Below are 114104 nucleotides of genomic sequence, written 5' to 3' on the forward strand. Positions count from 1 at the left end.
GACCTATGTGCACCGGGATCACTGGTTGAACTGGCTGGACTTCATGTTCCTTTACGGGACGAAGAAGAAGTTCGGGCTGGACGGCAAGGAGAACTACCTCAAGGCCACCATGATCCACAACCACCACGTGGAGACGGACGACGACGGAATGACCTTCCGTTACTCGTTCGACCACGGAGAGGAGGACAACCCCGAGCGGAGCATCCACTACGTCATCACCTTCTCTTTCCCGTGCATGGTGCACGTGGAGACCGAGGCCTTCGCGACGACGTCGTGGTTCTCGCCGATCGACGAGGAGAACACCGAACACATCTTCCGCGTCTACGAGTTCCCCCAGCTCAAGCCGATCCTGCGGCACGAGAAGCTGCGGCGGGCGATGTCCACGCTGCAGTGCTACCTGGAGAAGTTCGTCCAGGACCCGCAGGACTTCAAGATCATGGCCCAGCAGGAGCCCCGGATCAGCGGTGGCGGGGTGAACAAGTTCATTCCGGTGGACGAGATGAACGCCAAGTTCATCAAGACCCGCGCCAGGTTGCTCCGGGAGGCCAGGGAGCGCCGTGAGGGGACCCCTGCCGCCGTGGACACGTCCGACGGCATGGTCGGTGAGCTGGACATGGCGACCGACGAGGCCCGGATCGGGCAGCCGTCCACCGCGGCCGAGACCAAGGGCCGTACCTCTGCGCGCTCGAACGGCCGGACGCGGAACGGCGCATCCAGCGGCAGGAACGGCGGTTCCCCGCGAACCGGAGGCGCCCAGGGAAACGGCCACGTCGCCGGTAACGGAAACGGCAGCGACAGCGGGCCGGCAGCACCGGAGTCCGAGGAGGTGAGGAACTGGTCCGAGGACCGCGCGGCAGCGCGGTCCTGAGCAGGTAGTTCCGGACGGAGGCGGCGCGGTGCGGCCCTGTTCGACACGGGGCCGCATCCCTGCGGCGCGGCGGCAGTGCCGTCGTGTCGTGGGCCGTCGCCCAGCACGACAGTTCGCAGCGTCAGCAAACACCCGATGAGGAGAGCGCATGGCACCGGACGAGGAGCTGCCCACGCCGTCGAGCAGCCGGAGCGGCGGCCCCCGAAGCGACCGCAAGAGCAACGGGGAGTACGCCTGGGGCACCGGCGATCAGAGTTCCCTGATGGCGGACGTGCTCAAAGAACTCGTGGCCGGCGGCATGGAACTCTACGGCCGACTGACGTCGGACGAGGGCGCCGTGGACGACTTCGGCTTCGATCCCGCCCTGGTCGACGAGGCGCTCCTGCCGGCCCTGCGCCCGCTGTACGAGAAGTACTTCCGAGTCGAGGTCACGGGGCTGGAGCACATACCGGCCGACGGGGCCGCCCTGGTGGTGGCGAACCACAGCGGGACGCTCCCCCTGGACGCGCTCATGCTTCAGATGGCCATCCGCGAGCACCACGCCGCGCAGCGGAATCTGCGGCTGCTCGCGGCTGATCTGGCCTTTTCCTACCCCCTCCTGCGGGACGTCACACGAAAGCTCGGCCATGTCCGTGCCTGCCCGAAGAACGCACAACGGCTACTCGAGTCGGACGCGCTCGTGGGGGTCATGCCGGAGGGGTATCGGGGATTGGGCAAGCCCTTCGAGGAGCGCTACCGGCTTCAGCGCTTCGGACGCGGAGGCTTCGCCGCCGCCGCGTTGCGCGCTCGGGCTCCGATGATCCCGTGCTCGATCGTGGGGGCAGAGGAGATCTACCCGATGATCGGCGAGTCCCGCACTCTGGCCCGAATGCTGCGGCTTCCCTACTTTCCCATCACACCGACCTTCCCTCTGCTCGGCGTGCTGGGACTTGTTCCGATGCCGACGAAATGGACCATCCACTTGCACCCGCCTGTGTACACGGATACGTTTCCGGCGAATTCGGCGCAGGATGTGCGGCTCGTGGAGAAACTGGCGGGAGAGGTGAAGGACACGGTGCAGCACGCCCTCAACGAGACCGTCGGGCGTCGGAGTTCGCTCTTTTCCTGAGGGCGCTTCCGCTGGGAAGGCAGAGGTCTGTCACCTGCTTGACGAGGACGGTGGGTCGGTCCGCGGCGCCGCGGTGGGCCGGCCCGACCCTTCCCATGGTCAGGCCCGCTCTTGCCTCCGGGGCTTCGCCATGCGCAGAAGCACTTCTTCCAGCTTCATCTCCCGCACCACGGGGTCGATCAAGCGGTACAGCATCAGACTGTTCATCGTGGCACCGAGGACCGCCGACGTACTCGCCGCGTCCGGCAGGCGGTCGTCCCCCTCCAGCCCATGCATGGTGGCGGTGTGCCGTCGGCGCAGGATCTGCGTGAGTCCGGCGCGCAGTCTCGGCACCCGTGCCGCGGCCCGCAAGGCCTCGGTCATCAGCACTGCCGTGCACGCGCCGACGCCATCGGGTGCGAACTCCGTGTCCGGGACGGACGAGCGTGCGGCCGCGGCGTTATCCAGGAGCGTTTTCTCCCAAAACGTTTCGCTGCGGCTAGCCAGTCTGTCCAGCGTGGCCTCGACCAGCAGATCGGTGAGGGTGGAGAAGTGATAGTGCACCGATCCCGCTTTCACCCCCGCGCGCTCGGCCACCTTCCGGGTGCTCACCCGTCCCCAACCTTCTTCGACGATGAGTTGCACCGCGGCGTCCCGCAACAGCGTCCGGGTCTGTATGCCGCGGTCGACGGAAGCAGCAGCCATACGTCGAATTCTATCGAGGCGCCCCACCTCGCACTGACGTTTCGCTGACATTCCACTGACCGGGGGCTGAGGGAGTATTGGGCGGCAGGGGCCGGCTCTTGTTCGGCCACGCAGCGGTGCACAGAATCGGAGCATGCGAATATTTTCCGATCTGGACGAATTGGTGTCAGCAAAAGGGGAACATCTCGGTCACAGTGACTGGCTGGAACTCACTCCCCGCCGGGTGTGCAATTTCGCGGCGGCATCGAGTGGCGGCCCGGCCCGCCTTGCGGCGGTTGAGGAGGGCGCCGGCGCCTGGGGCGGTTCCGCTGCGGGTGGGGACATCGGCGGCCCCTTGCTGCTGGGTCTGCTGCCCGCGATGATGCGGGAGATCTTCATGGTCGAACGGTGCGGGACCGCGCTGAACTTCGGACTGGAACGGGCCCGCTTCGGCCCCCCGGTTCCGGTCGGCTCCCGGGTCCGGGGGGAAGGCGAACTCTCGGGGGCCTACGGAGTGCCCGGCGGCTGGTTGGTCTCGGTCCGGATGACGGTGGAGCTCGAGGGCGGGCGGCTGCCCCCGGCCTGCGAGGCGGACACCGTCTCCCTCTTTCTCGTCTGAGCGCACGACTGCCCCGTGGCGGAGAGGAACAGAGGAGTGCGGCCCGCCCGTTGGGGGCCGGGCGGGCCGCACGGTTCGGGTTACCCGACCGGTACCAGCCTCAGCACTGGTACGCGCTCGGCCACCGCGTAGAAGTCGGTCATCGAGCCGTCGACCGCATAGCCGTAGAGCCTGGGCAGCAGACGTTTCGCCGCCCGCCGGTTCCGCCAGTAGTAATCCGCCATGATCTCCGTGGCCTCTTCGGGGGGCAGCGGTTCCGCCCGCACCTGCCTCGTCCGACCACCGACCTGGACGGTGGCGTGCGGGCGGTGCAGCAGGTTGCGGTACCAGTCGGCTTTCGGCCCCCATCCGGAGGCGATCAGGTAGCTCTTGTCGCCCCCTTCGTGCCGGATCACTTCCACGACGGTGCGGCGCTGCTTGCCTGTCACCCGGCCGACATGATGGATCATGAGCATGCGACCTCCCAGCAGTCCGCCGAGGCCGATCCTGTAGAGGTGGACCGGCAGCTTGAGCACCATGAGGGTCAGGCCCGTGGGGCGGTTCACCTCTTTGACGATCTCCATCGGCTTCTCCTCTCAGCCACCGAGCGCGAGGCTGCGTCGGCGGAAGCCGGCCACGCCCACCGCGGCGAGTGCCGCGGCCAGCGCCGACATGACCAGCATTGGAGCAGTGGTGAGCGACTCGGCCGGAAGGTCGGGCAGGTGGGTGAAGGGCGAGACATCGATGAGCGCGTCCGGCAGGTCCAGCAGGGTCCCGAACTGGCCGATCACCAGGCAGACGGCGAACGCTGCCCAGGTCACGGTAGCCGCGCCCCGCGGCAGCAGGCCGAACACCGCCAACGCGAAGCCGGCCAGGACGGCGGTCGGGGCGAGCTGCGCGAGCGTCGTCTCGAGCAGGTCACCCAGGGCGCCTGTCAGATCGTCCGAGACGGCGCCGTACGCCAGCCCGGTACTCAGCCCGAGCGCGGCCAGGACCAGTGCCGTACCCAGCAGGGCGATGACCGTGTGCGCCAGCACCCAGTGCGTCCGGCTCACGGCCGTGGCGAGAACGGCCTCGGTCGGCCCGTTCTCCTCGTCGGAGCGCAGCCGGATCAGTGCCTGGACGGTGAAACCGGCCACCACCACCGAGAGCAGCCCCATCATCCCGGCGAAGTACGCGTCCACCAGGTCGCCCCCGCCCCCCAGGTCCCGGACGAACTGTGCGCTCTCCTCGCTGCTGAAGAGGTCTTCGACCTGGTCGCCGATGCCGCCGAAGACCGCACCGAACACGGCGATGCCCACGATCCAGCCGAGCAGCAGGCCGCGCTGCAGGCGCCAGACCAGCCCGAGTGGCTTGAGAAGTGAGGAACGGGCCCGCGCCGCACCGCGCCGTGCGGGAAGCATCCCGGTGCCGACATCCCGGTGGACGCTCAGCTGTACCGCGACCAGCACGCTGACGGCGAAGCAGGCCAGCAGCAGGGCCACAGGCCACAACCGGCTCTCTCCGTAGGGACGCAGTTGCTGACCCCAGCCGAGGGGGGAGATCCAACTCGGCCAGGCGGGGTTGACCGTCACCTTGTCCGAGGCCGTGTCCCCGAAGGCGTCACCTGCCGCTCGCAGCAAGAACATGGTGGCCAGGACGAGCCCGCCCAGTCCGGTCGCCGTGCGGGCACTCTCGGTCAACTGGGCGCCGATCGAGGTGAGTCCCGCGAAGGCCATGCCGACGGTGCCGAGCGCCACTCCGGCCAGCACGGACCCTCCTGCCGGCATACCCATGCCGAGCAGGGCGAGGGTGCTGAGCACGATGAGCGCGGCATTCGCCAGCCCCGCGAGCAGCAGGGCGGCGGTCAGCCCCGCGTGTCTCCCCACGGACGCGGATCCCACCAGCTCGGCCCGCCCGAGTTCTTCGTTCTGACGTGTGTGCCGCACCACGAGCAGGATGTTCATCAGGGCGACGAGCACACAGGTGAAGACCAGGCCCTCCGAGACGGTCAACGCTCCTGAGGAGCTGCCGGGGGCCGGCCCGGTGAAGGCGCGGGTGACCACGTTGTCCGCGCGGACCTGGGCGTTCTCCAGCCGTGCGGCGTCGGAGTCGTAGAGGTCGGAGATGCTGTTGCCGATGGAGGCGAAGAGCGCGGCGAGGCCCACCACCCACAGAGGCAGTCGGAGACGGTCACGCCGCAGCGCCAGCCGGGTCAGTACGCCGGTACCCGCGAGCGCGCTCATCGGGCACCGACCACCGTCTCGGCGGGTTCCGCGGCCGACTGGTCACCGTAGTGCCGCAAGAACAGTTCTTCGAGTGTCGGTGGGGCGCTCGTCAGCGAACGGACTCCGAGCGAGGCCAGATGGCGGTGGATCTCAGCGAGTCGGGCGGTGTCCGCCTCGAACTCGGCTTGGTGGCCCTCCACGACGAGCTTGTGCACCCCGGACAGCGACTGGAGGTCCGCAGGGGGCGTCTCGGTTTCGACCTTGAGCGAGGTGCGGGTGAGATGCCGCAGCTCGGAGAGGGTGCCCGACTCGACCGTCCGGCCCTCCCGGATGATGCTCACCCGGTCGCACAGCTTCTCGACCTCGGCCAGGATGTGGCTGGAGAGCAGAATGGTCTTGCCGGCTTGCCGCAGTTCCTGGACGCACTCCTGGAAGACGGCTTCCATCAGCGGGTCCAGTCCGGACGTCGGCTCATCCAGGATGTAGAGGTCCACATCGGAGGAGAACGCGGCCACCAGGGCGACCTTCTGCCGGTTTCCCTTGGAGTAGGTCCGCATCTTCTTGCTCGGGTCGAGGGAGAACTTCTCCAGGAGTTCCCGCCTGCGGGTGTCGCTCAGCCCGCCGCGCAGGGAGCCCAGCAGGTCGATCGCCTCTCCACCGGTCAGATTGGGCCACAGGTTCACGTCGCCGGGCACGTACGCCAGTCGCCGATGCAGTTCGACCGCGTCGTTCCACGGGTCGCCGCCGAGCAGAGTGGCCTGGCCGGAGTCCTTGCGCAGCAGCCCCAGCAAAACCCTGATGGTGGTGGACTTGCCGGCGCCGTTGGGCCCGAGGAAGCCGTGTACCTCTCCGGAGCGGGCCGTCAACCGGAGACTGTCGAGCGCCGTCGTGTCCCCGAAGGTCTTCACCAGGTCGCGGATACTGATCGCGATACCAGGATCACCACCGGGCGACGGGACGTTGGTCAGCATTGCAAAGCTCCTTGCCGTTCTGCCTACCTCTGGTAAGTGGAGCGTAGCGTACAACTGACCAGAGGTAAGTAAGGGAAGGGAAAAATGAACCAGCAGACGACCACGCGTGAGCGGATCCTGCGCGAGGCGGAACGATTGTTCGTCGAGCGCGGCTACCACGCGACGGCGCTGCAGGAGGTCGCCGACCGCGTGGGCATCACCAAGGCGGCGCTGTACTACCACTTCTCCTCGAAGGCGCAGATCCTCGGCGACCTGCTGGATCCGATGACGAGCGAACTGGAACAGGTGCTGACCGACGCGCTGGACCAGCAGGAGACCGGAGGGGTCGCGGCGGTGCGGGGCACCCTGGTGACGGGGTGGCTCGACGTGTTCCTGCGCTATCGGAACACTCTGGTCACGCTGCTGAGGGAACTGCCCGCCACCCCCTCGGACTCCTTCAGCCGTCTGCTGCGGACGATGGAGTACGGCATCGAGGTGGGGGCAGGTGAGGGCGCGGGAATCCCCGAGCGCATCGCCGTCGCGCAGGCTGTCTCGGCTGTCACGGACCCGGTCGCGCTCATGCCGCAACTCTCCAACGAGGTGCTTCGGGACCACCTGCTCGCCGGAGTGTGGCGGCTGCTCCCGGAATCCGCGCCCGGTGCCCGACGGGTGCGCGGCGGGCGTCCCAGGACGGTGACCGAGGAGGCTGCGGGCTTGGCTCGCGAGCTGTACGCGTCCGGGGAGCACACGGTCGACTCCATCGCCGCACGGTTGGGTGTGTCCCGTGCCACCGTGTACCGGCATCTCAAAAAGTGAACCCTCACTTATGAGACGGTTTTGATGCATGGGTGGCAGCCGGAGAATCAGTCCCCGCGCAGGCCAGGGTCCGCCGGCACCGAGCTCGCCACGGGCCGCGGGGCTGCCCCTGGCGCGAGCCTTCCATCTCAGCGACGGACCCGAAGCAGGATGCCCGGCCACCGCACCCGGTGTCTGAACCGCCGTGGCGACGCGCTACAGCTGCTGGTGCGGAGCGGAACCCGGCATCGCGAGGGGGGCCAACTCTGCCGAGCCTCGGCAATGAGTGGGGGCGGCGCGCCTGGCAGACTCCGGGGCATGGGGAGGAGTTTCACGCTGCACGGGGGAATTGCGGCCGGGGCGAGTGCCGTGTTGCTGCTGCTCGCCGTGCTCACGTGGTTGCCGGGGACGTTGCCGCCGTTGGGATCGAAGTGGCTGATGGTGGCGATCGTGGTGCTTCTCTTCCCCCTCTTCATAGCTGCCTTGGTGCGCGTCTTCGTGAGTGGGGCAGACCGGCACTCGATGTGGCTCGCCTTTCGGCGTCTGCCTGGCAGGGCGCGGGCAGTGCTGGGGGCGCTGGTCGTCTCGGGCGCCCTGCTGATGCTTTTCGACATGGCCGGTGCCGGGAGCTTGCAGGCGCCAGAGGTCAAGGACGGCCGGTACGTCGTTCTCGACACGTCTGTGGAGGACCGGCGCACGATCGAGGTCTCGCACAGCCAGTACGAGGCCGTCCTCGAGAGTGATCAGCGGTCCATGCTCGCGATATCGGGTCTGTTCTTCGCCGCGGCCGCGTGCGTCGTCTTCGCGGCAGGGGAGTTGCGCCGGGCGGAGGTCGGGCGCAGAGCTTCGTAGCCGTCCGGGCCTGGAGGCCGCGGGTCGCGGCTCGTCGCTTGTCGGAGGGACTGAGCCTTCGAACGGGGTGAAGCCAGGGCTTCGTGGGGCCACTCACCGAGATCGGCGATGCCGCCGCCGCCCGAGGACGTGGGGTCCGGCACGGTCGACCTATTGTTGGTCCCATGAGCCGTTGGAATGAGCTGACCGGGGAGACGTCCGGAAGCGACTACGCCGCACGGTTCGCGGCGCTGAGCCGTAGCGGGAAGGACGTGCACGGTGAGGCGCGGTTCTGTGCGGCTCTCGTGCCGGCCGGGGCGCGGGTGCTGGACGCCGGGTGCGGTACCGGGCGGGTGATGATCCGTCTGGCGGAGCTCGGGTACGACTGTGTCGGAGTGGACCGCGACGCGTCGATGCTGGCCGTGGCGAGGGAGCAGGCGCCGAGCCTGCCCTGGTTCTCACACGACTTGACGGAGTTCCAGCCGGACCGGCTCGGCATCGCGGCGGACTTCGACCTGGTGATCGCCGCAGGCAACATCTTCCCCTTGCTCGCCACCGGCACCGAGGCCACGGTGGTCGAGCGCCTGGCCACGGCGCTGCGGCCGGGTGGTCTGCTGGTCGCCGGCTTCGGCTTGGACGCGGCGCACCTGCCTGTGCCGCCCAGCATCACGCTGCCCGAGTACGACGACTACTGCGCCGCGGCCGGTCTCGCCCTCGTCGACCGCTTCGCCACCTGGGACGCCGACCCGTACGAGGGCGGCGGCTATGCCGTCAGCGTCCACCGCAGGTGAGGCCTGTGCGGCGCATGTGATCCAGCACGGCGGGCCGGCGGGACCTTTCCGGGGGCCGTCGCTTGCGGCCCCGTGGGGCCTCCGGGGCCGGTTTCCGCTCGGATGAGCCGGGGGCCGGCCGGCGGCGCCGCCCTCCGCACGCCGGCCGCACAGGCCCCGGCGTGCGCGTGCGTGCCGGGGAAATTCATGGTGTTCTGAGACGTATGTCCCATTCGCGGGTGCAGACGAGTGAAGGCGAGGCACGCGGCGTCGCCGACTCGCACCGGTGGTGGGCGCTTCTCGTCATCGGGCTCGCGCAGCTCATGGTCGTGCTCGACGCGACGATCGTGAACGTCGCGCTGCCCTCGGCGCAGCGCGCGCTGGGCATGTCCGACAACAACCGCCAGTGGGTCATCACCGCCTACACGCTGGCCTTCGGCGGGCTCCTGCTGCTCGGTGGACGCGTGGCGGACCTGGTGGGGCGCAAACGCACCTTCATCATCGGCCTGATCGGCTTCGCCGTCGCCTCCGGGGTCGGCGGCGCCGCGGGCAGCTCCGGGATGCTCTTCGCAGCCCGCGCTGCGCAGGGTGCTTTCGCCGCGCTGCTGGCACCGTCCGCGCTGTCCCTGCTCTCGACGACGTTCACCGACCCCAAGGAGCGGAGCAAGGCGTTCGGTGTGTACGGCGCCATCGCCGGTGCGGGCGCGGCCATCGGACTGCTGCTGGGCGGAGTGCTGACCGAATACCTGGACTGGCGCTGGTGCCTGTACGTCAACGTGCTGTTCGCGGGGCTCACGCTCCTGGGCGCCCTGACGCTCCTCCACGACCGGCCGGGGCATCAGGAGGCGCGCCTCGACCTTCCCGGAGCCGTCCTTGGCTGCGGAGGCCTGATCGCCCTCGTCTACGGCGTGAGCGAGGCCGAACCGCGCGGATGGGACGACGCGGTCGTACTCGGATTGCTGTGCGGCAGCGCACTGCTGCTGGCGCTGTTCGTGCTGTGGCAGCGCCGCGCCCGCACTCCGCTGCTGCCGCTCCACATCGTCAAGGACCGCAACCGCGCGGGCAGCTTCCTCACGATGGGACTCGCCACCCTCGGCATGTTCGGGGTGTTCCTCTTCCTGACCTACTACATGCAGGGCATCCTGGGGTACTCACCGCTGCGCACCGGGCTTGCCTACCTGCCGATCAGCGGAGCGATCATCCTCGGCTCCACGCAGGTCTCGGCGCGGCTGCTGCCCCACGTACCGCCGCGGCTGCTGATGGCGCCCGGCATGCTGCTGGCGGCGGCCGGCATGGCAGTGCTCACCCAGCTCGAGACCGACTCGTCGTACGTGAGTCACCTGCTGCCCGCGGAGCTGTTGTTCGGCTTCGGGCTCGGCTGCGCCTTCATGCCGGTCATCTCGACGGCGACCCAGGGCGTGGCCGCGCACGATTCGGGGGTCACCTCGGCCACCGTCAACACCGCGCAGCAGGTGGGCGGGTCGATCGGCACCGCACTGCTCAACACCGTGGCGACCAGCATCACCAACACCTACGTGCACGATCATCTGCGCGACCCGAAGATGCGGCGGGCGGTGGTCCGCGACGGGGTGGTGCACGGTTTCACCGCCGCGACGTGGGTGGCGATGGCCGTGATGTTGCTCGGTGCGGTGCTGGCAGCGGTCCTCGTCACCACGAAGCCGATCAAACCCGAGACGGCCGATGCCGGTGCTCCGGCGCCGGGGGCGGGAAGCGGCGGGTGACGAGCGACCGGGGGTATGACGGCCGGCGCGGCAGCCGTGCCGCGGCGGGCGCCCGCCCGCGCCATGTCAGCGCACCGTCGGGAGGCCACGCGCTGCTCAGCGCGGTGGGCCGAGGCAGGGAGCGTTCGGTTAGTCTGGCTGTGCCGGGCAGTCCTGGGCAGGACACCGAGCCTGGAGGTACCAGGCGCGACGGCACTCCGCGTCGGTATCGGTCACCGGTACCGCCCCGGCGCGGACGCGGGAGCGGGGCCGTGCGGCAGAGCGGACATGGAGGCCGGACTCGTGACCCTCGCGGGGCCGCTGAGGCGGGAATCGCGGAACCGGGCAGCGGTGGCGCGGGAAGCAGACCACGGCCCGGTGTCGAGGGCGAGGCACCGTGGATGAGATCGCGCTCACGGCCGCCGGTCTCTACGCCATCGTGCTGTTGCGGGCCGGCGGGACGTTCGCCGTCGGATGGCTCGCCGCTGCCGGCAGCAGGCGCAGCAGGTTCGCCGAGCGTATGTCCTCCGCCAGGTTTCGGCGCGTCGAACGGGCGGTCCAGCGGTGGGGTGCGCCGGTGGTGGCCGTCTCCTTCCTGACCGTGGGGTTCCAGACCGCTGCCAACTTCTTCGCGGGAAGCATGCGCATGCCCTTGCCGCGCTACCTGCCCGCGCTGTTCGTCGGCGGAGCGGGATGGGCGCTGCTGTACGCGACCGTGGGGCTCGGCGCGCTCGAAGTGCTGACACGGTTGTCCGCCCAGCGGACGGCGTTCGGTGTGGCCGCGGTCGCCGTTCTTCTTCTCACGGTCTGCGGCGCGGTGGTGTTCCGCCGCAGACGGGCCGCTGCGGCGCCCCGCGACACCCCGGCAACGAAATCGTGAAGCGAGCGTCCGCCGCCGCGCCGTGCTCCGGGCCGCCCCCAGCCCCCGCCCGCGCATCCGTCCCTCCGCCGGTCCTCCGGCCCTTGCGGACCGGGGAGTGCGGGCGGCCGACGCCAGGCCGACCGCGAGTCGCACGCTGATCCCCCGGCCCTCACCGGTGGGCGGGGGCCGGGGGAGCGCTGCCGCGCCGGGTGGGCGGGGAGCCGCTGCGGGACGGGGCAGGGAGCTGCCCGTCAGTGTGTCGCGGTCACGCCCGCGAGCTCGTTCGGCTTCTCGGGGAACGTGCCGGTCGCCTTCTTCTTCCCGGACTCGAGGTCCACCGCGTGGATCTTCTTGTTCTCGGGGTCCGTGACGAACGCCGTACCGCCGCGTACGAAGATCTCGGGGCGCGCCTGCTGCCAGTCCATGGGCTCGCTCCACTTTCCCAGAACCGGGATGGACCTGGTCACCTTGCCGGCCTCGGGGGCGATGACATGGATCTTCCCGTCCGTGCCCAGTACCAGAGCCTCGCCCTGCGGGCCGCGCGCCAGCGACTTGAAGGTGTAGCTGGTTCCCAGGTCCACGAGCTTCATCTTGCCCGTCGCGGTGTTGATCAGCGAGACCTTCTCGGGGCGTTCGAGCTCGGCTTCGGGGTCCTGCTTGTAGTCGCCGAGGACGACGGCGGAGTCCTCGTGCCCCTTCTGGTTGCCGATCCGTCCGTACTCGGTGGGGCTGTCGACCTTGGTGATCTCGTGGTCCTTGTAGACGAGAACGCCGTCCTCGCAGCCGACGACCACCGCCTCGTCCTTCGCGGTCGCCTCGCCGTGCACCTCGGGGCACTTCTCGTTCCGCGTGATCTCCTTACCGTTCTTGTCGGCGACGACGATGCCTTTGCGCTCCTTCGCGGTGCCGAGGGTGGAGACGAACTCGCCGTTCTTCAGCTTGATCGCGACCCCGTGGTGGGGGTGGGGCGAGGTGTGGGTCTCGGTCTCGGGTTTCGTCTCGCCGAGGTCGGCCGGATCGAGCACGGTCGCTTTCCCTGTGCCGTCGGTGAACAGGACCGTGTGTCCGGCGTGCAGGACGACGTGACCGGGCTCCGCACCCTTGAACAGTGTGGCGGTCATCTTCTGGCGGCTCGCGTCGAGAACCCGGAACCCCCGGGAGGTCGACACCATGATGTGCTTGTCGTCCCCGGCCGGGTTCACCCGGTTGTAGCCGGGAAGCGGAACGTCCCCGGCTATCTTCAGGGTCTTGCCGTCCAGTACGTAGATCCCGCCGTCGTGAGTGGCGACGAGCGGCTGCCTGACGGTTGCGGCAGCGGGCTTCTCGGATGTTTTCGCAGAAGCCTCGTCCGTATCCTCTGAGCCGCACGCCGTGACGACGGCTGAGAGGGCGAGGAGAGCGGAAACGGCAGCGGCTCTCTTCGTGCGGGACGTGGTGGGCATGGGTGATTTCCCTTCTTCGTGTCCGGTGTCCGGTGTCGGGTCTCGTGGTGTCCCGGGGTCGGGCGCCCGGGTCCTGGTCGCGGTAGGCGGGCCGGTGCGGCGCCGGAGGGGTGGTCAGGACCGCGTGAGCCCGCGTTCGATGGCCTTGCTGTTGGCGCGCATCATCTGGAGGTAGGTGGCGGCGCCCTTGCCCTTCTCCGTCAGCGATTCGGAGAACAGCGGCACCACGGCGACGTCGACATGGCTCTCCCGTTTGAGGACGCGCGCCAGGCGGTCGGGCTGCGAGGAGTCGACGAAGATGGCCTTGACGCCCGTCCTGTCGATCGTCGTGGCCAGGGACTTCATGTCAGCCGCGCTGGGTGAGGCCAAGGTGGTGCCACTCGGAATCACCGCGCCCACGACCTGGAAACGGAACCGGTGGGCCAGGTATCCGAAGACGTGGTGGTTGGTCACCAGCTTGCGTCGTTCCTTCGGTATGGCGGCGAAGCGCTCCTTCATCCGTGCGCTCAGGCGCCGTACCTTGTCCCCGTACTCGGTGGTCTGCGCAGCGATGGCCTTCTTGTCGACGCCGTCGACTTCCCCGGCCACCTTCTCGCCGATGAGCCGGACAGCTTTCCGCACCCTGTAGGGGTCGGTCCAGAAGTGCGGATCAGGCCGGCCCGCTGTCTCGTCGGACTTGTACGTGAGAGGGTCGACCGCCTTGCCGACACCGAGCGTGGGCACTCCCGAGTCCCGGGCGGCCGAGACGTGGCGCAGCACGTTCTCCTCCAGGCCCAGGCCGTTGTAGACGACCAGATCCGCGCTCTCGATCTCGGCGGCCTCGGCTGCCGAGACGCCGAAGGAATGGGGGTCCGCGTTCGGCTTCATGAGCACTTTCACCTCGGCCTCGCCGCCGACGATCTGCCGGGTGATGTCGCCCAGGATGTTGGTGGTGACCACCACGGTGGGCCGTTCGTCCGCCCGCCCGGAGCACCCCGTCACGCCGGCGAACACGGCGCAGACCAGCAGGACGAGAAGCGGCACCGCACAGCGGCGGGGCAGCGCAGGGTGGTCGCCGGCGCTCACCGTCCCGTCTCCACCATGACGGAGGGTGCGACGTCCACGGAGAAGGAGCGCGCCTTGCGGAGGCCGTCGTTGTAGTCGATCTCGTAGACCTTCTTCGCGGCCACGTCGTTGACGTAGGCGCGGTTCGAGTCGACCTCGATCACCGGCCGGCGAGCGTCGCCATCCGCGCTCCTGGAGAGGAGCTTCTTGCCGGCGATCTGCTTGCCGCTGGATATCTCGTACGACGTGAGTGTGCCGGAGTCGTCCAGGGTCAAAAGTGGCGTTCCCTCTCCGGCGCTGTTCACGGCTGCCACCGGACCGGTTTCGACCAGTTTCCACTCACGGTCTGGAACATCGAGCACCCATACGCCCCTGTCGCCCGCCTTGGCCGTCAGCGTGGAGCCGAGGGATCTGTGCCGGAAGGAGGTGGGGCGTTCCTTGTCGGGGACGCTCCGGCCGAAGGGAATCTTCTCGCCGTGGGGCTTCCCCTTCTTCTCGGAGACGAACAGCGCGCCGTCGGCACATCCGAAGACGGCACCGGTGCGGGTCACCGCCGCACCGCGGAGGTCCGGGCATGTCTCGCGCAGGGTGGTCTTCTTCTTGCCGTGCCGGTCACGTACCTCCACCACGGTTCTTCCGCCGGGCCCGGCGGCGGGAACGAGTGCGGCGTCCTCGAGGGGGACGACGGGGCCCGCGGCGGGCTTGCCGAGGGTCGCGGTCGTCTTGATGCGTCCCTTCTCCAGTTGCGCGTGGTCCAGTAGTTCGGTCCTGCCGCCGGCGAAGGTGACCGCCGTGAGTGAGGGGCTGCTGTGCACGTGTTCCGGCTTCTTTCCCCGCAGAGTGCCGATCTCGCGCGTCTTGGCGCGGTAGTAGTGCACGTGGTCGCCGTGGTCGACCATCCAGGCGCCGCTGTCGAAGATCTTCGTGCCGCTGCCGGAGGCGGCGTAGGCGAACCGGCCGTCGGTGAGCAGGCGGGCGCCCTCGGGCATGCGGCCCAGCGGCCTGGTCTTCTCCTCGATGAGGTCGAGCATCTGAAGGGTGCCGCTCGCGCTGTCGCCGAGTACGAGACGGGACTGCTGTTCCGCGGCCTCCTGTGCTCCCGGGACGTAGCCGTGCGGTGTCGAGGAGGACGAGGGCTTCGTGTCGCTCTTCCCGCCTGTCCCTTCGTCGCTGTCGGCACAGCCCAGGAGCAGGAGCCCCAGCGTCAGGGACGCCGCGGAAGCAGTCGCGGCCTTCTTGTGGTTCCAGGTCATGACCGGTGTTCGTGGTCCCTTCACGTTTCGAGTGCGGGAAGAGGCCGCGCGTCCTTGGACCGGCGCCGTCTCAGCCCCGCGGCGGATGCGGAGAGGAAGAAGAGCACAACGGCGACGGCGGCGATCGTCGCTCCTGCCGCTGTGCGCAGATGCCAGGACAGCAGCAGACCGGCGAAGGTCGCCGTCATGCCGAACAGCGCGGCACCGCACATGACCACCGGCACCCGGCGCGCCCACGGCAACGCCGCCGCAGGCGGGGCGATCAGCAGCCCGAACACCAGCAGGGTGCCCACCACGTGGAAGGACGTGACGATGGCGAGAGTCACGAGCCCCAGCAGCGCCGCGTGCGCCAGGCGGGGACGCAGCCCGAGGGTGTGGGCCTTCCGCTCGTCGACGACGAGGGCCAGGAAGGACCGGTAGCCCAGCACGGAGACGAGCGTGGCCGCGCACAGCGCGACGGTGAGGTTCACCAAGTCCTGTTCGCGCACCGCCAGAACGTCTCCGAAGAGGAACCCGGTGAGGTCGACGGCGAATGACTGGGATCGCGAGACGATGATCACGCCGAGCGACAGCATCCCCACGAAGAGCAAGCCGATGCCCGTGTCCTGCGAGAGCCGACGCGAACGCCCCAGGACCGTCACGCCGCAGGCCATCACACCGGCGCTGACGGCGGCGCCGACCAGCAGACTGCTGCCGTGGAGCGAGGCGAGGGCCACCCCGGGAAGCATGCCGTGCGACATCGCGTCGCCGAGAAAGGTCATGCCTCGCAGCACGACCCACGTTCCCGTGGTGGCGCAGATCAAGGAGACCAGGATGCCGCTCCACAGGGCCCGCTGGACGAAGGCCACTTCGTACGGGCCGGTCAACCACTCCATGGCTCGGCAGACTATATTGAAAACGATTTTCATGGCAACTTATGTGAAGGGCATGCTTCCGTGACCACCTGCGAGGTCTCGCTCCGCAACGTCGCCGCCGGGTACGCCCGCCGGCCGGTCCTGCGCCAACTCACCGCATCGATACCGACATCGGCGACCACAGCTGTCGTGGGACCGAACGGCTCGGGAAAGTCGACCCTGCTGAGCGTGCTGGCCGGCGTGCACCCGCCCACCGCCGGCACCATCGAGCGGCGCCGCTCATCCCGCCCGTGCTTCGTCGTCCAGCGCAGCGCCGTGTCCGACACGCTGCCGCTCACCGTCCGCGAGACGGTCTCGATGGGCCGCTGGGCCCACCGGGGCCCCTGGCGACGGCTCACCGCCGAGGACCGCGGAGTCGTCGACCACAGCATGGGCCGACTCGGCGTGCGCGAACTGGCCTCCCGGCAACTCGGCGAGCTGTCGGGAGGCCAGCGGCAACGGGTCCTCGTGGCCCAAGGGCTGGCGCAGGAGGCAGACCTCATCCTGCTGGACGAGCCCACCACGGGCCTGGACGTGGCCGCCCGGGAGAGCATCGCGAGCGTGATGCGCGACGTCGCGGCCGACGGGATGGCAGTGGTCCACGCGACACATGACCTGGCCGCGGCCAAGGAGTCCGATCACTGCCTGCTGCTTGTGGACGGCAGGCTGATCGGGGAAGGGAAACCGCGCGACGTACTCACCGACAGCGCACTGCGCGAAGTCTGGTGACTGCGCTGAACGCTTCTCCGCTGGTTCGCCGAGGCGGCGAGTGATCTGCCGAGGCGACGGGGGCAGACCTTGAGGGGGCAGGCTGTGCCGGCGGCGGCGGACCGGCCGCCCAGCCCGCCGGACCGCCGCTTCGACAGGCAGAGGTTACGTGGCCGCACCTGCCGGCCCCGGCCCTCACACGCTCCGCCGCCCGAGGTTGCCGTGCCGGCCTGGGCGGCTACCGCGACGGCGAGCCCGGTCCCGGCCGCCACCGGGGACGCCGGAGAGCAGCCGGTCTTCGAGGGGACGTCCCCCGTGCGAGCCACACGCAGGTGTCCACCGTGGGGTGACGCATCCGGGGAGCCGGATTCGTAGCGTTCGGAGAGCCGCGGCGTTCCGGTCGCGGACGGGTGCGTGGCCTCGGGGCCCGCCCGCGTTTCATCTCGGGAGCGATCTTATGAGCCGCAAGGGCAGGACTTCTGCCGTCATCGCACTGTGCTGCGCCGTGGGCGGCGTCGGGCTGGTCGGCTGCGAGGAGCCGTCGGAGGACGGCTCCTCGCAGGCGGCCTCGGGGTCGTCCGCTTCGCGGCGGCCGGCCGATGACGGCGTGCTCACCGCCGCCGGAACCAGGAAGATCAAGGTAGGCGGCCGGTCGGTGAACGTGTCCTGCTCCGGTGCTTTCGCGGAAGGCAAGCCGGTCATCGTCCTCCTGCACGGAGGCGGCGACAGTCTGCAGAAGATGGCCGGGCTCCAGAAGAAGCTGAGCGGCAGGAACCGCGTCTGTTCCTACGACCGGCTCGGTGCGGGTGCCAGCGACAAGCCGGACGGGCCGCAGACCCTCGACAGCACCGGAAAGGTGCTGACCGGCGTGATCGAGCGGGTGTCCGGGGACGCTCCGGTCGTCCTCGGCGGGCACTCGCTGGGCGGGCTGATCGCTGCCCGGTACGCGGGCGACAACCAGGACAGGGTGGCGGGGCTGGTGCTGATGGACGCCACCTCGCCGACGCAGAAGGCGGATCTCACCGAGGCGGTACCCGAGTCGGCCACCGGCCCGGGCGCCGAGTTGCGCGACCAGACACTCGCGGTTCTGGGCGGAAAGAACCCCGAGCAACTCACGGTCCGCGACGGGAAGGTCCGCTCCGCCGGTGACATCCCCGTGGAGGTGGTCAAACACGGGAAGCGGTACCTGGCAAAGGTGCCCGAGTACGGCGCTGCTATGGAGCGGGCGTGGTCCGAGGGGCAGCGCAAGTGGCTCGCGGTCTCCAGCCGCAGCAAGCTGAGCACCGCCGAGAACAGCGAGCACTACATCTACCTCGACCAGCCGGACGTCGCGGTCAGGGCGCTGCAGCGCGTCACCTCGCAGGCCGCGGACCGCGCGTAGGCCCGGGTGGGTACAGGCGCGCGGGCACAGTCGGGTCCGCGCACAGGCGGAGCGCACGGACGTGCACGGCGGACGGTGCGGCGCTGACCGTCCCGAAGGAGGCCGCCCTCCCCGCGTGTTCGGGGAGGGCGTTGTCCCTCGTGCGAGCTACACGGAGGCCCCGCAAGTGTCCACCGCGTGGTGACGCCCGCGGAGCGTCGGATCCGTAGCGTTCCGGAACAGCGTGCCGGCTCGGCGGCGGTTTGGGAGAAGGGGTTTTCATGAGAGTGGTATGGCAGCTTCTGGTGGTCGCGGCGGTCGCGTTGGCGGGCGGCCAGGTGATCGCCGGGGTACAGGAGGACGACCCCTGGCTCACGTTCGCGGTCGGCCTCTCGTCGGCCGCGCTCGCGCTCCTCGCGTACGCGTGGGTGGTGCGCAGGAGCGAGCACCGGCCGGTGGTGGAGGTGGCCGTGAAAGGGGCCGCGCCCGCGCTCGGCCTGGGGGCGCTGGTCGGCGTCGCGGTGTTCGGGCTCGTCGTCCTGCAACTGGCCACCAACGGGTACTACGAGATCGAGGGCCGGGGTTCGACGACCGGGGCGATAGGGCTCGTCGGGTTCATGGCGGCCGCTGCCGTGACGGAGGAACTGCTCTTCCGCGGCGTCCTGTTCCGGATCATCGAGGAACGCACCGGGACCTGGATCGCGATGGCGGCGACGGCCGTGCTGTTCGGCGCATACCACTTGGCCAACCCGGACGCGACGTTGTGGGGTGCGCTCGCCGTCGCCATCGAGGCCGGGGGCATGCTCACGGCCGCGTACATCGCCACGCGGAACCTGTGGGTGCCGATCGGTGTGCACTTCGGCTGGAACTTCGCCGCGGCCGGCATCTTCAGCAGCGTGGTCTCCGGAAACGGCGCGAACCAGGGGCTGTTGGAGACCACGGCGTCCGGCCCCGAGCTCGTCACCGGTGGCGACTTCGGCCTCGAGGGCAGCGTGTTCTCGGTGCTGTTCTGCGCGCTGGCGACGCTCGCGTTCCTCCTGCTGGCCCGCCGCCGCGGTCACCTGGTCTCCCGCCGCCGGTGCGTGGAGGAGCGCGCGAAGCGGCGTGCGGGCGAGCGCGCGGAGGGGCGCTCGGAAGAGCCCGCGGCGGAGCGCGCGGAGGGGCGTGCCGACTCGGGCGCGGGGCAGGCCGAGGCCCCCAGTACACTTCCCCGGTGATCAGTTCTCGGCTGGTCCCTCAGCTGTGGCGCCGTCTCGACGTCGTGGTGCGGGATCTCCCGCTCGCGCTGCTGCTTCTCGTCCCGTCGTTCGTGCCGGCGTTCCACAGTCACGGGACGCAGCTGGGTGGTCTGCCGACCCGCCCCTTCGAGGCGCTGACCGTGGTGGCGATCTGCCTGCAGTGTCTTCCGCTCGCGGTGCGGCGGCGGTGGCCTTTCACCTGTCTCGCCGTGGCTTTCGCCGGCTTCGCCGTCGACCAGCTTCTCGGGTACCACACGCTCGCCGGTACGGGGCTGTCCTTCGCGCTGCTGAGCGCGGCCGCCCATCTGGAGCGGCACCGGCGTGCCACCGTGCTCTTCTTCTCCGTGGCGTACGTGCCGCTGGCCCTCGCCCTCTTCCGGCTGGGCACGGAGGGGCTGGAGGAGTTCGTGGCGTTCTATCTGGCGTGCGCCCTGGTGTGGGGGATCGGTACCTGGTGGCGCTCCACGCGCAAAGCCGAGGCCGAACGCCGTCTCCGGGTGGCGGAGGAGACCCGTACCGCCGAACGGGCGCGTATCGCCCGCGAGTTGCACGACGTGGTGACGCACCACGTGACGGCGATGGTGGTGCAGGCCGAGGCGGCGCGCTATCTGACGGCGGCGCCCGACCGCCTCGACCAGGCGCTCACCGCCACCACCGACACCGGTCGGCGCGCCCTCACCGACCTGCGGCACCTCCTCGACCTGCTCAACCCCGACCACGGTGCCGACACCGGAGGGCCTGCCGACCGTGCCGACGCCAGGACGCCACCGGTGGGCCGGCTCCTCACGCTCGTCGAGCAGACGCGCCGGGCCGGCCAGCCGGTGGAGTTCACCGAGGAGGGGACGCCCGCTGAGTCGACCGGAAGCGCCGATCTGGTGGCCTACCGGGTCGTTCAGGAGGCTTTGACGAACGCCCTCAAGCACGCTCACGGGGGCCGCACCTCGGTCCAGGTGCGGCATGGCGCGCGGGAGATCGTCGTGGAGGTCGGCACGGACGGGTCCGGTGCGCGGGCCGGCTCTCCCGGCGGGAGCGGCCGGGGCCTGGCCGGGCTCCGGGAGCGGGTCGACGTCCTGGGCGGTGACTTCAGCGCCGGCCGGCAGCGCGGGGGCCGTTTCGTCGTACGGGCACGCATACCCGCGCGGAGCCTGTCGTGACGGCGCCGGTCCGGGTCCTCGTCTGTGACGACCAGGTGCTGGTCCGTACCGGGCTGGTGACGATCATCGACGCCCAGCCCGACCTGGAGGTGGCGGGTGAGTGCGGTGACGGGCGGACCGCGGTCGACCTCGTCGGCCGGCTGCGCCCCGACGTCGTCGTGATGGACGTACGCATGCCGGTGCTCGACGGCATAGAGGCGACCCGCCTGCTGGCCGGCGCCGGGGTGGAGCACCCCGTCAAGGTGCTCGTGGTGACGACGTTCAATCTCGACGCGTACGTGTACGAGGCGCTGCGCGCGGGGGCGAGCGGGTTCCTGCTCAAGGAGGCACCGCCCGCCCAGCTGCTGCACGGGATCCGCACCGTGGCGACGGGTGCGGCGCTGCTGGATCCCGAGGTGACGCGTCAGCTCGTGGGCAGGTACGCCGCCCGCATCCGGCCCGCCGAGGGAGCCGGGGACGACACCCCGCTGACCCCGCGCGAGCTCCAGGTGCTCCGGCTCATCGCGGACGGCCTCTCCAACAGCGAGATCGCCGCGGCGCTGCTGCTGAGTCAGGAGACGGTCAAGACCTTCGTCTCCCGCATCCTGACCAAGCTCGGTCTCCGCGACCGCGTCCAGGCGGTCGTCTACGCCTACCGGCGTGGCCTGGTGACCTGACGGGGGCCCCGGCGGCCCCGTCGGCGGGCCGCCGTCCTCGTCGGCGGGCCGGTGGGCGATGGCCTGCCCGGTGCGTCGCGCTCCCCGTGACGCCGTGTCAGGCCGACAGCCTCCGGGTTCTCTGGTCTGCTGGTCTCCTGGTTTTGAAGAGGCCCGCGAAGGGCGCGCGGCGGTGAAGGGAGCGGTATGGCGGCCGGCAGACATGTCAGACGCGTAGGGACACTCGTGGGCGGGGGGCTGCTGCTGCTCGTCGGGGTGGCGCTCCTCGTCCTGCCGGGCCCTGGACTGCTGCTCGTCTTCGCCGGTCTGGTGGTCCTCGCCCGGGAGTTTCCCGGTCTGAACCGGTATGTCGAGCCCGTGCGGGACAGGGCGCTCCAGGCCGCGGAGGAGAGCGTCTCCTCACCGCTGCGGCTGGCGGGGTCCGCCCTCGCCGCGCTGGCCCTGATGGCGGCGGGGGTGGCCTGGGGGCTCGTGCCCGACCTCCCCTTCGGCGGCTGGAGCACGGGGTCCGGTCTGATCCTCGCGGGCTTCATCCTGGTGGGGCTGCTGGTCTGGAGCCGCCGCCGGGTCACCGCGCAACGGGCGTCGCGCCGGTGAGGCGCGCTCGCCCCGCCCGGCTGAGGCCGCATGGCGGCGCGCACCGTGCGACTGTGCAGCTGCGACGGGAAACGTCGTGATTGTGCAGGTAGAGGCGGGTGGAGGGGTGGCGTATCGTCCTCGGATGTTGCCAACTTGTTCATACAGGTGACTTCCCTGGACGGGGTTCTTCTTGACAGACTCCGTTGACTCGCACGTTTTCGCACACCCTTGTGAGGTCAGCAGACAGATGCCAGCACTCAACCGCCGCAGGTTCCTCCAGATCGCCGGTGCCACCGCGGGCTTCTCCACCCTGTCCGGCAGCATCCAGCGCGCCGCCGCGATCCCCGCGGCCCGCCGCTCGGGCAGCATCGACGACGTCGAGCACATCGTCGTGCTGATGCAGGAGAACCGGTCCTTCGACCACTACTTCGGCTCCCTGCGCGGTGTGCGCGGCTTCGGCGACCCCCGGCCCATGGCGCCCACGGGCAAGAAGTCGGTGTGGCACCAGTCGGACGGCTCCAAGGACGTGCTGCCGTACCACCCGGACGCCGAGAACCTGGGCATGCAGTTCATCGCCGGCCTCAACCACGACTGGGCGGGCGGGCACCAGGCCTGGAACGAGGGCAAGTACGACCAGTGGATTCCGGCCAAGGGGCCCGGCACCATGGCCTACCTGACCCGCGAGGACATCCCCTTCCACTACGCACTCGCCGACGCCTTCACCGTCTGCGACTCCTACCACTGCTCGATGATCGGGGCGACCGACCCGAACCGCTACTACATGTGGACGGGGCACGCGGGCAACGACGGCGAGGGCGGCGGCCCGGTCCTCGGCAACGAGGAGGCCGGCTACGGCTGGACGACGTACCCCGAGCGGCTGGAGCAGGCGGGCATCTCCTGGAAGATCTACCAGGACATCGGCGACGGCCTGAACGAGGACGGTGGCTGGGGCTGGATCGAGGACGCCTACCGCGGCAACTACGGGGACAACTCGCTGCTGTGGTTCACCAAGTACCAGGACGCCAAGCCGGGCGACCCCCTCTACGACAAGGCCCGCACCGGGACCGAAGCCAAGAAGGGCGACGGCTTCTTCGACATCCTCAGGGCCGACGTGCAGTCCGGCAAGCTGCCGCAGATCTCCTGGATCGCCTCGCCCGAGGCGTTCACCGAGCACCCGAACTTCCCCGCCAACTACGGCGCCTGGTACATCTCGCAGGTCCTCGACGCGCTCACCTCCAACCCGGACGTGTGGGCGAAGACCGCGCTGTTCATCACCTATGACGAGAACGACGGCTACTTCGACCACGTCGTCCCCGCCTACCCGCCGGCCTCGAACGCGCAGGGCCGCTCCACCGTCACCACCGAACTCGACACCTACACCGGTGGCCTCGCCGGCTACGAGCCCGGCCCCTACGGCCTCGGCCAGCGGGTGCCCATGCTCGTCGTCTCCCCGTGGAGCACCGGCGGCTACGCCTGCTCCGAACTGTTCGACCACACCTCGATCATCCGCTTCATGGAGCGCCGCTTCGGCGTGCACGAGCCGCACATCTCGCCCTGGCGCCGTGCCCTGTGCGGCGATCTGACCTCGGCGTTCGACTTCGGACTCAAGGAGACAGAACCGGCGTCGCTGCCCGGCACCGACGCCTACGAGCCGCCGGACAAGGAGCGGCACGACTCGTACGTGCCCAAGCCCCCGGCCGAGCCGGTGCTGCCCAAGCAGGAGCCGGGCTCCCGCCCGACCCGGCCGCTGCCCTACGCGCCGCTGGTGGACGGCTCGGCGCAGGTCGCCGACGGGAAGTTCACGCTCACCTTCAGCGGCGGCGAGCAGGCCGGTGCCTTCTTCCTGGTCACCTCCGCCAACCGCACCGACGGCCCCTGGACCTACACCACCGAGGCGGGCAAGAAGCTGTCCGACACGTGGAACGCGGCCTACTCCGAGGGCGCCTACGACCTGACGGTGCACGGTCCCGGCGGTTTCCTGCGCACCTTCACGGGGCCCGCCGACAAGGCCGGGCCCGAGGTCACCGCCCGCCACCTGGGCGAGAGCGGCGACATCGAGCTGACCCTGACGAACGACGGGGCAGAGGACCGCGATGTGACGGTCGCCAACGCCTACGGCGGCGCGAAGGAGACCCACCGGGTGCGGGCCGGCGCGCGGGTCGTCCGGACGGTGAGCCTGCGCGCCACCAAGCGCTGGTACGACCTGTCGGTCACCACCGACACCGACGACGCGTGGCTGCGCCGGCTCGCCGGACACGTCGAGACGGGGGAGCCCGGCGTCAGCGACCCGGCCACCCTCACGGACTGACCGGCGCGTGAGCGGCCGGCTCGGCCCTGCCGGTGGAGGACGCCGCGGCCGTCCCGGCGAGGGTGGTGCGGCAGACCTTGCCGGTGGGGCCGAGCGGCATGTGCTCCACCAGGAGGAGCCTTTCGGGGAGCTTCCGGCGCTCCAGGCCGCGCTCGTCCTCCAGATAGGAGGTGAGCGCGGCCAGTGTCAGGGGAGCGGGCCGGGCGCAGGGCGCCTGCCGCACGCAGGCGCACAGGCGTTCGCCCAGTTCCGGGTCCGGCACACCGACACACGCCACCTCGGCCACCGCGGGATGGCCGCCGAGCTCCCGCTCCACCTCGGCGGGGCTGATGTTGTAGCCGCCGCGCACGACGATCTGCTTGAGACGCCCGAGAACGTGCAACCGCCCTTCGGCGTCCAGCCGGCCCAGGTCGCCGGTGCGCACCCAGCCGTCGTCCGTGCGGTAGCGGGCGTCCTGATCGGGCCCCGCCACATGGCTCAGCGGGGTCATCGGGCCGCGGGCCAGGATCTCGCCCGACCGCCCGGCGGGCAGGGACAGCGCGCTGCCGCCGGGTTCGGCGACGCGGATCTCGGCGACGGCCGGGTCGGGCGTTCCGGCGCAGGTGGGCCCGCCGCCGTCGCCGCAGGACGTGTGGCAGTTCACCCCGTCGGAGGAGCCGTAGACCGTCAGAACGCGGCGGCCGAAGCGGGCGCGGCACGCCTCGGCGGTCGCCCCGGGCAGCGCGGCCCCGCTGGAGACGAGAGCCCGCAGCCCTGCGACGTCCTCCCCGGGCATCCGGGGCAGGTCGGCCAGCCGCCGCAGCATCGCCGGAACCCCGAACACATGGGTGGGGCGGTGCGCGATCAGCATGCGGAGGGCCGCCGCCGCGTCGAAGCCGTCCTGGAGCAGCATCGTGCCGCCGAGCGCGGCGAGCGTGACATAGCTGCCGAGCGAACCGAACGACGAGGCCAGCGAGACGAGCAGCAGGTTGCGCATCGGCTCCGTACCGTCGTGCAGGGCCCGCACGTAGGAGGCGCGCCCGCCCGCCATGGCGTTGTGCGAGTAGGCCACCATCTTCGGTTCGGCTTCCGAGCCCGAGGAGACGAGGAGCCGGACGGGCGCCTCGGGATCGTGCGTACGGGGCCGGAAGTCAGTGCGGGCCGCGTCCGTCAGCGACTCCGCGCAACGCGGTCCTTCGCCGGCTTCGCCGCAGGTGAAGAGCGTCTCCAGGTACGGCAGTCCGGCGCTCGGCACCGCGTCCCGCTCCCGCGCCACGACCAGGGCGCGGGCCCGCGAGCGCGCCAGCAGACCGGCCGGGCCCAGGCTGCCGTGCCCCGGCGGATAGGGCAGGGCGACCGCGCCGACGGCCGCCACGGCCAGCTCCGCCGCCACCGCGGCCCGCCCGTTGGGCAGCCGCAGGGCGATGAGGTCGCCCGGGCCCAGCCCGTGCTCGGCCAGACGGGCGGCGAAGTGGCGGACGGTGGCGTCCAGCCCGGCATAGTCGACGGTGCCCGACGCGTCGACGACGGCCGCTCTGCGGGGGTGGGCGCGTACGTGTGCGGAGAAGAGGGCGTACACGTCGCGGTCCGGGCACCACCCGCGCTCCACCCACGCGCGGCGGAGCGAGGCGGGGACCAGATCCCGCACGGGCACACCCGCGTTCGACGTCCATACGGCAGAGGCGGTCGTCACAGGAACTCCCACGGGGCGAGCGGACGCGCGTACGCGTCGCGGCGGACGGCGGCGGTCAAGCGCGGGTCGGCGGCCAGTCGCGCGAGGTCGGTGCCGACCGGCAGAGCCGTCAGCCCCGCCGCGGCGAAGCGCGCCGCCCACTCGGTGCTCGTCCCCGCACGCAGCCGGGCCGCGGCCGCGTCGGGGCAGCGTGCCGCGTCCGCGCCGATGACCCGTCCCAGCTGCTCCGGATGGGCGCGGGCTGTCTCGCCCACCCACAGGTGGCCGTCGGCGGTCGCGGGCGGCGTCTCCCACGGGCCCCACCGGACGCGCTGCCGCGGCCGTGGCACCAGGGCGGCGGCGGACAGCAGCGAGGAGTCGGCGCGCTGCCCCCGCCCGGTGCGGTCGCGCGCGAGCAGCCCCGCCAGTACGGCCTGCGCGCTCAGCAGCCCGCCGAGCACGTCGGTGAGCGTCATCAGCGAGGGCGCGGGCGGCAGGTGCGCCGGACGTACGGCGGCGGCCAGCCCGCTGTGCGCCTGCACCAGGAAGTCGGTGCCCACGGGCGGGGCCTGGCCCAGCGCGTCGCCCCATCCCGAGGCCCAGGCGTGGACGAGACCGGGCCGCAGGGCGGACAGGTCCGCGGCGTCCAGAGCGAGCCGCGCCGCCTTGCCCGGGGCCCAGTTGTGCAGGAAGACGTCGGCGCCCGCCACCAGCTCCCGCACGGTGCGCCGCCCCCGGTCCGTCGTGAGATCCGCCTCGACGACCTGCTTGCCGTCGTTGAGGGCGCGAAAGCGCGCCGAGGTGGGCCCCGCCATGGGCGGCATGCCCCGCATCGGGTCGCCACCGGGGGGTTCGATCCGCACCACCTCGGCACCGAGCAACCGCAGCACGTGCCCCGCCAACGGCCCCTGCACGCGCCGGGTGGACTCCACGACGCGCAGCCCCGCGAGCGGAGGGCGTCCGCTACCCGGCGGCGTCCTGGCCGCTTCTCGTGCGGCGCCGGCCGTGGCGTGGCCCAGCGCTGTCAGACGCCAGGCCGGTGGCGCGGTACCGCCGCGCGGGTCGGCACAGACGGAAAGCACGTCGGCGCCCGCCTGCGCGGCGGCCGTGCGGATCGCCGCGTAGGGTGCGGCGCCCGCGGCACGGTGCAGGGTGTGCGGCAGCAGGCAGGTGGCCGTCGCGAAGCGCTGCTGGAAGGGGCGCCACCCTGCGCGGAGGGCGTCGGCGGGCGCCCCCAGGCGCTGCCAGAACCCCAGCCACCGCTCGGCGTCGAGCGCTTCCAGCTCGAAGGGCACGCCGTCGGCGGAGACGAAGAGCCGGTGGCCCGCCTCCGTGGGCGCCTCCCGCCGCGTCGCCGCGGGCGGGGGATCGTCCTCGTCGCCTTCGGCGGTGGCCGCGGCCAGGTACTGGCTGACGCTGAACAGCGCGGCCTGGCTCACCGAGGTGCGCACCCGCGCGACGTCCGCCCCCGCGGCGCGGCCGAGCAGGGCGGCGCAGACGCCCTGCGCCGCCAGCACCCCGGCCACCGTGCCGGCGTAGTCGACGGCGAGCGGCGTGGGCCGCCCGGCGGCGCGGCCGTGCACCCCCATGATTCCGCACGCCGCCTGCACGGCCTGCTCGCTGTGCAGGGGGAGGTCGACCGGGCCCGCCCAGTCGATGCGGTAGGGCACGGTGGCGGTGCCCGGGTCGCCCACCAGGGCCAGCAGCCGGTCGGCGACCCGGTGGGCTACGGCGGGAGCGGGAGCCACCCGGGTGCGCGGCGGGCTCGTCGTCACGCCGCCGCCCCCTCGCCGTCGTCGGGCCTGCGGCCCTGGACGGCGTACAGGACGCTGGAGGCCGCACGGAACGCCGGGTCCCGCATCAGCGCCCTGACCCGCTCCAGTTCGTCGCGCGTCATGCCCGCGGCCAGCAGCTGGTCCTGGAGGTGGTAGGTGTGGTGCAGCTGCAGTTGGAGACCGGGCGAGCCGGAGGTGCGCAGCTCGATGCGGGGCCGCACGTCGAGGTCCACGAGTCCGGCCGCGCGCAGCGCCGCGGGCACCTGCCGCCCCCAGTGCGGGTCGCCGCCGCCCGCGCGGAAGACGGCGCACTTGGCGTCCAGGAACCGTTGGTAGAGCCGGGCCGACTCCTCGTCCGGCGTCAGCAGCGGCGGCTCGTAGGAGGTGTCGAACTCCTCGACGTGCAGCACCCCGCCCAGGGCCAGTGACCGCACCAGTTTGCCCAGCACAGCGGTGCGTTCGGGCAGGTGCTGGAGCACCAGCCGGGCGACGACCAGGTCGTAGGACGCCTCGGGGAGCGGGTCGGTGGCCGCGTCGTGTGCGAGCGTCGTCAGCCCCGGCCTGGCGGCGATGTGGTGCGGCTTGACGTCGGTGGCCGTGACATGGCCTCCGGGCAGCACCCGCTCGGCGAGCCAGTGCGCGACGGTGCCGCCTCCGGCCCCGATCTCCAGGCACCGCAGGCCTGGTGCCACCCCCGCCGCGGACAGGTGCGCGAACGTGGCGGTGTCGTAGGCGGCGGCCAGACAGCGGTGCTGTTCGCGGCTGTGCTCGGTGTCGTTGTCGAACGCGTAACGCGCCGCCTGTGTCAGTGTGTCGGCCACGGTGTGCCGTCCTCCCTCGTCTCGCCCCTCGTCTCGGCAGGGCAGCCCGGTACGCGGCTCGTCACGTCCACCGTCCCGAGCCGACCGTCGCGCCGCTTCCGGTCAGCTGCCGCAGCAGCGCCGTGCGGCGCACCTTGCCGGTGCCGGTGCGCGGCACCTGCTCCCACGTCAGCGCCACGGGCTCGCCCAGCGGCGGCAGGTCCCGCACCGCCCGGTCCCAGGCGGCGCGCTCCAGCAGGCCGTCCTGGGTGACGACGACCGGCAGCGGAGGGCGCCCCGAAGGGCTCAGCAGCACGCACTCGGCGGCCTCGGGCAGCCGGTTCTCCAGCAGGTCCTCGGTGCGCAGGCAGCTCAGGCCCGGGGTGTGGTCCACCTCGCGGTCCAGCAGCTCCACGCTGCCGTCGCCGCGCAGGCGTGCCAGGTCGCCGGTGTTCCACCAGGCGCCGTGCCGCTTGGCCGCCCAGCGCTCGCTCTCGCCGACGTACCCGGCGGCGCAGGCGGACGTACGGGCCAGCACCAGTCCGGCCTGCCCGCGGCCCAGCGGGCGGAACGTGTCCGGGTCGACGACGCGCAGCCGGGTCTTGCCGGGAACCGGACGGCCCACGCCCCGCGCCTCGGAGGCGTGCGCGACGGACCGCCGGGTGTGGAAGCGGAACGTCAGCGGGCCCGTCTCCGTCTGCCCCCAGCCCTGCATCCACAGCGGCGCACGGTGTGCGCTGGCTCCCAGGTAGGCACGGAGGGTGGGCGGGTGCATCGCGTCGTAGGTGCTGATGAACAGCCGCACCCGGCGGAAGGGGTTGTCGAGGCGGGCGGTCAGCGGCTGGAAGCGGACGTAGGCGGAGGGGAGCGCCTCGACGAGCGTCGGCGGGTGGGCGCGCAGGAGGGGGTCGGCCACGTCGGGGTCCTGGGTGGTGACAATGGCGATCTCGGCCGGGTCCAGGCACAGCGCGCTCGCCGTCCAGCAGAACGTCCTGCCGTGGGCGAACGCGTTGGCGTTGAGGAGGGTGTCGTCGCGCCGCACACCGATCCGCGGGTACCGCACGGTCTCGAACCTGGCCAGCTTCCCGATGATGGTGCGGGTCGAGTGCGCCACCAGCTTCGGCACCCCGGTGGTGCCCGAGGTGTGGTTGATGACCAGCGGCTCGTCGTCGTGCCGCAGGTACGGGGCCGGCGCCGGGATGCCGGCCACGTCGGCCAGGCCGAGGGCGCCGGGCCCGGAGCCGTCCAGCAGGAGGACGGCGTCCGCCAGGCCCGGGGGTTCGGCCGCGCGCAGCGCCTCCCAGAGCGCGGCGGTGGTGGCCAGCAGCGCGGGCCGCAGCCGCCGCAGCAGCGTGACCAGGGACTGGTGCGGCAGGTCGGCTGACAGCTGTGCGGGGACGGCGCCGACGCGCACGGCCGCGCACGCCAGCACGTCGTAGTCCCAGTGGTTGGGTTTGACGATCGCCACCCGGTCCGAGGGGCCCGCACCCGCCGCGGCGAACCAGCCCGCGGCCCGCCGTACCAGCGCGGCGAGTCCGGGCACGGTGTAACTGGTCGCCTCCTCCGTGCCGATGTCGAAGGGCCGGTCGAGGTGGAAGCGGGTGGCGACTCCCCGGGTGGCGCACTCGTCGAAGAGGACACCCATGTCGTGCGGTTTCACTCGGTCTCCTTCCCGCCGCCCACCAGGGCGCCGGAGACGGAACGGCGGTGCGAGGGGCCCGCCCCGGGCCGCACCGTGGCCAGGACCCGTGAGGCCGCCAGCGCGCCCGCGCGCACGGCACCTTCGCTGGCGGGCCGCAGGGTCAGCCAGTCCCCGGCGTACTCCACGGGCCGCACCGGACGCCGGGCGAACGCCCCGCGGTGGTGCAGCGCCTGCGGGGTGGCCTCGGGCAGCCCGTGGGCGAAGCCGTGCACGAAGGTTTCGGTGCAGGCGCGGTGCAGGCCCGGCACGTACCGTTCGGCCGCCGCCACGAGCTGGTCGGCGACCTCCTTGTCCGGGGCGCGCAGCAGCGCGGGCAGCTGTCCTGGCGCGGCCATCAGCGTCAGCAGCCCCTTGCCCGCGGGCGCACGGTACGGGTGCTTGGCGTGGTCGACGATGATGCCGGACAGCACGCTCTCCTCGGCGGCGGGCGTCAGCAGCACGTACAGCGGCCGCGGCGACGGCGGTGCCAGCGGCCGGTCGAGCAGACAACTCACCTTCAGCACGGGCGTGAAGGTGCACGCCGTCAGGAACGGCAGCTCGTCCGCGGGCGCGTTGGCGTGCAGGCGCGCCGCGACCGGTGCCGGTACGGCCAGCACGACCGCGCGTGCCGTCATCTCACCGCCGGCACCACCGGCACCGTCGGCCAGCCGCACCCGGGCGAAGCCGGGTTCGGAGACGACCTCGCGCACCGGTGTGCCGGTGACGACGTCGAGGTCCTCGGCGAGCCGCCGCGTCAACAGGTCCATGCCGTCCCGGTAGGTGCGCCAGCGCTCGGTGGTGCCGACCGACCCCAGCAGGCTCAGCAACGGCGCGGCGGCCGAGTGCTCCGTACGCCACCCGAAGAAGTTGCCCGCGACGGGCTGGAGCAGGTAGTCGTGCAGGTCGGGGTGGTAGCGGTGGGCGAACTCCGCCACCGTCGCGGCGCCCGCGGGTGTGCGCTCGGGGCGGTCGCCGTCGAACGCGGAGCCGTGCCGGGCCAGCCACGCCGTCAGCCGCAGCAGATCGAGGCGGGCGCGGGGGGTGAGCCCGGCGCCGGTGACGGGGGCGTTCCTGGCGGCCACCCCGGGATGGGCACGCCCGGACCGCCACACCCCGATCGACTTACCGATCAGCGGCACGTCCTCGTCCGGCACACCGAGGCGCCGCAGCAGCTCCCAGGTGGCGCGGTAGCCGTGCTCGGAGATCTGCTCGGCCCCCTCGTCGACCGTCCAGCCGCCGTGGCGGAAGCTGTGCATCCGCCCGCCCACCTCGGCGCGCTCCTCCAGCACCCGCACCCGCAGCCCCGCGCGCCGCAGCTCGTGCGCGGCGGTCAGCCCCGCGACGCCCGCGCCGACGACCACGGCGTCCAACTCGGGGCCCCCGCTCACGCGGCCGCCTCCGCGCCGTGCAGCAGCCCCGCCGCGACGAGCAGCACGGTGCTGACCCGGTGCACCACGAACCCCTGCCTGCGGGCCCGCATGATGTCACCCTCCCCGCGGAAGCCCGTCACGTACTGGCGGACCCGCAGCGCGGTCACCGGCAGCATCAGCAGCACGAACCACCAGGGCGCGATCCCCGTCGCGCTCGCGACCGCGCCCAGCAGGAACTCGGCGGCCGACAGCGCGCCGATGAAGACGGCGTTGCCCCGCGGGCCCACCAGGCACGCCACGGTGGGGCGGCCCACCGCGCGGTCGCCGGGGATGTCGTTGGTGTTGGAGTAGACGCCGAACAGCAGCGGCCCCGCCCCGAACAGCACGCCCGCGACGAGCACGAACCCGGAGAAGTGCCCCGCCACCAGCCCGTAGGGAGCCAGCACCAGGGCGGCGCCCAGACCGACCAGGAAGACCTCCTGGAAGCCGTGGTAGCTGATCTTGAGCCCGTAGGAGTACTGGAGCGCGACCACGAACACCACGGGCACGAGCACCAGCGTCCAGCCGGGACGGTGCGGGGCGAGCGCCACGGCGCCCGCCCACAGCGCGGCGCCCACCGCGGCGGTGCACCACGCGAAGCCGAGCGCCTCACGCTGCGTCAGCGTCCCGGCGATCAGCGGCTTGCGCAGCTTCCTGCGCAGGGGATCGTTCGGCCCGTAGTTGGCCGCGTCGCTGCCGTCCCGGTAGCCGGTCACATCGTCCAGCGCGACCATCGACATGACGACGAAGACCTCGCCGAGCAGGAACAGCGCCAGCGTCCAGCCGGCCGCCGCCTCGACCCTGGCCAGGGGCAGCAGCACCGCGGCCAGGGCCACCAGGATGCTGGGGTAGTAGTCGTAGACGTCGAGTTTGCCGAGCCGCACGAAGCTGCGCGCCTTGGGCTCCACGCGCGGCTCGGCGGCGGTGAGCGGCCCGGAATGGGCGTGACTGGTCATGTGCTGCGCTTCTCCTCGTATCTCCCGGCGGGGCCGGGTCGGGCGTCCGGTCGGCCGGTCGGATCTGGGGACCGGGCGGGCCGGGTCAGTGGTGGTGGCGGTCGGCCGTGGCGCCGCGCCGTGCGAAGTCGCACACCGCGTCGGCGACGTACTCGACCTGCGCGTCCGTCAGATGCGGATAGACGGGCAGCGCCAGGATCCGCCTGCTCGCCTGCTCGGCGTGCGGCCAGTGCTCGCCGGGCGAGGCGAAGGGGGCGAACGCGGACTGCCTCGGCAACGGCAGCGGGTAGTACACGTGGGAGTCGACGCCGCGCTCCGTCAGGTGGGCGCGCAGCGCGTCGCGTCGCTCGGCCAGCAGCGAGTAGACGTAGTAGCAGCGGCCCTCCCGCCCCCTCGGGGGCGGAACCACGCCCTTCTCGGCGAGTGGCTCGAAGCGTTCGGTGTAGTAGTCGGCGATGGCCGCGCGCCGCTCCAGCCGCGCGGGCAGCCCCGGCAGCCGGCGCAGCTGGAAGGCGGCCTGGATCTCGTCGAACCGGCTATTGTGCCCGATCACGTGGTGCACGAACCGGTGCGCGCCGTCCTGGCCGTGGTTGCGTAGCATCCGCACCCGCTGCCCGAGGGCCGCGTCGCGGGTGACCACCACGCCGCCCTCGCCCGGCATGCCGAACGACTTGACCTGCACGAAGGAGAAGACGCCCGCCTCGCCCCACAGCCCGGCCGGGGTGCCGCGCAGCACCGCGCCCTGAGCGACGGCGGAGTCCTCCAGCAGCCGCACCCCGTACTCCCGCGCCAGCGCCGTGAAGACGGGCATGTCGGCCATCACGGAGAACATGTGCGCGGGCATCAGCGCCTTGGTGCGCGGCGTGATGCGCCGCCGCACGTCGGCCGGTTCTGCGACCATCGTCCACGGGTCGATGTCGGCGAAGACGGGCCTGGCGCCCACGTGCACCACGGAGGCGGCCAGCGGGGCGCAGCCGAACGCCGGCACCACCACCTCGTCCCCCACGCCCACCCCCATCGCCGTCAGCGCCAGCCCCAGCGCGGAGGTGCCGCTGCCGCAGGCGACCACGTCGGCGGCGCCCAGCGAGCGGGCCAGCGCCTGTTCGAGGGCACGGGTGTGCTCGCCGAGGATGAACCGCTGCTCGGGCGCGGTGCCGACCTGGCGGATGATGTCGAGCATGGCGGTGCGGTCGTCGTCGAAGACGTCGGGCTGGAAGAAGGAGATGGCGCTGGTGCGCTGGGCGGTCACGTCGGTATCCCCGTCGGTCACGTCGGCTTCCCCGTGTAGAACTCACGAATGGTCTCGCTGACCCGGTCGACCTGCTCCACGTCCAGATCCGGGTAGAGGGGCAGGGCGAGCGCACGGGCGCTGGCGGCCTCGGCGCGGGGGAAGTCGCCGCGCGAGTGGCCGAGGTGGGCGAAGCACGGCTGCAGGTGCAGCGGCGTCGGGTAGTAGATCTCCGTGCCCACCCCGCGGCGGGTCAGGTGCTCGGCCAGCCGGTCGCGGTCGTCGGCCTCGATCAGGTAGACGTAGAAGACGGGCCGCGACTCCCCGCTCTCCTGCGGATGTTCGGCGCCGTGCGGGGCGCGCTCGACGACGTGCGGGAGCCGGGTGATGCCGGGAATGTCGTGTAACCGCTCGTGGTAGGCGGCCGCGAGTTCGGCGCGGCGGGCGATGTCGTTGTCCAGGCAGGTGAGTTTCGCGGACAGGACGGCCGCCTGGATGTCGTCCATCTTGCTGTTGTAGCCGGGCACATCGGTCTCGGTGGAGATGGTGGCGAAGTCCCCGAGGGTCGGCCCGAGCCGCCCGTGGTGGCGTAACGCGCGCACCATCTCGGCGACTTCCGGGTCGTCGGTCAGGACGGCCCCCGCGTCGCCGAGTGCGCCCAGGGTCTTGCTCGGGAAGAAGGACAGCACCCCGCCCTTGCCGTGCAGGCCCGCGTGGCGCCCGTACTGGCGCATCCCGATGCCCTCGGCGCTGTCCTCGACGAGGGTGAGCCCGCAGCGTGCGGCGACGGCGCCCAGGGCCGCCATGTCGGCCATCTGGTGGAACAGGTGCGCGGGCATCACGAAGCGGCTCGCGGGGGTGACGGCGGACTCCAGAGCGGCCGCGTCCATCGCGTAGGTGACCGGGTCGATGTCGACGAACTCGGGACGGCCGCCGGCCAGCACCACGGACGAGGCCGTGGCGACGAACGAGTACACCGGCACCAGCACCCCCTCGGAGCGGCGGAGGCCGCACGCGCGCAATAGCAGGACGAGGGCGTCCGTGCCGCTGTTCACCCCGACGGCGAACCCGGCTCCCGTGTAGGCGGCGAGTTCCCGCTCCCACTCCGCGACATGTCGGCCGTGTGAAAACTTCCCTGTCGCGAATACCTCGTTGACCCTCTCCTCCACGAGAGGCCACAGCACACCGAAAGTCGTTGCCTGGGAGAAGAACGGAACCTCGTCGGTTCCGGCCCGGGGCCCGGAACGTCGCCCCACCCCTCCGGAGACTCCTCCGAAAGACACTGCCACCCCAATTACTTGACGCGAACGGCGGATTGCCAGCGACCCCAGGCATACCCCCGGCCCCTGGGGCCAATCGCACGTCCCCGCACGTTCACCCGTGCCGGTATGAGTTCCCGGGTTCCGCTTGACCGCTCTTCATACCGGGGGTCACAGTCGGTCGCTGAACTGCCAGAGCCGTCACACTTGCAAGGACACCATGCTGCGACCGCTGATCGTCGGGTTAGGCCGCTCCGGAGCCGGCCTCCACCTGGCGGCCCTGAAAAAGCTCCGCACGCCGTCCGGCACAGCCCGCGACGCCGAAGAGGCCCCGCTGTTCCACTGGCCGCCGCTGGCCTGGGACCCCCGCCCCACCGCCGCGTCCGGCCTCGACGACGTCACCGTCCTGGCGTCCCTGTCCGAGGCCGCCCGCCGCACGCCTCCCGAGGAGACCGTCGTCCACCTGTGCACCCCGCCCGCCGCGCGGGCCGGAGTGCTGGGGCGGCTCGCCGGGCTCGGCTACACCCGCGTCCTGGTGGAGAAGCCGCTGGCGTGCGATCCCGACCAGCTCCAGAGCGTCACCAGGCTCCGCGACGAGTACCGGCTCGATGTGGCCGTCGTCGCCCACTGGCTGGCCGCCGGGCTCACACAGCGGCTCCGCGACCTGATCGCCGACCGCGGTCTCGGACGGTTGCTGAGTGTCGAGGTGGCCCAGCACAAGCCCCGCTTCGACCGCACCCTGGCCACACACGGCCACCCGACCGCCTTCGACGTGGAGATACCCCACTCGCTCGGCGTCGTACTGGACCTGGCCGGAGCCGCCGAACTGGAGACGGCCCACTGCACGGACATGCACTGCGGCACCACCGTCGTCCCGCACATGGGCAGTGCGGCGCTCACGCTGCGGCACGCCGGCGGTGTGCGCACCGACATCGTCTCCGACCTGACGTCACCGGTGCAGCAGCGCAGCGTCACCCTCCGCTTCACCGAAGGGACGGCGACCGCGCACTATCCGATCAGCGAGCGCGACGACCACGCCCAGCTGATCCTCTCCGGCGCCGTACCCGCCCACCACACCTTCCGCGACGAGGCGCTGAGCCCCTTCCTGCGCCGCACCTACCAGCGCTACGCCCAGGGGCCGGCCGACGACTTCGCCCTGCACCACGCCGTCGCACGGCTGCTCTGCCAGGCGAAGGCGCACTGCCGCGCGGGTGAGGAACCCCCGGCCGACCCCGCACCGCCCACCCGAGCCGACGCTCCGCTCACCGTCGAAGGGGACGCCCGTGCCCGCTGAACGAGACCACACGCAGGGCCCGTTCGCCGACCGGTGCGCGGGCATCGGCGACGAGGCGGCTCCCGACCTCGCAGGCCAGATCGAAGCGGTACGCGCACTGGGCTGGCGCCGCATCGAACTGCGCACCGTCGAGCGGACCGCACTCGCCGACCTCACACCCGAAGCGGTGCGCGACCTCGCACACCGGCTGCGCGGCGCGGACCTCGCGGTGGTGTGCCTCGCCTCCCGGATCGGCAACTGGGCGCGGCCCGTCACCACACCCTTCGAGACCGACCTGGCCGAACTGGAGACGCTGCTGGACCAGTGCGCCGTACTGGACTGCCGGTTCGTCCGCGTCATGTCGTACCCCAACGACGGGCTGGAACCGCGCGAGTGGGCGCGGGAGGCCGTCGACCGGCTGGGCCGTCTCGCCCGCCGCGCCCAGACCGTGGGCGTCACCCTCCTGCACGAGAACTGCGCCGGCTGGGCGGGGGAGAGCGCCACCCGCATGCTGCGGCTGCTGCGGGAGACCGACAGCCCGGCGCTGCGGCTGCTCTTCGACACCGGCAACGGCGTCCCTCACGGCTACGACGCGGCGGCGCTGCTGCGGCAGATCCTGCCCCACGTGGAACACGTCCACATCAAGGACGCCCGCAGAACCCCGCAGGGCACCACCGAGTACGTACTCCCCGGTGACGGCGAGGCCCAGGTGGCCGACTGCCTGCGGGCCCTGCTGGAGGCCGGCTACCGCGGCGCCTTCTCCCTCGAACCCCACCTGTCGGCGCAGCCGCACGCCGGGGTGGAGGCCGGCACCGACGCGGCGCGCCCCTTCGTGGCGGCGGGACGACGGCTCGAACGGCTCCTCGCACCGCACCACGACACCGCCGCCCGTGCGGCGGGAACCCCGTGAGGCCGCCCGGCGGCGGCGCCGCGTGGCCCGGCAGCGGGGGACCGTCCGCCGCCCTGCTGACCGCGGCCGACCACGACCTGCTCCTCGCCCTGCTGCGCACACCCACCGTCAGCCCGCTGGAGACGGGCGAGCCGGACACCCGGGACCGGCTGCGGCAGGCGCAGCGCGCCTACGCCGAGGCGGCCGGCAAGGCGGGCCTGGGCGTCGTACGGCACGCGGCACCCGAGCAGGCCGCCCTGCACCGCGACGACGTACCCGCCGCGGTACGGGCCGCCGCCCGCGACCCGGCCTTCCTGGCCGGGCAGCCCAGCCTGGTGCTGCGCCTGGGGCCCGCGCGACCGCGCCGTCAGACCGTCATGTTCAACGTGCACCTCGACACCGTCGCCGGGAGCCAACCGGTCACCTTCGACGGGGAGCGCTTCACCGGACGCGGCGCCGTCGACGCCAAGGGCCCCGCTGTCGCGCTGCTGGCCGGGGTGCGCGCCGCGGCCGCCGCCGAACCGGCCCTGGGCCGCGAGGTGTCCGTGCTCGTGCAGGCGGTGTGCGGCGAAGAGGGCGGCGCCATGGGCACGTTCGGTACCCGGCCGCTCGTCGAGGCCGGGTACGTCGGCAGACTGAACGTCTTCTGCGAACCGACCGGGCTGCGTCACCTGCCCAGGGCGACGGCGTCCATGACGGCCCGCCTGAGGGCGGCCGGCGAGGACGCCGTCGACGACCGCCCTCAGGCGGGCCACAACGCCACCGTGCTCCTGGGCTTCCTCGCCCAGTACCTGGCCGCCGAGTTCGGGTCCCACCCGGCCCGGGCCGACGCCACCGGCACCGCGTGCGTCGCCGGACTGCACACCGGGCACGCGCACAACCGCGTCTACGGCACGGGCAGCCTGCTGGTCAACGTCGCCTACGCCGACGCCGCCGAGGGGGCGGCCGCCGAACAGGCGCTCAGCGACACCGTCGCCGACGGCCTGCGCGCGTTCACCGCCCGCTTCGCCGGGACCCGCGACTTCGCCCGCACCGCGGCCGAGGCCGCCGCGCTCACCCGCCTGGAATGGGACAAGCGGGGACTGCCCGCGCTCCGCGCCGACCTCCTGGGCGACCTGTGGGCCGAGGAGGTGCTCGCCGCCGCGGCTGTGCCCCGGCAGACCGCCGCCGAGCCCGCGTTCACCTGCGACGCCATCTGGATGCACGGCGTCCCCGGCACCTACACCACCGTCCTCGGCCCCGGCCGTCTGGACACCAACAACGCACACGCGGCGGGCGAGTTCGTCGCCCTCGCCGATCTGGAGGCGTTCGCCGCGCAGGTACGGGCGCTCCTCCTCTCCTTCACCGACCGGCTGCGTGCCCGACGCCGCCCGGCGAGCACACCGGCCACTGAGCCCGGCAAGACCAGCAAAGGAAACCCCGCATGACAGCGCCGCACCAGCGCACCGCGCCCCGGCCCCCCACCCCCGCTCCCGCCGGCAGTGGCACCGGCACTCCCGCCGACTCCGGCACCGTGACCGTCGCGCACCACCAGCTGCTGGCGGCCGCCCGCGAGGCGTTCACCGCGCGCGGCGTGCCCGAGGCCAGGGCGGCCACCGCGGCGGACGCCCTGTGCTACGGCGATCTGGCCGGGCTCGGCTCCCACGGACTGTTCAACCTGGCCCGCCTCTACCTCCCGCTGCTGGAGTCGGGGCGCGCCGACCCCGCCGCCGAACCCCGCACGGTGACGGATCTGGGCGCCTGCGTCCTGCTCGACTCCGAGCGGTCCCTCGGACTGTGGAGCGCGGCACAGGCCATGGACCTGGCGGCGGAACGCGCGGGGCGGCACGGGGTCGGCCTGGTGTCCGTACGGAACGCCACGCACTTCGGCTGCGCGGGCTACCACACGGCCCGCGCCGCCCGGCAGGGCATGATCGGTGTCCTGGCGGGCAACTGCGGAGGCCAGCGCATCGCCCGTCCGCCCCACGGCGCGCTCGCCATGCTCGGCACCAACCCGCTCAGCGTCGCCGCGCCGGCGCTGGACGACGACCACCCGTTCGTGCTGGACATGAGCACCACGGCCGTCCCGACGGGCCGGATCCGCACCGCGGCCCGCCGAGGGGAGCCGATCCCCGCCGGGTGGCTGGAGGACGCGGCCGGCGCCCCGGTGACCGACCCGGCCGCCTTCGACCGCGGGGAGGCGTACCTGCGGTGGCTGGGGGGCGAGGTGGAGACCGGCGCGTACAAGGGCTACGGGCTGGGGCTGGCCGTCGAGATGCTGGCGGCGCTGCTGCCCGGCGCCGGGGTCGGGCCCGCCCCCGACGCGCTGGACGGTGACGGGCGTCCGCACGGACGTGACGACGACATCGGCTTCCTGGCCCTGGCCGTGGCGCCCGGCGCGCTCCGTGCCGAGGAGGACTTCCGCGCCGAGGCCCGCTCCCTGTTCTCCACGCTGACCCAGTGCCCGTCGGCCGACGGACACACCCGGGTGCGCTACCCGGGCTGGTGGGAGGCCGAACGCGTCCGCGTCCGCCGCGCTGAGGGCGTCCCGCTGCCCGCGCACCTGTACGCCGAACTCGTCGGGCTCGGCCTCCTTCCGCGCGCCCCGCGGACCGCCGACGGCGCACAGGGCGGTGTGCGATGAGTCCCCGCCGTATCGGACTCATCGGCCTCGGCGCCATCTCGCGGTACTACCTCGCCGCGATCGACGCCGCACCGGGATGGGACCTGGCCGCGCTGTGCGACGTGCGGACGCCGGCCCTGCGACCGCACCACGGGCACGTGCCCTGCTACACCGACCACCGCAGGATGCTGGCGGAGTGCGACCTCGACGCCGTCGTCGTCGCCGTCCCCAACCACGCGCACGCCACCGTGTGCGCCGCCGCACTGCGCGCGGGCGTGGCCGTGTGCGTGGAGAAGCCGCTCGCCCTGACCGTCGCCGAGGGACGGGCGCTCGGCACGCTCGCGGCGGAGACGGACACGCCGCTGTTCACCGCCTTCCACCGCCGCTACAACGACGCCGTGGCCCGCCTGCGCGGGCAGCTGTCCGCCGGCGGCGGGATCGCCTCCGTGCGCGTGCGGTATCTGGAGCGCATCGAGGAGCACATCCAGGGCGACACCTGGTATCTCGACCCGGAGCGGTGCGGCGGCGGCTGCGTCGCCGACAACGGCCCCAACGCCTTCGACCTCGTACGGCTGCTGCTCGGCGAGGTCACCGTCGAGCGTGCCACCGTCGCCCGCGACGTGCACGGAGTCGACCGCCAGGCGGTCGTCGACCTGAGCGGCGCGGGGGGCAGGACGGCACGTGTGGAACTGGACTGGAGCTGGCCGGGCGAGACGAAGGACCTCCAGGTACGGAGGGCGGACGGCACCGTCCTGCACGCCGACATGCTCGCCCTGCATCCCGGGTTCAAGGCGTCGCTGTGGCACGAGTACGCCGGCGTCCTCGACGACTTCGCGCACGCCGTGCACACGGGGACGCGGGCGGACGGCGGACTCGCGGCGCTGGAACTGGTCTCGGACACCTACGACTGCGAGGAGCCGCCTGCCCGCGCGGCGGAAGAGGAGCAGGCCCGATGACGGCACGGACACCGGCACCGGCACCGGCACCGGCACCGTCGACACCAACACCGACGACATCGGCACCGGCAGCGGAGCCGCTGCGGGAGAACGGGGCGAAGCGCTCCGTGCACGGCGCGCTCGTCAAGGTGCTGTTGCACCGCAGGACCGAACGCGGCATGAGCCTGGAACCGTACGCCAGCCGCTGCGTGCGCCGCGGGGAGGTGCACGAACTGGTCACCACGGACCACCGGGAGACCGCACCGGGAACCCGGATCGACCGGGTGGGCTTCCTCGGATTCGTCGAGCTGTCGTGCGCGGGCGTCCTTGACCGCGGCGACGACGTGTGGATCGGCGGCGTACACGTCGGGACGGTGCTCGGTTTCGACGCCTGCCACTTCCCCAACCACTACAACATCCTCATCGACGCGGGCCGGCTGCTCACGGGCGAGGACCTGAAGCTGGGCCCCGAGCTGTCGATCTCCTTCACCCAGGCCGGATAAGGCCGCCCGGGCGGACCGTGCGGCAACGCAAAGGCCGGTGGCCCCGCTCAGCGGGGCCACCGGCTCGTGAGACGCCGCGGCCGGTATCAGCCCAGCAGCTCGACGTCGAGCCGCCCGAAGTGGTACTCGCGGACCGCCGCGAGCAGCTCCTCGAGCGAGAGCTCGCCGTCACCGTTGGTGTCCACCTGCTGGAAGGCTTCCTTCGCCTCGGCGCGGTTGACCCCGACGCCCGCCAGCCAGGCCTGGAACTCCTCGGCGTTGATCTGCCCGTCGGCGTTCTTGTCGCAGATGCCGATGATGCCCTTGACCACCGGGCCCAGGACGCGGTTGAAGCTGGCCTCGCCGGCCCGGAAGATCAGGTCCCCGGTCACCTGGAGGAACTGCTCCCTGGTGACGGCACCGACGGGGCCGACCCCCGCCTCCCGGGCGAGGTAGTCGAAGAGCCCGTCGAAGGCGTCCCTGAGCGCCTGCACCTCACGGGAGTCCGGGGACTTGCCGAAAGCGTGCGCGATCTTGGCGGCCTCCTCGTGAAAGTCCTCCCTCTCCAGGACGCCGTTGGCGTCAGCGTCCCACTTGTCGAAGCGCCTCTGCAGACGGTCGTTCGCGATGGCAGTGGTCATGCCGGTTTCCTTTCGGGTTGTGCGGTGGCAAGACGGCGTCGGGTCGTTCGTGCCCGCGCCGCCCTCGCGTGCTTCTCCCCTGGGGGCACGCAAGTCTGTGGGGGCCGGGGCCGAGCGGGCCCCGGCCGTGGGGGAGGGGAGCGGGGGACGTCACAGACGGGTGACGCGTACCCCCGCGGTTCTGCCGCGCGTGTCCAGCACGGGGCACTGCGCCCGTGCCAGCAGCGTCGGGTCGTAGCAGGAGTGGTCCTGCAGCAGGAGCGCGAGGTCGCTGTCGGCCAGCGCCCCCGCCAGATCGGCTCTCCGACTCAGCGGAGTGCCCTCGCAGTCGAAAGAGGGGACGTACGGGTCGTGATAGGAGACGTGGGCGCCCCCGGCGCGCAACAGCGCGGCCACGGCGAAGGCGGGGGACTCGCGCGTGTCGGCGATGTCCGGCTTGTAGGTGACCCCGAGCAGCAGCACCCGGGCTCCGCGCAACGGTCTCCCCTGCGCCTCCAGCAGTCCCGCCACCCGTTGGACGACGTGCCGGGGCATACGGCCCAGCACCTGCCTCGCCGCCGAGAGCATGTCGAAGGAGAAGCCCTCGGACTCCGCCTTCACCGCCAGATAGCGCGGATCGACCGGAATGCAGTGCCCGCCGACGCCCGCGCCGGGGCTGAACGCGGTGAAACCGAAGGGTTTCGTGGCGGCACAGTGGAGCACGTCCCAGATGTCGATGCCCATCTTGTCGCAGAACAGCGCGACTTCGTCGACCAGCGCGATATTGACGTACCGGTAGGTGTTCTCCAGCAGCTTCGCCATCTCGGCTTCCCGCGTGCCTCTGGCCACCACCACGGTGTCCACCAGCCGACCGTAGAAAGCGACGGCGTGTTTCGCGCATAAGGGAGTGCAGCCGCTCACCACACGGGGGGTGTTGCTCATCGTGAACGAGGAATTCCCCGGGTCGATTCTCTCCGGTGAGTAGGCCAGGTGGAAATCCTCACCCACCGTCAGGCCGCTGCCCCGCTCCAACGCAGGCCGCACGATCTCCTCCGTGGTGCCCGGATGACTGGTGGACTCGACGACCACCAGAGTGCCGGGGCGCAACTGCGCCGCCACGTCGGCAATGGCTGCCCTGAGGGAGTCCAGATCGGGATCGCCGGCCGCGCTCAGCCCTGTGGGCACGCAGACGACGATCGTGCCGGCGCCCGCGAGCACCGACGGGTCGGTGGTGGCGCGGAAGCCGGCCGCGCCCATGGCGGCCACCTCCCCGTCGCTGACGTCGTCGACGTGCGAGCTTCCCGCCGCCAGCCCTTCGACCACCGGCGCGGAGACGTCGTAGCCGACCGTCGACAACCCCACCGCACAGGCCCGTTGAGCCAGTGGTAATCCGATGTACCCCAGGCCGACGACGGCCAGGTCACATGCCATGCGTACCTCTCTGCCCGTATACCGTTCTTCCTACGGAATGCGTACGCGAGATGGAGCGGCCTCAGGCGGAGAAGCTGCCGCTGCCGGGGGCGACATGCGAGCCGTATCCGGGCTGCACCGTCAGACTGGGCGTCATGCAGAACGGATCGCTGTAGATCTTCACCGGCGCGTCCGTGTTGTTGGTGAGCACGTGCGCGCCGAGAGGCAGCTTGTGGCAGCCCTCGGGGTTCTCGTAGTGGGTGAGAGGCTGGAATTCGGTCTCGAACACGGTCACGTCACCGGTCGCCGCGCTGGCGGTTCCACTGCCCAGCGCGAGAGCCGCAAGAGCGGTTGCCGCTGCGACGAGAACGGGACGGAACTTGCGCATTTGAGCTGCCTTTCTCCCTGACAAGGTGGTCACTCACAGCATGTCCCGCCATGGGCCGTTTGAATGACGCAGCCGCCGCATTCCGCCGAAAGGGTGACGCTCTTCCACAGGGGTGGCGCCACGGCCCCGCGGAGTGCTTTTCCGCCAACCCCGCGAGGGCCGGGGACCGTGCGGGGTACCGCTGGTGGAGCACCCGCACATCGCCGCGGACGAGGCGCCTCCGCCGCGGCGCTCGGACCGCTCGGGAGGACAGGTGGACCTGGACGCCGTCACCGACGAGCTGTACGGGCTGTCGCCCGACGACTTCACCGCCGCCCGCGAGCAGCGGGCCCAGCAGGCACGCCAGGAGGGAGCACGGGAGCTGGCCGAAGAGATCCACCGCCTGCGGCGCCCCACCCTGGCCGCCTGGTCGGCCAACCTGCTGGCCCGCGAGCAGCCCGAGCAGGCCCGCCTGCTCCTGGGGCTGGGTGAGGCGCTGCGGCAGGCGCACCGCGACCTGGACGGCGCGCAGCTGCGGGAGCTGTCGGCCCGCCAGCACCAGGTGACCGCCCGGCTGGCGCAAGAGGCGGCTGAACTGGCGGCCCAGTACGGACACCGCATCAGCGAGACCGCCAGGCGCGAGGTGACGGACACGCTGCACGCGGCGCTGGCCGACCCGCAGGCCGGGCGCGACTGGGCCGCGGGCCGCCTCGACCGCCCGCGCGCCGCGCCGGTCGGCTTCACCCCGGGTGAAACCGAGGCCGGCGGAGCCGGTGGGGAGCCCAGCGGCCGGGCCTCGTCGAAGAGCGACCGGAGCCGGGACCGGGGCCGGAACGCCGGGCGCAAGGCCGGGCGGGACACGGCCCGCCGCCGCGAGCAGCTCACCCGCGCCCGCGAGCGGGCCCGCGAGGCCGAGCGCGCCCTGGAGACGCGCGAGGGCGAGCACCGCGCCGCGCGCGAAGCGGCTGATCAGGCCGCGGAGCGACAGGAGCAGGCGGAGCAGCGCCTCACCGGCCTACGGGAGCGGCTGCGCGAGGCGGAGGGCGCTCAGCAGCGGGCCCGCTCCGAGGTCCGCACCGCGCAGGACCGGCTGCGCCGGGCCGAGCGGTCGGAAGAGAAGGCCCGCCGCAAGGCCGACGACGCCAGGGGCCGTGCGGACCAGCTCGCCGACGGGCCGTGAGTGGCACGGCAGCCGCGTAAGCGGCGGTGCCGAGGGGCGTCGGGCGGGGGAGAAGGGGCATGGCCCGGATACGGCAGAAACCCGCCCCCGAATGATCTTGGAGTCCTGAGCATCCCGCACCGTCACCCGTTCGGCCCAGCGTCGTTGGTGGTGATGTTGGGCAGAAGGCGATCCGCGACAGGAACCGGCCCGGCGTCTTCGTCCGCAGGCACTTCGAGGCGATGGTGTTCGCCGCGCGCGCCGAGGAACTGCGCACCGGCGACGCCGCGGTGACCGGCTCCGAGCAGTTCGCCGACTGGAGCGAGCAATTGCTGCCCTGGGAGGACGTCGAGGCGAAGCTGGATGACTACCTGGTGGAGGTCGGCCTCGCCGAGTCCGGCGACGGCGCGTTCTTCGCGATGGACCTCACCGCACGTCAGCCGCGGTGCCATCCGCACAGCCGTCGCCGGCCTTCTGCCCGAGCGCACCGCCGCCGACCAGGCCGTCCAGGCCCCGTCCAAGCCCCGGAACTGCCGGTCGCCCTCGGCGTGCCGGGCCTGGCCCCTGTACCTGGCCCCTGGGCCGATGTGCCGCGGGCAGACGTAGAGCGGGCGGACGGGGCGCGACCGGCGGGCCACGGTGGGTGGGTGGCCGGCCCGCGCCCGTCAGCGTTTGCCGGACTCCTCGTCGCGTTCGCCCTCCGCCTGTGAGGGCGTGGTGCGCGGGCAGTCCGGGTGCTGTGCCGCCGTGCGGCGTGCGGCGGGCGCCCCGGAGCGGACCTCCTGGACGTCGTCGTCGCGCTCGCCCTCGGCCTGCGAAGGAGTCTGGTCACTCATAGTGATCTCCCCTCGGAGACGACCTTGCCACCAGCCCCGGGTACCCCGCGTCGGGCCCGGTCTCCCGCTCCACGCGAAGGTTTCCTTCGACGGCGCACGGACACGGGCCGCAGGCGGCGCGCGGGGCCGCTCACGCCTCCGTGCCCGCGCGCGGGCCGCTCACGCTCCGGTGACCAGCCCGGGTACCGAGGCCAGCAGCGACGGCAGTCGCGTGGCGGGGACGCCGCCGCCCTGGGCCAGGCGTGCGGTACCGCCGCCCCGGCCCTGGAGGAGCCGGCCGACCAGGTGGGAGGCGCTGTGTCCCTGCGCCTCGGCGGTGGCGTTGACGGCCGTCACCAGCGTCGCGGCGCCGTCCTTCGCCTTTCCCACGGCGACGACGCCGGGCCGGTGCGCGGGGAGCCGGTCCCGTACGGCGGTGGCGAGCGCGCGGGCTTCGCCGGTCTCGTCCGTGGCGGTCGCGACCGCCACCAGGACGCCGCCCGCGTCCACGGCCCCCTCCGCGACCTCCGCCGCCCGCGCGGCCGTGGCCCGCTGCCGCAGCCGCTTGTTCTCCCGCTCGGCGGTCTTGAGACGGTCGAGCAGGGCGCCGACCCGGTCGGGGATCTCGGCACGCGGGGCCTGGAGCTGCTCGGCCAGGCGAGAGACGAGGTCGCGCTCGCGGGCGAGGTAGCCGAACCCCTCGATGCCGACCGCCGCCTCCAGGCGGCGCAGCCCGGCGCCGACCGACGTCTCGGCGGTGAGCGCGAGGGTGCCGACCTGCGCGGCGTGCTCGACGTGGGTGCCGCCGCACAGTTCCCGGGACCAGGCGCCGCCGATCTCGACGACGCGCACCCGCTCCCCGTACGTCTCGTCGAACAGGGCGAGGGCGCCGAGCTGTTCGGCCTCCGGGAGCGTCATCCACCGTGCGGTCACCGGCAGGTCGCGGCGCAGCGCCCGGTTGGCGGCCTCCTCGATCTCGCTGCGCTGCGCGGGCGAGAGGCCGCCGCGCAGGGGGAAGTCGAGCCGCAGGTAGCCGGGCCGGTTGTAGGAGCCGGACTGCAGGGCGGTGGGCCCGAGGACCTCGCGCAGCGCCGCGTGCAGGATGTGGGTGCCCGAGTGTGCCTGGCGGGCCCCGAGCCGCCACTCGGGGTCGACGGCCGCCTTCACGACGCCGTCGCGGACGAGTTCTCCCGCGGTCACGCGGACCTGGTGGGTGACCAGTCCCGGCAGGGGACGCTGCACGTCGACGACCTCGGCCGCCACCGAAGGACCCGTCAGATGTCCGGCGTCGCTCTCCTGGCCGCCGGACTCGGCGTAGAAGGGGGTGCGGTCGAGGACGACCGTGACGAGGTCGCCCTCGCGCGCCACCGGGAGGGGCCCGCCGGGGCCGAGGAGTGCCAGGACGCGGGAGGTGGTCTCCAGAGTCTCCCGGGCCAGCCACTCGGTCGGGCCGTGCGCCTCCAGCACGGGCCGCAGCGCGGAGCCGCCGTGGGTGGTGCCGGCCTTCCTGGCGCGTGCGTCCTGGCGGGCGCGTTCGCGCTGGTCGCGCATGAGGGCGGCGAAACCGTCGCGGTCGACCTCGACGCCCTGCTCGGCCGCCATCTCCAGGGTCAGATCGATGGGGAAGCCGTACGTGTCGTGCAGCTGGAACGCCTGGGCACCCGCCAGTGTGCGGCCGCCGTGTGCCTTGAGGTCGGCGACGGCGGTGTCGAGGACGGTCGTCCCCTGTCTGAGGGTGGCGCGGAAGGCCTCCTCCTCGCCGTGCGCCTGGTCGGCGATCCGGTCGTAGGTGAGGTCCCGTGCGAGTTCCGGATAGCCCTCGGCCATGCGTTCCCGGGCCACCGGCAGCAGTGCGGGCAGGGCAGGGTCGGTGTACCCGAGTTGCCGCATCGCGCGGACGGCGCGCCGCAGGATGCGGCGCAGCACGTAACCGCGGCCCTCGTTGCCCGGGGTGGTGCCGTCCGCCAGCAGCATCAGCGCGGTCCGCACGTGGTCGGCGACGACGCGTAGCGAGACGTCGGCCTCGTGGTCGGCGCCGTAGCGGACGCCCGCGAGGGCGGCGGCGCGGTCCAGGACAGGACGCAACTCGTCGGTCTCGTACAGGTTGTCGACGCCCTGCAGGAGGGTCGCCATGCGCTCCAGGCCCATGCCGGTGTCGATGTGGGGCCGTGGCAGCTCACCCAGGATCGGGTAGCCGGACTTGCCCCCGCCCTCCCCGCGCTCGTGACTCATGAAGACGAGGTTCCAGAACTCCATGTACCGGTCCTCGTCGACCGCGGGGCCGCCTGAGCGGCCCAGGCGCGGGCCGCGGTCGTAGTACAGCTCCGAGCACGGGCCGCACGGTCCCGGCACGCCCATGGACCAGAAGTTGTCCTCGTCGCCGCGTGCCACGATCCGCTCGTCGGGCAGCCCCGCGGTCCGCCGCCACAGCTCGCGCGTCTCGGCGTCTGTGCGGTGCACCGTCACCCAGATCCGGTCGGGGTCCAGGCCGAGGCCGCCGGCGGCGACGGGGCTGGTCGCAAGCTCCCAGGCGAGGGCGACGGCTTCCGGCTTGGAGTAGTCGCCGAAGGAGAAGTTGCCGCTCATCTGGAAGAAGGAGCCGTGCCGGGTGGTGCGGCCGACCTCCTCGATGTCCAGTGTGCGCACGCACTTCTGCACGCTCGTCGCCCGCGGCCAGGGCGGGGCGCTCTCGCCGGTCAGGTACGGCTTGAACGGCACCATGCCCGCGTTGACGAACAGCAGGGTCGGATCGGGCGTCGGCAGCGGGGCGCTGGGGACGACGGTGTGGCCGCGCTCGGCGAAGAAGTCGAGGAAGCGGCTGCGGATCTCGGCGGTACGCAAGGTGGGCTCCGAGGGGGTGACGCGTGCTGGGCGGAGGGGCTGCATGGGCCGGTGCCGGCGCCGGTGCCGGTGCCGGCATCGGCGCCGGCGCGAGCTGGGCGAAGCGGTCGGCCGGGCAGCAGGTCAGGGGGTGTGGCCGTCCGCTGGCGAGGCGGCCAGGGTCATCAGGGTGGCGTGGGCGGCACGTTGGCGTGGCGGGCGGTGCAGGCCACCAGCGGGACGGGGGACCTGGTTCAGGGGACGAGGGCGGCGTCGGTGGTGGGCTGGAGGGCGGCTCGCTCCAGCGGCGCGGAGGGATCGACGGCCAGCGTGGGCGGCGCGGGCTCCGCCCCCGCCCGCACGAGCAGGTCCCCGACGGCGGCGATCATGGCGCCGTTGTCGGTGCACAGCCTCAGCGGCGGTACGCGCAGCGTGATGCCCGCCGCCGCGCAGCGCTCCTCGGCCAGGGCGCGGACCCGGGAGTTGGCGGCGACGCCGCCCACGACCACCAGGGTGCGCACCTGGTGGTCCGTGCAGGCGGTCACGGCTTTGCGGGTCAGCACGTCGGCGACGGCTTCCTGGAGCGCGGCGGCACCGTCGGCCACCGGCGGCGGCGCCGCGGGGGTGTGGCGCTCGGCCCAGCGTGCTGCGGCGGTCTTCAGGCCGGAGAAGGAGAAGGCGTACGGATCGTGCCCCGGCCCGGTCAGCGGCCGGGGGAAGGCGACGGCGTGCGGGTCGCCCTCGCGCGCCGCCCGGTCGATGGCGGGACCGCCCGGGTAGGGCAGACCGAAGACCCGTGCGACCTTGTCGAAGCACTCGCCCGCCGCGTCGTCCAGGGTGTCGCCGAGGTGGACGACCGGCTCCGTGGCCAGGTCACGGACCAGCACCAGTGAGGTGTGTCCGCCCGAGACGATCAGCACCATGCAGGGGTCGGGCAGCGGCCCGTGCTCCAGGGTGTCGGCGGCGACGTGTCCTGCCAGGTGGTGCACGCCGTGCAGCGGCACGTCCAGCGCGTGGGCGAGGGCCTTGGCGCCGGCCACCCCGACCTGGAGCGCGCCGGAGAGTCCCGGCCCCGCCGTCACGGCGACGGCTCCGACGTCGGACAGGCGCAGTCCGGCGTCCGCCAGGGCTTGCGCGATCACCGGCCGGAGGGCGTCGATGTGGGCGCGGGCCGCGATCTCGGGCACGACTCCGCCGTAGCGGGCGTGCTCGGCCATGCTCGACGCGACCGCGTGCCCCAGCAGCCGGCCGTCGCGCACCAGCCCCGCGCCGGTCTCGTCGCAGGACGTCTCGATCCCCAGGACGATCGGAGAGCTCACCACACACCTTCTTGCGGGACGAATGTTATTGCAACCTCTGCGCAATAAGCCTACGCCGGTCGGCGGGTGCGGTCGCGCACGGCGCGGAGGTGGCGCGGAAACCACCACCTCCGCGCCGGTCCACGACATCGCCGCAGGTGGTGACAGCGCCGAGGCCGCCTCTCGCCCGGCGACTCCACCGTTGACGGCCTGCAACATCGGCTCGCCGGCGCGAAGCGGCAGCCCCACAACATCCGCGATGACCTGCAAAGACGCGTCGCCGACAAGCTCAATGAGGGCGACGGTGTCCTGATCGGCGTCGACACCGGCCTCATCAAGAAGGGCGATCTGGCGAACGCCGAGTGGGGCAGGCTGGAGCCGCACACAAAGATCCCCGACAGGGCCGGTTTCTGAGGCTTCGGGGGGATCGCCCTTCCGCCTCAACTCCGTTACGGATTTCCGGGGTCGGTCTGTACCGCCGCGCGCCGACCTAGTGTGCCGCCATGACTCCCTCCGCCGATGAGACCCCACGGCCGTCCGAGTCCGGGAACGACTTTCCTTCCGGGCCCGGGTCCGGGTCTCCGTCCGGGTCCCGGAACGTGCCCTCCTCGCTGTCGCGGCGGCGCAGACGGCGACGGCGGTATACCGCGATCGCGGGTGCTGCCCTCGCCGTGGTCGGCGTGGTCGGTTGGCAGCTGTCGGTCATGGGGCCCGAGCCCGGCAGTCACGCGCCGATGGAGATATGCGCGCTGAACAACACCACCCTGCGCGCCGACGGACATCAGGACGAGATCTACGACAAGACCCGTGAGGGCGACCCCTTGGTGACCTTCGGAGGCGGCGACACCGTCCGGGTCGAAAAGGCGCGCGGGCGCTGGCAGAAATTCCGAGGCGTGTGGTCCGACGAGATGGAGACGCGCGGGACCTTCGGGGACTTCGACGGTGACGGGTACATCGACCTGGCCCTGTTCTACAGCCAGCACGACACCGGAGACTCACCGGCGGACAACATGATCACACACGAGGTGCACTACGGACCGCTCGCGACCGACTTGAGCAGTGCCAGGACCGGCACCATCCGCATGTCGTACGGGTCGTTCGTGTCAGGGGTGCGGGCCACGGACGTGAATCATGACGGCCGCGCGGAACTCCACATCTTCCAGTCGACCGGAGACGGTACAGAGCGCCACTACGTCGGTCGTCAGGACGGGGACGACATATCGGCGGGTCTCGACCAGGCGATCGGTGGCTACACGACGGGGGGATGGCACCGGCTGAAGCTCGGGTGGCTCGATCTGGGAACGTGCCACGACGCTCCGAAGCCGAAGGCCACCGGCCGTTAGCCGCAGGTCCACCCACTCCGGACACTCCCGCCCCCGCTGCGGCCGGGGCCGAGTGTTTCGTACAGAGCCCCGGGAACATCCGCCCGGCGCCCGCCAGAGGACGAGAGTGGCCTGGGCCCAGGTGTGGCCCCTCCGCAGATGGCGAGGGCGAGAAGTGCCTGTGTGGTGTCGTAGGGCTGGTGCCCACGCGCAATGCCGGTGCGCTCATTCGGCGGCACTGTTGTAGTGCGGCTGTAGTGCGGCATAGGGGGAGAGGTGCGGCAGGGTTCAGCGGGTGCCGAGGAAGGCGGGCACGAAGATGTCCTCGGAGGTGAGCAGCCGCTTGGACAGTCCCTGCTCGTGGTGGTAGCGCAAGAAGGTGTCGACGGCCTTGCGGTTGGCGTCGACACCGTAGGGCCACCAGTCCTCGCCGAGCAGTGCGCGGTTTTCCGCAAACAGCTCACTGAACCAGGGGGTGATCACAGCCATGTGCTGCTTGGCCGCATTGGCCCGGTAGTGCTCCTGCACGATGTCCTTGGCCTGGCAAAACGCCCGGTAGACCGACTTCACTAGGCCGGGCGCCTCGGCCAGCTCCCGGCGGATCGCGACGACGTGCATCATCGGAAAGATGCCGGTGCGGCGGTAGTAGTCCCGCTCGACCGTCTCGTAGTCGACGAACAGCCGCCGGATCTTCTTCGTTGAGCCGTTGAGCAGGCTCTGCGGCACGTCGACCGACAGCAGGGCATCGATCTCCCCCGCTTCGAGCAGGCCGGCCAAGGTCTGATCCCCGTCTGTGTGGCGGACGCGCACGCCGTCCGGAACGGGCTGAGGGATCCAGTCGAATGAGGGAATGGGGTGGTCGGTGCCGCCGATCACCCAGCCCACCTGATCAGGCGTCACACCGAATTCGTCGGCCAAGACACCTTTCATCCAGACACCCGGGTCGCTGCCGTACAGCGCGAACTCGCCGACCGTCTTGCCCGCGAGATCCTCTGGCCGCTCGATCCCGCTGTCGACGTTCACGAACAGCGCGGAGTGACGAAAGTTGCGGTTCGGGAAGATCGGCAGAGCCAGGAAGGGTGAATCGTCCAGGTCGAAGGTGCGCAGGAAGTAGGTCAGCCCGTACTCGGCGAGGTCCAGTTCGCCCTTGGTCATGCGGTGGAACACGTCGGAGATCAGCGGCGAGGTGTCCAGGGTGGCGTCGACACCGTCGATCGCGACTCGCCCGTCGAACAGCGGCTCGGTGTGCTCGTACCGGTAGACGCCCATCTTGAGCTTCGGATCGGCCATGACAGGTCTCCTTCGCCTAGTGGACGGCTTCCGTGAACGACCTTTCACTTTTATAGTGGCCCGGCTCCCTGCTACCGTCAAGGTGAATACTCGTTCATTTATAGAGGAGGGGTGGCCCGTGCCACGCATCACCGCCGAACGTCGGGCGGCGAACCGGTCGCAGATCGTCGCGGCGGCCCGTCGTTGCTTCTCGCGCGCCGGCTTCCACCAGACCTCGATGCCCGACATCGCAGCCGAAGCGGGTGTGTCGGTCGGCGCCCCCTACCGTTACTTCGCGAGCAAGGAAGAGATCATCGTCGAGATCGCAGGCGATGCCTTCCGGCTGATGTTCGATCCTCTCGAGAAGTTCGTCGACGCGGCCGACGACGTGACGGTTGCCGACTTGGTCGCGGCGGCGATCGACCCGGTGAGCGGTGAGGTCGCCGCCGACGGGGCGGGCCAGGCCATCCCTGTTGATGAGCTGCTGCGCTGTGCCGTCCAGGCGTGGGGTGAGCTACTCCGACACGATGGGCTGCGACAGCAGGCCATGGCGGGCTTCGAGGGCGTACGCGAACGCATCGCGGACGCGCTCCGCAACGGCCGGCGGGCGGGCACAGTGCGGCCCGAACTCGACCCGGATCGTGGAGCACGGATCGTGATGGCATTGCTGCACGGATTCGTACTGCAATACACGGCGTTCGGACTCGACGACACCGCCGGCTTCAAGCACGACGTCCGCGTCGCACTCAGCGGTACCGGACCGCTCCACGGTCATCCGTGAACACACGCGCTCTTCGGGCGGCAGGGAAACGCCGCGTCGCACTCCCTTGCGCCCCTCGGTGCGTTGACTACGCGAGTCACAGCCGGTCGCACCGGTGGCCACCGGTGCTCCGAACTCACCGCCCGGGGCGCCGGACCCCGCTCCCTGATCCAGCCATATCCAAACGAGAGACCCTAGCGGAGGGTGGCGGTGAAGCTGTGCCCGTAGGCGTGGCGGGTGCGGACGCGTACGAGCGTGCCGCCGCGCGCGTGGCTGACGTGTACGCCCTCCCCGGCCTCGACAGGGCGCAGCCGGCGGCCGTGCAGGAGCAGACTCACCTCGTCCCGGCGCATGGTGGGGTCGGAGGCGGCGATGGTCACCTCGCGCCCCTCGCGCCGTACCAGGACGGAGGCGGGCCCGTCGAGGTGGAGGCCTGCGACGGACTGACGGCCCCGCGCGAACGCGTTGACCGCGAGGAGATGGAGACCGGAGTGCCGGATCGCCTGGAGGCGGGTGGTGTTGGCGAGCACCCGAAGTGCGCGGCGGTGCCCATGGTGTTCGCCGTACGCGTCCAGCGCGCGCCGCGTGGCGTGCGGGACGAGCGCATACGCGTAGGAGCGCGGCTCTGCGCCCGCCTCCTGGCGGAACGCGGCGCTGAAGACCTGGCGTGTGACGGGGGTGTCGGGGTTCGCCGTACGGACCGCGCGGCGGCTGCGGGTCACCGTCTCCAGGCCCACGGTCAGTGGGCGCGGCCGCTCGTCCAGCATGAGGTAGCCCACCGCGCCGCCGCGGGTCTCGTTGGCGTAGTGCAGCCAGCGCAGCCGTGCCGTGCCCTCGCCGGACTCGCCCGACTCGCCGGACTCCCCGGACCAGGCGCCGCCCCCGGCCCGCCGGCCGGTGACGGCGAGTTCGTCGTCCGGGTCCGCGATGCGGGCGTCCACCGTGGTCCGCACGGGGCGGCCGCCGAGGTCGCCGACACCGGCCGCGAGGACCACGATCTCGTCGTCCAGCAGGAACCACGACTTGGTGGCCGTCGCGTTCCGGTAGACGGTGAAGTCGTCCGGCAGCCGGTCGCGTTCGGTGTACGCGACATCGTCCGACTGCACCATGCCCGCCGCCCCGTAGGTGCCGAGCACCGCACCGCCCGAGTGCCGGTTGGTGCCGCGCGGAAAGTACACGTACGTGTTCTGCGACTCGGAGGAGGGGGTGAAGTGCAGTGGGTGGTCGGGGTTGTCGTAGTACGCCTTCCCGTACAGCTCGGGCACCGTCTCGCGCCGCTGCTCGGGAGCCGTCACCCCCGCGAGCCCGTACGGGGAGACGGTGGTGTAGTAGTCGACGCCGAACGAGCGTGTCTGGTCGTGGCCCGCGAGGTACAGGTAGTGAGCGCCGTCGCCCTGGAACCAGGGCATCAGGTTCTCCCCGCTCATGTACTCGTACTTGCTGACGCGGTCCGAGCTGCGCGCGAGCGCGAAGGCGAAACCGGGGCGGCGGTGCACCGTCTTGTCCATGGCGTTGAACGCGGTGCTGCGCGCGGCCGGGTTGAGGTCCTTCGCCGGCACCGACGCGTCGCCCAGGATCTCCGCGTACCGCACCACCGTCAGCGGCGAGGCGAAGCGGGCCGGATCGGGGGCGTCGGCCGAGGAGTGGGCCACGTGTTTGACGTAGCTCTCGAGCGCGGCGGAGCGCTCGCCGTCCGTGTGCGACGACAGTGCGGTGACGGCCTCCACGACGGCGGCGCTGTCCGCGTACCCGCCGCCCGTGCGCGAGACGGCGCGCCCCTTGACGACCTCCATCATCCAGCCCTCGAAGACGAGCGGCGCGAAGCCGTCCGCGACCCAGCGGTACACCACCGGCACGAGCGCCGCGGTGTCCGCGAAGCCGGTGCCGTCGAGGAGCCTCAGCGCCTGCACGGCCCGTGTCAGCAGCCCCTTCCCGTACGAGCCTGTGTAGGCGACGGAACCGTGCTGGATGAACGAGCCGTCCGCGTAGTGCCCGTCGGTCACACCGTGCCGCAGCCGGTAGGGATCGACGGTCGCGTAGACGGTGAGCTGGTCCTCCAACGCTTTGCGGACGCGGTTCTCGTCGCCGAGGAGGGCGCCTTGGAGGAGGCGGTTGGTGGTGATGTCGGCGAGGTTCGCGCCGGTGTGGAAGCGGGAGTCCAGATCGACGTCGCCGTCCTTCCCGTTGCGCAGGTAGGCGTCCATCGAGGCGATGTAGGTGCGCGTCAGCTCTGGACGCTGCTCGGCGATCTCGTCCGCGAGCAGGACGAGCGTCGCCGTCACGCTGGTGGAGATGCCGATTTCCCAGGTGAACCAGTTGCCGTAGTAGCCGCGCGACTGGTCGCCGTAGTAGTCCTCGTGGAGCCGGACCAGTCCTTCCACGACACGGCGGCGTGCCGCGGCGCCACCGGTGCCGACCCCGGGCGCACGCGACGCCAGCGCGATCTCGTACAGCATCCGGAAGGACGTGTTGAGGTGGGCGTCGTTGGTGCCCAGCGGCAGCCCCTCGAACAGTTCCCCCTCAGCGGCCGTGTCCAGCTTGGCGAGGTGTGCGGTGGCCGTCTCGGCGAGGGCCGCCAGCTTGGCGGACGTCTCCGTGCGGGCGTTGGACTCCGGCGTCCCCGCGAAGACGGCGACGGCGTTCGCCAGCAGCCGCCCGGTGCCGGTCCCGGCGGCCGGCCGGGTCCCGGCCGCTGCCTCGGCGTCTCTGCCGTCGGGGCCGAGCGGTGCGCCGGTGGCGTCGGTTGCGGGGATCACCGCCGCCAGCCCGGCGGCGGACAGGAGGGACAGGACATGTCTGCGCGCGATCTCCATGGGTCTCCCCCCGGAAGCCGGACTGACGTGGCGCAGTCAAGCAGCGGGGGAGGGCGGCGACAAGCGGGCGCGCGCACTCGATTGCCACTGTGCCGGGTGCCTGCGGGCGCCGCATGGGTGCGGCTGCTCCCGGACGTCCGTTCTCCGCGCGCGCCTACGCGGCGGGCGAACGTCGTGGCACCGGCCTGATGGGGACGTCAGGACCCGAACCGGCAGGTGCGCCGACGCCCAACCGGCGGCGCTGGCTGACTCGTTCCGGACTCCTTCACCACCTCCCTGTCGCATAGTGTCCGCACACGTGCACGCTCACGTGCCGGTGCGACGGCGCGCCGGCGCGCCGTCGGGAGGAAACGCGAGTGGAGTCAGCCGGGGAGAGAAGCGGACGCAAGACCGCCCTCGTCGAGAAGGGGACCGGACGGTGCCCCGTGCGGCACGACGCCGACGGGGTGTGGCGCGTGGCCACCTACGACACCGGGAGGGCCGCACTGCGCGCCGGCGGAACCGTACAGGCGGGTCTCGGCATCGAAACCGTCGAGAAACTGCCCGCCTCCGTACGGCGCCCCGTCCTCTACCGCGACGGGCCCGAACATCGCGAACACCGCCGCCAGACCGCACGGTACTTCACCCCGCGCCGCGTCTCCGAGCACTACCGCGACCTGATGATCCGCGTCGCCGACCAGCAGCTCGCCCGGCTGCGGCAGGCGGGCAGCGCCCAACTGTCCGACCTCTCCTTCGCCCTCGCGGCCGAGGTGACCGCCGGCGTCATCGGCCTGACCGAGAGCAGGCCCGGGCTGCTGCGCCGGCTGGAGCGCTTCTTTCCGGACACGTTCGAAGAGCCCAGCTACACCAGCCTGCGCGGGCTTCGCTTCATGCTGCTGCGCAACACAGCGTGGCTGGGGCTCTACTTCGGCGACGTCCGCCCCGCCGTACGCGCCCGCCGTCGCGCCCGACGCGACGACCTCCTCTCCCACCTGCTGGACGAGGGCTGCACGGCGGGCGAGATCCTCGGCGAGTGCGTCACCTTCGCGGCGGCCGGCATGATCACCACCCGCGAGTTCGTGAACGTCGCCGCGTGGCACCTCTTCGGCGACGACGCGCTCCGCGAGGAGTACCTGACCGCGAACGAGGCAGGACGGCACGCCGTCCTGCACGAGATCCTGCGCCTGGAGCCCGTCGTCTCCGCCCTGCACCGCCGGACGACCGCCGCGCTCGACCTGCCCGACGGTGACGGCGCCACCGTCACCGTTCCGGCGGGCTCACTCGTCGAGATACGGGTCGACGACGCCAACCTCGACACCGACGCGTTCGGAGCCGCGCCCGAACGCGTGTGTCCCGCCCGCGGTGCCGACGGCCACGTCCCCGGGCCCGGCCTCTCCTTCGGTGACGGCCCCCACAAGTGTCCCGGGGCCGCCGTCGCCATCCAGGAGACCGACATCTTCCTCACCCGCCTCTTCGCCCTGCCGGGCCTGCGGACGCGCGGTGAGCCCACCGTGCGCGTCAAGGAGAGCCTGGGCAGTTACGAGGTGCGCGGCCTCGTCGTCACCGTGGACCCGGACCCGGACCAGGGCCCGGATCAGGGCCAGGCCGAGGTCTGAGCCCGGCCTGTGCCGGCTCGGTCGGCACAGGCTCCCGGCCGGCGTCACCGCCCCGGTGCGTGTCCCCGCCGGGAGCGGTGCCGGTCCGCCGTACGGCTCACCGGTACATGCTGATCCTTCTGTACCTACTGGTATGTACACTCCTGGCGTTGAGCACTTCTGACATGAGCACTGGGGAAAGGTCTTCCATGCGTGTTTCCCGAACACCGCAGCCCACCGCCGTCGCACCATCCGAGTTGGTTCACGGCGCTGCATGGCTCGACGAGATCGCCGGGCCCGAGGGACCGTCACGCTTTCGGGTCAACAGCGTGCACTTCGCGCCGGGCGCCCGTACCGCGTGGCATCGCCACCTTTTCGGCCAGGTCCTGCACGTCACTGAGGGGGCAGGGCTCGTCCAGTGCCGGGACGGAGAGGTGCACACCCTCCGCGCCGGCGACAGCGTGCGCATCGCGCCGGGGGAGTGGCACTGGCACGGCGCCTCTCCCACCACCTTCATGACGCACCTGGCCATCCAGGAAGCCGCCGAGGACGGTACCGAAGCCGAACGCGGCCCCCACGTCACCGAGGCCGAATACCTCGCCGGCCCGTCGGCTCACTGACCAGTCACAGAGAGAGGCGGCATCGTTCGTGTATGCCAAGCAGTACGAGATCACCCTGCCCGCCGACTACGACATGGAGACCATCCGCAAGCGGGTGTCCGAGAGCGGTCACCTCCTCGACGACCGGGCCGGACTGGGACTGAAGGCGTACGTCATCCGCGAACGCGGCATCGACGGCTCGCCGGTCAACCAGTACGCCCCCTTCTACCTGTGGAACGACACCGGCGCGATGGCTCACTTCCTCGTCGGTGGCGGAGGGTTCCAGAACATCGTCCGGGACTTCGGCCGCCCCGTCGCCCGGCATTGGACCGGCATCGCCTGCCACGCCGGACCCGCCCGCACGGCACTTCCCCGAGCAGCCTCACGCCGCCTCACCCCGATACCTTCCGACGCCGACCCGGACGGCGCCGGTCTGGGTCTGTCCGCACTGATCGAGCACGAGACCGAGCAGCTGCAACGGCTCTGCGGCCATGAGGGCGTGCACACCGCTGCGCTGGCCGTCGACCCCCACCATTGGCAACTGCTGCGGTTCGTGCTGTGGGCGGACTCCTCCGCGCCGGACGAGGAAGCGACCGAGCGCTACGAAGTGCTGCACCTGTCCGCTCCCGGACTGGGCGACCTGCCCGAGGGGCGGGGCTGGTAGCACCCCTGCGCCCGTGCCCTTGCCCCAGCCCCTGCCCGTGCTCGTCGCGCTGCGCCGGGGGCCATCGCGCGCCTGAGAGGGCCGGCACCCGGGGGTGCCGGCCCTCACCCTTCAAGCGGGTGCGTCATCGCCCCGCACGGGGATCGAAGAACCGACCGAACCCGTCCGGGTTCCGGATAGTCACCGGAGCACGTAGAGATGCCAGAGATGCTCGGCCTTCTCCTCGCAACGGAACGCCTTGATGCCCTGCATGTTGCCACCCGCCACGGAACAGTTGTTGAAACTGAAGTACCAGTTCTCGTACTCCCAGCCGTCGAACTGCGCGCGAGGAGCGGTCTGGGCAGCGTCGACGCCGGTCGACTGCCCCGCAGCCTGGGCCGAGACGGCCCCTGCCCACAGGGCGGTGCCCACCGCCACAGCTGAGATCCCCGCCTTGATCGCTTTACGCATCCCGTTTCTCTCGTCTCACGTTGCGTGCTGCGGATGATGTGCGGCACGGGTTCGCGCCGCGTCCGTGCAGCAGGCCGGCGTCACGCCGTCGCATTTCCTGGCCTCCGGCGGCCTGCCCTTGATGAGTGCAGCACTGAGAAACGTTGTTCAGCAGCACCCTCAGCCAGTGCGAACAACGGCCGTCGCGGACACGCGCTTCATGTCCGCCCGGCCGTGACCGTCCGCCGCTCAGAGAGTGACCGGAGTCAGCGGATGTCCGGTTGCCCGTCGCGTACGTGTGCGAGGAAGGCCGTCCATGCTTGGTCGGTGAAGAGCAGGACGGGTCCGTGGGGGTTCTTGGAGTCCCGGACGGGGAGGGTCGTGGCGGTGTGGTCGTCGGCGACCTCCAGGCAGTTACCGCCGTTCTGGCCGCTGTAGCTACTCTTGCGCCACGCCCTGATGGGGAGGTCGGTCGCGCTGATCATGAGATTTCCTTCGCTCTCGCGGCGATCAGGTCGATTGACGCCTTGGGAGAGAGGGCGTCGGCTCGCAGCAGATCATAGGCGTACGCATAGTCGGAGACCTCCTCCGGAGCAGCGCTGATGTAGCCACGAGCACGGCCGTCGACGTAGACGACGTCTGCGCCCTCGTTCATGGTCAGGCCGGCGAACGGGCCGTCCATGCTGGCGTGAGCGCCCACGTCGAATGGAACGATCTGCACGATAGTCCTGGGGTCTTCCGTCGCGGCCAGGACAGCCTCCAACTGTCGGGCCATGGTCTGTGGTCCACCGACCGCACGGCGGAGCACGTTCTCGTCGAGGACGACCCACAGGCGACAACGGTCGTCGCGCTCCAAGATGTGCTGCCGGGTCATCCTCGCCGCGACCAAGTCGTCAGTGTTCGGCAGACGACCTGCGGCGAAGAGGGCCCGGGCGTACTCCTCCGTCTGCAACAGCCCCGGCACCACCTGGTTCTCGAAGTCCCAGATGCAGGTGGCGTCCTTTTCCAGGGCCACGAAGGGGCGGAACCAGTCCGGGTAGGCGTGCTCGATCACGACGGGCCACAGGCGGGCGAACAGCCCGCCTGTGCACAGGGCGTCGTCACAGCGCTGGGCGAACTCCTCGCTGGGCACGCGGCTTCCGGACTCGATCCGTGACACGTACGAGTGGGTGCAGAAGGTGCGCCGTCCCAGCGTGGTCTGGCTCAGGCCGGCTTCCTCTCAGCGGATGCGTAGTTCGGTGCCGAAGTAGGCGAGGGTCGACACCTTGGGGTCGGCCTTGGGGTTGCCGTCGACATGCTGTTCTGCCGTCATCTCGTTCTCCGCGTCTTGACAAGCGCAGGTGCACAGCTCGTGCTCTCCCGGAATTATGTCCGCAGCGCCACGCTGGGGTCACGGAAAGTGAGAAACCCGGGAGAGAGGCGCTGTTGATGCACGCAGAGAACCGTCGGTCGGACTCCGCACTGGTCAGGCTCCGCGAGGCGGAGGAGACGTACGAGCGGCTGCGCCGGGCGCTCGCGGAGGCGGGTGTCGTGCTGCCCTCGCTCCGGGTGGACCTGGCCTCGTGTGCCGACCGGGTGCTGCGGGGGCCGCTGCTGGAACTGGGCGGTTGCAGTCTGGCCACCGCCGAGCGGCTGGCCGAGGCGCTGGCGGGTCAGCCGCGTTGAGCGGTGCGCAGTGGCGGCCGGGCGAGGTCGTCACCGACCTCGCCCGGCGAACGGCGGGGGTCGTGCACGCGGTCGCGGAGGACGGCATGGTGCGGCTCGTACGGCCGGGTGGGCCCGCGTGGTGGGCGGAGTCCGGTGACCTCAGGGCGGCGACGCGTGCGGAGGTCATATCGGTGAAGGTGGCGACGGCCAACCACCGTTGGGGCCTGTAGGGGGAGGCCCGGCGTGGCGGGGTGCGGGCTCAGAGGCGGTCGACGACGCTCGGTGGGGCGAACAGATGGCGTGCGCGGTGTTCGAGGATGAAGCGTTCGGGAAGCTGGAACATCTCGGGGGACGTGCACTTGGCGCACGTCGGGTCCTCTTCGGGGAGTTGTTCGGAGTGCTGGACGGCGAGGTGTTCGGCGAGCCGGATCTGGGTGGTGACGACCGTGTCGAAGGGGTCGCAGTCCACGGAGGGGCCCAGCTCCTCCAGCGCGGCGCTGAAGACCTCGCCGGCCCGTTTCATCGCCCCGTACAGGTCCGCGCACGTCTCGCACCCCCACATCCAGGCCGGGGGCAGCGGCCACGTGTCCGCCGGGTCGGTGTCCCAGTCATCGTCCATGCGGCTCACGGTAGTCAGCCGGGAGACGGAACGTCAGCGAGACGGGAGAAATGCGCCCGGCGGGGGCCGTCTTCTGGGACCGGGTGGCGTCCGCAGGGGAGGACGTGGGGCCCACCCCGGTGCAGGCACACCTGCGCACCGGGGTGGGCCCCGTGGGCACCGTGCCGGGCGTCGAGCCGCGGCCCGCGCCGCGGCTCAGTCGTGCTTGCGGCCCGGCAGGTTCTCGTACATGTCGGTGAGCTTCTGCCGGAAGCCGCGGGCGGCGATGCCCGTGCGTTCGGGGTCGCGGATGCCCGCCTTGACGGCCTTCTTGGCCTGTTCCTTCATGATGTGCGGTGGGATGGGGGCGATCTCGTTGTCGACGACGAATTCCAGGACGACGGGGCGGTCGCTGGCGAGGGCCTCCTCCCAGGCGGAGGTGACCTTCTTCGGGTCGTCGCAGCGGATGCCCTTGAGGCCGGCGAGTTCCGCGTACTCGGCGTAGGGGAAGTCCGGCAGGTACTGCGATCCCTCGTACTTGGGGTCGCCTCCCATGGCGCGCTGCTCCCAGGTGACCTGGTTGAGGTCCTGGTTGTTGAGGACGCAGAAGATCAGCGGCGGGGATCCGGCCATGCGGTCGGTGTACCGCTTGACGGTGATCATCCCGTTCATGCCGTTCATCTGGAACGCACCGTCACCGACGAAGGCGATCACCGGGCGGTCGGGGTAGGCGAAGCGCGCGGCGATGGCGTACGGGACGCCGGGGCCCATGGTGGCAAGGGTGCCGGAGAGGGTGGCCTGCATGCCCTTGCGGAGCTTGATGTGGCGGGCCCACCAGTTGGTGGCGGAGCCCGAGTCGGCGGTCAGGAGGGCGTTGTCCGGCAGCAGCGGGGAGACCTCGTGGGCGACGGCCTGCGGATTGATCTTGCCGTCGAAGGTCTGTCCTGCCCGCTTCTCCAGGACGTCGTCCCAGGTGCGGACGTTCTCCTCGATCTGCTCGCGCCAGGAGCGGTCCTCCTTGCGGTTGAGCAGGGGGAGCAGCTCCTTGAGCGTCTCCTTGGCGTCCCTGACGAGGTGGGCGTCCATCGGGTAGCGGATGCCGATCATGCGGCCGTCGATGTCGATCTCGACGCCCTTGCAACTGCCCTCGTCGGGCAGCCACTCGGCGTAGGGGAAGCTGGTGCCGACCATGAGCAGCGTGTCGCAGTTCATGATCATCTCGTCGCTGGCCTTGGAGCCGAGCAGTCCGATGGGGCCCGTGACGAACGGCAGGTCGTCCGAGACGACCTGCCGGCCCAGCAGCGCCTTGGCGATGCCGGCGCCGAGCACCTCGGCGGTCTCGACGACCTCCGCCTCGGCGTTCGCCGCGCCCTGCCCGATGAGCATGGCGACCTTCTTGCCCTCGTTGAGGACGTCGGCCGCCTTGCGCAGCTCGTCCTTGTTGGGCAGCACCCGCGGCTGGCTCCAGCCGACGCTGGAGTAGACGGACCCGTGCGACTTGGGCGGCGAGGGTACGGCCTCGGACTCCTGGATGTCCTCGGGGACGATGATCGTGGCGACGCTGCGCATCGTCAGCGCCGTCTTGAAGGCCCGGTCGATCACGTGCCGCATCTGGCCCGGGTCCATGACGATCTGACAGAAATCCGAGACGTCTGCGAAGAGGTGTTCGAGGGCGACTTCCTGCTGGTAGTGGGTGCCCTGGGCGAGCCGCTTCTGCTGCCCGACGAGCGCCACGACCGGCTGGTGGTCCAGTTTCGCGTCGTACAGGCCGTTGAGCAGGTGGATGGCGCCGGGCCCCGACGTGGCGGCGCAGACACCGACCTCGCCGGTGAACTTGGCGTGTCCGCACGCCATGAACGCGGCCATCTCCTCGTGCCGGCTCTGGATGAACTCCGGATCACCCTTGGCACGGTCGAAGGCGCCGAGCATGCCGTTGATGCCGTCGCCCGGGTACCCGTAGACCCGGTGGACTCCCCACTCGCGAAGGCGTGCCAGAACGTAGTCGGCTACTTGCTGCGCAATTGGTGCTCCCATTTCACGTGGTTGACGCGACGGTCCAGGCCCGAGTCCCACGCCGCGGACGCCCGCAAATCGGCCGATGCCGCCGACACCTCGGCCGTGGCCTGTGACGCCTTCGGCGGTGGCGTGCGTGTGGCCGTGGTGTGCGTGCGGCGGTGGCGTGCGTGCCGTGCCGGTCCGTCGGGCCGGGGGGCGCCGGATCGTGACGTGTCACCCGTTGTGGGGTGTGCGCTCCTGCCGTCAGGTCGCGTCGTGCGTCCGCCCGTGCCAGTGGCCGTTTCGCCGCCTCCGTGCGAGGTACCCATGGGCGGTCGGCGCAGCGAGACGGTAGGGCCCCGCGCGGTCGGGCGAGGGACCGCCGGGCGGTCGAGAGGAGACGGCTGAGGGTGACCAGAATGGGCGCGTCGCGGCAGACGCCTGGAACGGAGCCTGCACGTCCGGGCGGCTCCGCCGGTGTGGCGGACGGCGTGGAGGGGGTGAGCGTCGAAGGCGTGCGGGTCCACGCCTTCTCCGTGCCGACCGACGGGCCCGACGGTGCCGAGGAGGACGGCACGCTGCGCTGGGAGGCGACGACCGCGATCGTCGTCGAGGTGTTGGCCGGCGGCCGTATCGGTGTGGGCTACACCTACGGTGACGTCTCGACCGCCGGGTTCGTCGCCTCGCAGCTCGCCCCGCTGGTGACCGGCGGCGACGCGCTGGCGCCCGCCGCCCTGTGGCACCGGATGTTCGCCGCAGTCCGCAACGCGGGGCGGCCCGGGGTGGGCGCCATGGCGATCTCGGCCGTCGACATCGCCCTGTGGGACCTCAAGGCCAGGCTGATCGGTCTGCCCCTCTACCGCCTGCTGCCCGCCGTGCACGACCAGGTTCCCGTCTACGGCAGCGGCGGTTTCACCAACTGTCCGCACAGCCGGCTGGCCGACCAGCTCGCGGGCTGGGTCGAGCAGGGCATTCCACGCGTGAAGATCAAGACGTCCCGGCACCCCGGGCAGGACGCCGCGCGGCTGTCGGCGGCCCGCGAGGCCATCGGGCCCGACACCGAGCTGTTCGCCGACGCCAACGGTGCCCTCAGCCGCAAGGAAGCGCTCTACTGGGCGCGCCGGATGGCCGGGGAGTGGGACGTGCGGTGGCTGGAGGAGCCGGTCTCCTCGGACGACACCGCAGGGCTGCGGCTGCTGCGCGATCAGGGCCCCGGACGGCTGGAGATCGCCGCGGGGGAGTACGGCTTCGTCCTGGGAGACTTCGCCGCTCTGCTCCGGGCGGGTGCGGTGGACTGCCTCCAGGCGGACGTGACGCGCTGCGGCGGGATCACCGGGCTGCTTCAGGTCGCGAGGCTGGCCGCTGCGCACCGCGTGGACCTGTCGGCGCACTGCGCGCCCGCTGCCTCCGCCCACGCCTTCTGCGCCGTGGAGCGGCTGCGCCATCTGGAGTACTTCCACGACCACGTACGAGTCGAAGAGCGTCTGTTCGATGGCGTGCCGAGGCCGGTCGGCGGAGCGCTGCGGCCCGCCCACGACCGTCCAGGGCTGGGCCTCCAGGTGCGGTGGGCGGACGCCGAGCCCTACCGGGTGCACGGTCACCGCCCCGGCTGACGGCACCGCTGCGTCCCGTCGCGCCGCAGCGGTGCACCGGCACACACCCGTAGCAGTACCGACGATTTTCACGATGGAAGGCGACCCGACATGGCCAAGACCTCCTCCGACCGCAGCGAGCAGATCCCCGCCAAGACCTCACCCACGGTCCCGGGGCCGCCGCGTGCCCGGCAGGTGATCGCCGTCGGGAAGCTGGCCAAGGCGCTCAAGGACGCCGTCGAGGGCGAGGTGCGCTTCGACACCGCCTCCAAGGCGCTCTACGCGCACGACGCCTCGAACTTCCGGCAGGTCCCCATCGGAGTCGTCGTTCCCAAGACCCTCGACGACGTGGTCGCCGTCCACCGGATCTGCCACGAGTACCAGGCGCCCGTCCTCAACCGCGGAGGCGGCACCAGCCTGTCCGGTGAGACCGTCAACTACGCCGTCGTCATCGACCACTCCAAGTACCTCACCCGCATCGGGGAGGTCGACGGCGACAACCGTCGCGTCACCTTCCAGACCGGCGTCATCAACGAAGAGCTCAACCGCCACACCGGCGCCTCGCACAACCTCGTCTTCGGCCCCGACCCCTCCACCCACTCCCGCTGCGCCATCGGCGGCAACCTCGGCAACAACTCCTGCGGCACCCACTCGGTGCAGGCCCAGCTGTACGGGCCGGGGCCGCGCACCTCCGACAACGTGCACGCGCTGGAGATCGTCACCCCCAAGGGCGACCGCTTCTGGGTCGGCGTCGACGAGGAGAAGGACCTGGAGTCGATCATCGCCGAGGGCGGTCCGAAAGGGGAGATCTACGCGCGCCTGCGCGACCTGCGCGACCGCTGGGCCGACACCATCAGGTCCTGCTACCCCTCGATCGCCGAGATGCCGCGCCGCGTGTCCGGCTACAACCTGGACGAACTGCTGCCCGAGAACGGCTTCAACGTCGCCCGCGCCCTCGTGGGCACCGAGTCCACCTGCGCGACCGTCCTCCAGGCGCAGGTGCTGCTCACCCCGGCGCTGCTGGAGCGCACACTGGTCGTCGTCGAGTACGACCACCTGGTCGACGCCGCCAGGGACGCCGACATCTGCTGCCGCACCTTCCGGCCCATCGGCCTTGAGGCCCTGGACGAACAGCTCATCCAGGACCAGAAGCTCCAGCACATGAACCTCGCCTCCATCGAGCAGCTGCCCCGGCAGGGCGGCGCGGCGTGGCTGCTCGTCCAGTTCGGCGCCGACACCAAGGACGAGGCCAGGGAGCAGTCCGAGCGCTTCGCGCAGTGGCTGACCCAGGAGCGCGGCTACTCCCCAGGCCGCATCACCACCAGCGACCAGGACGCCGAGACGGCGAAGGAACTGTGGACCGTCCGCGAGGGCGGCCTTGGCGCCACCGCCTTCCCGCCCGACGGCGACCACTGGCCCGGCTGGGAGGACTCCGCCGTACCCCCCGACAAGCTGGCCGACTACCTGCCCGCACTGCGTGAGCTGATGGACAAACACGGGCTGCGCGGCGCCATGTACGGGCACTTCGCGCAGGGCTGCGTCCACTCGCGCATCAGCTTCGACCTGCGTACCGCCGACGGGCTGGCCACCTACCGCGCCTTCATGGAGGAGGCCGCCGACCTGGTCAGCTCCTTCGGCGGCTGCCTCTCCGGAGAGCACGGCGACGGCCAGCAGCGCGGCGAGCTGCTGGAGCGCCAGTACGGCAGCGACCTCGTCCAGGCCATGCGCGAGTTCAAACAGATCTGGGACCCCGAGGCCAGGATGAACCCCGGCAAGGTCGTCGACCCCTACCGGCTGGACGAGGACCTCAAACTCGGCGCCGACTTCAACCCGCCGCACCCCGACGTGAAGTTCGCCTACGCCGAGGACAACGGAAACTTCGTCCACGCCAGCATGCGCTGCGTGGGCATCGGCGTCTGCCGTGTCCCCGAGCCGGACCAGACGATGTGCCCCAGCTACCAGGTCACCCGGGAGGAGAAGCACACCACGCGCGGCCGCGCGCGGCTGCTGCACGAGATGCTGCGCGGCGAGACCGTCAAGGACGGCTGGCAGTCCAAGGAGGTCGCCGACGCGCTCGACCTCTGCCTGGCCTGCAAGGGCTGCACCAACGACTGCCCCGTCAACGTGGACATGCCCACCTACAAGGCCGAGTTCCTCCACCACCACTACAAGTCGGTCCGCAGGTGGCGGCCCCGCAGCGCCTACGCCTTCGGCTTCATCGACCAGGCGGCGCGTCTCGCCTCCCGCATGCCGGAACTGGCCAACCTTCTCACCCAGGTACCGGGGCTCGCGCACCTGGCCAAGTTCGCCGCGGGCATCGACCGGCGCAGGCCGCTGCCCGCCTTCGCGCCGATGACCCTCCAGCAGTGGTTCCGCGAACGCGGCGGCACCGCCAACCCCGGCGGCCGTCCCGTCGTCCTCTTCCCCGACACCTTCAACAACTACTTCGACACCGACGTCGGCGTCGCCTGCGTCGAGGCCATCGAGGCCATCGAGGCCGCGGGCTGGGCCGTCATCATGCCCGAAGCGCACGTGTGCTGCGGGCGCCCGCTCTACGACTTCGGCTTCCTGGACACCGCCGAGCGCTACCTGCGCACCGTATTGGACGTACTGCGGCCCCACGTGCGCGCCGACACCCCCGTCGTCGGCATGGAACCCAGCTGCCTGGCCGTCTTCAAGGACGAGCTGACCAAGCTCCTCCCGCACGACAACGACGCCCGGCGCCTGAGGCGCAACGTGCACCACTTCGCCGAGTTCTTCGACACCTACGACATCACCCCGCCCCGGCTGCACGGCGCCGGCGACGCGCTGCTGTGGGGCCACTGCCACCAGCGTGCCACCGGCGGCACCGAGGCCGACCAGAAGCTGCTGGACAAGCTCGGCGTGAGCGCCGAGAACCTGACCGGAGGCTGCTGCGGCCTGGCCGGCTCCTGGGGCTTCGAACAGGGCAGGTACGACATCTCCATGGACTGCGGCGAACAGGCCCTGCTGCCCGCCGTCCGCGACGCCGCCCCCGCGACCGACATCGTGGCCAACGGCTTCTCCTGCAAGACCCAGATGGACCACGCGGGCACCGGCAGGCGCTCGGTGCACCTGGCCGAACTGGTCCGCCGCGCCTACCAGGGCTCCCGCGACGGTGACGGGGATCGCCCGGGCAAGCCCGTACCGGCGTGGCACCGGCGCGCCGCCCGGCTGGCCGCACCGGCCGCCGCGGCGGGAGCGGTGGCCGCCGCGGCCGCGCTGGCGGCAGGGCGCGCGGCACGAGCCAACCGGCGCTCGGGGCTCACGAGCCGCCTGAGGAGCGCGAGCGGCCTCGGGCGCTGAGGGAGGGCGGCGACATGGTGTTGCGCTGGCTGACGACCACCGACCACAAGGTGATCGGCAACCTCTATCTCGTCACAGCGTTCTGCTTCTTCCTCGCGGCAGGCGCCCTGGCCATGGTGATGCGGGCCGAACTGGCACACCCGGGGATGCAACTCGTCTCCGAAGAGCAGTACAACCAGCTGTTCACCGTGCACGGCACCATCATGATGCTGCTGTTCGCCACCCCGCTGTTCGCCGGGTTCGCCAACGCGATCATGCCGCTGCAGATCGGCGCACCCGACGTGGCCTTCCCCCGGCTGAACGCCTTCACCTACTGGGTTTACCTGCTGGGCGGGCTCATGGTCGTCAGCGGATTCCTCACCCCCGGCGGCGCGGCGGACTTCGGCTGGTTCGCCTACGCGCCGCTCAACGGGCCGCAGCACAGCCCCGGCATGGGCGGCGACCTGTGGACCATGGGGCTGTCGGTGGCCGGTCTGAGCACCATCCTCGGCGCCGTCAACTTCATCACCACCATCATCTGCCTGCGCGCCCCCGGCATGACGATGTTCCGGATGCCGCTGTTCACCTGGAACGTGCTGTTCACCTCGATCCTGGCCCTGTTCGCCTTCCCCGTGCTGTCCGCGGCGCTGCTGGCCCTGGAGGCGGACCGCAAGTTCGGGGCGCACGTCTTCGACGCGGCCAACGGCGGCGCCGTCCTGTGGCAGCACCTGTTCTGGTTCTTCGGGCACCCGGAGGTCTACATCGTCGCGCTGCCGTTCTTCGGCATCGTCAGCGAGATCTTCCCCGTCTTCAGCCGCAAACCGCTGTTCGGCTACATCGGGCTGGTGGGCGCGACGGCCGGCATCACCATGCTCTCCGCCGTGGTGTGGGCACACCACATGTTCGCCACCGGTGCCGTCCTGCTGCCCTTCTTCTCCTTCATGTCGTTCCTGATCGCGGTACCGACAGGCGTGAAGTTCTTCAACTGGATCGGCACCCTGTGGCGCGGCTCGCTCAGCTTCGAGACACCGATGCTGTGGTCCGTCGGCTTCCTCGTCACCTTCCTCCTCGGCGGCCTCAGCGGCGTCCTGATCGCCTCACCGCCGCTGGACTTCCACGTGACGGACAGCTATTTCATCGTCGCCCACCTGCACTACGTCCTCTTCGGCACCGTCGTCTTCGCCATGTTCGGCGGGTTCTACTTCTGGTGGCCCAAGTTCACCGGGCGGATGCTGAACGAACGCCTGGGCAAGGTGCACTTCTGGATGACGCTCGTCGGCTTCCAGACCACCTTCCTGGTGCAGCACTGGCTGGGCGCCGAAGGCATGCCCCGCCGGTACGCCGACTACCTGCCGGCCGACGGCTTCACCGCCCTCAACAGCGTCTCCTCGCTCGGCGCCTTCCTCCTCGGCGTCTCCACCCTCGTCTTCGTCTACAACGTGTGGTGGACGACCACCCACGCCCCGAAGATCGACGAGGACGACCCCTGGGGCTTCGGCCGCTCCCTGGAGTGGGCGACCTCCAGCCCGCCGCCCCGCCACAACTTCGTCGCCCTGCCGACCATCCGCTCCGACTCGCCCGCCTTCTGGCTCCACCACCCCGAAGCCGCGGAAGGAGCGGCCATCGTCGAGCCGGGCGCCCCCGAGAGCCCGGGCGTGGCGCCTGTCGGGCCGGACGAGCCGCCCAGCCCCGAAACTCCCGCCATACAGGACCCCGCCTCCCAGCAGCCGCCCACGAAGGGGAAGCTCTCGTGAAACCCGAAGCCGTCCTCTTCGCGGGTGTCGCCGGCTTCTTCGCCTGCGTCACCGTGCCCTACGCGATCTGGTCGCGGGACCCGGCGGGGACCGCGGCCGTCCTGATCGCGTGTCTGATGGCGTCGCTGGTCTCGTTCTTCCTGACCGTGCAGTACAAGCGCCGCGGGGTACGTCCCGAGGACCGCAGGGACGGGGAGATCAGCGAACGGGCCGGGCCGCTGGCCTTCTTCCCCGCCCGCAGCCCGTGGCCCGCCATGACCGCGCTCGGCGTCGCGCTGCTGGGCGCGGGCACGGTCATCGGGCTGTGGCTCTTCCTGATCGGGGTGGGCATCACCGGCGCCGCGGTGTGCGGATTCGTTTTCCAGTACGCCCGGACCGACCACTGAGCGCCCGCCGCGCCGCGCTCTCCTGCCGGGAGCCGCGCGAGGGCGCTTCCTGCCGGGAACGGTGAGACGAGGACACGTACTGGCGGGAGCCGCGCTCGGCCCCCGACACCGCGGCGTGCGCGCGTTCCCTCTGGTGGCCGATGGTCCGCCAGGCAGGGGAGAGGGCGTCCCGGTAGTACCAATGGCTGAGCGCCGCCCGCAAGCGGCGCGGCCCGCCCGCCCCCTCGGGCGCTTCGAGAGGCCGCGGGAAACGCTGTGCCACCAGGCGGTACCGCTCGCCCGGTGGGAGCTGCTCGTGGTCCGCGTCGAAGGTGCCCTCCACCGACTGCCGCACCCAACTGGTCTCCTCGCCGTGCGAGACCCGCTGCGCGTCCCGCTCCTGGAGCGAGAGGCACAGCCGCTTGGCCAGCAGATAGGCGGCCGGCGGGCCCAGCACCAACGCGACCCTGAACGCCCACGTCAGGGCGTTGAGGGAGACGGTGAAGGTGTCCGCGATGACGTCGTTGCCGCCGGCCAGCAGCAGGACGCCGTAGAAGGTGATCCCCGCGGCACCGAGCGCGGTGCGGACCGGTTGGTTCCGTGGACGGTCGCACACATGCGGCGTCCCGTCCTCGCCGGTGATCCACCGTTCGAAGAACGGATACGCGTACAGCAGGGCGAACATCAGCCCCGGCAGGACGACGGCGGGCACCAGCACGTTCCACATCAGGGTGTGCCCGAACAGCGTCGTCTCGAAGGGCGGCATCAGCCGCAGCGAGCCCTCCAGGAATCCGACGTACCAGTCGGGCTGGGCCGCCGTCGAGACCTTGCCCGGTTCGTAGGGGCCGTAATCCCACACCGGGTTGATCTGCCCCACCGCGGCCAGGACACCGATCACCCCGGCCACCATGAAGAACAGCCCCGTCGAGCGCGCGGCGAACTGGGGCACCATCGCGTGCCCGACGACGTTCTTGTTGGTACGGCCCGGGCCGCTCCACTGGGTGTGCTGGAGGTAGACCACCAGGATCAGATGGGCGACGACCAGGGCGAGCAGCAGGCCGGGGAGCAACAGGATGTGCAGGGGGTACAGCCGTTCGATGATCTCGTGTCCTGGAAACTGCCCGCCGAAGACGAACAGCGCGAGATACGTCCCCACCACGGGGATCGACAGCATGACGCCCTCGGCGATCCGCAGCCCGGTGCCGGAGAGCAGGTCGTCGGGGAGGGAGTAGCCGGAGAAGCCCTCGGCGAGCGCGACGACGAACAGGGTCATCCCGATCAGCCAGTTGACGTCGCGCGGCTTGCGGAAGGCGCCCGTGAAGAAGATCCGGAGCATGTGCAGCCCGATGGCTCCCGCGAACAGGAGGGCCGCCCAGTGGTGGATCTGGCGGATCAGCAGGCCGCCCCGCACCTCGAAACTGATCTCCAGCGTGGAGGCGTACGCCGTCGACATCAGCTGGCCGCGCAGCGGCTCGTACGGCCCGTGGTAGCGGACCTGCGTCATCTCCGCGTCGAAGAAGAGGGTGAGGTACACGCCCGTCAGCAGCAGGACGACGAAGCTGTAGAGCGCCAACTCGCCCAGCAGAAACGACCAGTGTTCCGGGAAAGCCTTGCGCAACAGGGCTCTGCCGCCTGAGGCGGCGGGCAGCCTCTCGTCTGCGGCGTCGAAGCCTCGCTCAGCCGCCTTGCGCAGTGCGGCCCGCCGGGCGGCCCGGGCCCGGGAGTGTTCCATGCGGTCGCCCTCCCTGTCCGCATTCCCCAGTGCCCGTGTGCCACGTTCCCAAACGAGTCAGGACGGCGGGTGACCCGAACGCCGGTCCACGGCCCCCGGAACAGCGGGCACCGTGCCGCCGGCCGGGGCCGTGCCCGCTGTCCTGGTGTCGTACCCGCCCGGGCCGGTCAGTCGGAGGAGAGGACCTCCACCAGCCGGCCCGTCTCCGGGTGCGGCAGGGAGCGGGCGACGTCGGCCACCGCGACCATGCCGACGAGCCGGTCGCCGTCGATCACCGGCAGGCGCCGCACCTGGTGCTGCGACATGGTCTCCAGCACCTCCTCGGCACTGTCGTCGGCGCCGATGGTCACGGCCTCCTGCTGGTTGAGGCTGCCGGCGGGGAAGGCGGCCGGATCCCGGCCAGGACCCAGCACCTTGACCACCAGATCGCGGTCGGTGACGACGCCTTTGAGCTTGTCGTCCTTCCCGCAGATGGGCAGCGCACCCACACCCAGCTCGGTCATCAGTGTGGCCGCGTCCGCCGCCGTCTGATCGCTGTGCACACAGTCGGCGCCCGGGCTCATGATCTCGCGTGCGGTCGTCATCTCTCGGCTCCTTACCGTCTCGCAGACTGCCAGGTGGGCCCCTGCCGGGTTGCCGACGCGGTGGACGCCGAAACGAGGTGCCCACCAGAGCTGACGGAGTGGTGCGGGCCCCGGACCGTTTGTGTCCGGGCAGGCGTGGCAACCGGAGCGGTATGTCGTCTGATGCGCCCTCGTCCGAAACCGAGAGCTACGAGACTCTCGAACGCCCCCGCGCCGTCCGGGCCGCCGAGAGCGGACTGGCGAAGCTGCCGCTCGCCGGGCCTCTCGACCGGCTCGGCACGCTGCGCGCCCTCGACACGGCGGTCAGCCCGCTGCAGAACGCCGTGCAGAAACTTCCCCTCGGCGGCCTGCGCGACGTGCTGCACGGCCGGTGGCTCGGCCACCCCCTCCACCCGGCGCTCGTGCAGCTGCCCATCGGCGCCTGGATGTCCGCCGGGGTGCTGGACATGCTGCCCGGCACCCGGCGGGCCAGCCGGGTGCTGATCGGTACCGGCATCCTGGCCTCGATCCCGGCCGCGCTCAGCGGTTCCGTGGACTGGGCCGAGCTGCACAAGCCGCAGCTGCGCACGGGCCTCGTCCACGGCGCCGCCAACACCGTGGCGTTGGGCCTGTACGCGGCCTCGCTGGCCGCCCGCGCGCGCGGGCGGGAGTACCGGGGGCGGGTGCTCGGGTTCGCCGGGCTGACGGTCGCCGGGGCGGGTGCGATGGTCGGCGGCCACCTGGCCTACCGTCAGGCCGTGGGGCCGAACAAGGCCGAGCCGGTCCAGCACCTGGTCGGCAAGGGCTGGCACCCGGTGGGCAAGGCCGACAGCTTCCCGGTGGGGCAGGCCTCGAACGCCACGCTGGGCGAGGTGGCGCTGCTGGTCTACCGCGAACCGTCCGGCGAGACGCGGGTGCTGGCCGACAGGTGCAGCCACCAGTCCGGGCCGCTGTCCCAGGGGACGGTCGCCGACGGGTGCGTGACGTGTCCGTGGCACGGCAGCACCTTCCGGCTGGTGGACGGCTGGAACGTCGGCGGCCCGGCGACCGCACCCCAGCCGTGCTTCGAGTCACGGGTGCGGGAGGGCTTCTTGGAGGTCCGCCTTCCGGACGCGGCGCCCGACGAGGACTGAAGGCGCCCGACGAGGACTGAAGGGGCCGCGCCCGCCCGCCCCGGGCCGTCGCCATGAGGCATCGGCGGTCACTTCGCGTACCTCCCGTTTGGGTAAAAGGCGCTCCGGTTACCCCTGCGGTGGCCCGTCCACTCGCTCCAGGAGGTCCCCATGCCCGGCCCGACGCACGACGACCAGCACGACGGGGAGCCCTTCATCCCCGGACGCCCCGGGCCGAAGCCGCCCCCGCTGGAGGAGCCCACCGAGCCGCGCGAGCCGCTGCCGCCCAAGAAGGACCAGTCGGGCCCCGAGGTCTACACCGCCACCGGCGAGCACCTCGACGCCGACCCCACGGTGCGGGCGCAGAAGGGCAGCAGGCTCACCAACGCGCAGGGCACCCGGCTCTACGACACCGACCACTCCCTCAAGGCGGGGGAGCGGGGACCCGTCCTGCTCCAGGACCACCACCTGCGGGAGAAGATCACCCACTTCGACCACGAGCGCATCCCCGAACGCGTCGTGCACGCGCGGGGCGCCGCGGCCCACGGTGTCTTCCGCGGTTACGGCACCGCCTCCCAGGTCTGCAAGGCGGCCTTTCTCGGCAAGGACGTCGAGACGCCCGTCTTCGTGCGCTTCTCCACGGTGCTGGGCAACCGGGGTTCGGCCGATACGGTGCGCGACACCCGGGGCTTCGCCACGAAGTTCTACACCTCCGAGGGTGTCTTCGACCTGGTCGGCAACAACATCCCGGTCTTCTTCATCCAGGACGCCATCAAGTTCCCCGACGTGGTGCACGCCGCCAAACCGCACCCCGACCGGGAGATCCCGCAGGCGCAGAGCGCCCACGACACCTTCTGGGACTTCGTCTCGCTGCACACCGAGGCCACCCACCACACCCTGTGGAACATGTCCGACCGGGGCATTCCGCGCTCCTTCCGGACGATGGAGGGTTTCGGCGTCCACACCTTCCGGCTGGTCGACGCGGAGGGCGGCACCACGCTGGTGAAGTTCCACTGGAAGCCCAAGCTCGGGGTGCACTCGATGGTGTGGGAGGAGGCCCAGATCACGGGGGGTATGGACCCCGACTTCCACCGCCGGGACCTGGCCGACGCCATCGAGGCGGGCGCCTTTCCCGAGTGGGAGCTGGGCATCCAGACCTTCCCCGACACCCCCGAGCAGACCTTCCGGGGCATCGACCTGCTCGACCCGACCAAGATCGTGCCGGAGGAGTGGGCACCGGTGCAGCCGATCGGGCTGCTGGCCCTCACCGCCAACCCGTCGAACTTCTTCGCGGAGACCGAGCAGGTCGCCTTCCACCCGGGACACCTGGTGCCGGGCGTCGACATCACCGACGACCCGCTGCTGGCAGGGCGCCTCTTCTCCTACATCGACACCCAGATCACCCGGCTGGGCGGCCCCAACTTCGCGCAGATCCCCGTCAACAGGACGCACGCCCCCGTCAACGACATGCTGCGGGACGGTCTGCACCAGAGCGGCGTGCACAGCGGGGTGGCGCCCTACCAGCCCAATTCCCTCGACGGCGGCTGCCCGTTCTTCGCGGGCGCCGGTGAGGGCGCGTACGTCGAGACGCCGGTCACCGTGGAGCGGGCCTCGAAGGTCCGAGAGTCCCCCGCCTCCTTCGCCGACCACACCAGCCACCCGCGGCGCTTCTACCTCAGCCTCAGCGCGGTGGAGCGCGAACACGTCATCGCCGCGTACACGTTCGAGCTGAGCAAGTGCTACGAGGACGCCATCAAGCAGCGCAACCTGCGCGTACTGGCCGACATCGACCCTGGCCTGTGCGCCGGCGTCGCTGCCGGACTCGGCCTTCCCGCGCCCGAGCCCTCGGCGCCCCTCGCCGACGTCGAGCCCAGCCCGGCGCTCTCCCAGCTCGGCCACACCTGGCCGACGGACGGCCGGGTCCTCGGCATCATCGCCGACGAGAACAGCGATCTGGCGGCCCTGAGCAGCCTCCGCTCCACCGTGCTCGACAGCGGCATGGTGCCGCTCGTCATCGCTCCGCACGGCGGCGAACTGACCGGCAGCGGCGGCCCCGTCGTTGCCCAGCGGACCTTCGCCAACGCCCGCTCCGTCGAGTTCGACGCGGTGCTGATCGCCGGGGCGCCCGGCATGGGCGCCGACGCCTACGGCGCGCGGGACGTGAAGGCCGCGCAGAGCGCGGGCGGCGGCAACGTCGACCCCCGCGTGCTGCTGCTGGTCTCCGAGGCCTACCGGCACGCCAAGGCGCTCGGCGCCTGGGGCGGCGGCGCGGACGTGCTGGCCGCCGCCGGATGCCCGCAAAGCGGAGCGGGCATCGTGGTGGCCGACGACCCGCAGGCCGTGCTCGCGCAGGTCACCGAGTTGCTGGGAGCGCACCGCGTCTGGGACCGCTTCCCGCCCGGCAACACGGTCAGCTCCTGACCCTGTGCCCCTCCCGGGGGCGTCACCGGTCTGGCCGGTGACGCCCCTACGACGGTGACCCCACCGTCCACGACACGCGGCGGGCGGTGCCGATGCGGTCGTCGGCGCCGCCCGCCGCGTGCCGTCACCCCCGCCGTATCTGGAGGAACACCATGAGCCCCGAGGCCACCGGCAACCAACCGACCGGCAACCAACCGACCGGCGGACACCCCGCCGACAAGCACCCCAAGCCGGAGTATCCGCAGCAGGATCAGCGGCATCCGGGCGACACGGAGGAGATGGAGCCCCGCCCCGACCACGGTGAGCGCACCTACCGTGGCAGCGGACGGCTGGCCGGGCGGTGCGCCCTGATCACCGGCGGCGACTCCGGCATCGGGCGCGCCGTCGCCCTCGCGTTCGCCCGCGAAGGCGCCGACGTGGCCTTCAGCCACCTGCCCGAGGAGGAGAACGAGGCGCGGGAGACCGCACGGCTGGTGGAGGACGCGGGCCGCCGCGCGGTCGCCGTCGCCTGCGACATCCGCGAGGAGGCCGAGTGCCGCCGCCTCGTGCAGCGGGCGGCGGCCGACCTCGGACGGATCGACGTGCTCGTCAACAACGCGGCCTTCCAGATGGCGCAGTCCGACGGCATCGACGGCATCTCCACCGAGCAGTTCGACCGGGTGATGCGCACCAACCTCTACGGGATGTTCTTCATCACGAAGCTGGCGCTCCCGCACATCCCGCAGGGCGGTTGCATCATCAACACCACCTCGGTCCAGGCCTACCAACCCAAGCCGCACCTGCTCGACTACGCGATGACCAAGGGCGCCATCGTCACCTTCACCCAGGGCCTGGCCCAGAACCTCGCCGAGCGCGGCATCCGCGTCAACGCCGTCGCGCCGGGGCCCGTGTGGACGCCGCTGATCCCCTCGACGCTCCCGGACACCAGCCAGTTCGGCGCCAAGAGCCTGCTCCAGCGGCCCGCCCAGCCGGCCGAGATGGCGCCTGGCTACGTCTACCTCGCCTCCGAGGACGCCACCTACGTCACCGCCGAGATCCTCAACGCCACCGGCGGCACCCCACTGCCTTGAGCAGGCGAGGACCGCTCCGTGCGCGGACCGGGCGGGCTCACTCGTGCGGTGAGCGACGCCGCCCAGCCGCGTCGCAGCCGGCGGAGGCGTCCGTGTCCGCGGGCGTCCTCTCCGCCCCTGGACGGGAGCGGCGGCGGTGGCTGGTGTCGCACCAGGGGTAGGCGCGGCTGCGGCGGCAGGTGCACAGCGCCACCATGAACCGGTCGGACGTGACCGTGCGCCCGTCGTCGAGGGTCACCTCGAGCGGGCCCTCGACGAGGACGGGGCCGCCCTGTTCGAGGGTCACGCGTCGCACGGGCCGCGCCTCACGGCTGTCGGGAGGCGGACCGCTCTTCCGGTTCGGGGCGTTCTCGTGCGGGGACGAGGTCGGCACGGATGACCACCAGTTCCTCGTGTCGCTGTCCGGGGGAGATCAGTTCCTGCTGTTCCAGCCACCGCGCGCGGGCGCGCAGTACCGGGCCGAAGGGCTGGGTGCGGCGCGCGGTCACCGCCGCGTCGAGACCGGAGCCGCGCAGCATCTCCAGCGTCCGGTCGGGCCCGCACAGTTGCGAGTGGACCATGAGCAGGACGCCGTTGTCCGCGAGCAGCCGCGGTGCCGCCTCGCACAGGCGGTCCACGAACCTGCGCCCGTCGCGTCCCGCGTTCCAGGCGCGGGCACGTCGCCCGAAGCCCTGTCCTGACCCCGCGTACGGCACGTACGGCGGGTTCGCCGTCACGAGGTCGAAGCTGCCGGTGGCGCGCTCCAGGAAGTCACCGCGGTGCGCGCGGACGGGCAGGCCCCGCAGCCGGGCGTTCCAGGCGGCGGCCAGGGCGGCGCGCGCCGAGATGTCCACGGCGTGCACCTCGCGGACGCCCAGGCGAGCGCCCGCGAGCGCGACCACGCCCGTGCCTGTGCACACGTCCAGCATCCGCGCGCCCGGGGGGAAGGGCGCCCCCGCGAGGGCTTCGAGCAACAGTTCGGAATCGCCCTGCGGGGCGTACACCCCAGGCGGTCTCAGGAGCCACACGCATCACGAAGTACCAGGAAGAATCCTCTTCAAACGTCGGCCGCCCCCGATGAACTCGCCCGACTCCGTCGCGCGCCACACCCGCGCCAGCAGAGCGCGCAAATCTGAAAAAACGGTGCAAATATGGACGCCGGTGTGCGCGCACGCGCACCGATGCGGCGACCGGGAGGCACGGCAGTGGACGGTCCGGCTCGGGCGGAGCCCGGCACGCGGTCGGCGGGAGCGGCGTTCGCAAAGGTCCGCGCGGTCGCGGACGCCATCTGTTACGAGGGCTACCTGCTCTACCCCTACCGCCGCTCCTCGCCCAAGAACCGGGTGCGCTGGCAGTTCGGCGTCCTCGCGCCGCGCGCCTGGGTGGAGGCCGACGGACCCGTGCCGCCGAGCGTCGCCGGAGCCGCCGAGTCCTGGCGCCAGCACACCGCATGCCTGGTGGAGGCCGGCCCCGGAGCGCTGCTGCGCGTCCGGGTGCGGTACCTCCAGGTGCAGGGCAAGCGCGTCGAACGCCGGGTCAGGACGCGGGACGGGGGCGGGGAGGACGCCTGGGAGGCCGTGGAGTCAGCCGACCTCGGTGGCGAGCTCCACCTCTCCTTCGACGAGGCGGTGGAACACGAGACCGACATCGAGGTCGAGCTGGCCGACCTGCTCGCGGGAGAGCGGACGTTCCCCGTCGGCGCGCCCGGCGGTGCGCAGACCACCGACCTGACCGGCGCGGGCGACCTGGCCGGCGCGGGCGGCGAAGCGCTCCGCGTCGTGAGGCACCGCCGCCCGCTCGCGGCCCGCACCACACTCTCGGCGCACCCCCTGGCCGACCGCCCCGGAGCGCACCGCCTGAGCGTCCGCACCGAGAACACCGGCGACACCGTCCCGGCCGGCACGCCCCGCGACGAGGCGCTGCGGCACTCCCTGATCGCGACCCACACCCTGCTGGCCGGGGAGGGCGTCGAGTTCGTCTCCCTCATCGACCCACCCGCCTGGGCCGCGGCTCACACGGACACGTGCCGCAACCTGCACACCTTCCCCGTGCTGGCCGGAGAGGAGGGCACGCGGCGGATGATGCTCTCCTCGCCCATCCTCCTCTCCGACCACCCGCAGATCGCTCCGGAGAGCCCCGGCGACCTGCACGACGCCGCCGAGATCGACGAGATCCTCTCCCTGCGCACGTTCCTGCTGACCGATGAGGAGAAGCGGGAGGCCCGGGCCACCGACGCGCGCGCGGCCGCCATCCTCGACCAGGTCGAGAACATGCCCCGGGAGGTCTTCGCGCGCCTGCACGGCGCGATCCGCTCGCTGGAGCCCGCAGGGGACTTCACCGCCCGGACCTCGGCAGCGACGACGCCGGCCGCCGCCGAGCCCCCACCGGACGGCGACGACCCGGTGCCGGCGCGCGCGACCACGCCCTGGTGGCAGGAGGGCGGCGACGAGGGGATCTCACCGTCGACGGACAGCGTGCTGGTCGCGGGCGTACCGGTGCGGCGCGGGCACCGGGTGGTGCTGCGGCCGCGGGCCCGGGGCGCGGACGCGCACGACATCTTCCTCGCCGGCCGCACCGCGCAGGTCGCGGGCGTCTTCCACGACGTGGACGGCAGCGTGCACCTGGCCGTCACCCTCGACGACGACCCGGCGGCCGAGGTGAACGCCTGGTACGGCCGCTACTTCTACTTCCGTACCGACGAGGTCCATCCGCTGGACGCCGACGCCTCCGCGCCCGACGCCTCCGCGCCCGACGCCTCCGCGCCCGATGCCTCCGCGCCCGACGCCGGTGCTCGTCGCCGCCCCGACGAGAAGAGGTCCGATGGACGCCATCGAGCTGTTGAAGCATGACCACCGGATGGTCGAGCAGCTCTTCCGCGACTACCGCGCGGCCGCCTCGGCCCGCCAGCGCCGCGCCGTGGTCGAGACACTCGTCCGCGAGCTGTCCAAGCACGCCGCACTCGAGGAGCTGATGGTCTATCCGCTGGCCAAGAAGGTGCTGGCGGACGGGCAGCAGGAGATCGGCGAGCATCTGGCCGAGCACATGGGTGTCAAGAAGACGCTTCTCGCGCTGGACCAGCTCCCCTCCGCCGGGAGCGGCAGCAGCACCTACCCGGACGGGTTCGAGGGCGGCGAGGGCGACGCGCGGGTCATGGAGCGGACGACCGCGCTGATGACCGAGCTCCAGCAGGAGATCGAGGAGCACGTGGTCGAGGAGGAGGGCCGCATGTTGCCCAAGCTGCGCGCGGCCCTCGACCAGCAGGCTCTCTACGAGCTGGGCCGTGAGCTGGAGAAGGCCAAGCGGACCGCCCCCACCAGGCCGCATCCCGGCGCCCCGGACCAGCCACCGGGGCTGGCGATGGCGGCTCCGGTCGCGGCCGTCTACGACCGACTGCGTGACCGGCTGCAAGGGAGGCCCAGAACATGACGATCGACAGCGGCACAGCCCGCGCAAGTGAGCACCCGACCGGGGCCGACCGGCGGCAGGGCATCGGGGAGATCGACATTCTGTGGATCTCCGAGGGCATGAGCTGCGACGGGGACACCGTCTCGATGACGGCCTCGGGGCAGCCCGCCATCGAGGACGTCGTACTGGGCCTCGTCCCCGGCCTGCCGAAGGTCAATCTGTACAACAAGGTGCTCTCGCCCACCCTCGGTGGCGAGGACTTCCTCGCTCCGTTCCGGGCGGCGGCCAAGGGCGAGTCGCCGCACCCGTTCATCCTCGTCATCGAGGGCTCGATCCCCAACCAGAACATCATCGAGGGCGACGGCTACTGGACCTCCTTCGGCAACGACGAGGAGACGGGCGAGCCCCTCACCCTCAACTGGTGGCTCGACCGGCTCGCGCCGCGGGCCTGGGCGGTGGTCGCGGCGGGCACCTGTGCCACGTACGGCGGCATCCACGCGATGGCGGGCAACCCGACCGGGTGCATGGGGCTCGCGGACTATCTGGGCTGGGACTTCAGGTCCGAGGGCGCGCTGCCGATCGTGAACGTGCCCGGCTGCCCGATCCAGCCGGAGAACTTCATGGAGACCCTCACCTGGGTGCTCTATCACGCGGCCGGCGCTGCCCCGCCCCCGCCGCTGGACCACATGCTGCGGCCCCAGTGGCTGTTCGGGAAGACCGTGCACGAGGGCTGCGACCGTGCGGCGTACTACGAGCAGGGCGACTTCTCCAAGGACTACAACGCGCCCAAGTGCCAGGTGAAGATCGGCTGCTGGGGCCCGGTCGTCAACTGCAACGTGCCCAAGCGCGGCTGGATGTCGGGGGTGGGCGGCTGCCCGAACGTGGGCGGCATCTGCATCGGGTGCACCATGCCGGGCTTCCCCGACGCGTTCATGCCGTTCATGGACGAGCCGACAGGCGGCAGCCTCTCCTCGATCCTCATCAAGCCGTACGGGGCCTTCATCCGCCGGATGCGCGGCCTGACCAACATCGCCGTCAACCAGGAGCCGAAGTGGCGCCACGACGGCCCCGAACTGACCAGCGGCTACGACCCGCACTGGCGCGCCTGAGCGACCGCCACCGCGTACTCCCTCACGACCACCACCGCCTACCCCCCCCTGACGACCGACGAGGTAAGGACTGACATGACGGCAACCGCGGCCCGGCCCCAGGCGGCGCGCAAGACACCGAACGTGGTGGACATGTCCTGGGACCCGATCACCCGGATCATCGGCAATCTCGGGATCTACACGAAGATCGACTTTGCCAACCGCGAGGTGACCGAGTGCCGCAGCACCTCGTCGCTGTTCCGGGGCTACTCGGTGTTCATGAAGGGGAAGGACCCGCGGGACGCCGGTTTCATCACGAGCCGGATCTGCGGCATCTGCGGTGACAACCACACCACCTGCTCCAATTACGCGCAGCAGATGGCGTACGGGGTCAAGCCACCGCCGCTGGCCGAGCACATCACCAACCTCGGCGAGGCGGCCGAGTACATGTTCGACCACACCATCTTCCAGGACAACATGGTGTTCGTCGACTTCTGCGAGGCGATGGTCAAGCTCACCAATCCCGGTGTGCTGGCCAAGGCGGAGCAGACCGCCTCTCCCCGCGGGCACATCCACGGCTACCGCACCATCGCGGACATCATGCGGGCCTTCAACCCCTTCGAGGGCGCGGTCTACAAGGAGGCGCTGCACGTCAGCCGCGTCACCCGGGAGATGTTCTGCAAGATGGAGGGCCGCCACGTCCACCCCTCCACGCTGTATCCGGGCGGCGTGGGCACCATGCCGGAGCCGACGACCTTCACCGACTACCTCACCCGGCTGATGAAGATCCTCGACTTCGTCAAGAAGTCCGTCGCCATGAACGACGACGTCTTCGACTTCTTCTACGAGGCGCTGCCCGGCTACGAGGAGGTGGGCAGACGCCGCACCATGCTCGGGTGCTGGGGCGCCTGGCAGCACTACGAGACGTGCGACTACCGGTACGAGAACATGAACACCTGGGGCAAGGCGATGTACGTCACCCCGGGCATCATCGTCGACGGCGAACTGGTCACCAACAACCTCGTCGACATCAACCTCGGCATGCGCATCCTGCTCGGCTCCTCGTACTACGAGGACTGGGTGAACGAGGAGCCGTTCGTCACCCACGACCCCCTCGGCAATCCCGTCGACATGCGCCACCCCTGGAACCAGACGACGGTCCCGGCACCGCAGAAACGCGACTTCGACGACAAGTACAGCTGGGTGATGAGCCCCCGCTGGTTCGACAAGAAGAGCGGCGAGCACCTCGCGCTGGACACCGGCGGCGGTCCGCTGGCCCGGCTGTGGTCCACCGCGCTCAACGGTCTGGTGGACACCACCTACGTCAAGGCGACGGGACACAGCGTGAAGATCACGCTGCCCAAGAGCAGCCAACTGCCGGAGATGACGCTGGAGTGGAAGATCCCCAAGTGGTCCAACACCATCGAACGCGACCGGGCGCGCCCCTACTTCGTCGCCTACTCGGCCGCCATGGCCTTCGAATTCCTCGACCGGGCCATGGAGCTGGTCAGGGCCGGCGACACGAAGATCTTCAACGACTTCGAGCTGCCCGAGGAGGGCATCGGCTGCGGCTTCCACGAGGCGGTCCGCGGTGTGCTCTCCCACCACCTGGTGATCAAGGACAAGAAGATCGCCAACTACCACCCGTACCCGCCCACCCCCTGGAACGCCAGTCCGCAGGACCACTACGGCACACCGGGCCCCTACGAGGACGCCGTCACCGGGCAGCCGATCTTCGAGGAGAACGGCCAGGACGACTTCAAGGGCATCGACATCATGCGCACCGTCCGCAGCTTCGACCCCTGCCTGCCGTGCGGCGTGCACATGTACCTGGGCAGGGGCAAGGAACTGCGGCAGATCCACTCACCGACCTTCGGGGCGGCGGCCACCGGAGCCGGCCATGGCTGAGGACCAGGTGACCGTGCCAGGGCACCGGCTGGCTGACGCGGACGTCGAAGCGCGCCTGGCACGCCTCGACGAACTGCTCGAACGGGTCGAGAACGTGGCGGGACCCACCGCGGAGGCCGCCCTGGAAGCCGTACGGGGACTGACGCAGGTCTACGGCGAGGCCCTGGCCCGCGTCCGCGACCTGGCAGGGCCCCGGCTGACCGGCGCCCTCACCGACGACCGGCTGCTGCACCACCTGCTGGTGCTGCACCAACTGCACCCGGACCCCGTGGAGCAGCGCGTCGCCGACGCCGTCGAAGGCGTGCGGCCCGTGCTCGCCCAGCGCGGCGCCGACGTGGAACTCGTGGGCGTCGAGGCGGGCGTGGCCTCGGTACGGGTGACGGCCAAGGGGTGCGGGACCTCCGCGTCCACCGTCGAGGAGGCCGTACGCGAGACGCTGCTGGCGGCCGCCCCGGAGCTGACCGCCGTCCGGTGCGTGGCGAGCGAACCGGCACCCGCGTTCGTCCCGCTGGCGGACATGCTGCCCACCGCCGCACCGGCCGCGGGGGCGTCGTGACCTCCGGCGCGCTCGCCCGGGCGATCCGCACGGCTCAGCGCGGTGGCCCGGCGCCCGACACCGAAGCCTGCGACCTGTGCGGCGCCCCGGTCCCGGCCGACCACAGGCACCTGCTGAACACCGGCACCGACGGTGGGGGAGAGGACCCACCGGCCGGTGAGGAGGGAGCCGGGGCGGGCACGGGCGGGGAAGGGCCCGCGGGCGGGCACATGCTGTGCGCCTGCCGGCCGTGCTCGGTGCTGTTCGCACGGGAGGCGGCCAGCGAGGGCCACTACCGGCTGATCCCGCAGCGGCGCACGCGTCTGGAACCGGTATCGACGGCCGCGTTGGGGGCGCCGGTCGGGCTCGCCTTCTTCGTCCCGCACGCCGACGGCGGCATCCACGCCCACTACCCGAGCCCGGCAGGGCCGACGCGGTGGGAGCCGGACCCCGAAGCGTGGCAGGGCACCGTACGGCAGTGCCCGCCACTGGCGACACTCGCCGCCGACGTCGAGGCCCTGCTCGTCAACACCGTGCAGGACCGGCGGCAGCACTGGATCGTCCCCATCGACGACTGCTTCCGCATGGTCGCCGTCGTCCGCAGGGAGTGGCGCGGCCTCACCGGCGGCAGCCGCGTGTGGCCCGAGATCGACAGGTTCTTCGCCGAGCTGACCGAACGGCCGGGGTGACGCCCCGGAAGCAACAGCCAAGAAGGAGGGGCCCATGGGCCGCATCAGGGTCGGAAAACCCCAGGTGAAACCGGACACTTCGACGCACGTCTTCGGCATCCACCAGGGCAACAAGGGGCCTTACCGCCACCAGCCCGGCCACCACAAGGACGGCACAGCGGATGCCAGGCGCTCGACGGGCATCCACTGGAAGAAGCACAACGCCATCATGAAGATCATGCCGAACATCTCGCCCGGCTGAGGAGCAGCACCATGCGCACCACGCAGCGACGACGTATGCGACCGACGGACACCGTGGCCACCGCGGCGGCACCCCACCGGCCCTGCTGGGCACGACGCGTGCTGTTCGCCCAGGTCGCGGTGGTCGCAACCCTCGTCGCGGGCATTCTCGTGCGGGAACTTCCCGGTGCGGTGCGGGAGGTGCGGATCTGGCGGATGATCGGCTTCGGCGCCGGATCCCGACACCCCCGCTGACCCAGCCCGGTCTCCCTGGCTCAGCCCTGTCCGCCTGACCGCCCGCCCTGCCGCCTGGCCGCCCGCCCGGCCCGCGTTCCGGGCCGGTGGGCGTCGGGAGGACACGAGGGGGTACTCCGTCGTCGTCACAGCCGTCGTGGCGGTGGCCGCGGCCGGACCGGGGCGGCGCGGGACTCCCGACACGAGTGAGGGGGCAGGGGCGTGAGGGCGAGGGCCGACCACCGCAGGACACCGACGCTGGTGGTGACGAGCCTGCTGCTCGTCGCCGGATGCGGCGCGCACGGCACCTCCCAGCGGTCGGCGCCCGAGGTCGCCGTGCTGCGCACCGGAACGCCCGTGCGCGAACCGGTGTGGTCCGGCGAGGAGAAGGCACTGGTGGCGCTCGCCGACAGGTCCCGGCAGGTCGTCAGGATCGATCCGCCGCGCGCGTTGGCCTCCGACTCGCCGCGCACCGCACACACCACGCGCTCGCGGACCTTCTCCGAGCTGGGACGGAACCTGGCGCTGCCCCCGGGTGACGACGCGTCGGGCGAGGCCTACGTGGCGCTGCCCGACCGCGACCGGATCGCCGCACTGGACGTCTCCGACATGCGCACCGTGGAAACCCGCGAGGCCGGTGACGCGCCCTCCTACCTCGCCACCGATACCGGCCCCGACCTGGCACTGGCGCTCTCCGCCGACGGCAGCACCGTCAGCGGCACCGCTCTGGGCGGCAAGCCGGGCGGAGCCGACGACGTGGTGACCTCCCGGCGCGTCGGCCTCGGGCCCACGGGGGAGATCGACGGCCCGGACAGGGGGCAGCAGGTCGAGTACTACGCCGTCGCACCCGACCGTCTCACCCACTACAAGGGCTCCCGTTCGGACGTACGGGAGACGGGCAGCCTGCCGCTGAGGGCCGAGAAGACCACGGGGGACAAGACGAAGGTCTCGCGGCTCTACGTCGCGGAGAAGGGCGGCGACCGGCTGCTGGCCGTGGACGCGAAGCGCTCCGGCAAGGGCCTGCACGTCGTGGCGAGCCGCCACATGGGGCAGCCGGTGCGCCACCTGGACGCGGACGAGAGGCGGCTCTACGCGGTGACCGACTCCCGCCTCGTCGTCCTCGCGACGCACAGCTTCACCGGCTTCGAGGACGGTAGGTTCGACGTCGTCGACACGGTCGACTACCGGTCGGCGCTGGACCGCCCGGAGTTGCGGAAGGCGCCGGTCTCCGGCATCGCGGTGGGCGGCGACCGGGTCTACCTCACCCTCGAAGGAGCGCCGTACACCCTCAGCATCGCCAAGCCGAGCCTGTGACGGACACGACGACAACCACGCCACGGCCACGAGGGAGGTACCTCGCCATGGACAACGACCGGCACGTCGAGGCCGCCGCCGACGTCGGCGCAGTCCCCGCGCCGTACCCCCGGCCGGTCAGCGGCATCACGGCCGATCTGGACCGGGCCTTCGCCGTTCTGCGGCAGTTGCGCGAGCTGGCCGGGGACCCGGCGGCCGCCCGGGACGACGAGAGGGTGTACGACTTCAGCATCCGCTGGGGGACGCTGCTGAGCGGACGGCTGGAGCGCCTCGCCCACTACGCGGCACGCGGGGAGCTCACCGGCGAGCAGGCGAAGCGCTACCAGGAACTGCGCGCCCGGCTGCGGGACGCCGCCTCGTCGGCCGCGCGACTCGACCTGGCCGACCCCGGCGTCGTCCCGCGGCTCACCCTTCCGGGTGCCCCGGGCCCATGAACTCCTCCTGTCCCATGAACTCCTCCTGTCCCATGAACTCCTCCTGCCCGAGTGTCACCCCGGTGCGCGGCAGCGGGCACGCGCGGTTGGTGCAGCGCAGCGCGACCAGATAGGCGTCTGTGGCCTCGTCGAGGAAGAGGAAACCGAGGTAGAGCGCCTCGCCCACCTCGAAGCGGTCGCGGCGGCAGTGCGGGCACCGCAGCTTCCTGTCCCGCAGTGCCCGTCGCACGCGTTCGCGCTGCCCGGCGTCCAGGACGGTCAGCTCCGGCCGGATGTCCCGCACCACACGCTTGCCCTCGGTCCCGTGCGGAGGGCCGTCGTCCCGCCGCCGGCCCTCGCCCCTGTGCCGGCCGGCCTCTCGCTGCCGGCCGGTCTCCTGCCGCCGGCCGGTCTCTCGCCGCCGTCCTGCGGCTCGCCGCGCGGTGGTCATCACACCTCCACGTCCTTGTCGTAGAAGACGTTGTCCTCACGCCAGCCGCCCATGCCCTTGCCGATGCACGCGTAGCCGGAGACGAACTCGATGCGTTCGATCCACTTGGCCATCTTGAAGCCGACCTGCGTCTCCACCCGCAGCCGCAGCGGTGCCCCGTGCTTGATGGGCAGGGGACCGCCGTTCATCTCGTACGCCAGCAGTGTCTGCGGCTCTCGGGCCAATTCGAGGTCGACGACCTCGTAGAACTGTCCCGCCCCCTCGGCGCTGGGCTCGTCGCGTCCGGTGTCCTGCATGGTCAAGAAGCACAGGTGCCGTGCCTGGGGCAGCGGGCGGACCATCTCGACCACCTCGCGCAGCGGCACGCCGCCCCACTCACCGATGCTCGACCAGCCCTGCACGCAGTTGTGCAGCACCCGCTGGCTGTGCGGCTCACGCAGCGCGCGCAGATCGTCCAGCGTCAGCGTCATCGGGCGCTCGACCAAGCCGCCGATCTCCAGCCTCCAGTCGGCGAAGTCGTGCACGGCCATCAGCTTGTACTCGGTGCTGCACGGCGGCTTCCCGTTGACCCGGTGCTCGACGGAGAGCTTGGAGCGCGCGTAGTCCTGGTGGGAGATGAGCCGCCGCAGCGCCAGGCGCCGGAAGCTGTTCACGATCCGGCCCAGCCCCTGCTGCACCCTGCGCGGGCTGCGGAGGCTGACGACGGTCGCGCCGGCGTGGACCAGGACGACGCCGGCAGAATGCCCAGCGACAGCCACAGCGCCGCGTTCAGGTCGCGGACCTCGCCGAAGATCATCAGCGCGTTGAGCTCCGGCCACCCCCAAGAGATGATCATGGTGAGGTGGACGGCGAGGAAGACCAGGAACGCCACCAGACCGAGGAAGTGCAGGCTGCGCGCCGCCTGCCGGCCCCCGAACAGCCGCACGTAGCGCGGGAAGCGGGCCTCGACCGCCGGTGACTGCGCGGCGCCGGTGAGGATCTGGAACGGCGCCAGCAAGAAGATCACCCCCGCGTACGCGAGCTTCTGCAGAGCGTCCAACGGCTGGCCGGGCAGCAGCGGTGGCAGATCGAAGCTCAGATACGTCATCAGGTCGTCCCAGGCCGTCGGGAAGACCGACCACGACGTGGGGACGTAGCGCAGCCACTGCCCCGTGGCGAACAACAGTACGACGTACACCAGCCCCGTCAGTATCCAGCCGATCACGCTGACGAAGTGCCAGTGCCGCCCCATCCCCAGCTGCTTGTGCCCCGGCAGCGAGACGATCGACGCATAGCTCTCCTCCTCGTCCAGCGTGTCGTAGAGCTTGTCCTTCGGCATCCGCTTGCGGGTGAAGCGGGCCCACTCCGTGCCCGGCCGGCTGTCATTGCGCCAGTACAGCTTGGGATGCGTCGCGATGATCTCGATGCCGCTGCGGATCAGCAGGGTCAGGAACAGGACGTTCAGCCAGTGCTCCACACGCAGCCACACCGGGAAGTCGAGCTGTTGCACGGGCCTCTCCTTGGCGATCGACGGCGGGGCGCGAGGTCGGTGGTGCGTGGTGGGTGCAGCAGTGAGGCATCAGTGGCGTATCAGTGGTGCCAGTGCCTCGTGTCCGGGACGGCCACGTTCATGCCCGTGAGGACGGAGACGTGGAGGGCGAGAAAACCGCCCGCCAGGATGAGCGAGACGGTGCCCAGGGGATAGTCCCAGCGCCCCTGCAACTCCGGCAGCCCGGGCAGTCCCGCCACGCGGCCGACCAGATACCCGGCGGCCGACACCGCCGAGACCAGGCTGCCCAGCACCCACCCCGCCCGGGTCAGTGCCCGGCGCGCCCCCGCCACCACGCCCACCGCGGCGAGCAACGCGCCGGACGCCAGCACCACCAGGCAGGCCGCCACATAGCCGGGACGGTCGGCCGGATGGCCGGCGACCGCCTGGTGGAGGCGGGCGGCCGCCGTGCCGAGGAGCAGCAGGGCCCCGGCGCCGCTGGTCAGCCGGGGCAGGTCGAAGGCGAAGTACCGGTAGAGCCGGAGCAGCTTGCCCACCCCGGAGTACCGGAGCGCGGCGTGCGGCCGCCCCCGTCCGCCTGACGTCTCGGCACGGCCCGTCTCCACCATGGGCGGCGGGTCACCGGGCGGCGGTGAACCAAACGGAGAAGTACCGCGTCCTCGCCCGGAACTCATGCCCCACCGGGGCCGTCGGACGGCGGGTCCCCGGGCGGCGGACGCTGGTCGAACTCGACCGTGACGGTCTCGAAGTCCTTGAAGGTCTCCGTGGTCGCGTAAGAGGTGTACGCCTTCCGGTCGGCCCAGTTCAGCCACACCCGGTCCGTGAACGGAGTCAGCAGACTGCGCGGCCACAGCCGGTGCGTGCGCACCACGCTCACCTCCGCCGCCAGGACGAAGATGAGAGCGCCGAGATAGATCCAGCCGAGCAGACCGAGCACGATTCCGAACATGCCGTAGGTCGCGCTGGCACCCCGCAGCACGCTGGTGGCGTAATAGCCGCCTCCCCACTGGAGCACCTGCCAGGCGCAGGCCGCCCCCAGGGACTCGACCCACAGCCGCCGCAGCGGCACCTGATGGTGGGTGAGGAAGGTGTAGGTGGCCAGCAGCAACGCCGTGTTCACGGCGACGGCCACCGCGGTGATCGCCGTCCGCAGCCCTGTGCCCAGCTCCGTGCCGAACGTCTGCGACTTCGAGGCCGCCACCGACAACAGCAGCGTCACGCACAGCCCGGCCGCGACCGTGGTCAGGAAGAACACGCCCTTCAGCCGCGACCGGAACGGGTTGTGCCTCAGGTGCCGGGGCACCGCCCATATCTTGTTGAGGCTGTACTGCGCGGCCTGCGCCGCGCCCAGGCTGCCGTACAGGCTCCCCATCACACCGATCGCGAGGGCGAGCCCGTTGCTGCGGAACGGGTGGATACGCCCGCGCAACTGGTCCCCGAGCACCGGGAACTCGCCGAGGACCGAGTTGATCAGCCTCTGCTGGAGGTCGGGATTGTCCTCCAGGAACGCCCCCAGGCCCGAGACGAACAGCAGCAGCACGGGAAAGATCGACAGGAAGGTGTAGTACGTCAGCAGCGCGACCAGGTAGAGGGCCTGGTCGTCGAAGACCTTGTAGACGACGGCGAGAGGCCCTCCGACCCAGCGGTGGCGCTGCTGGAAGGCGTCGATCCGCTGTGCCGTACCACTGCCCATGGGGCGTCAGCCGCCTCCTCCCAGACCGTCATCGGTATCCGCGCCGAAGCCGCCGACCTCACTCATTCACCGGCTGCCCGGCTGCCCGGCTGCGCCCGGCTCCCGCGCCGCCGATGCGCCACGCTCGCCGGCGGTCCGGCTGCACCGCCGACGTCGCTCACTCCAGCCAAGCCCAGTCGGTCCGGCTGCGCACGCGCTGCGGCGCCATCCGGCGGGTGGACCGCGAGGGCCTGCGGCATACGCGACGGGTGGAGCGGTGGGTACCGCTCCACCCGTCACCGGTTACGCAGGGTGGCCGTCACCCCTTCCGTTTCTTGCCCATCGCCAGGCCCATGACCGCAAGGCCGCACAGTGCCGCGACACCACCCGCGATCACGTTGTTGACCACGATCGACGTCGTGTCCGGCGCACCGTTGATCACCCACTGCGAGATGATCACCCAGGCTCCGAGCAGCGGCGCCGTCCACCCCAGCAGGTGCGTCCGCTCGTAGGCGGATCCGAAACCGAAGGCGAGCACCGCGAACGCCAAGCCGACGATCAGGTTGCTGACCGCCAGACTCGTCGACGTGTTGAATCCGACGACCCACGGTGAGATCGCTATGTAGAGACCCGCGAGGAAGCTCAGACCTTCCACGAGCTGTGCGGTCGGAGTGGATCCGGCCTTCTCGTACCGCGCACGCATCTCCACCAGATCGGGGTGGTGTTCAATGCTGCTGCCGGTAGTAGGCACTGCCATGGTTGTCCTCCTCCTTCCGGAGAGTGCCTGTGGTGGGCGAACGGAACTCACCCGCCAGCCGCCGGGTGAACAGTGGGCGGGCAACATTCACGGCCATGTGCCCGAATTTATGTGATTTGGGTCACATTGCCGGAGGTGGCCTCACGCTCACCCGCGCCACCCCGCTCCGCAACGTGAGGGCACGAGTGCACCATGTGGCTGCCGCGACACCGGTTGGCGTAGGCTCGCTCCCCTCCGTCACCACAAGGCCGTCACGCGCACGGCCGTCACGCGCACGGCCGTCATCAGCGGCGACGCCGGCGAACATCGTGCTGACCTCACGGGGGCGGCGGGTCATCGACTTCGGGATCGCCAGGCCCGAGCACGGGCTGACGCTCACCACCACGGGGCAGGTGCCCGTCACGCCCGGATACGGGCCGCCCGAGCAGGTGCTCGGGCAGCGCGTCGGCCCGGCGGCGGACGTGTTCGCGCTCGGGGCTGTCCTCACGTTCGCTGCGACGGGCGCGCGGGCCTTCACCGGGGAGCACGTGGCGGCGGTGAGTTACGAGGTGGTGCACGGGCAGCCGCGGCTGGACGGGCTCTCGCCCGAACTGCTCGCGCTCGTCGCGCTCTGCCTGGACAAGGACGCCGCACGGCGCCCCACGCCGGAAGACGTGGCCCGGGCCTTCGCGCCGCCCAAGGACGCGGACCTGGTGTGGCGGCGCGGCCCCCTCGCCGGGGAGATAGCCGAGCGCGAGCAGACCGCCGAGCGGATGACGACACTGCCCGCTGCGGGGGGCACCGGCAGTGCCGTGCGCCCGTCTCGGCGGCGTCTCCTCGCGGGCCTGGCCGGCGGCGGTGTCGTCGTGGCCGTCGGCGGTGGCGCTGGCGCCGGCGCCTGGTACCTGCTCGGCCGGGACGAGGACGACCCCCACGAGCGGGACGCCGAACCGCTGGCCACGTACGAGGCCGGAAAGCCTCCGTCGCCCTTGTGGGGCCCCTTCGAGGTGGTCCGCGACGAGACCCCGGCGCCGGTGCCGCTGCGTGACGTCGTGGTCGTCGCGGCGAAGGGCGGCGGCCTGCACGCGTTCGACGTGCGCAACGGCGGGCGGCGGTGGAAGGACCGCCTGTCCCTCGGGAGCGGGCCGCTGCTCGTCACCGGCGCCGAGGAACCGGTGCTGCTCGCCGCCGACCGGTCCGGCGAGATCCTCGGCCTCGGCGCCGACGGAAACCGCGTCTTCCTCTGTCAGGGCAACCTGCTGACAGCCATGCCCGTCGCCTGAACACGACGCGTTGCTCACGGCGCCTGCCGCTGGATTCGACAGCACCGGCCGGCGCCCGGCGGCTAAGGTTTGATGCCCAGGCCCGCCCACACACCCGCCTCGGCCGGGCTGACCATGCCGGGGAGTTGCGGTACGTCGTCGGTGTCGAGGTCGAGTCGCCAGTCGCAGGTGGCGGACAGACCCGGCTCGACCAGTTCCAGGCCGTCGAAGAACTCGGCGACCTCCTTGCGGCTGCGCAGCCGCACGCGCATGTTCGCCTGCCGGTATCTGTCGGCGATCAGCCGCATGCCTTCGGGGTCGAAGTCCTCGGTGGCGTGCGAGAGGGCGAGTGCGCTGCCCGAGGGCAACTCTTCCAGCAGCCGGCGGACGAGAGCCCGCGGCTCGTGGGTGTCCTCGACGAAGTGGAAGAGGGCGATCACGGTCAGGGCGACCGGCTCGGAGAAGTCCAGGGTCTCGCGGGCGCGTTCCAGGATGGTCTCGGGCCTGCGGACGTCCGCCTCCACGTACTCGGTGACCCCCTCGGGCGTGCTGGTCATCAGGGCGCGGGCGTGGGCGAGCACGATCGGGTCGTTGTCGGAGTAGACGACCCGTGCGGTGGGCTGCTCCTGTTGCGCCACCTGGTGCAGGTTGGGGACTGTGGGAATGCCGGTGCCGATGTCGAGGAACTGCCGGATGCCGCGCTCCCGCGCCAGGTGGCGCACCACGCGGTGCATGAAGGCCCGGTTCTGGCGGGCGGCGATCATCGCGTTGGGGAAGAGCTTCAGCCCCTCGACGGCCACTTCCCGGTCCGGGCTGTAGTTGGTCTTGCCTCCCAGATAGAAGTCGTACAGCCGCGCGGTGTGCGGCCGAGTCGCGGTGCCCGGGGGAATCTGCTGGCTCATGCGTCACTCCTGTGAGACCTCACGTGGTCAACCACTGTGACGTACGGCGCTGTTGAGCACCAGATCACCGCCCTGCCCGGCTCGCGCGAGCGGTGACGGTGCTGTGGACGCGCTGTGACACGAACGAGGCCCGGACCGACGTGATGTGCGTTACCGTCAGCAAGACGTGTCATAACCGGATAACGGGGAGGGTTCCCGATGGGAATGAACGGTGCCGACCTGGCGCGGCTGCGTGAACTGGCGGGGAAGTTCGACGGTGACGCGAACCAGCTTCAGGGGCTGATCACCAGCCTGCAGACCGCGTGCGACGAGAGCGGGGGCTACTGGACCGGCGGCAAGGCCCAGCAGTTCCGCTCCGAGTGGCAGAGCCTCAAGCCGACCTTCGACCGCTTCGTGGAGACACTGCGGGACGCAGGCCGGGCCGCGCGTACCAACGCGGACAACATCGACCACGCCACGAACTGACCCCCTGGGTCACGGCTCACCGGCTACGGGCCCCTGCCCGCCGCGCCGGCCTCGCACGGGCCGCAGCCAACTCGGCTGCGGCCCGCTGCCGTGCGGAGCCGCACCGCTGTGTGGCGCCGCTCCGTCGTATGGCGCCGCGCTGCTGTCTGGCGCTGCGCTGCTGTGTGGGGCCGCGCTGTCGTGTGGGGTCCGACAGCCGGCGGAGGTGTGCCGCGGTGTGGGACCGGGCCGCCCGGTGGCGGCCCGTCGTGAGCCCCGTCGCGGAGGGGCGCGGCACCACCCCGTGAGCGGGCCCCCGCGAACGGGCCCGCTCAGGCGTCTGTGACCGCCTGGATCGGCATCATGTCGCCGCTGAGCACCAGCAGTCCGCGGCCCGCTATGCCGGAGGCCGCCGCACGGGGCAGCCGGATGTTGAACAGTTCGCCCTCCGCGTTGTTCTGGGGCGACAGCAGCAGCCCGCTGCGCGCTCGCCGTGCTTCCTTGACGAAGCCCCGGTACTGGGAGGTCAGTGAGTCCGTCGTGCCGGCCGCCACGAGCCCGTGCCCGCCGTCGACGCCGCCGCGCACGACCGTCTCCAGGACGGCGTCTACGGGAGTGTCGAACACCAGCTCGGCGTCGTCGACGAGTACCGCGTACCGCCCGCGCTCCTGAGCCTGGACCAGCAGTTCCTGCAGCTGCGCCGACTCCGTCATCTCCCGTACCCCGCCGACCACGCCGGGTTCGCCCTCCAGGTCGCGCAGCGGAGAGCGCTTCGGGGTGACGAGGACGAGGGGCACCCCGGCGCGCAGCAGCGAGCGGGCCGCCGCGCACACCGACGTGGAACGCCCCGACTTGGGCGGACCTGCGATGACGAAGCCGGGGCCGTGCTGTGCCAGGTCGGCGCCGACCGGGGCGAGTTCGTCCCCGCCCACGCCCACCAGGGTCCACAGCCCGCCGGGCAGTCCGGACTCCGCCGCCAGCGCCAGCGCCTCGGCCGTCGTGGCGCGGGCCGGCAGCGGATCCACGCGCATCGGGCGGAGGGCGGGCGAGGGCCTGCCGTACGCGGCGACGGCCCGCTCGGCGACGTGGCGGACCGCGCCGACCTGGGCCTGTCCGGCGGGGTCGGGGTCCAGCAGCGCGATCTGACTCTCCAGCACCCCGTCGTCGCCCGGCCGCAGGGCGCGGCCGGGCGGCAGGTGGGAGGGAACGTCCCGCGGCGTCATTCCGGCCGTGGTGTAGTCGTTGGGGTCGGCGAGGCGCAGGATGAGCCGGTCGCCGAACGACGAGGAGACGGTGCCGGACAGGCCGCCGCGTCCCGCGGTCATCACGACGCGCAGCCCCACAGAGGGGCCCTCGCGGAAGAGTTGCGTCATGGCGTCGATGAGCTTGCCGTAGTCGTGCGACTCGTAGGTGGCGGTGTAGCTCTCCCAGCCGTCCAGCAGCAGCACCATCCACGGCAGGCGCTCCTCGGGCGAGGCCGCCGCGGCCCGCTGCTCGGCTACGTCGGCCGCGCCCGCCTGCGCCAGCAGCTGCTGGCGGCGCACGATCTCCGCCTGGAGCCTGCCCAGCAGCCGGGTGAGCCGGTCGGTCTGGTCCCTGGTGACGATCGCTCCGCAGTGCGGCAGTACCGACAGCGGAACGAGCGCGTTGGAGCCGCAGTCCACGCCGTAGAGGTGGACGTCGGCGGGGGAGGAGACGTCGGCGAGGGCGGCGGCGACGGTGCGCAGAGCCGTCGTTCGTCCCGAGCGCGGCCCGCCGACCAGCAGGAGGTGATCCCCGCCCACCAGGTCGAGCGTCAGCGGTGAGCGGTCCTGCCGTGCCGGTACGTCGGTGACGCCGAAGGCGACGGGCGGCACGTCGTCCTGGCGGCCGCCCGCCGGGCGCGGCAGGCCGGCGACCGTCACCAGGTCGGCCAGGGGTTCGAGCCAGGGGCGGTAGGGCGGGGCGAACCGCATGGCGGCGGCGCCTTCGCCGATGGCGGCGACCAGCACCGCCAGGTCGGTCAGCGGGTCGTCGTCCTCCTGCCCGGGCGGCGTGGGGCGGACCGGCAGCGGGTGCCCGAGACCGGCCCACTCCACCGGCACGGCCCACGGCTCGGCCGCGGTGGAGGCCTCCGCCTGCGGCCTGCGCCCGCCGACGCGTCCTGACTGGAACGGCAGGAGTGAGGAGGCGCTCAGCCGCACCAGGGCGCGCCCCGGTGTGGTGCGGGTGATGGCGGCCGAGTCCGGCGCATCGATCACGTCCTGGCTCTCGGCGCTGTCGGTGGTCCGCAGGGCGATGCGCAGGTTGGTGTTGGCGCGGATCTCCGGGGAGACCACGCCGCTGGGCCGCTGCGTGGCCAGGATCAGGTGGACGCCCAGGGAACGGCCGCGTTGGGCGACGTTGACCAGACCGGTCACGAAGTCAGGCAGCTCCCTGGCCATCGAGGCGAACTCGTCGACGACGATGAGCAGCCGGGGGAGCGGGGCCAGTGAGGGGTCCCGGCGGGTGGCCAGTTCGTAGGCCTCGATGTCCTTGGCGTCGACCGATTCCAGGATGCGTTCGCGGCGGCGCACCTCGGCGTTGAGCGAGACGAGCGCCCGTTCGACCAGGTGGGAGTCCAGGTCGGTCACCATGCCGACGGTGTGCGGCAGCTGCTCGCACCCCTTGAAGGCCGCACCGCCCTTGTAGTCGACCAGGACGAAGTTCATCGCGTCCGGCCTGTTGGCCACGGCCAGGGACGCCACGAGCGTCTGGAGCAGCTCCGACTTGCCTGACCCGGTGGTGCCCGCGACGAGCCCGTGCGGCCCGTCCCGCACCAGGTCGATGGTGAAGGGGCCGTCGAAGGAGACGCCGATCACCGCCGCGGTCGAGCGCCCGCCCACCGCCCAGCGTGCCGCGATGGCCTCGGCCGTCGGCGGTTCGAGAGCCAGCAGGTCCAGCAGCCGGCAGGAGTCCGGCAGCGCGCCCGCCTCCTTGTCGCTCACGTCGCGCACCGGTGCCATCGCGCGGGCGACGGTCTCGCACCAGTCGGGCGGCACGCAGTCGGGGCGCACCGACTGCACAGGACGCTCCCCGAACTGCGAGACCTGCAACAGTCCGAAGTGGTCCTCCTCGACCAGGGCGCGGCATTCCTCTGGCAGCAACCGCCGGTCCGCGTCCAGGCACACCAGGTGGATCCCGCAGTGCGGTCCCTCGACCAGCAGCTGCTTGAGCCCAGGAAGTGACCGCAGCCGGCGGGAACCGTCGAGCACGACGAGGACACGCGGGCCGCGCCACCGGTGTTCGGTCCCCGACAACCCCTCGCCCATCGCCTCCCGGCGGGCTCCCAGCAGGACTGTCAGCTCGCTGATCCGCTGGGCGACGCTCGCCGCGTCCGTGCCCACCAGCGCCACCGCGCCGCGCCCCTGGCGGTCGTGTGCGTGCGGCAGCCAGCGCACCCACTCCCACGCCTCGCGGCCCGAGGGGTCCGTCAGCACGTAGACGCTCAGGTCGGCCGGGCTGTGCAGCACAGCGGCCTGGGCGACCAGCCAGCGTCCGAGGGCGCGGGGCAGCTCGCCGCGGCCCGCGACGCCGAGGATGCCGTGCGTGCGCAGCGCCACCGGGACGGGGACGTCGGTCAGCACGCGCGGCTCGGCACGCAGGTGTTCCTGCTGGTTGGGGTCGCTCACCTCCACCTCGGAGGGCAGTGCCCCCGTCCCGACGCGGAGCACCCCGAAGTCGTCGTCCTCCAGCCGCCGCTCCCACAGCCGCTGCCTGGGCCCCGTGGCGGTCAGGTACAGCTCGGCCGGGTCCGGGCAGGCGAGCCGGCGCGCGGCCGTCTCCTGGGACATCGCCTTGCGCGCCTGGTACTCGATCGAGACCTTCTGCCGCTCGTACTCGCGGCGCTTGCGGCGGTGCGAACTGCGGCCCTGCCTGCGGTCGTAGAAGTGGTTGGCCACCAGCGTGACCGGGGTCAGCACCGCCATGATCAGGTAGATGGCGCTGCCCAGCACCACCACCAGGGCGACGGCCGCCAGCATCGGCGCCAGCGCCACCGCCCACGGCATGGGCCGCGTCTCCGACTGCGTGGGCCTGGGCGGCAACTGGAACTGCGTCGTGCGGGCCGACGGCTTGATCCGCGGCGGTCGGTTGTAGTCCAGCCCGGTGCCGTCCTGCGAGGGCTTGAGCGCGGTGTCGGGGAAGACCGGCTCGCTCAGCTCGAACAGCGAGTGCCCGGCGGCGACCGTGCCGCGACGGCGCCAGCCGGTGGGCCCCTCCACCTGCTTGCCGTCCATCGTCACGCCGCTGCCGAACGCCGGGCTGACGGTCACCGTGCCGTCGAGTGCCACGTCGATCTCGAAGGCGGAGCTGGGCAGGGTGCTGTCGGCGAGGCGCACCCAGGCCTCGGGCCCGCTGCCGGCGACGGCGACACCGGGGCCGAGCCGGTACACCCGCCCGGCGTCCGGGCCGCCCACGACCCGTACCTCGACCGTTCCCTGTCCCTGCGGCGGCGGGCACCCCCCGGGTGTGCCGAGGGAGACCGTCGCGCCGTCCCGCACGGGGGAGTCCGCCAGCGGTAGCGCGGGGTCGAGGAGATAGCCGCCCACGTGCAGGGCGGGGGGTGTGCCCTGGCCGCCCCCGTCCTCGCCGCCCACGTGTCGGGCCATCTCCCGCGCGACGGTCCCGACGGCGGCGTCCGGCTCCGCGTCCACCAGCAGGTCAGCGCGGTGCCCGCCCGCGGCGTCGACGGCGGTCAGCCGCAGTTCCATATGAGCCCCCCGGTCGGCCGATGCAGTGTCCGTGTCCCAGAATCACCGGCTATTGCTTTGGTGTGCTCCGCTCCGCGTAGCAATCATGCAACAGCGCCTCCGGGCAGGACTGTTGGTCTTACGCTTGCCAGTACGTCGACCGCCGGTGGCGCGGCGTAGGGAGCTACAGGGGGGGACGGATGGGAGCGACGAGGCCGGGCGAGACCCCGGAGCAGGCGCGGGCACGGGCCCAGCGCCTGCGCGACCACGCGGACAAGGCGCGCAACCTGGCGGGTTCGCTGGGTTCCACCCTGGACACGGGGCTGTCCAAGGCGAGCGCCGACGGCGTGTGGTCCGGACCGTACGCCGAGCGCGTCACCGCGGCACTGCGCGACCGGCGCAGCTCGTTGGACGGCATGGCACATGGGCTGCGCGCCACCGCACAGCACTGGGACCGCGAGGCGGACCTGCTGGACCAGGAGGCCGGTTCCCAGGCCTGATGTCACACGGGTGCCTGCCGCAGCGCGCCTACTTCAAGGTGGTGCCCTACAGGACGCCGACACGGGCGCCCACGTCGTCACCCTTGACCTCCGCCGGGGGGCCACTCCGTGGCGGGTGCGGGACGCCTCCGGCCCGCTCCGCCACGGTGCCGCACCGGGCAGGCAGGCCGGCGGCGGTGGTCAGCCGGCCGGGGCCCTGGACTCCCCTCTGTCGCACACCGCCTCCGCCGAGGCCAGCCCCACGCTGCCGTCGGCGGTCTGCACCAGTGACGTCACCACGTAGCAGGAGCCGGGCTCGACCGGTGGGGAGGAGAAGACGACGGACGGCTCGTCCGCGTTCGTGTTCTTCACCTTCACTGTCTTCCCGTCGGCGGACTGGGCCGTGATGGCGAAGCCGTAGACGGGCTGCGGCTTCTTCGGCTTGCTCCAGACGACCTGGACCTGCTTGCCGACCCGGGTGACCTTCACCTCTTGCGCCTGGAAGTCAGGGACCTGCCCCTTGGGCAGCGGGTGGGCAGACTTCGCCGGCTTCTCGGTGGGGCTTCCCTTCCCGCCGCCCGCCTCGCCACCCGCGTCCCGCACCAGGAACAGCGCCAGCGCGGCGCCGGCCACCAGCAGCAGGGCGCCGCACGCGGCGACGACCCTGTTGCGCGTCCTGCGCCGTCTGGCCAGGGCCTCGGCCGAGTCCGGGTCGTCGTCGACGACCGGCGGCGGCTCGGTCAGCGCGTCGTCGGCCGGATCCCAGCCGGGGAGCGGCACCTCGGGGTCGGCCTCCGGCTGGAGGTCGGGGACCTGGGCGGCGCGGTCCACGGGGAGCAGCGACCGCAGCACCCGGTGCACCTCCGTGAGCGGCGGCCGCCCCTCCGCGTGCGGGGCCGTCATCCGGTGCAACAGCGCGAACAGCGGCTCGGGCACGTCGCCCCGGTGCGGCCGCGGCAGCCCGCCCGCCAGCGCGGCCTCGTAGGCGGCGGGCCCGCCCTCCCGTACGGCACCCGCACGGGACGGCTCGCCCGCCAGCAGCGCGTACAGCGTCGTCCCCAGCGCGTACACGTCGGCGGCCGGTCCTGGCGCCTCCCAGCCGAACAGCTCCCTGGGTGCGTAGGCCGGGTCCGTGTCAGCGCCCGCCGAGGGCACGGCACGCTGTACCACCCGGCCCAACCCGTGCCCGGTGAGCAGCGCCTCACCCGCCGCGCCGTACAGGACGCGGGACGGGCGCACCTCCAGGTGCAGCACCCCGCGCCGGTGCGAGGAGTGCAGCGCGAGCGCCAGCCGTACGCCGACGACCAGCACGTCCTCGACCGGGTAAGGGCCGCGAGCGGTCAGCCTGTCCTGCGCCGAACCACCCGGGCAGTGTTCCGTCACCACGTACAGCTGTCCCGCGTGTGTGCACCCGGCGTCCCGCACCGTGACCGCGCAGGGATGCCCGGCCGCGGCGCCGGCCGCGAGGAGTTCGGAGTGCGCGGCCAGCCGGCGCGCGGGATCCTCCAGCACCGGCGGCAGCACCCGCACGGCCACCTCCCTGCCGCTTCCGGCCTCCCGGCACAGCACGACCGTGCCGCGTGGCCCCGTGTGCAGCACGCGCTGGGCCTGATACCCCTCGGGCAGCGCGGGAAGCGGTCCGGCAGCGGGAGGCGCCTCGGGAGGACCCCAGTTCGGGACGGTGTTCACTGGCGCACTCCTGATCTGCCGGTACGGACGGACGTTCCGGAGCCGCCCGCGCGTACGGGTGCTCCCGAACCGTCCGAACGGACGGGCACTTTCGGGCGGCCCGCGCGTACGGGTGCTCCCGCACGGCTGTGACGTCTCACCGTTGACCAGCGCAGCGCCCGTTTGACCCGCTCGCGTCGCGGCACCGTACGCGTGACGACCTCCTCGATCGCGTCGCAGTGCCGCCAGGCGGCGTCCGCGGCGGCCTCGTCGGGCGCCCGGCCCCCGTAGTCGACCTCGTTGACCAGCCGCGCCAAAGCGGGCAGCTGTTCACTGCCGCGCCCGCCGATCCGCTCGAGGCCGAACGCGGCCACCTCGGTGGCGGTGTGCGCGGAAGTGGCGGGCAGACCGATCTCGGTGAGCCGGTCGACGATCTGCTGCCAGGCGCCGAGCACCCGCTGCCCCGGATCGCGGGCGCCACGCCGCCGTCTGCGGGTCCGATACGGTGCCCAGACCGCGTAGCCGCCCCAGGCGAGGACCGGCAGCAGCCCCGCCGACAGCACGTAGGCCCACACAGGCAGTCCGCCGCCCCCGGAAGGCGCCGCCCTCCCGTCCTTCCCACCGTCGTCCGGCTGCTGGGGCGGCACGGACGGGCGCTGCTGCTCCGCGATGTCGCGGTCGGCCTTCTCGCGCTCCTCGGGCTGTCCGGCGGGCGGCACCGAAGCGCCCTCCTCGGAGGCCTGCCCCGGGGTCGGGTAGAACGGCACCCAGCCGATCCCCGCGAAGCGCACTTCCGGCCAGGCCAGCGCGTCCTGCCCGGTCACCTGCCTGGTGCCCTTCCCACCCGCACCGTGCCCCTCGCCACCCTCCGCGCGGAAGCCGACCGCGACCCGCGTCGGCAGCCCCAGCGTCCGCCCCATGACGGCGAAGGACGCCGCGAACTGCTCCGAGGTGCCGCGCCTGCCCGTGGTGAGGAAGAACTCCAGGTTCCGGTAGGCGTGCCCCGGCACCGCCTTGGGATCGAAGTCGAAGTGCTCGCGCAGCCAGCCGGCCAGCTTGTACGCCTGCTGGTACGGGTAACTGCTGCCCGCTGTGGCCGTCGCCGCCAGCCGCCGGAACGTCTCGACGGCCTTGATCGGCTCGCCCGCCTGGTCGGTACGGGGCAGGGACTTGTACCGGGCGCCCTTCGGCACGGCCGCGTACTGCAACCGCTTCGGGTCGTACACCGGCGCCTGGGAGACAGCGGTGTAGGACAGGCCGCGGTTGCCGCGCGTGCCGGTGGTACCGCCCTCGCCGACGGCCACCACGCCGCTGTCCGGATCCACGGCGAGCCGTCCGGCCTCGGCGCCGCCCGCATCGCGTTCGCCTGTGGTGCCGGTGAGCGTGACCGCCGAGGGGCGGTCGGCGGCCGGCAGCCAGATGCCGGGCAGGTTCTGCACGGTGACCCGCTGCTCCACCCGCTCGCGGCGCCCGGGCTCCGCTCCCCGCTGCTCGGGCACTCTGCCGCCCGAGCGGGCCAGGTGGGCGCCGGACGTCCACTTCACTCCGTCGTAGCGGTCCAGCACGGCGAGCCGCCAGTTGCGGTCCGCCGTGCTCCTTGCTGTGAACAACCGCGACTCGGGGTGTTGCAGCCACGCGGCCACCTGGTCCAGCGGGCTGGTGGACCGCGGATGGACGAGGGGCGTGCGCACCTCCTGGCGCAGGTCCCAGGGTTCGCGCCCGGCAAGCCCCGGGAGCCGCGGGCCGAGCAGCGCGGCAGCCAGCGCCAGCACCGCCACCACGGGCAGACCGGCGCTCAGCATCCGTACGGTGCCGCGCCCGGCCGCCCGCGACCGCGGGAGCAGCAGCAGGGCCGCGCACGCCACCAGACCGGCGGCGACCGGAACGTTGGAGCCCGGCCCCGCCACGCCCAGCACCAGCGGGAAGCCGAAGGCCAGCACGGGCGGCAACGCGGGCAGCAGCGGCCCCCGGGTGCGCAGCGCCAGCTCCGTGGCGGCGAGCGACGCCAGCCACACCACCGCGTGCGGCAGCACGAGGAAGTCGGCGCCCGAGGGCGCGGGCAGGATCGTCGTGAGGACCGCGTGCGGCGAGTCCAGCAGCGCCGCCCCCACCTTCGCCACCGCCCCGCCCGTCGGCAGCCCGACGGACGCGTCGCCACGAAAGAGCGTCGCGCACACCACGACCAGCCACACCACGACGTTCAGCACCAACGAAGGCCACAGCGGCGCCACCCGTCCCTTGCGGCGCTGCCCCGTGTACAGGCCGGCCGCCACCGCCATGGGGACCGGCACGGCCACCGCCAGCACCGGCAGCAGCGGGCCCACGGCGAAGACCCGGTGGAAGCCAAGGCCCGCGCAGACCAGCATCCCGGCGACGGGCAGCAGCGACCACGCGCGGCGTGCCGGGGAGAGCCGGTGCCGGTCGTCGGCGCCCCGGTCGTCGGCGCCTTCCTGCGCCGGTGACCGCGGTCGCGGCGGGACGCCGGGAGCCGCCACGGTGGCCGGGTCGGGCGCGGCCGGGCGCGGCGGTGCCCAGGACGGGCCGTCGTGGGCTGCCGGCCGCGCGCCGGGGGTGGCGAAGCGCGGCGTCGAGGCGGGACTCATCGCACCGCCTCCCGACGCCAGGCGGCCGGCAGGGAATCCAGCCCCGTCACCCGCAGCTGAGGGACGTCACTGCCGAGGCTGCGTGGCTCCGCTTGGGCTCCGCCCGTCTCTGCGCCCGCACGCAGCACCACCGTCCGGTCGAAGCGGCGGCGCACCCGCTCCAGCGCCCCGAGCCCGGTGGTGTCGCCCGTTCCGGTGACGACGACGAGGGAGCCGCGGCGACGAGCCCGCTCCAGGTCGTCGAACGCACCGGCTGCCGAGGCGCGTTCGCTGAGGTGCACCAGCGCGAGCCGGTCGAGTAGCGCGTCGGCGTCGCCACCGCCCGCCCCGTCCGTGCGCAGGACAGGGCCGGTCTCGCCGAGCACGTCCACGGGGAAGTTGGAGCGGGCCGCGGCGAACGCCACGGACGCGGCGCAGTCCACCGCCAGTTCGAAATCGTCCTCGGCCGCGTAGGCCACCGCGCGCGTGTCCAGCACCACGGTGGTGTGCGGCAGCGAGACGTCGACCAGCTGTTTGACCATCAGCGTCCCGGTGCGGGCGGAGGAGCGCCAGTGCACCCTGCGCAGATCGTCCCCCAACACGTACTCGCGCAGGGCGTGGAAGGTCAGCGACCCCTCGTCCGCGGTGTCCGACGTCGGCCCCTCCACGTGGTGCGCCGTCCCCGACGGCAGGACAGGCAGCAGACACACCCGGGGCCGCACCAGCAGCGTGTCCGAACCACCCTCGCGCGGCCCGAACACCCGCACCCGGCGGGAGAGACCCAGCGGGTCCGTACGCTCCAGCCGCAGCGGCCCCAGCGCGATGCGACCGCGCCGCTCGGTCGGCAGCGGGTAGCGCACAATGTGCTCCGCCCCGGCGGCGAGCGCCGGCACGTGCAACGTCAGCGGCGACTCGCCGCACCGGTCGGTCAGATCGAGCCCCCGTCGGCTGCGGCCCCCCGTGTTGGTCAGGGCGACGAAACTCTCCGCCCCGTCGCCCCGCGCCACCTTGCGCGGCGTGACCCGGCGGCGCGCCGACAGCCGCGGTGAGCGCCCCGTCCACACCAGGGCCACCCCCACAGCCAGCAGACAGGCCAGCCCGAGGACCGCCGCCTCCGGATAGCCGAACCCGTACCCGGCCCCCAGGAGTGCCGCTCCGCCGACCAGTGCCCCCCACCCCGTCGGCGACAGCATCAGAGAGGGGCTCCCGCCTGCGGAACGGGAACCGTGGCCAGCGCCTCCGCGATGACGTCGGCCCCACCGCGGCCGCTCAACTCGGCCTCGGGGGTCAGGATGAGCCGGTGGGCCAGCACGGGGCCCGCCAGCGCCTTCACGTCCTCGGGCAGTGCGTACGTACGCCCCTGCGAGGCGGCCCGCACCCGCACGGCGCGCAGCAGCGCCACGGAGCCGCGCGGGCTCGCGCCCAGCCTCACCTCGGGCAGCTCACGGGTGGCCGCCACCACCCGCACCAGATAGTCGTACAGCTGCGGCGCCACCTGGATCTGCCGGGCCACCTGGATGAACTCGGCGATGTGTGTGCCCGTCGCGATGGTCGGCAGTTGTTCGATGCCGGGCTGCCCGGACTGCGAGTCGGTGCCCGACAGGACGGCGACCTCGGAGGCGTGGTCCGGATAGCCGAGGGTGACCTGCATCAGGAACCGGTCCAACTGCGCTTCCGGCAGCGGATACGTGCCGCCCATGTCCACCGAGTTCTGCGTCGCGATCACCATGAAGGGACGCGGCACCGGATGAGTGCGGCCGTCTGCCGTGACCTGCCGCTCCTCCATGACCTCCAGCATCGCCGACTGCGTCTTGGGGGAGGCCCTGTTGACCTCGTCCCCGAGCACGATGTTGGCGAACACCGGGCCCGGCAGAAATTCGAACGCACCGGTGTTCTGACGGTAGATCGTCACCCCGGTGATGTCGGAGGGCAGCAGGTCGGGTGTGAACTGCACGCGGTGCCAACTGGCCTCCAGCGAGGCCGCCAGGCAGCGCGCCAGCGTCGTCTTGCCGGTGCCGGGCACGTCCTCGATCAGCAGATGCCCTTCGGAGAACAGGCACACCAGTGCCAGCTCGACGGTGCCGCGCTTGCCTTTGACGACACGTTCGACGTTGTCCCCCAGGGCGTGGAAGCACTGAGCGAGCAGCGCGACGGACTCGCGCGACGCGGACGGGGCAGCGGGGTGCTTGGGTTCTAGTCGCACTGCCAGACCTCCGGAGAGAACTTGCCTACCTTGTGTTTGCTGGTGGCCACCCACAGGTCGCTGACGTAGCCGGTCTTGCCCTCCCACTCGATGCGGTCCCACACGTCGCTCTTCCAGCCGTAGGTGTCGTGAACCTCGGCTGTCCCCCTGACCTGGCAGACGAATTGCAGCGTCGGGGTCTGTCCGGCCGGCACGAAGCCGAGCCGCGTGCCTTCCTTGGTGCTCGGCTTGGTGCGGATGCCGACTTCCTCACCGTCGTCGGCGTTGTCGGTGATCTTGATGTCCTTCGGGTTGGAGAGATCCACCGCCACGGCCGTGCTCCCTCCCGAGCCCGCCGCGTTGCCCGCGGCCACGGTCAGGTTGTACGTGCGGTTGTTCGCCAGCCCGGTCAGCTGCGCCTTCGTCGCGGTCGTGGTCTGTGACCCCTTGCCGCCGGTGACGGTGTACTTGGTGCCGCCGTCGGCGTTGGCGGGCGCCTGCCACGTCAGATTGATCCCCCTGCCGCCCTGCGGGAAGGCGTACTCGACCTTCTGCGGGGCACCAGGCGCCACGCACGGCCGGGTGGGCACGGTGCGGCCCGACTCCGCCGTCTGCCCGCCCGCGAACGCCGCCTCCACCGAGAAGCTGTACTGCTGGGCGCAGGAGCCGCCTTTCACCTCGAAGGTGAACGGCCCGTTCGGGCCCACCTTCTCCGGCTTCACCTCGGCGCCCGCCGGCGCCCCCTTGAGCCGGTATCCGGTCGGCTTCACCCCGGGCGACGGGGCGAAGGAGACCCGGATGACGCCGGCGCCGGACTGGGCCTGCGGGGTACCGGGTGGCCGCGCCTCGGGCTTCTCCTCGCCCTTGTCGGGCCGTTCGGGTTTCCGCGGCCGCTCCGGCTCCTTGCGTTCGGGTTCCTTCGGCTCACCGCCGCTGTCCGGCTTCCGCGCGGGCGCGTCAGGGCCGGACGGCGTCTCGTCCCGGCCTGGGTTCGAGGGGCCCTCCGGCACGGCGTCAGGCGCGTCCCGGCCGGGTGCCGGGTCACGCTTGCCGTCATCACCCGAAGGAGGGTCCTCGCGCGGCTTACGGCCCGAGGGGACATCCGTGTCGTACTTGTGGACGCGGTTGACGTGCCCCGAGGAGTTGATCACCACGGCGGTCTCGTTGTCCTCGTCGTTGACCCACAGCAGGCCGTCGCGCACGAACAGGCTCAGCTTTCCGCGCTTGCCGGTCACCTTCACCGGCTCGGTGATCGCGGCCGCCTCGGTGTCGTACACCTTCAGCGTGCCGTTGGAGTGGTCCGGTACGTACACCTTCGAACCGAGCACCTGGGGAGTGCCGTACTCGTGGCTGCCCGCGCCCAGGGAGGCGTTCAACAGCGAGCCCGTACGGGTGTTGACCAGCGTCATGCGGCCCGACTCGCGTGCCAGCACCGGCACCACGTCACCGGCTGTCGAGGACGGGACCACAACCGTCCCCGCCGGTGCCTCGGCGATGCCGGACGGCAGCTTGAAACGCAGCCCGATTCCCGTGCGCCGCAACACCGCCACCGTGCCGCCCCTGGTGTCGGTGACGACCGGGCGGCCGTCGGCCAAAGTCATCACCAGAGTGGACGCCTCGCCCCTCTTGGCGCCCACCTTGATGGCGTCGCCCTTCTTGCCGTGCGGGAACGGCACGACCGTGCCCTTGCCGGGCACCGGAACCCACAGCGTCCCCTTGGGATCGGCGACCGCCTTGCCCAGCGGGCCCGCGCCCAGATCCATCGGAGCGCCCAGTGGCGTCGTGCGTACCGGATCGATGCGCTGCACCCGCGCCTTGACCGGGTCGACGAGGTACGCGTACGAGCCCCCCGACACCAGTTGCAGCCCCGAGCCGTAGCGCGAGGACTGCTCGGCGGTCAGCTGCGAGGCGTCGATCCGCACCAGCTTCCCCGTCTTCTCGTCCAGCACCAGCACCGTCTTGCCGTCCTGCGAGATGGAGACCGGGTGGTCACCCATGCCGGGCAGCTTCACCTTGCCGTCCACATCACCGGTCAACCCGTTGGCGTGCGCTGCCTCGCCCGTACGCGAACTGGTCAGCCAGGCGCCGATGTCGGAGAGATCGGGCACCGCGCCCGCCTTGCCCGAACCGACCACGACGGAGGTGCCCACGAGCGCGCCCACCGAACACAGCGCGATGTATCCTGTCGCCCGGCGGCGACTCGGGCGTACGGCCGCCCACGTGGACGCCCTCAGCGCCGCCAGGCGAGCCCTGAACGCCGCAAGACCCCGCGGACGGCGTTCCCCCTCGCCGCCGCCGTCGTCGACCAGCCGCCGCGGACGCAACCCCGGCGTCCGGCTTCCTTCGGAGCTCCCCCGAGTCTCCGGCATCCCCGTCCCCTCCCCGTCCGTCCACGCACCACGTCACCCGCGATGCGCTGCCTTCGAAGGTTAACCAACCAACCCTCGAGCCGGTCACCGCCGAACGCGGGGCTGTGACAGGAGTATGACGTCCGGCACCGACACCGGACCCCGCCGTCACAGGACCGCTCGCGCTCCGGCCGCGGGAAGCGCACCGGGCGCCGCCTCCTGCGCTCGCGTCCCCGCTGCTGACAGGATGGCCCCGATGAGTCGCCCACTCCTCTACCTGGACGTCGACGGCCCGCTCAATCCCTGGGCCGCGAACCCCGAGCGGCGGCCCGCCGGGTACACGACGCACCGGATGAAACCGGACAACTGGATCGCCCTGCACGCCGGTGCGCCGCCGGACGCCGTACCGACGCTGCGAGTGCGGCTCAATCCCGCGCACGGCCCCCGGCTCCTCGAACTGAGCAGCCTGTACGACCTGGTGTGGGCCACCACGTGGGGCGAGGACGCCAACGTGCACATCGCACCCGTCCTCGGGCTTCCGCACCTGCCGGTCGTGGCCTGGCCCGCGCTCTTCGGCGAGGGCGAGGAGGGGACCTACTGGAAGACGAGCCACCTGATCGCCCACGCCGCCGGGCGGCCCTTCGCCTGGGTGGACGACGAGGTCGGCGAGGCGGACCGCGCTTTCGTGGCCAGGCGGCACGGCGCCCCGGCACTGCTGCGCCACGTCGACCCCCGGGTCGGCCTGAGGGAGGAGGACTTCACCGCACTCGACGCCTTCGCGCGTGCGCTGGGCCCCGACCACACCGGGTGAGACCCGCACCGCGATCATGCCGACATGGGCCCGAACGACAGTCCCTCTCCCGCGCGCCGACGCGAGCCCGCCGTCATCGAGACGGAACGCTTGCTGCTGCGACCGCTCACCCGCGACGACGTGGACCACATGGTCACCTTGCACGCCGACCCCGAAGTGACCCGGTTCGTACCGACGTTCACCCGCGCACAGGCGTACGCGCGGCTGGCCGAGATCGAGGGCCAATGGGCGGAGCGCGGACACGGGCTGTGCGCCGTCGAACTCAAGGAGACCGGGGAGTTCATCGGGCGCTGCGGACTCAACCACTGGGACGTCTTCGACGAGGTCGAGGCGGGCTGGACCTTCCGGCGTTCCTCCTGGGGCCGCGGATACGCCACCGAAGCCGCACGAGCCTGTGTCGAGTGGGGCTTCCGGCGGCTGGACGCCCCCTACTTCACCGCGATGATCCACCCGGCCAACACGCCCTCGGAGAGGGTCGCGCAGCGGCTCGGATTCACCCCGCTGCGCGAGGACCACTTCCTCGGCCACGACGTCCTCGTCCACGCCCGGTACCGTCCCGGTCACGAAAAGAGGTGACGCGGGCGCCATGGTGGACGCGGGGAAGAGCGAGGCGGAGAGCGGCAGGGAGCGCGGCGCCGCACGTGGGGGAAAACAGCCGCTGTTGAGACTGTCGGGCGTCGGCCGCCGCTTCGGCGAGCGGCAGGCCCTCCACCCCCTCGACCTGGACGTGACGGCGGGCACGTGCACGGCACTGTTCGGACACAACGGATCGGGCAAGTCGACACTGCTGCGCCTGGCCTGCGGCCGGGACAAGCCCACAGTGGGCACGGCACTGTTCGAGGGCAGACCCGTCGACGAGGACGACCCGCAGGTACGGGCGCGCGTGGCCGTCGCCGGTGACACCGTGGCGTTCTACCCGGACCTGACGGTCCGCGAGCACCTCGAACTCATCACCGTCGCCCACGACGTGGCCGACGCGGACGGCTGGATCGACCAGGTGCTGGCGGACCGCAGGCTGAGCGGACACGCGCACCAGCTCCCCTCCGCCCTCTCCTCGGGCCAGACCCAGGCGCTCCAGCTGGCCGCGGCCCTCGTCCGCCCGCGCGACCTCCTCGTCCTCGACGAGCCCGAACAGCGACTCGACCCGGCGGCGCGCGTCCGGCTCGCACAACTCCTGCGCGGCGAGAAGGCCGACGGGGTCGCGCTGCTGCTCGCCACCCACCAGGCGGAACTCGTCCACGCGGTGGCCGACCACGTCGTCGTCCTGGAGGACGGCCGCGTCCGCGCGGAGGGCCCCCCGGACGTGCTGCACGAATGGGACGGTGGGACGTGAGCGGGTCTGCTGACCGCTGCGCCGGCCGACCTGCCGAAAAGTCCCGCGGGGAGGGCGCGGAGGGCGGGGAGGACTCCGTACCCGCCCCGGTCGACACTGCCCCGGACGACGCGGGGCCGTGCGACGGGGCCGACGCCGACGCCGACGCCGACGCCGACGCCGACGCCGACGCCGCCTGGAGCCCCGAGTACGACCGCACCCGAGAGACGCTCAGGTGGCTGCGCGACAAGCGGCGGGCCCACCGCGGCCAACGCAACCGCGACCTCGCCGTCACCGCGTACGGCATCCTGCTGCTGGGCGTCGGCTACGGCAGCACCCTCGGCTACCGCTTCGCGCAACGCCTCGGGCACCTCGCCGCGGACGACCACACCTCCGAGGCGGCGGGTCGCGCACTGCCGGCCGTCCTGGTACTGCTGGCGTGCGGACTGGCGGTGCTCGCAGCCCGGGACGCGCTGTGGCGCGGGCCCGTCCTGGTGCCGCGCCCCGACCTGTCCTGGCCGCTGGCCCAACCGGTGCGGCGGGACCGGCTGCTGCGGCCGGCCTTCCGCCTGACGACGGCCCTGATGACGGTCGCCGGGGTGCTGTGCGCGGTGGGCGGGGCGGTGCTGCTGCGGCTGACGGGGTCCACCGCGCTGGGCCCCGCACTGGCGCTGTGCATGCCCGCAGGCGTGTGCCTGCCACTGTTGGCAGCCGCGCTGGCGCTGCAGGTCGAACGCCGCCTGAGCTGGGCACGACGCGTCCGTACGCTGACGCCCTACGCGGTCCTGCTGCTGGTCGCGCTCGCCGGGCAGGCGGCCTGGTCGGCGGCCTCGGGCGGGCCGGCGGGCGGGCAACGAGCCGTGCTGCGCGTACTGGAGACGGCCGAGCTGTGGTCCGGCCCCTGGGGCTGGGCGGTGCAGCCGATCCTGCACGCGTCGAGCGGGCACGCGCCGGGCTGGCCGGTGGCCACCGCGCTGCTGGCGGTGGTCACCGCCGCCGCCGTGGTGCACGCCGATCGGACCGCCGGGACGATCCCCACCCGGCGGTTGCGGGCCCGCGCAGCGACGGCAGCGACCGTGGCCTCCGTCCTGTGGTCCGTCGAGCTGCGCGCCGCCAAGCTCGCGGTCGCCGAGGCGCTCGCCGACGGCGCTTCCGGCACCCGGCGGCGGCTGCCCGCGCCGCGCTCGCGCCGGCTCGTGGTCGCCTGGCGGGACGCCGTCGCGCTGCTGCGCGCACCCGGGCGCCTCGTCGGCGCTGCCCTGTGGATCGCCGCAGGCGCCGGGACGGCGTCCTTGGCGGTCGCGTTGGAGGGAACCGCACGCCTGGTCGTCCTGGCCGTGGCGCTGGCGCTCGGCTGGTTCGGGGTGGGCAGGCTGGCCGAGACCGCGCGGCTGGAGGCGGACGATCTACGGCGCTCCTCGTGGTCCCCGTTCCGCTTCCGCGCTCTCATGTTCCAGCACGCGCTCGTGCCGACGGCGCTCGGCGTGGTGCTCACCACGCTCGCGGCTGTCCCGTTCGCCCTGTACGGCGGGGAGCGGGCCTTGTTGCTGATGCCGCTGTGCGCTCCGCCGTTCGCCGCCGCCGCGGTGCTGGCGGCGGTACGCGGTCCCGTGCGGACGGAGCTGATGTCACTGGGGTTGGTCACGCCCGCCGGGGACGCCAGCGCCTTCGTCTTCCTCTTCTGGTACGCGGCTCCCTTCCTGACGACCGTGGCCGCGCTGACCGCCGGGCTGGGCACGAGCGGCGCCCTGGAGCCCGGCGCGCCGCCCGAGGCCCTCCTGCGGCCGGTGATGACGGCGCTGTCCCTCACGTGCGGACTGCTGTTCGCCACCGCGCGGCGAGTGAGGAAGCTGCTGCGCCCGGCGGATTGAGAGCGGTCGGCCTGCGGCTCGGTCTCCCTCCCGCACGCTGCCGAGTAGCCTCCGGAGGTGCGGCGGCCCGCCGCTCAGCCGCCCTCCGGGGGTCTGGCGGGCTGCCGTTCAGTCACCCTCCGGTGTGGGCAGGATCTGGCGCAGCAGTCCGCGCGGGTGGCCTCTGCGGCGCCACTCCCGCGGGTAGCCGATGGAGACCTCCTCGAAGCGGACGCCGTCGTGGTGGGTGGTGCGGGGGATGTGGAGGTGACCGTAGACGGCCGCGGCCACCGGATACCTCGTGTGCCAGTCCGCCGTCAGCTCCGTACCGCACCACTGTGCGAACTCCGGATACCACATGACGTTCGTCGGCTCGCGCAGCAGCGGCCAGTGGCTGGCCAGGACGAGCGGAGTGTCCGTACCCAGCGCGTCGAGCCGCTCACGGGTGACGGCGACCCTCTCCCTGCACCAGTCGTCGACGGCCGGATACGGGTCCGGGTGCAGCAGGAACTCGTCCGTGCACACCACGCCGGTCTCGTGCGCGCGGGCGAGGGACTCCTCCTTCGTCCGCGTCCCGGGAGCCGTGAAGGAGTAGTCGTACAGCAGGAACAGCGGTGCGATCACCACTTCGCCCTCCGGCCCCTGCCAGCGCGCATACGGGTCCTCAGGAGTCAGCACGCCCAACGAACGGCACAGCTCCACCAAGCGCTCGTAGCGCGCCACGCCGCGCAGTTGCACCGGATCGCCCTTCGGGCTCCACAGCTCGTGGTTGCCGGGCGTCCAGATGACGCGGGCGAACCGGCCCGCCAGCAGCCGCAGCGCCCATTCGATGTCCGCGAAGACCTCCGCGACGTCTCCGGCGACGATCAGCCAGTCCTCGTCGGTGTGCGGCCGCAGCGAGTCGGTGACGGGCTTGTTGTCCGCCATCCCCACGTGCAGGTCGCTGACCGCGAGCAGACGTCCACGGCCCGATGCCATCCGGTACTCCCTCGATCCCCCGCTGTCCCCTGTCGGCACCGACGATAACCGTCGGCACCGACACGGCGCACGGGCTCGAGCAACCCGTCTTCTGCTCCCTGGGCGGTCAGCGAGCCCGTCGCCGGGCGGATCGGTGCGGTGCCGCGGGCCCCGGCCCGGACCCGGGCCCGGTGGTGGCCGTCCGGGTCGGCGGCAGGGAGCGGGCGCGCGAGCGGTAGACGATGTAGGGGCGTGCCAGGTAGCCCAGTGGCGCCGTGAAGGCGTGCACCAGTCTGCTGAACGGCCACAGCGCGAAGAGCGCCATCGCCAGGAGGGCGTGCATCTGGTACACCGCAGGGGCCGCGCGCATGGCGGCCACGTCCGGGTCCAGCGCGAACAGGCTGCGGAACCACACGGACACGCCCAGCCGGTAGTCGTAGGAGCCCGAGAGCCCGCTGGACGTGGTGGCCGTCAGCCCGGCCAGCAGCACCACGAGCAGCAGGGCGTGCACGGCGACGTCGCTGCGGCTGGTCGCGGCCCGTACCGCCCTCACCCGCAGTCTGCGCCACAGCAGCACCGTCAGGCCCGCCAGCGCGGCGAGCCCCGCCGCGCCGCCCGCCACCAGGGCGTTGAGGTGGTAGAGGCGCTCGCTCACCCGGAGGTCCTCGGTGAACCACTCGGGTACCAGCAGTCCGACCACGTGCCCGCCGATCACCAGGAACAGGCCGTAGTGGAACAGCGGCCCGCCCACCCGCAGCAGCCGGCTCTCGTACAGCTGGCTGGAGCGGGTGGTGAACCCGAACCGGTCGTACCGGTAGCGCCAGGCGGTGCCGCCGAGGAAGACGGCGAGGACGAGGTAGGGCAAGGCGCCCCACAGCGCGGTGTTCACGTGCGTCACCGGCGTGCACCTTCCGTGTGGGGGAGCGGGGCGGGGAGGTCGACGAGGGGTCCCGGGCCGAGGCCCACCGTCTCGGCGGGTGGGCCCTGGTGCGCGAGGGCGCGCACGGCCGCACGGTCGGCGGGTGCGGGCGCGGGCAGGGTCTCGCACACCGCGTGCAGCACGGCCGCGTACGGGCTGCGGTAGCCGGTCAGCGCCTTGGTCAGGAGCGTCAGTCCGGCCCGGTGCTCGGTGAGCACCCCGACACCGGGGTCGGGGCACCGCGCGGCGAACTCCAGGACGTCGGGCAGGTGGTCGGGCAGCTCGCCTTCGGGTACCGCCCAGCCGTGCCGGCGCATCAGCGCTTTGAGCGCCGCCAGTGAGGCACCGCGCCTGCGGGTGTCGCCGTCGGAGTAGTAGGTCAGGTGCAGCGTGCGCCGCCGGCTGCGGTCGAACGTCGCCACGTAGCGGGAAGCCAGCCGGAGGGCGGGCACGTCCGCGACCTCGTGGCAGAACCGCAGCACGTCGGCGGCCTGCGGGCAGGCGCCGGGCGGCAGCGCCGACAGCGTG

The 114104-nt window shown here is 72.0% G+C and carries 103 protein-coding genes (2 of these 103 running past the window's edge); 53 read left to right on the forward strand and 50 right to left on the reverse strand.

What is annotated here, in order from left to right; translation table 11 throughout:
• Both DTL70_RS17870 and DTL70_RS17875 read left to right on the forward strand, forming a co-directional pair.
• A protein-coding gene (locus DTL70_RS17870; protein WP_181860971.1) for an aromatic ring-hydroxylating oxygenase subunit alpha crosses the window boundary here: on the forward strand, positions 1-868 show its 3' portion. It extends 485 nt beyond the left edge of the window; 868 of the gene's 1353 nt are visible here — the last part of the coding sequence; its start codon lies off the left edge, out of view; it ends in the stop codon at positions 866-868.
• Between the two features lie 148 nt (positions 869-1016).
• A complete protein-coding gene (locus DTL70_RS17875; protein ID WP_181860972.1) occupies positions 1017-1976 on the forward strand; it encodes a lysophospholipid acyltransferase family protein in 960 nt (319 codons plus the stop codon).
• 99 nt (positions 1977-2075) lie between these two features.
• Here DTL70_RS17875 and DTL70_RS17880 read toward each other — a convergent pair whose 3' ends face one another.
• On the reverse strand, positions 2076-2660 hold the full coding sequence (locus tag DTL70_RS17880) for a TetR/AcrR family transcriptional regulator (protein WP_181860973.1): 585 nt from the start codon (positions 2658-2660) through the stop codon (positions 2076-2078).
• A 133-nt stretch (positions 2661-2793) separates the two neighbouring features.
• On the opposite strand from DTL70_RS17880, the gene DTL70_RS17885 reads away from it, so the two are divergent.
• Positions 2794-3258 (forward strand): hotdog family protein, encoded by a 465-nt coding sequence (locus DTL70_RS17885; protein WP_114022950.1) that lies wholly within the window; start codon positions 2794-2796, stop codon positions 3256-3258.
• Between the two features lie 80 nt (positions 3259-3338).
• Here the strand turns inward: DTL70_RS17885 and DTL70_RS17890 are convergent, their stop codons facing one another.
• From DTL70_RS17890 to DTL70_RS17900, 3 genes are read right to left on the reverse strand one after another with little or no spacing between them, the layout of a single operon-like run.
• A complete protein-coding gene (locus tag DTL70_RS17890) occupies positions 3339-3821 on the reverse strand; it encodes a nitroreductase family deazaflavin-dependent oxidoreductase (RefSeq protein ID WP_114022951.1) in 483 nt (160 codons plus the stop codon).
• Positions 3822-3833: 12 nt separating this feature from the next.
• Positions 3834-5462 (reverse strand): ABC transporter permease, encoded by a 1629-nt coding sequence (locus DTL70_RS17895; protein WP_114022952.1) that lies wholly within the window; start codon positions 5460-5462, stop codon positions 3834-3836.
• Complete coding sequence (locus DTL70_RS17900; RefSeq protein ID WP_114022953.1) at positions 5459-6415, reverse strand: ABC transporter ATP-binding protein; 957 nt, start codon at positions 6413-6415, stop codon at positions 5459-5461. The genes DTL70_RS17895 and DTL70_RS17900 overlap by 4 nt, the downstream gene beginning before the upstream one ends.
• A gap of 84 nt (positions 6416-6499) precedes the next feature.
• On the opposite strand from DTL70_RS17900, the gene DTL70_RS17905 reads away from it, so the two are divergent.
• The 5 genes from DTL70_RS17905 to DTL70_RS17925 all read left to right on the forward strand — a co-directional run bounded on the left by DTL70_RS17905 (position 6500) and on the right by DTL70_RS17925 (position 11391).
• Positions 6500-7210: a TetR family transcriptional regulator gene (locus DTL70_RS17905; protein ID WP_114022954.1), complete on the forward strand. Its 711-nt coding sequence runs from the start codon at positions 6500-6502 to the stop codon at positions 7208-7210.
• Between the two features lie 297 nt (positions 7211-7507).
• Positions 7508-8041, forward strand: coding sequence for a hypothetical protein (locus DTL70_RS17910; protein WP_114022955.1), 534 nt, complete (start codon positions 7508-7510; stop codon positions 8039-8041).
• 164 nt (positions 8042-8205) lie between these two features.
• Complete coding sequence (locus DTL70_RS17915) at positions 8206-8811, forward strand: class I SAM-dependent methyltransferase (RefSeq protein ID WP_114022956.1); 606 nt, start codon at positions 8206-8208, stop codon at positions 8809-8811.
• A gap of 203 nt (positions 8812-9014) precedes the next feature.
• The gene (locus DTL70_RS17920; protein WP_114022957.1) at positions 9015-10532 is read left to right on the forward strand and encodes an MFS transporter; all 1518 of its coding nucleotides are present in this window, start codon (positions 9015-9017) and stop codon (positions 10530-10532) included.
• A gap of 376 nt (positions 10533-10908) precedes the next feature.
• A complete protein-coding gene (locus DTL70_RS17925; RefSeq protein ID WP_114022958.1) occupies positions 10909-11391 on the forward strand; it encodes a DedA family protein in 483 nt (160 codons plus the stop codon).
• 233 nt (positions 11392-11624) lie between these two features.
• On the opposite strand, the gene aztD is transcribed toward DTL70_RS17925, so the two are convergent.
• From aztD to aztB, 4 genes are all read right to left on the reverse strand, one after another.
• Positions 11625-12815 carry a zinc metallochaperone AztD gene (gene aztD / locus DTL70_RS17930; protein ID WP_114022959.1) on the reverse strand — a complete coding sequence of 397 codons (1191 nt, stop codon included), beginning with the start codon at positions 12813-12815 and terminating at the stop codon, positions 11625-11627.
• 114 nt (positions 12816-12929) lie between these two features.
• Entirely contained in the window at positions 12930-13880 is a 951-nt protein-coding gene (aztC, locus tag DTL70_RS17935) for a zinc ABC transporter substrate-binding protein AztC (protein WP_425470380.1), read from the reverse strand.
• Positions 13877-15112, reverse strand: coding sequence for a hypothetical protein (locus tag DTL70_RS17940; protein WP_114022960.1), 1236 nt, complete (start codon positions 15110-15112; stop codon positions 13877-13879). The genes aztC and DTL70_RS17940 overlap by 4 nt, the downstream gene beginning before the upstream one ends.
• A 20-nt stretch (positions 15113-15132) precedes the next feature.
• Positions 15133-15987 (reverse strand): zinc ABC transporter permease AztB, encoded by an 855-nt coding sequence (gene aztB / locus DTL70_RS17945; protein WP_114022961.1) that lies wholly within the window; start codon positions 15985-15987, stop codon positions 15133-15135.
• A 60-nt stretch (positions 15988-16047) separates the two neighbouring features.
• Between aztB and aztA the strand changes: the two genes are divergently transcribed.
• The 7 genes from aztA to DTL70_RS17980 all read left to right on the forward strand — a co-directional run bounded on the left by aztA (position 16048) and on the right by DTL70_RS17980 (position 24008).
• A complete protein-coding gene (aztA, locus tag DTL70_RS17950) occupies positions 16048-16734 on the forward strand; it encodes a zinc ABC transporter ATP-binding protein AztA (RefSeq protein WP_114022962.1) in 687 nt (228 codons plus the stop codon).
• Between the two features lie 436 nt (positions 16735-17170).
• Positions 17171-18094 (forward strand): alpha/beta fold hydrolase, encoded by a 924-nt coding sequence (locus DTL70_RS17955; protein ID WP_114022963.1) that lies wholly within the window; start codon positions 17171-17173, stop codon positions 18092-18094.
• A 260-nt stretch (positions 18095-18354) separates the two neighbouring features.
• Entirely contained in the window at positions 18355-19290 is a 936-nt protein-coding gene (locus tag DTL70_RS17960; protein WP_114022964.1) for a CPBP family intramembrane glutamic endopeptidase, read from the forward strand.
• Positions 19287-20465, forward strand: a complete 1179-nt coding sequence (locus tag DTL70_RS17965) for a sensor histidine kinase (protein ID WP_114022965.1) — start codon at positions 19287-19289, stop codon at positions 20463-20465. Before DTL70_RS17960 ends, DTL70_RS17965 begins: the two co-directional genes overlap by 4 nt.
• The gene (locus tag DTL70_RS17970) at positions 20462-21121 is read left to right on the forward strand and encodes a response regulator (RefSeq protein WP_114022966.1); all 660 of its coding nucleotides are present in this window, start codon (positions 20462-20464) and stop codon (positions 21119-21121) included. The genes DTL70_RS17965 and DTL70_RS17970 overlap by 4 nt, the downstream gene beginning before the upstream one ends.
• Before the next feature lie 186 nt (positions 21122-21307).
• Positions 21308-21718: a PGPGW domain-containing protein gene (locus DTL70_RS17975; RefSeq protein WP_114022967.1), complete on the forward strand. Its 411-nt coding sequence runs from the start codon at positions 21308-21310 to the stop codon at positions 21716-21718.
• A gap of 229 nt (positions 21719-21947) precedes the next feature.
• Complete coding sequence (locus DTL70_RS17980; protein WP_114022968.1) at positions 21948-24008, forward strand: phosphocholine-specific phospholipase C; 2061 nt, start codon at positions 21948-21950, stop codon at positions 24006-24008.
• Here the strand turns inward: DTL70_RS17980 and DTL70_RS17985 are convergent.
• From DTL70_RS17985 to DTL70_RS18020, 8 genes are all read right to left on the reverse strand, one after another.
• A complete protein-coding gene (locus DTL70_RS17985; protein ID WP_245979441.1) occupies positions 23998-25680 on the reverse strand; it encodes a class I adenylate-forming enzyme family protein in 1683 nt (560 codons plus the stop codon). The two genes, DTL70_RS17980 and DTL70_RS17985, sit on opposite strands and share 11 nt — an antisense overlap.
• Positions 25677-27434, reverse strand: coding sequence for a CoA transferase (locus DTL70_RS34350; RefSeq protein ID WP_114022970.1), 1758 nt, complete (start codon positions 27432-27434; stop codon positions 25677-25679). Before DTL70_RS34350 ends, DTL70_RS17985 begins: the two co-directional genes overlap by 4 nt.
• Positions 27431-28255, reverse strand: coding sequence for a class I SAM-dependent methyltransferase (locus DTL70_RS17995; RefSeq protein ID WP_114022971.1), 825 nt, complete (start codon positions 28253-28255; stop codon positions 27431-27433). The genes DTL70_RS34350 and DTL70_RS17995 overlap by 4 nt, the downstream gene beginning before the upstream one ends.
• A gap of 61 nt (positions 28256-28316) precedes the next feature.
• Positions 28317-29879 (reverse strand): AMP-binding protein, encoded by a 1563-nt coding sequence (locus DTL70_RS18000; protein WP_114023204.1) that lies wholly within the window; start codon positions 29877-29879, stop codon positions 28317-28319.
• 11 nt (positions 29880-29890) lie between these two features.
• Entirely contained in the window at positions 29891-31303 is a 1413-nt protein-coding gene (locus DTL70_RS18005; protein WP_114022972.1) for a protoporphyrinogen/coproporphyrinogen oxidase, read from the reverse strand.
• The gene (locus DTL70_RS18010; protein WP_114022973.1) at positions 31300-32280 is read right to left on the reverse strand and encodes a UbiA family prenyltransferase; all 981 of its coding nucleotides are present in this window, start codon (positions 32278-32280) and stop codon (positions 31300-31302) included. Before DTL70_RS18010 ends, DTL70_RS18005 begins: the two co-directional genes overlap by 4 nt.
• 85 nt (positions 32281-32365) lie before the next feature.
• On the reverse strand, positions 32366-33460 hold the full coding sequence (locus DTL70_RS18015; RefSeq protein ID WP_114023205.1) for a DegT/DnrJ/EryC1/StrS family aminotransferase: 1095 nt from the start codon (positions 33458-33460) through the stop codon (positions 32366-32368).
• Between the two features lie 86 nt (positions 33461-33546).
• Complete coding sequence (locus tag DTL70_RS18020) at positions 33547-34764, reverse strand: DegT/DnrJ/EryC1/StrS family aminotransferase (RefSeq protein ID WP_114022974.1); 1218 nt, start codon at positions 34762-34764, stop codon at positions 33547-33549.
• 223 nt (positions 34765-34987) lie between these two features.
• Between DTL70_RS18020 and DTL70_RS18025 the strand changes: the two genes are divergently transcribed.
• The 6 genes from DTL70_RS18025 to DTL70_RS18050 are packed head-to-tail and all read left to right on the forward strand — an operon-like array spanning position 34988 to position 40969.
• A complete protein-coding gene (locus DTL70_RS18025) occupies positions 34988-36061 on the forward strand; it encodes a Gfo/Idh/MocA family oxidoreductase (RefSeq protein WP_181860974.1) in 1074 nt (357 codons plus the stop codon).
• Positions 36051-36950, forward strand: a complete 900-nt coding sequence (locus DTL70_RS18030; protein WP_114022975.1) for a sugar phosphate isomerase/epimerase family protein — start codon at positions 36051-36053, stop codon at positions 36948-36950. The genes DTL70_RS18025 and DTL70_RS18030 overlap by 11 nt, the downstream gene beginning before the upstream one ends.
• Entirely contained in the window at positions 36947-38356 is a 1410-nt protein-coding gene (locus DTL70_RS18035) for a M20/M25/M40 family metallo-hydrolase (RefSeq protein ID WP_114022976.1), read from the forward strand. The genes DTL70_RS18030 and DTL70_RS18035 overlap by 4 nt, the downstream gene beginning before the upstream one ends.
• Positions 38353-39552 carry an Ldh family oxidoreductase gene (locus tag DTL70_RS18040; protein ID WP_114022977.1) on the forward strand — a complete coding sequence of 400 codons (1200 nt, stop codon included), beginning with the start codon at positions 38353-38355 and terminating at the stop codon, positions 39550-39552. The genes DTL70_RS18035 and DTL70_RS18040 overlap by 4 nt, the downstream gene beginning before the upstream one ends.
• Positions 39549-40487, forward strand: coding sequence for a Gfo/Idh/MocA family protein (locus DTL70_RS18045; RefSeq protein ID WP_114022978.1), 939 nt, complete (start codon positions 39549-39551; stop codon positions 40485-40487). The genes DTL70_RS18040 and DTL70_RS18045 overlap by 4 nt, the downstream gene beginning before the upstream one ends.
• Positions 40484-40969, forward strand: coding sequence for a DUF6917 domain-containing protein (locus DTL70_RS18050; RefSeq protein ID WP_245979443.1), 486 nt, complete (start codon positions 40484-40486; stop codon positions 40967-40969). Before DTL70_RS18045 ends, DTL70_RS18050 begins: the two co-directional genes overlap by 4 nt.
• A gap of 86 nt (positions 40970-41055) precedes the next feature.
• Here DTL70_RS18050 and DTL70_RS18055 read toward each other — a convergent pair whose 3' ends face one another.
• The 3 genes from DTL70_RS18055 to DTL70_RS18065 all read right to left on the reverse strand — a co-directional run bounded on the left by DTL70_RS18055 (position 41056) and on the right by DTL70_RS18065 (position 43366).
• Entirely contained in the window at positions 41056-41589 is a 534-nt protein-coding gene (locus tag DTL70_RS18055; RefSeq protein WP_114022979.1) for an EF-hand domain-containing protein, read from the reverse strand.
• Between the two features lie 150 nt (positions 41590-41739).
• Positions 41740-42999, reverse strand: coding sequence for a nucleotide sugar dehydrogenase (locus DTL70_RS18060; protein WP_114022980.1), 1260 nt, complete (start codon positions 42997-42999; stop codon positions 41740-41742).
• Positions 43000-43060: 61 nt separating this feature from the next.
• The gene (locus DTL70_RS18065; protein ID WP_114022981.1) at positions 43061-43366 is read right to left on the reverse strand and encodes a hypothetical protein; all 306 of its coding nucleotides are present in this window, start codon (positions 43364-43366) and stop codon (positions 43061-43063) included.
• 184 nt (positions 43367-43550) lie between these two features.
• Here DTL70_RS18065 and DTL70_RS18070 point away from each other — a divergent pair, with 184 nt between their 5' ends.
• Positions 43551-44525, forward strand: coding sequence for a hypothetical protein (locus tag DTL70_RS18070; RefSeq protein ID WP_114022982.1), 975 nt, complete (start codon positions 43551-43553; stop codon positions 44523-44525).
• Positions 44526-44647: 122 nt separating this feature from the next.
• Here the strand turns inward: DTL70_RS18070 and DTL70_RS33580 are convergent, their stop codons facing one another.
• The 4 genes from DTL70_RS33580 to tsaD form a co-directional block, all read right to left on the reverse strand.
• On the reverse strand, positions 44648-44956 hold the full coding sequence (locus DTL70_RS33580; RefSeq protein WP_181860975.1) for a hypothetical protein: 309 nt from the start codon (positions 44954-44956) through the stop codon (positions 44648-44650).
• A 213-nt stretch (positions 44957-45169) separates the two neighbouring features.
• Positions 45170-45340: a hypothetical protein gene (locus DTL70_RS18075; protein ID WP_181860976.1), complete on the reverse strand. Its 171-nt coding sequence runs from the start codon at positions 45338-45340 to the stop codon at positions 45170-45172.
• 159 nt (positions 45341-45499) lie between these two features.
• The gene (gene alaS, locus DTL70_RS18080; protein WP_114022984.1) at positions 45500-48160 is read right to left on the reverse strand and encodes an alanine--tRNA ligase; all 2661 of its coding nucleotides are present in this window, start codon (positions 48158-48160) and stop codon (positions 45500-45502) included.
• Between the two features lie 233 nt (positions 48161-48393).
• Complete coding sequence (gene tsaD, locus DTL70_RS18085) at positions 48394-49458, reverse strand: tRNA (adenosine(37)-N6)-threonylcarbamoyltransferase complex transferase subunit TsaD (protein WP_114022985.1); 1065 nt, start codon at positions 49456-49458, stop codon at positions 48394-48396.
• A 659-nt stretch (positions 49459-50117) separates the two neighbouring features.
• Between tsaD and DTL70_RS18090 the strand changes: the two genes are divergently transcribed.
• Positions 50118-50780: a hypothetical protein gene (locus DTL70_RS18090; protein ID WP_245979444.1), complete on the forward strand. Its 663-nt coding sequence runs from the start codon at positions 50118-50120 to the stop codon at positions 50778-50780.
• 267 nt (positions 50781-51047) lie between these two features.
• Here the strand turns inward: DTL70_RS18090 and DTL70_RS18095 are convergent, their stop codons facing one another.
• Positions 51048-52049 (reverse strand): substrate-binding domain-containing protein, encoded by a 1002-nt coding sequence (locus tag DTL70_RS18095; protein WP_114022987.1) that lies wholly within the window; start codon positions 52047-52049, stop codon positions 51048-51050.
• A gap of 118 nt (positions 52050-52167) precedes the next feature.
• Between DTL70_RS18095 and DTL70_RS18100 the strand changes: the two genes are divergently transcribed.
• Positions 52168-52809, forward strand: coding sequence for a TetR/AcrR family transcriptional regulator (locus DTL70_RS18100; RefSeq protein ID WP_114022988.1), 642 nt, complete (start codon positions 52168-52170; stop codon positions 52807-52809).
• Positions 52810-52982: 173 nt separating this feature from the next.
• Here the strand turns inward: DTL70_RS18100 and DTL70_RS18105 are convergent, their stop codons facing one another.
• Complete coding sequence (locus DTL70_RS18105) at positions 52983-55601, reverse strand: polysaccharide lyase family 8 super-sandwich domain-containing protein (protein WP_114022989.1); 2619 nt, start codon at positions 55599-55601, stop codon at positions 52983-52985.
• 356 nt (positions 55602-55957) lie between these two features.
• Here DTL70_RS18105 and DTL70_RS18110 point away from each other — a divergent pair, with 356 nt between their 5' ends.
• From DTL70_RS18110 to DTL70_RS18120, 3 genes are all read left to right on the forward strand, one after another.
• Positions 55958-57196, forward strand: a complete 1239-nt coding sequence (locus tag DTL70_RS18110; RefSeq protein ID WP_245979445.1) for a cytochrome P450 — start codon at positions 55958-55960, stop codon at positions 57194-57196.
• A gap of 188 nt (positions 57197-57384) precedes the next feature.
• Positions 57385-57795 carry a (R)-mandelonitrile lyase gene (locus tag DTL70_RS18115; protein WP_114022990.1) on the forward strand — a complete coding sequence of 137 codons (411 nt, stop codon included), beginning with the start codon at positions 57385-57387 and terminating at the stop codon, positions 57793-57795.
• 28 nt (positions 57796-57823) lie between these two features.
• Complete coding sequence (locus tag DTL70_RS18120; protein ID WP_114022991.1) at positions 57824-58438, forward strand: DUF4865 family protein; 615 nt, start codon at positions 57824-57826, stop codon at positions 58436-58438.
• Between the two features lie 180 nt (positions 58439-58618).
• Here DTL70_RS18120 and DTL70_RS18125 read toward each other — a convergent pair whose 3' ends face one another.
• From DTL70_RS18125 to DTL70_RS18135, 3 genes are all read right to left on the reverse strand, one after another.
• Positions 58619-58888, reverse strand: coding sequence for a hypothetical protein (locus tag DTL70_RS18125; RefSeq protein ID WP_147266788.1), 270 nt, complete (start codon positions 58886-58888; stop codon positions 58619-58621).
• 245 nt (positions 58889-59133) lie between these two features.
• Complete coding sequence (locus DTL70_RS18130; RefSeq protein ID WP_114022993.1) at positions 59134-59352, reverse strand: DUF397 domain-containing protein; 219 nt, start codon at positions 59350-59352, stop codon at positions 59134-59136.
• Positions 59349-60074 carry a helix-turn-helix domain-containing protein gene (locus tag DTL70_RS18135; RefSeq protein WP_281278713.1) on the reverse strand — a complete coding sequence of 242 codons (726 nt, stop codon included), beginning with the start codon at positions 60072-60074 and terminating at the stop codon, positions 59349-59351. The genes DTL70_RS18130 and DTL70_RS18135 overlap by 4 nt, the downstream gene beginning before the upstream one ends.
• Before the next feature lie 221 nt (positions 60075-60295).
• On the opposite strand from DTL70_RS18135, the gene DTL70_RS18140 reads away from it, so the two are divergent.
• A complete protein-coding gene (locus DTL70_RS18140) occupies positions 60296-60532 on the forward strand; it encodes a hypothetical protein (protein ID WP_114022994.1) in 237 nt (78 codons plus the stop codon).
• Positions 60529-60744, forward strand: coding sequence for a hypothetical protein (locus DTL70_RS18145; protein ID WP_114022995.1), 216 nt, complete (start codon positions 60529-60531; stop codon positions 60742-60744). The genes DTL70_RS18140 and DTL70_RS18145 overlap by 4 nt, the downstream gene beginning before the upstream one ends.
• Before the next feature lie 29 nt (positions 60745-60773).
• Here DTL70_RS18145 and DTL70_RS18150 read toward each other — a convergent pair whose 3' ends face one another.
• Both DTL70_RS18150 and DTL70_RS18155 read right to left on the reverse strand, forming a co-directional pair.
• Entirely contained in the window at positions 60774-61133 is a 360-nt protein-coding gene (locus DTL70_RS18150; RefSeq protein ID WP_114022996.1) for a hypothetical protein, read from the reverse strand.
• Positions 61134-61328: 195 nt separating this feature from the next.
• On the reverse strand, positions 61329-63146 hold the full coding sequence (locus tag DTL70_RS18155; RefSeq protein ID WP_114022997.1) for a thiamine pyrophosphate-requiring protein: 1818 nt from the start codon (positions 63144-63146) through the stop codon (positions 61329-61331).
• Between the two features lie 380 nt (positions 63147-63526).
• On the opposite strand from DTL70_RS18155, the gene DTL70_RS18160 reads away from it, so the two are divergent.
• From DTL70_RS18160 to ctaF, 4 genes are all read left to right on the forward strand, one after another.
• Positions 63527-64720 (forward strand): enolase C-terminal domain-like protein, encoded by a 1194-nt coding sequence (locus DTL70_RS18160; protein WP_114022998.1) that lies wholly within the window; start codon positions 63527-63529, stop codon positions 64718-64720.
• Between the two features lie 90 nt (positions 64721-64810).
• Positions 64811-68023, forward strand: a complete 3213-nt coding sequence (locus DTL70_RS18165) for an FAD-binding and (Fe-S)-binding domain-containing protein (protein WP_114022999.1) — start codon at positions 64811-64813, stop codon at positions 68021-68023.
• A 14-nt stretch (positions 68024-68037) separates the two neighbouring features.
• Entirely contained in the window at positions 68038-69756 is a 1719-nt protein-coding gene (gene ctaD, locus DTL70_RS18170) for an aa3-type cytochrome oxidase subunit I (protein WP_114023000.1), read from the forward strand.
• Positions 69753-70142, forward strand: a complete 390-nt coding sequence (ctaF, locus tag DTL70_RS18175; protein WP_114023001.1) for an aa3-type cytochrome oxidase subunit IV — start codon at positions 69753-69755, stop codon at positions 70140-70142. Before ctaD ends, ctaF begins: the two co-directional genes overlap by 4 nt.
• Here the strand turns inward: ctaF and qcrB are convergent.
• Positions 70087-71853, reverse strand: coding sequence for a cytochrome bc1 complex cytochrome b subunit (qcrB, locus tag DTL70_RS18180; protein ID WP_114023002.1), 1767 nt, complete (start codon positions 71851-71853; stop codon positions 70087-70089). The genes ctaF and qcrB overlap by 56 nt on opposite strands.
• 167 nt (positions 71854-72020) lie before the next feature.
• On the reverse strand, positions 72021-72437 hold the full coding sequence (locus DTL70_RS18185) for a CBS domain-containing protein (protein WP_114023003.1): 417 nt from the start codon (positions 72435-72437) through the stop codon (positions 72021-72023).
• 152 nt (positions 72438-72589) lie between these two features.
• Here DTL70_RS18185 and DTL70_RS18190 point away from each other — a divergent pair, with 152 nt between their 5' ends.
• From DTL70_RS18190 to DTL70_RS18200, 3 genes are all read left to right on the forward strand, one after another.
• On the forward strand, positions 72590-73549 hold the full coding sequence (locus DTL70_RS18190; RefSeq protein ID WP_114023004.1) for a Rieske (2Fe-2S) protein: 960 nt from the start codon (positions 72590-72592) through the stop codon (positions 73547-73549).
• A 150-nt stretch (positions 73550-73699) separates the two neighbouring features.
• Positions 73700-75949, forward strand: coding sequence for a catalase (locus tag DTL70_RS18195; RefSeq protein ID WP_114023005.1), 2250 nt, complete (start codon positions 73700-73702; stop codon positions 75947-75949).
• 152 nt (positions 75950-76101) lie between these two features.
• On the forward strand, positions 76102-77019 hold the full coding sequence (locus DTL70_RS18200) for an SDR family oxidoreductase (RefSeq protein ID WP_114023006.1): 918 nt from the start codon (positions 76102-76104) through the stop codon (positions 77017-77019).
• Between the two features lie 37 nt (positions 77020-77056).
• Here the strand turns inward: DTL70_RS18200 and DTL70_RS18205 are convergent, their stop codons facing one another.
• Positions 77057-77314: a CDGSH iron-sulfur domain-containing protein gene (locus DTL70_RS18205; RefSeq protein WP_342776501.1), complete on the reverse strand. Its 258-nt coding sequence runs from the start codon at positions 77312-77314 to the stop codon at positions 77057-77059.
• Between the two features lie 10 nt (positions 77315-77324).
• Positions 77325-78002 carry a HemK2/MTQ2 family protein methyltransferase gene (locus tag DTL70_RS18210; protein ID WP_245979448.1) on the reverse strand — a complete coding sequence of 226 codons (678 nt, stop codon included), beginning with the start codon at positions 78000-78002 and terminating at the stop codon, positions 77325-77327.
• A gap of 201 nt (positions 78003-78203) precedes the next feature.
• On the opposite strand from DTL70_RS18210, the gene DTL70_RS18215 reads away from it, so the two are divergent.
• From DTL70_RS18215 to DTL70_RS18260, 10 genes are all read left to right on the forward strand, one after another.
• The gene (locus DTL70_RS18215; protein ID WP_114023009.1) at positions 78204-79847 is read left to right on the forward strand and encodes a hypothetical protein; all 1644 of its coding nucleotides are present in this window, start codon (positions 78204-78206) and stop codon (positions 79845-79847) included.
• Positions 79819-80424, forward strand: coding sequence for a hemerythrin domain-containing protein (locus DTL70_RS18220; protein WP_114023208.1), 606 nt, complete (start codon positions 79819-79821; stop codon positions 80422-80424). The genes DTL70_RS18215 and DTL70_RS18220 overlap by 29 nt, the downstream gene beginning before the upstream one ends.
• Positions 80421-81512 (forward strand): NADH-quinone oxidoreductase subunit B family protein, encoded by a 1092-nt coding sequence (locus tag DTL70_RS18225; RefSeq protein WP_114023010.1) that lies wholly within the window; start codon positions 80421-80423, stop codon positions 81510-81512. The genes DTL70_RS18220 and DTL70_RS18225 overlap by 4 nt, the downstream gene beginning before the upstream one ends.
• 75 nt (positions 81513-81587) lie before the next feature.
• Positions 81588-83399, forward strand: a complete 1812-nt coding sequence (locus DTL70_RS18230) for a nickel-dependent hydrogenase large subunit (protein WP_114023011.1) — start codon at positions 81588-81590, stop codon at positions 83397-83399.
• Positions 83392-83955, forward strand: a complete 564-nt coding sequence (locus DTL70_RS18235) for a NifU family protein (RefSeq protein WP_114023012.1) — start codon at positions 83392-83394, stop codon at positions 83953-83955. The genes DTL70_RS18230 and DTL70_RS18235 overlap by 8 nt, the downstream gene beginning before the upstream one ends.
• A complete protein-coding gene (locus DTL70_RS18240; protein WP_114023013.1) occupies positions 83952-84623 on the forward strand; it encodes a DUF5947 family protein in 672 nt (223 codons plus the stop codon). Before DTL70_RS18235 ends, DTL70_RS18240 begins: the two co-directional genes overlap by 4 nt.
• A 34-nt stretch (positions 84624-84657) precedes the next feature.
• On the forward strand, positions 84658-84864 hold the full coding sequence (locus DTL70_RS18245; protein ID WP_114023014.1) for a hypothetical protein: 207 nt from the start codon (positions 84658-84660) through the stop codon (positions 84862-84864).
• Between the two features lie 11 nt (positions 84865-84875).
• Positions 84876-85097 (forward strand): hypothetical protein, encoded by a 222-nt coding sequence (locus DTL70_RS18250; RefSeq protein WP_220183636.1) that lies wholly within the window; start codon positions 84876-84878, stop codon positions 85095-85097.
• 201 nt (positions 85098-85298) lie between these two features.
• Positions 85299-86390 carry a hypothetical protein gene (locus tag DTL70_RS18255; RefSeq protein ID WP_147266789.1) on the forward strand — a complete coding sequence of 364 codons (1092 nt, stop codon included), beginning with the start codon at positions 85299-85301 and terminating at the stop codon, positions 86388-86390.
• A 47-nt stretch (positions 86391-86437) separates the two neighbouring features.
• Positions 86438-86824 carry a hypothetical protein gene (locus DTL70_RS18260; RefSeq protein ID WP_114023017.1) on the forward strand — a complete coding sequence of 129 codons (387 nt, stop codon included), beginning with the start codon at positions 86438-86440 and terminating at the stop codon, positions 86822-86824.
• Here DTL70_RS18260 and DTL70_RS18265 read toward each other — a convergent pair.
• The 6 genes from DTL70_RS18265 to DTL70_RS18285 all read right to left on the reverse strand — a co-directional run bounded on the left by DTL70_RS18265 (position 86796) and on the right by DTL70_RS18285 (position 91172).
• A complete protein-coding gene (locus DTL70_RS18265; RefSeq protein ID WP_220183629.1) occupies positions 86796-87254 on the reverse strand; it encodes a hypothetical protein in 459 nt (152 codons plus the stop codon). The two genes, DTL70_RS18260 and DTL70_RS18265, sit on opposite strands and share 29 nt — an antisense overlap.
• Entirely contained in the window at positions 87254-87907 is a 654-nt protein-coding gene (locus DTL70_RS33860) for a molybdopterin-dependent oxidoreductase (protein WP_220183630.1), read from the reverse strand. Before DTL70_RS33860 ends, DTL70_RS18265 begins: the two co-directional genes overlap by 1 nt.
• Positions 87904-88743 carry a cytochrome b/b6 domain-containing protein gene (locus DTL70_RS33865; protein ID WP_220183631.1) on the reverse strand — a complete coding sequence of 280 codons (840 nt, stop codon included), beginning with the start codon at positions 88741-88743 and terminating at the stop codon, positions 87904-87906. Before DTL70_RS33865 ends, DTL70_RS33860 begins: the two co-directional genes overlap by 4 nt.
• Positions 88744-88823: 80 nt before the next feature.
• Complete coding sequence (locus DTL70_RS18275) at positions 88824-89279, reverse strand: oxidoreductase (RefSeq protein ID WP_181860977.1); 456 nt, start codon at positions 89277-89279, stop codon at positions 88824-88826.
• A gap of 134 nt (positions 89280-89413) precedes the next feature.
• A complete protein-coding gene (locus DTL70_RS18280; RefSeq protein WP_114023019.1) occupies positions 89414-90436 on the reverse strand; it encodes a YihY/virulence factor BrkB family protein in 1023 nt (340 codons plus the stop codon).
• Between the two features lie 298 nt (positions 90437-90734).
• Complete coding sequence (locus DTL70_RS18285; protein ID WP_114023020.1) at positions 90735-91172, reverse strand: SPW repeat protein; 438 nt, start codon at positions 91170-91172, stop codon at positions 90735-90737.
• Positions 91173-91480: 308 nt separating this feature from the next.
• Here DTL70_RS18285 and DTL70_RS18290 point away from each other — a divergent pair, with 308 nt between their 5' ends.
• Positions 91481-92434, forward strand: coding sequence for a serine/threonine-protein kinase (locus tag DTL70_RS18290; protein ID WP_245979449.1), 954 nt, complete (start codon positions 91481-91483; stop codon positions 92432-92434).
• A gap of 62 nt (positions 92435-92496) precedes the next feature.
• Here the strand turns inward: DTL70_RS18290 and DTL70_RS18295 are convergent, their stop codons facing one another.
• Positions 92497-93315 (reverse strand): SAM-dependent methyltransferase, encoded by an 819-nt coding sequence (locus DTL70_RS18295; protein WP_114023022.1) that lies wholly within the window; start codon positions 93313-93315, stop codon positions 92497-92499.
• A 198-nt stretch (positions 93316-93513) separates the two neighbouring features.
• On the opposite strand from DTL70_RS18295, the gene DTL70_RS18300 reads away from it, so the two are divergent.
• Positions 93514-93780 (forward strand): WXG100 family type VII secretion target, encoded by a 267-nt coding sequence (locus DTL70_RS18300; RefSeq protein WP_114023023.1) that lies wholly within the window; start codon positions 93514-93516, stop codon positions 93778-93780.
• A gap of 311 nt (positions 93781-94091) precedes the next feature.
• On the opposite strand, the gene DTL70_RS18305 is transcribed toward DTL70_RS18300, so the two are convergent.
• Positions 94092-98489, reverse strand: a complete 4398-nt coding sequence (locus tag DTL70_RS18305; RefSeq protein ID WP_114023024.1) for an FtsK/SpoIIIE domain-containing protein — start codon at positions 98487-98489, stop codon at positions 94092-94094.
• Between the two features lie 179 nt (positions 98490-98668).
• Between DTL70_RS18305 and DTL70_RS18310 the strand changes: the two genes are divergently transcribed.
• Positions 98669-98968, forward strand: a complete 300-nt coding sequence (locus DTL70_RS18310; RefSeq protein ID WP_114023025.1) for a hypothetical protein — start codon at positions 98669-98671, stop codon at positions 98966-98968.
• A 180-nt stretch (positions 98969-99148) separates the two neighbouring features.
• Here the strand turns inward: DTL70_RS18310 and DTL70_RS18315 are convergent, their stop codons facing one another.
• Genes DTL70_RS18315 through DTL70_RS18335 form a run of 5 tightly spaced genes read right to left on the reverse strand, consistent with a single transcriptional unit; the run spans position 99149 to position 107541 of the window.
• Entirely contained in the window at positions 99149-100636 is a 1488-nt protein-coding gene (locus DTL70_RS18315) for a protein kinase domain-containing protein (RefSeq protein WP_114023026.1), read from the reverse strand.
• Positions 100633-103218, reverse strand: a complete 2586-nt coding sequence (locus tag DTL70_RS18320; RefSeq protein ID WP_114023027.1) for a transglutaminase TgpA family protein — start codon at positions 103216-103218, stop codon at positions 100633-100635. Before DTL70_RS18320 ends, DTL70_RS18315 begins: the two co-directional genes overlap by 4 nt.
• Entirely contained in the window at positions 103215-104390 is a 1176-nt protein-coding gene (locus tag DTL70_RS18325) for a DUF58 domain-containing protein (RefSeq protein ID WP_114023028.1), read from the reverse strand. Before DTL70_RS18325 ends, DTL70_RS18320 begins: the two co-directional genes overlap by 4 nt.
• Positions 104390-105400 (reverse strand): AAA family ATPase, encoded by a 1011-nt coding sequence (locus tag DTL70_RS18330; protein ID WP_220183632.1) that lies wholly within the window; start codon positions 105398-105400, stop codon positions 104390-104392. The genes DTL70_RS18325 and DTL70_RS18330 overlap by 1 nt, the downstream gene beginning before the upstream one ends.
• Complete coding sequence (locus DTL70_RS18335) at positions 105391-107541, reverse strand: fibronectin type III domain-containing protein (RefSeq protein WP_114023029.1); 2151 nt, start codon at positions 107539-107541, stop codon at positions 105391-105393. Before DTL70_RS18335 ends, DTL70_RS18330 begins: the two co-directional genes overlap by 10 nt.
• A gap of 442 nt (positions 107542-107983) precedes the next feature.
• On the opposite strand from DTL70_RS18335, the gene DTL70_RS18340 reads away from it, so the two are divergent.
• Genes DTL70_RS18340 through DTL70_RS18355 form a run of 4 tightly spaced genes read left to right on the forward strand, consistent with a single transcriptional unit; the run spans position 107984 to position 111721 of the window.
• Positions 107984-108538: an HAD domain-containing protein gene (locus DTL70_RS18340; RefSeq protein WP_114023030.1), complete on the forward strand. Its 555-nt coding sequence runs from the start codon at positions 107984-107986 to the stop codon at positions 108536-108538.
• 24 nt (positions 108539-108562) lie between these two features.
• On the forward strand, positions 108563-109114 hold the full coding sequence (locus DTL70_RS18345; RefSeq protein ID WP_114023031.1) for a GNAT family N-acetyltransferase: 552 nt from the start codon (positions 108563-108565) through the stop codon (positions 109112-109114).
• A 10-nt stretch (positions 109115-109124) separates the two neighbouring features.
• Positions 109125-109871 carry an ABC transporter ATP-binding protein gene (locus DTL70_RS18350; RefSeq protein WP_114023032.1) on the forward strand — a complete coding sequence of 249 codons (747 nt, stop codon included), beginning with the start codon at positions 109125-109127 and terminating at the stop codon, positions 109869-109871.
• The gene (locus DTL70_RS18355; RefSeq protein ID WP_181860978.1) at positions 109868-111721 is read left to right on the forward strand and encodes a hypothetical protein; all 1854 of its coding nucleotides are present in this window, start codon (positions 109868-109870) and stop codon (positions 111719-111721) included. Before DTL70_RS18350 ends, DTL70_RS18355 begins: the two co-directional genes overlap by 4 nt.
• 108 nt (positions 111722-111829) lie before the next feature.
• Here DTL70_RS18355 and DTL70_RS18360 read toward each other — a convergent pair whose 3' ends face one another.
• The 3 genes from DTL70_RS18360 to narJ form a co-directional block, all read right to left on the reverse strand.
• A complete protein-coding gene (locus tag DTL70_RS18360) occupies positions 111830-112678 on the reverse strand; it encodes a metallophosphoesterase family protein (protein WP_114023033.1) in 849 nt (282 codons plus the stop codon).
• Positions 112679-112784: 106 nt separating this feature from the next.
• A complete protein-coding gene (gene narI, locus DTL70_RS18365) occupies positions 112785-113555 on the reverse strand; it encodes a respiratory nitrate reductase subunit gamma (protein ID WP_114023034.1) in 771 nt (256 codons plus the stop codon).
• A protein-coding gene (narJ, locus tag DTL70_RS18370; protein WP_114023035.1) for a nitrate reductase molybdenum cofactor assembly chaperone crosses the window boundary here: on the reverse strand, positions 113552-114104 show its 3' portion. 89 nt of this gene lie beyond the right edge of the window; 553 of the gene's 642 nt are visible here — the last part of the coding sequence; its start codon lies off the right edge, out of view; the stop codon is at positions 113552-113554. The genes narI and narJ overlap by 4 nt, the downstream gene beginning before the upstream one ends.

It is taken from the genome of Streptomyces diacarni (genome assembly GCF_003323715.1).
GTDB classification, from domain to species: Bacteria; Actinomycetota; Actinomycetes; order Streptomycetales; family Streptomycetaceae; genus Streptomyces; species Streptomyces diacarni.

Excerpts from the sequence above, each read along its gene's own strand:
- DTL70_RS17875 (WP_181860972.1), top strand. The coding sequence starts at position 1,017 with ATGGCACCGGACGAGGAGCTGCCCACGCCGTCGAGCAGCCGGAGCGGC.
- DTL70_RS17880 (WP_181860973.1), bottom strand. The coding sequence starts at position 2,660 with ATGGCTGCTGCTTCCGTCGACCGCGGCATACAGACCCGGACGCTGTTG.
- DTL70_RS17885 (WP_114022950.1), top strand. The coding sequence starts at position 2,794 with ATGCGAATATTTTCCGATCTGGACGAATTGGTGTCAGCAAAAGGGGAA.
- DTL70_RS17890 (WP_114022951.1), bottom strand. The coding sequence starts at position 3,821 with ATGGAGATCGTCAAAGAGGTGAACCGCCCCACGGGCCTGACCCTCATG.
- DTL70_RS17895 (WP_114022952.1), bottom strand. The coding sequence starts at position 5,462 with ATGAGCGCGCTCGCGGGTACCGGCGTACTGACCCGGCTGGCGCTGCGG.
- DTL70_RS17900 (WP_114022953.1), bottom strand. The coding sequence starts at position 6,415 with ATGCTGACCAACGTCCCGTCGCCCGGTGGTGATCCTGGTATCGCGATC.
- DTL70_RS17905 (WP_114022954.1), top strand. The coding sequence starts at position 6,500 with ATGAACCAGCAGACGACCACGCGTGAGCGGATCCTGCGCGAGGCGGAA.
- DTL70_RS17910 (WP_114022955.1), top strand. The coding sequence starts at position 7,508 with ATGGGGAGGAGTTTCACGCTGCACGGGGGAATTGCGGCCGGGGCGAGT.
- DTL70_RS17915 (WP_114022956.1), top strand. The coding sequence starts at position 8,206 with ATGAGCCGTTGGAATGAGCTGACCGGGGAGACGTCCGGAAGCGACTAC.
- DTL70_RS17920 (WP_114022957.1), top strand. The coding sequence starts at position 9,015 with ATGTCCCATTCGCGGGTGCAGACGAGTGAAGGCGAGGCACGCGGCGTC.
- aztD (WP_114022959.1), bottom strand. The coding sequence starts at position 12,815 with ATGCCCACCACGTCCCGCACGAAGAGAGCCGCTGCCGTTTCCGCTCTC.
- DTL70_RS17940 (WP_114022960.1), bottom strand. The coding sequence starts at position 15,112 with ATGACCTGGAACCACAAGAAGGCCGCGACTGCTTCCGCGGCGTCCCTG.
- aztB (WP_114022961.1), bottom strand. The coding sequence starts at position 15,987 with ATGGAGTGGTTGACCGGCCCGTACGAAGTGGCCTTCGTCCAGCGGGCC.
- DTL70_RS17955 (WP_114022963.1), top strand. The coding sequence starts at position 17,171 with ATGAGCCGCAAGGGCAGGACTTCTGCCGTCATCGCACTGTGCTGCGCC.
- DTL70_RS17960 (WP_114022964.1), top strand. The coding sequence starts at position 18,355 with ATGAGAGTGGTATGGCAGCTTCTGGTGGTCGCGGCGGTCGCGTTGGCG.
- DTL70_RS17975 (WP_114022967.1), top strand. The coding sequence starts at position 21,308 with ATGGCGGCCGGCAGACATGTCAGACGCGTAGGGACACTCGTGGGCGGG.
- DTL70_RS17980 (WP_114022968.1), top strand. The coding sequence starts at position 21,948 with ATGCCAGCACTCAACCGCCGCAGGTTCCTCCAGATCGCCGGTGCCACC.
- DTL70_RS18000 (WP_114023204.1), bottom strand. The coding sequence starts at position 29,879 with ATGGGTGTCCTCTTCGACGAGTGCGCCACCCGGGGAGTCGCCACCCGC.
- DTL70_RS18010 (WP_114022973.1), bottom strand. The coding sequence starts at position 32,280 with ATGACCAGTCACGCCCATTCCGGGCCGCTCACCGCCGCCGAGCCGCGC.
- DTL70_RS18015 (WP_114023205.1), bottom strand. The coding sequence starts at position 33,460 with ATGCTCGACATCATCCGCCAGGTCGGCACCGCGCCCGAGCAGCGGTTC.
- DTL70_RS18025 (WP_181860974.1), top strand. The coding sequence starts at position 34,988 with ATGCTGCGACCGCTGATCGTCGGGTTAGGCCGCTCCGGAGCCGGCCTC.
- DTL70_RS18040 (WP_114022977.1), top strand. The coding sequence starts at position 38,353 with ATGACAGCGCCGCACCAGCGCACCGCGCCCCGGCCCCCCACCCCCGCT.
- DTL70_RS18045 (WP_114022978.1), top strand. The coding sequence starts at position 39,549 with ATGAGTCCCCGCCGTATCGGACTCATCGGCCTCGGCGCCATCTCGCGG.
- DTL70_RS18050 (WP_245979443.1), top strand. The coding sequence starts at position 40,484 with ATGACGGCACGGACACCGGCACCGGCACCGGCACCGGCACCGTCGACA.
- DTL70_RS18055 (WP_114022979.1), bottom strand. The coding sequence starts at position 41,589 with ATGACCACTGCCATCGCGAACGACCGTCTGCAGAGGCGCTTCGACAAG.
- DTL70_RS18060 (WP_114022980.1), bottom strand. The coding sequence starts at position 42,999 with ATGGCATGTGACCTGGCCGTCGTCGGCCTGGGGTACATCGGATTACCA.
- DTL70_RS18065 (WP_114022981.1), bottom strand. The coding sequence starts at position 43,366 with ATGCGCAAGTTCCGTCCCGTTCTCGTCGCAGCGGCAACCGCTCTTGCG.
- DTL70_RS33580 (WP_181860975.1), bottom strand. The coding sequence starts at position 44,956 with ATGGCACCGCGGCTGACGTGCGGTGAGGTCCATCGCGAAGAACGCGCC.
- DTL70_RS18075 (WP_181860976.1), bottom strand. The coding sequence starts at position 45,340 with ATGAGTGACCAGACTCCTTCGCAGGCCGAGGGCGAGCGCGACGACGAC.
- DTL70_RS18095 (WP_114022987.1), bottom strand. The coding sequence starts at position 52,049 with ATGGCCGATCCGAAGCTCAAGATGGGCGTCTACCGGTACGAGCACACC.
- DTL70_RS18105 (WP_114022989.1), bottom strand. The coding sequence starts at position 55,601 with ATGGAGATCGCGCGCAGACATGTCCTGTCCCTCCTGTCCGCCGCCGGG.
- DTL70_RS18115 (WP_114022990.1), top strand. The coding sequence starts at position 57,385 with ATGCGTGTTTCCCGAACACCGCAGCCCACCGCCGTCGCACCATCCGAG.
- DTL70_RS18125 (WP_147266788.1), bottom strand. The coding sequence starts at position 58,888 with ATGCGTAAAGCGATCAAGGCGGGGATCTCAGCTGTGGCGGTGGGCACC.
- DTL70_RS18130 (WP_114022993.1), bottom strand. The coding sequence starts at position 59,352 with ATGATCAGCGCGACCGACCTCCCCATCAGGGCGTGGCGCAAGAGTAGC.
- DTL70_RS18140 (WP_114022994.1), top strand. The coding sequence starts at position 60,296 with ATGCACGCAGAGAACCGTCGGTCGGACTCCGCACTGGTCAGGCTCCGC.
- DTL70_RS18150 (WP_114022996.1), bottom strand. The coding sequence starts at position 61,133 with ATGGACGATGACTGGGACACCGACCCGGCGGACACGTGGCCGCTGCCC.
- DTL70_RS18155 (WP_114022997.1), bottom strand. The coding sequence starts at position 63,146 with ATGGGAGCACCAATTGCGCAGCAAGTAGCCGACTACGTTCTGGCACGC.
- DTL70_RS18160 (WP_114022998.1), top strand. The coding sequence starts at position 63,527 with ATGGGCGCGTCGCGGCAGACGCCTGGAACGGAGCCTGCACGTCCGGGC.
- DTL70_RS18165 (WP_114022999.1), top strand. The coding sequence starts at position 64,811 with ATGGCCAAGACCTCCTCCGACCGCAGCGAGCAGATCCCCGCCAAGACC.
- ctaD (WP_114023000.1), top strand. The coding sequence starts at position 68,038 with ATGGTGTTGCGCTGGCTGACGACCACCGACCACAAGGTGATCGGCAAC.
- qcrB (WP_114023002.1), bottom strand. The coding sequence starts at position 71,853 with ATGGAACACTCCCGGGCCCGGGCCGCCCGGCGGGCCGCACTGCGCAAG.
- DTL70_RS18185 (WP_114023003.1), bottom strand. The coding sequence starts at position 72,437 with ATGACGACCGCACGCGAGATCATGAGCCCGGGCGCCGACTGTGTGCAC.
- DTL70_RS18190 (WP_114023004.1), top strand. The coding sequence starts at position 72,590 with ATGTCGTCTGATGCGCCCTCGTCCGAAACCGAGAGCTACGAGACTCTC.
- DTL70_RS18195 (WP_114023005.1), top strand. The coding sequence starts at position 73,700 with ATGCCCGGCCCGACGCACGACGACCAGCACGACGGGGAGCCCTTCATC.
- DTL70_RS18200 (WP_114023006.1), top strand. The coding sequence starts at position 76,102 with ATGAGCCCCGAGGCCACCGGCAACCAACCGACCGGCAACCAACCGACC.
- DTL70_RS18220 (WP_114023208.1), top strand. The coding sequence starts at position 79,819 with ATGGACGCCATCGAGCTGTTGAAGCATGACCACCGGATGGTCGAGCAG.
- DTL70_RS18225 (WP_114023010.1), top strand. The coding sequence starts at position 80,421 with ATGACGATCGACAGCGGCACAGCCCGCGCAAGTGAGCACCCGACCGGG.
- DTL70_RS18230 (WP_114023011.1), top strand. The coding sequence starts at position 81,588 with ATGACGGCAACCGCGGCCCGGCCCCAGGCGGCGCGCAAGACACCGAAC.
- DTL70_RS18235 (WP_114023012.1), top strand. The coding sequence starts at position 83,392 with ATGGCTGAGGACCAGGTGACCGTGCCAGGGCACCGGCTGGCTGACGCG.
- DTL70_RS18245 (WP_114023014.1), top strand. The coding sequence starts at position 84,658 with ATGGGCCGCATCAGGGTCGGAAAACCCCAGGTGAAACCGGACACTTCG.
- DTL70_RS18250 (WP_220183636.1), top strand. The coding sequence starts at position 84,876 with ATGCGCACCACGCAGCGACGACGTATGCGACCGACGGACACCGTGGCC.
- DTL70_RS18260 (WP_114023017.1), top strand. The coding sequence starts at position 86,438 with ATGGACAACGACCGGCACGTCGAGGCCGCCGCCGACGTCGGCGCAGTC.
- DTL70_RS18265 (WP_220183629.1), bottom strand. The coding sequence starts at position 87,254 with ATGACCACCGCGCGGCGAGCCGCAGGACGGCGGCGAGAGACCGGCCGG.
- DTL70_RS18280 (WP_114023019.1), bottom strand. The coding sequence starts at position 90,436 with ATGGGCAGTGGTACGGCACAGCGGATCGACGCCTTCCAGCAGCGCCAC.
- DTL70_RS18285 (WP_114023020.1), bottom strand. The coding sequence starts at position 91,172 with ATGGCAGTGCCTACTACCGGCAGCAGCATTGAACACCACCCCGATCTG.
- DTL70_RS18295 (WP_114023022.1), bottom strand. The coding sequence starts at position 93,315 with ATGAGCCAGCAGATTCCCCCGGGCACCGCGACTCGGCCGCACACCGCG.
- DTL70_RS18300 (WP_114023023.1), top strand. The coding sequence starts at position 93,514 with ATGGGAATGAACGGTGCCGACCTGGCGCGGCTGCGTGAACTGGCGGGG.
- DTL70_RS18305 (WP_114023024.1), bottom strand. The coding sequence starts at position 98,489 with ATGGAACTGCGGCTGACCGCCGTCGACGCCGCGGGCGGGCACCGCGCT.
- DTL70_RS18310 (WP_114023025.1), top strand. The coding sequence starts at position 98,669 with ATGGGAGCGACGAGGCCGGGCGAGACCCCGGAGCAGGCGCGGGCACGG.
- DTL70_RS18320 (WP_114023027.1), bottom strand. The coding sequence starts at position 103,218 with ATGAGTCCCGCCTCGACGCCGCGCTTCGCCACCCCCGGCGCGCGGCCG.
- DTL70_RS18325 (WP_114023028.1), bottom strand. The coding sequence starts at position 104,390 with ATGCTGTCGCCGACGGGGTGGGGGGCACTGGTCGGCGGAGCGGCACTC.
- DTL70_RS18340 (WP_114023030.1), top strand. The coding sequence starts at position 107,984 with ATGAGTCGCCCACTCCTCTACCTGGACGTCGACGGCCCGCTCAATCCC.
- DTL70_RS18345 (WP_114023031.1), top strand. The coding sequence starts at position 108,563 with ATGGGCCCGAACGACAGTCCCTCTCCCGCGCGCCGACGCGAGCCCGCC.
- DTL70_RS18350 (WP_114023032.1), top strand. The coding sequence starts at position 109,125 with ATGGTGGACGCGGGGAAGAGCGAGGCGGAGAGCGGCAGGGAGCGCGGC.
- DTL70_RS18360 (WP_114023033.1), bottom strand. The coding sequence starts at position 112,678 with ATGGCATCGGGCCGTGGACGTCTGCTCGCGGTCAGCGACCTGCACGTG.